At 65.4% G+C, this 113,980-nt stretch carries 114 protein-coding genes and 1 tRNA gene (2 of these 115 only partly in view); 56 read left to right on the top strand and 59 right to left on the bottom strand.

Features of this window, described 5'->3' with window-relative positions:
- From OG716_RS41070 to OG716_RS41050, 5 genes are all read left to right on the top strand, one after another.
- Positions 1 to 27, top strand: partial view of a hypothetical protein gene (locus OG716_RS41070; protein ID WP_405135549.1) — the end only. 423 nt of this gene lie to the left of the window's left edge; only the last 27 of its 450 coding nucleotides appear in the window; its start codon lies off the left edge, out of view; it ends in the stop codon at positions 25 to 27.
- 11 nt (positions 28 to 38) lie between these two features.
- On the top strand, positions 39 to 701 hold the full coding sequence (locus tag OG716_RS41065; RefSeq protein WP_405135548.1) for an HIT family protein: 663 nt from the start codon (positions 39 to 41) through the stop codon (positions 699 to 701).
- Positions 702 to 792: 91 nt separating this feature from the next.
- Positions 793 to 2,253, top strand: a complete 1,461-nt coding sequence (locus tag OG716_RS41060; RefSeq protein ID WP_405135547.1) for a glycosyltransferase family 4 protein — start codon at positions 793 to 795, stop codon at positions 2,251 to 2,253.
- Entirely contained in the window at positions 2,253 to 2,855 is a 603-nt protein-coding gene (locus OG716_RS41055; protein WP_405135546.1) for a hypothetical protein, read from the top strand. The genes OG716_RS41060 and OG716_RS41055 overlap by 1 nt, the downstream gene beginning before the upstream one ends.
- Entirely contained in the window at positions 2,839 to 3,942 is a 1,104-nt protein-coding gene (locus OG716_RS41050) for a hypothetical protein (protein WP_405135544.1), read from the top strand. The genes OG716_RS41055 and OG716_RS41050 overlap by 17 nt, the downstream gene beginning before the upstream one ends.
- Here OG716_RS41050 and OG716_RS41045 read toward each other — a convergent pair.
- Entirely contained in the window at positions 3,933 to 4,685 is a 753-nt protein-coding gene (locus OG716_RS41045; RefSeq protein WP_405135543.1) for a sugar phosphate nucleotidyltransferase, read from the bottom strand. The genes OG716_RS41050 and OG716_RS41045 overlap by 10 nt on opposite strands.
- An 86-nt stretch (positions 4,686 to 4,771) precedes the next feature.
- Here OG716_RS41045 and OG716_RS41040 point away from each other — a divergent pair, with 86 nt between their 5' ends.
- The 3 genes from OG716_RS41040 (at position 4,772) to OG716_RS41030 (ending at position 7,946) form a co-directional block, all read left to right on the top strand.
- Positions 4,772 to 6,763 (top strand): carbamoyltransferase, encoded by a 1,992-nt coding sequence (locus OG716_RS41040; protein ID WP_405135542.1) that lies wholly within the window; start codon positions 4,772 to 4,774, stop codon positions 6,761 to 6,763.
- Positions 6,764 to 7,021: 258 nt separating this feature from the next.
- The gene (locus OG716_RS41035) at positions 7,022 to 7,237 is read left to right on the top strand and encodes a GNAT family N-acetyltransferase (protein ID WP_405135541.1); all 216 of its coding nucleotides are present in this window, start codon (positions 7,022 to 7,024) and stop codon (positions 7,235 to 7,237) included.
- 64 nt (positions 7,238 to 7,301) lie between these two features.
- Positions 7,302 to 7,946, top strand: coding sequence for an NUDIX hydrolase N-terminal domain-containing protein (locus OG716_RS41030; protein ID WP_405135540.1), 645 nt, complete (start codon positions 7,302 to 7,304; stop codon positions 7,944 to 7,946).
- A gap of 335 nt (positions 7,947 to 8,281) precedes the next feature.
- Here OG716_RS41030 and OG716_RS41025 read toward each other — a convergent pair whose 3' ends face one another.
- The 3 genes from OG716_RS41025 to OG716_RS41015 form a co-directional block, all read right to left on the bottom strand.
- Positions 8,282 to 8,587 (bottom strand): transposase, encoded by a 306-nt coding sequence (locus OG716_RS41025; RefSeq protein WP_405135539.1) that lies wholly within the window; start codon positions 8,585 to 8,587, stop codon positions 8,282 to 8,284.
- A gap of 175 nt (positions 8,588 to 8,762) precedes the next feature.
- Positions 8,763 to 9,239: a hypothetical protein gene (locus OG716_RS41020; RefSeq protein ID WP_405135538.1), complete on the bottom strand. Its 477-nt coding sequence runs from the start codon at positions 9,237 to 9,239 to the stop codon at positions 8,763 to 8,765.
- A gap of 251 nt (positions 9,240 to 9,490) precedes the next feature.
- Positions 9,491 to 9,685 carry a hypothetical protein gene (locus OG716_RS41015; protein WP_405135537.1) on the bottom strand — a complete coding sequence of 65 codons (195 nt, stop codon included), beginning with the start codon at positions 9,683 to 9,685 and terminating at the stop codon, positions 9,491 to 9,493.
- 168 nt (positions 9,686 to 9,853) lie between these two features.
- Here OG716_RS41015 and OG716_RS41010 point away from each other — a divergent pair, with 168 nt between their 5' ends.
- From OG716_RS41010 to OG716_RS40985, 6 genes are all read left to right on the top strand, one after another.
- On the top strand, positions 9,854 to 10,849 hold the full coding sequence (locus OG716_RS41010; protein WP_405135536.1) for a hypothetical protein: 996 nt from the start codon (positions 9,854 to 9,856) through the stop codon (positions 10,847 to 10,849).
- Positions 10,850 to 10,922: 73 nt separating this feature from the next.
- Positions 10,923 to 11,513, top strand: coding sequence for a GFA family protein (locus OG716_RS41005; RefSeq protein ID WP_405135535.1), 591 nt, complete (start codon positions 10,923 to 10,925; stop codon positions 11,511 to 11,513).
- A gap of 119 nt (positions 11,514 to 11,632) precedes the next feature.
- A complete protein-coding gene (locus OG716_RS41000) occupies positions 11,633 to 12,202 on the top strand; it encodes a peptide deformylase (protein WP_405135534.1) in 570 nt (189 codons plus the stop codon).
- Between the two features lie 47 nt (positions 12,203 to 12,249).
- The gene (locus OG716_RS40995; protein ID WP_405135533.1) at positions 12,250 to 12,828 is read left to right on the top strand and encodes a hypothetical protein; all 579 of its coding nucleotides are present in this window, start codon (positions 12,250 to 12,252) and stop codon (positions 12,826 to 12,828) included.
- Between the two features lie 448 nt (positions 12,829 to 13,276).
- Complete coding sequence (locus OG716_RS40990) at positions 13,277 to 13,891, top strand: AAA family ATPase (protein ID WP_405135532.1); 615 nt, start codon at positions 13,277 to 13,279, stop codon at positions 13,889 to 13,891.
- 68 nt (positions 13,892 to 13,959) lie between these two features.
- Entirely contained in the window at positions 13,960 to 14,136 is a 177-nt protein-coding gene (locus OG716_RS40985) for a hypothetical protein (RefSeq protein WP_405135531.1), read from the top strand.
- Positions 14,137 to 14,155: 19 nt separating this feature from the next.
- On the opposite strand, the gene OG716_RS40980 is transcribed toward OG716_RS40985, so the two are convergent.
- Entirely contained in the window at positions 14,156 to 14,479 is a 324-nt protein-coding gene (locus OG716_RS40980) for a hypothetical protein (protein WP_405135530.1), read from the bottom strand.
- Positions 14,480 to 14,524: 45 nt separating this feature from the next.
- Positions 14,525 to 14,959: an NUDIX domain-containing protein gene (locus OG716_RS40975; protein WP_405135529.1), complete on the bottom strand. Its 435-nt coding sequence runs from the start codon at positions 14,957 to 14,959 to the stop codon at positions 14,525 to 14,527.
- Positions 14,960 to 15,389: 430 nt separating this feature from the next.
- On the opposite strand from OG716_RS40975, the gene OG716_RS40970 reads away from it, so the two are divergent.
- The gene (locus tag OG716_RS40970) at positions 15,390 to 16,151 is read left to right on the top strand and encodes a hypothetical protein (RefSeq protein WP_405135528.1); all 762 of its coding nucleotides are present in this window, start codon (positions 15,390 to 15,392) and stop codon (positions 16,149 to 16,151) included.
- A gap of 273 nt (positions 16,152 to 16,424) precedes the next feature.
- Entirely contained in the window at positions 16,425 to 17,087 is a 663-nt protein-coding gene (locus OG716_RS40965; RefSeq protein WP_405135527.1) for a hypothetical protein, read from the top strand.
- Between the two features lie 17 nt (positions 17,088 to 17,104).
- Here OG716_RS40965 and OG716_RS40960 read toward each other — a convergent pair whose 3' ends face one another.
- Positions 17,105 to 17,440, bottom strand: a complete 336-nt coding sequence (locus tag OG716_RS40960; protein ID WP_405135526.1) for a creatininase family protein — start codon at positions 17,438 to 17,440, stop codon at positions 17,105 to 17,107.
- Between the two features lie 397 nt (positions 17,441 to 17,837).
- On the opposite strand from OG716_RS40960, the gene OG716_RS40955 reads away from it, so the two are divergent.
- The 3 genes from OG716_RS40955 (at position 17,838) to OG716_RS40945 (ending at position 20,158) form a co-directional block, all read left to right on the top strand.
- Entirely contained in the window at positions 17,838 to 17,960 is a 123-nt protein-coding gene (locus OG716_RS40955) for a hypothetical protein (RefSeq protein WP_405135525.1), read from the top strand.
- Positions 17,961 to 18,100: 140 nt separating this feature from the next.
- Positions 18,101 to 19,042: a hypothetical protein gene (locus tag OG716_RS40950; RefSeq protein WP_405135524.1), complete on the top strand. Its 942-nt coding sequence runs from the start codon at positions 18,101 to 18,103 to the stop codon at positions 19,040 to 19,042.
- Positions 19,043 to 19,264: 222 nt separating this feature from the next.
- Positions 19,265 to 20,158 carry a hypothetical protein gene (locus OG716_RS40945; protein WP_405135523.1) on the top strand — a complete coding sequence of 298 codons (894 nt, stop codon included), beginning with the start codon at positions 19,265 to 19,267 and terminating at the stop codon, positions 20,156 to 20,158.
- A 314-nt stretch (positions 20,159 to 20,472) separates the two neighbouring features.
- Here the strand turns inward: OG716_RS40945 and OG716_RS40940 are convergent, their stop codons facing one another.
- On the bottom strand, positions 20,473 to 21,750 hold the full coding sequence (locus OG716_RS40940; protein WP_405135522.1) for a hypothetical protein: 1,278 nt from the start codon (positions 21,748 to 21,750) through the stop codon (positions 20,473 to 20,475).
- Between the two features lie 583 nt (positions 21,751 to 22,333).
- On the opposite strand from OG716_RS40940, the gene OG716_RS40935 reads away from it, so the two are divergent.
- A complete protein-coding gene (locus OG716_RS40935; RefSeq protein ID WP_405135521.1) occupies positions 22,334 to 23,047 on the top strand; it encodes a hypothetical protein in 714 nt (237 codons plus the stop codon).
- Between the two features lie 51 nt (positions 23,048 to 23,098).
- Here OG716_RS40935 and OG716_RS40930 read toward each other — a convergent pair whose 3' ends face one another.
- Positions 23,099 to 23,347, bottom strand: a complete 249-nt coding sequence (locus OG716_RS40930; protein ID WP_405135520.1) for a hypothetical protein — start codon at positions 23,345 to 23,347, stop codon at positions 23,099 to 23,101.
- A gap of 151 nt (positions 23,348 to 23,498) precedes the next feature.
- Between OG716_RS40930 and OG716_RS40925 the strand changes: the two genes are divergently transcribed.
- The gene (locus OG716_RS40925; RefSeq protein ID WP_405135519.1) at positions 23,499 to 24,488 is read left to right on the top strand and encodes an FkbM family methyltransferase; all 990 of its coding nucleotides are present in this window, start codon (positions 23,499 to 23,501) and stop codon (positions 24,486 to 24,488) included.
- Between the two features lie 28 nt (positions 24,489 to 24,516).
- On the opposite strand, the gene OG716_RS40920 is transcribed toward OG716_RS40925, so the two are convergent.
- Positions 24,517 to 25,311, bottom strand: a complete 795-nt coding sequence (locus OG716_RS40920; RefSeq protein ID WP_405135518.1) for a methyltransferase domain-containing protein — start codon at positions 25,309 to 25,311, stop codon at positions 24,517 to 24,519.
- A gap of 168 nt (positions 25,312 to 25,479) precedes the next feature.
- Between OG716_RS40920 and OG716_RS40915 the strand changes: the two genes are divergently transcribed.
- The 5 genes from OG716_RS40915 to OG716_RS40895 all read left to right on the top strand — a co-directional run bounded on the left by OG716_RS40915 (position 25,480) and on the right by OG716_RS40895 (position 29,322).
- Positions 25,480 to 26,052 carry an NUDIX domain-containing protein gene (locus tag OG716_RS40915; protein ID WP_405135517.1) on the top strand — a complete coding sequence of 191 codons (573 nt, stop codon included), beginning with the start codon at positions 25,480 to 25,482 and terminating at the stop codon, positions 26,050 to 26,052.
- Complete coding sequence (locus tag OG716_RS40910) at positions 26,049 to 27,107, top strand: AAA family ATPase (RefSeq protein WP_405135516.1); 1,059 nt, start codon at positions 26,049 to 26,051, stop codon at positions 27,105 to 27,107. Before OG716_RS40915 ends, OG716_RS40910 begins: the two co-directional genes overlap by 4 nt.
- The gene (locus OG716_RS40905) at positions 27,040 to 27,954 is read left to right on the top strand and encodes an SGNH/GDSL hydrolase family protein (RefSeq protein WP_405135515.1); all 915 of its coding nucleotides are present in this window, start codon (positions 27,040 to 27,042) and stop codon (positions 27,952 to 27,954) included. Before OG716_RS40910 ends, OG716_RS40905 begins: the two co-directional genes overlap by 68 nt.
- 10 nt (positions 27,955 to 27,964) lie before the next feature.
- Entirely contained in the window at positions 27,965 to 28,192 is a 228-nt protein-coding gene (locus tag OG716_RS40900) for a type II toxin-antitoxin system ParD family antitoxin (protein ID WP_405135514.1), read from the top strand.
- Positions 28,193 to 28,254: 62 nt separating this feature from the next.
- Positions 28,255 to 29,322, top strand: coding sequence for a dTDP-glucose 4,6-dehydratase (locus tag OG716_RS40895; RefSeq protein WP_405135513.1), 1,068 nt, complete (start codon positions 28,255 to 28,257; stop codon positions 29,320 to 29,322).
- Here OG716_RS40895 and OG716_RS40890 read toward each other — a convergent pair.
- From OG716_RS40890 to OG716_RS40870, 5 genes are read right to left on the bottom strand one after another with little or no spacing between them, the layout of a single operon-like run.
- Positions 29,319 to 30,119: a class I SAM-dependent methyltransferase gene (locus OG716_RS40890; RefSeq protein ID WP_405135512.1), complete on the bottom strand. Its 801-nt coding sequence runs from the start codon at positions 30,117 to 30,119 to the stop codon at positions 29,319 to 29,321. The two genes, OG716_RS40895 and OG716_RS40890, sit on opposite strands and share 4 nt — an antisense overlap.
- A gap of 5 nt (positions 30,120 to 30,124) precedes the next feature.
- Complete coding sequence (locus OG716_RS40885) at positions 30,125 to 31,744, bottom strand: carbamoyltransferase (RefSeq protein WP_405135511.1); 1,620 nt, start codon at positions 31,742 to 31,744, stop codon at positions 30,125 to 30,127.
- A 7-nt stretch (positions 31,745 to 31,751) separates the two neighbouring features.
- Complete coding sequence (locus OG716_RS40880; RefSeq protein ID WP_405135510.1) at positions 31,752 to 32,702, bottom strand: NAD-dependent epimerase/dehydratase family protein; 951 nt, start codon at positions 32,700 to 32,702, stop codon at positions 31,752 to 31,754.
- Positions 32,703 to 32,708: 6 nt separating this feature from the next.
- Positions 32,709 to 33,797, bottom strand: a complete 1,089-nt coding sequence (locus tag OG716_RS40875; protein WP_405135509.1) for a DegT/DnrJ/EryC1/StrS family aminotransferase — start codon at positions 33,795 to 33,797, stop codon at positions 32,709 to 32,711.
- Positions 33,794 to 34,999 carry an NAD(P)/FAD-dependent oxidoreductase gene (locus tag OG716_RS40870; RefSeq protein ID WP_405135508.1) on the bottom strand — a complete coding sequence of 402 codons (1,206 nt, stop codon included), beginning with the start codon at positions 34,997 to 34,999 and terminating at the stop codon, positions 33,794 to 33,796. Before OG716_RS40870 ends, OG716_RS40875 begins: the two co-directional genes overlap by 4 nt.
- A gap of 247 nt (positions 35,000 to 35,246) precedes the next feature.
- Between OG716_RS40870 and OG716_RS40865 the strand changes: the two genes are divergently transcribed.
- Together OG716_RS40865 and OG716_RS40860 are read left to right on the top strand one after the other, a co-directional pair.
- Positions 35,247 to 36,566: a hypothetical protein gene (locus OG716_RS40865; RefSeq protein ID WP_405135507.1), complete on the top strand. Its 1,320-nt coding sequence runs from the start codon at positions 35,247 to 35,249 to the stop codon at positions 36,564 to 36,566.
- Positions 36,563 to 37,222 (top strand): HAD family hydrolase, encoded by a 660-nt coding sequence (locus tag OG716_RS40860; protein WP_405135506.1) that lies wholly within the window; start codon positions 36,563 to 36,565, stop codon positions 37,220 to 37,222. Before OG716_RS40865 ends, OG716_RS40860 begins: the two co-directional genes overlap by 4 nt.
- Before the next feature lie 98 nt (positions 37,223 to 37,320).
- Here the strand turns inward: OG716_RS40860 and OG716_RS40855 are convergent, their stop codons facing one another.
- From OG716_RS40855 to OG716_RS40840, 4 genes are all read right to left on the bottom strand, one after another.
- Positions 37,321 to 37,746 carry a hypothetical protein gene (locus OG716_RS40855; protein WP_405135505.1) on the bottom strand — a complete coding sequence of 142 codons (426 nt, stop codon included), beginning with the start codon at positions 37,744 to 37,746 and terminating at the stop codon, positions 37,321 to 37,323.
- Positions 37,743 to 39,887 carry a hypothetical protein gene (locus OG716_RS40850; protein WP_405135504.1) on the bottom strand — a complete coding sequence of 715 codons (2,145 nt, stop codon included), beginning with the start codon at positions 39,885 to 39,887 and terminating at the stop codon, positions 37,743 to 37,745. Before OG716_RS40850 ends, OG716_RS40855 begins: the two co-directional genes overlap by 4 nt.
- Positions 39,884 to 41,692 (bottom strand): hypothetical protein, encoded by a 1,809-nt coding sequence (locus OG716_RS40845; protein WP_405140270.1) that lies wholly within the window; start codon positions 41,690 to 41,692, stop codon positions 39,884 to 39,886. Before OG716_RS40845 ends, OG716_RS40850 begins: the two co-directional genes overlap by 4 nt.
- An 83-nt stretch (positions 41,693 to 41,775) precedes the next feature.
- Positions 41,776 to 43,098: a site-specific integrase gene (locus OG716_RS40840; RefSeq protein WP_405135503.1), complete on the bottom strand. Its 1,323-nt coding sequence runs from the start codon at positions 43,096 to 43,098 to the stop codon at positions 41,776 to 41,778.
- A 287-nt stretch (positions 43,099 to 43,385) separates the two neighbouring features.
- On the opposite strand from OG716_RS40840, the gene OG716_RS40835 reads away from it, so the two are divergent.
- The 3 genes from OG716_RS40835 (at position 43,386) to OG716_RS40825 (ending at position 44,885) form a co-directional block, all read left to right on the top strand.
- Positions 43,386 to 43,742 (top strand): hypothetical protein, encoded by a 357-nt coding sequence (locus OG716_RS40835; protein WP_405135502.1) that lies wholly within the window; start codon positions 43,386 to 43,388, stop codon positions 43,740 to 43,742.
- Positions 43,739 to 44,362, top strand: coding sequence for an exonuclease domain-containing protein (locus OG716_RS40830; protein WP_405135501.1), 624 nt, complete (start codon positions 43,739 to 43,741; stop codon positions 44,360 to 44,362). The genes OG716_RS40835 and OG716_RS40830 overlap by 4 nt, the downstream gene beginning before the upstream one ends.
- Positions 44,363 to 44,450: 88 nt before the next feature.
- Complete coding sequence (locus tag OG716_RS40825) at positions 44,451 to 44,885, top strand: hypothetical protein (RefSeq protein ID WP_405135500.1); 435 nt, start codon at positions 44,451 to 44,453, stop codon at positions 44,883 to 44,885.
- Between the two features lie 132 nt (positions 44,886 to 45,017).
- Here the strand turns inward: OG716_RS40825 and OG716_RS40820 are convergent, their stop codons facing one another.
- Positions 45,018 to 46,250 (bottom strand): DUF2130 domain-containing protein, encoded by a 1,233-nt coding sequence (locus OG716_RS40820; RefSeq protein WP_405135499.1) that lies wholly within the window; start codon positions 46,248 to 46,250, stop codon positions 45,018 to 45,020.
- A 338-nt stretch (positions 46,251 to 46,588) separates the two neighbouring features.
- Between OG716_RS40820 and OG716_RS40815 the strand changes: the two genes are divergently transcribed.
- Entirely contained in the window at positions 46,589 to 47,632 is a 1,044-nt protein-coding gene (locus tag OG716_RS40815) for a restriction endonuclease (RefSeq protein ID WP_405135498.1), read from the top strand.
- Between the two features lie 9 nt (positions 47,633 to 47,641).
- On the opposite strand, the gene OG716_RS40810 is transcribed toward OG716_RS40815, so the two are convergent.
- The 3 genes from OG716_RS40810 to OG716_RS40800 form a co-directional block, all read right to left on the bottom strand.
- Positions 47,642 to 48,223, bottom strand: a complete 582-nt coding sequence (locus OG716_RS40810; protein ID WP_405140268.1) for a GrpB family protein — start codon at positions 48,221 to 48,223, stop codon at positions 47,642 to 47,644.
- A gap of 194 nt (positions 48,224 to 48,417) precedes the next feature.
- Positions 48,418 to 49,830, bottom strand: coding sequence for a hypothetical protein (locus tag OG716_RS40805; protein WP_405135497.1), 1,413 nt, complete (start codon positions 49,828 to 49,830; stop codon positions 48,418 to 48,420).
- 113 nt (positions 49,831 to 49,943) lie between these two features.
- Positions 49,944 to 50,600: a 2'-5' RNA ligase family protein gene (locus OG716_RS40800; RefSeq protein WP_405135496.1), complete on the bottom strand. Its 657-nt coding sequence runs from the start codon at positions 50,598 to 50,600 to the stop codon at positions 49,944 to 49,946.
- Positions 50,601 to 50,902: 302 nt separating this feature from the next.
- Between OG716_RS40800 and OG716_RS40795 the strand changes: the two genes are divergently transcribed.
- On the top strand, positions 50,903 to 52,630 hold the full coding sequence (locus OG716_RS40795; RefSeq protein ID WP_405135495.1) for a hypothetical protein: 1,728 nt from the start codon (positions 50,903 to 50,905) through the stop codon (positions 52,628 to 52,630).
- Between the two features lie 76 nt (positions 52,631 to 52,706).
- Here OG716_RS40795 and OG716_RS40790 read toward each other — a convergent pair whose 3' ends face one another.
- The gene (locus OG716_RS40790; RefSeq protein WP_405135494.1) at positions 52,707 to 54,044 is read right to left on the bottom strand and encodes a hypothetical protein; all 1,338 of its coding nucleotides are present in this window, start codon (positions 54,042 to 54,044) and stop codon (positions 52,707 to 52,709) included.
- A 217-nt stretch (positions 54,045 to 54,261) separates the two neighbouring features.
- Here OG716_RS40790 and purN point away from each other — a divergent pair, with 217 nt between their 5' ends.
- Positions 54,262 to 54,873, top strand: coding sequence for a phosphoribosylglycinamide formyltransferase (gene purN / locus OG716_RS40785; protein WP_405135493.1), 612 nt, complete (start codon positions 54,262 to 54,264; stop codon positions 54,871 to 54,873).
- Positions 54,874 to 54,951: 78 nt separating this feature from the next.
- Here purN and OG716_RS40780 read toward each other — a convergent pair whose 3' ends face one another.
- A complete protein-coding gene (locus tag OG716_RS40780) occupies positions 54,952 to 55,365 on the bottom strand; it encodes a hypothetical protein (RefSeq protein ID WP_405135492.1) in 414 nt (137 codons plus the stop codon).
- A gap of 370 nt (positions 55,366 to 55,735) precedes the next feature.
- Positions 55,736 to 56,620: a helix-turn-helix domain-containing protein gene (locus OG716_RS40775; RefSeq protein WP_405135491.1), complete on the bottom strand. Its 885-nt coding sequence runs from the start codon at positions 56,618 to 56,620 to the stop codon at positions 55,736 to 55,738.
- 132 nt (positions 56,621 to 56,752) lie between these two features.
- Between OG716_RS40775 and OG716_RS40770 the strand changes: the two genes are divergently transcribed.
- Complete coding sequence (locus OG716_RS40770) at positions 56,753 to 57,826, top strand: multiprotein-bridging factor 1 family protein (protein ID WP_405135490.1); 1,074 nt, start codon at positions 56,753 to 56,755, stop codon at positions 57,824 to 57,826.
- Here the strand turns inward: OG716_RS40770 and OG716_RS40765 are convergent.
- Entirely contained in the window at positions 57,758 to 58,360 is a 603-nt protein-coding gene (locus OG716_RS40765; RefSeq protein WP_405135489.1) for an NUDIX hydrolase, read from the bottom strand. The genes OG716_RS40770 and OG716_RS40765 overlap by 69 nt on opposite strands.
- 432 nt (positions 58,361 to 58,792) lie before the next feature.
- Here OG716_RS40765 and OG716_RS40760 point away from each other — a divergent pair, with 432 nt between their 5' ends.
- A complete protein-coding gene (locus tag OG716_RS40760; protein WP_405135488.1) occupies positions 58,793 to 59,818 on the top strand; it encodes a hypothetical protein in 1,026 nt (341 codons plus the stop codon).
- A complete protein-coding gene (locus tag OG716_RS40755) occupies positions 59,815 to 60,153 on the top strand; it encodes a hypothetical protein (RefSeq protein WP_405135487.1) in 339 nt (112 codons plus the stop codon). The genes OG716_RS40760 and OG716_RS40755 overlap by 4 nt, the downstream gene beginning before the upstream one ends.
- A gap of 62 nt (positions 60,154 to 60,215) precedes the next feature.
- Here OG716_RS40755 and OG716_RS40750 read toward each other — a convergent pair whose 3' ends face one another.
- Together OG716_RS40750 and OG716_RS40745 are read right to left on the bottom strand one after the other, a co-directional pair.
- Complete coding sequence (locus OG716_RS40750) at positions 60,216 to 61,145, bottom strand: SUMF1/EgtB/PvdO family nonheme iron enzyme (RefSeq protein WP_405135486.1); 930 nt, start codon at positions 61,143 to 61,145, stop codon at positions 60,216 to 60,218.
- Between the two features lie 63 nt (positions 61,146 to 61,208).
- Positions 61,209 to 61,988, bottom strand: coding sequence for an aminotransferase class IV (locus OG716_RS40745; protein ID WP_405140266.1), 780 nt, complete (start codon positions 61,986 to 61,988; stop codon positions 61,209 to 61,211).
- A gap of 167 nt (positions 61,989 to 62,155) precedes the next feature.
- Here OG716_RS40745 and OG716_RS40740 point away from each other — a divergent pair, with 167 nt between their 5' ends.
- From OG716_RS40740 to OG716_RS40680, 13 genes are all read left to right on the top strand, one after another.
- The gene (locus OG716_RS40740) at positions 62,156 to 62,584 is read left to right on the top strand and encodes a hypothetical protein (protein WP_405135485.1); all 429 of its coding nucleotides are present in this window, start codon (positions 62,156 to 62,158) and stop codon (positions 62,582 to 62,584) included.
- A gap of 231 nt (positions 62,585 to 62,815) precedes the next feature.
- A complete protein-coding gene (locus OG716_RS40735) occupies positions 62,816 to 63,022 on the top strand; it encodes a cold-shock protein (RefSeq protein ID WP_405135484.1) in 207 nt (68 codons plus the stop codon).
- A gap of 384 nt (positions 63,023 to 63,406) precedes the next feature.
- On the top strand, positions 63,407 to 63,916 hold the full coding sequence (locus OG716_RS40730; RefSeq protein ID WP_405135483.1) for a hypothetical protein: 510 nt from the start codon (positions 63,407 to 63,409) through the stop codon (positions 63,914 to 63,916).
- A gap of 816 nt (positions 63,917 to 64,732) precedes the next feature.
- Positions 64,733 to 66,124 carry a radical SAM/SPASM domain-containing protein gene (locus tag OG716_RS40725; protein WP_405135482.1) on the top strand — a complete coding sequence of 464 codons (1,392 nt, stop codon included), beginning with the start codon at positions 64,733 to 64,735 and terminating at the stop codon, positions 66,122 to 66,124.
- Positions 66,125 to 66,161: 37 nt separating this feature from the next.
- Complete coding sequence (locus tag OG716_RS40720; RefSeq protein WP_405135481.1) at positions 66,162 to 67,871, top strand: carbamoyltransferase; 1,710 nt, start codon at positions 66,162 to 66,164, stop codon at positions 67,869 to 67,871.
- Positions 67,868 to 69,847 carry a Gfo/Idh/MocA family oxidoreductase gene (locus tag OG716_RS40715; RefSeq protein ID WP_405135480.1) on the top strand — a complete coding sequence of 660 codons (1,980 nt, stop codon included), beginning with the start codon at positions 67,868 to 67,870 and terminating at the stop codon, positions 69,845 to 69,847. The genes OG716_RS40720 and OG716_RS40715 overlap by 4 nt, the downstream gene beginning before the upstream one ends.
- Complete coding sequence (locus OG716_RS40710) at positions 69,844 to 71,121, top strand: ATP-grasp domain-containing protein (RefSeq protein ID WP_405135479.1); 1,278 nt, start codon at positions 69,844 to 69,846, stop codon at positions 71,119 to 71,121. The genes OG716_RS40715 and OG716_RS40710 overlap by 4 nt, the downstream gene beginning before the upstream one ends.
- Positions 71,118 to 72,344 carry a DegT/DnrJ/EryC1/StrS family aminotransferase gene (locus OG716_RS40705; protein WP_405135478.1) on the top strand — a complete coding sequence of 409 codons (1,227 nt, stop codon included), beginning with the start codon at positions 71,118 to 71,120 and terminating at the stop codon, positions 72,342 to 72,344. Before OG716_RS40710 ends, OG716_RS40705 begins: the two co-directional genes overlap by 4 nt.
- Positions 72,345 to 72,368: 24 nt before the next feature.
- Positions 72,369 to 73,946 (top strand): glycine hydroxymethyltransferase, encoded by a 1,578-nt coding sequence (locus tag OG716_RS40700; RefSeq protein ID WP_405135477.1) that lies wholly within the window; start codon positions 72,369 to 72,371, stop codon positions 73,944 to 73,946.
- Positions 73,947 to 74,095: 149 nt separating this feature from the next.
- On the top strand, positions 74,096 to 74,566 hold the full coding sequence (locus OG716_RS40695) for a chorismate--pyruvate lyase family protein (protein ID WP_405135476.1): 471 nt from the start codon (positions 74,096 to 74,098) through the stop codon (positions 74,564 to 74,566).
- Positions 74,567 to 74,582: 16 nt separating this feature from the next.
- The gene (locus OG716_RS40690; protein ID WP_405135475.1) at positions 74,583 to 76,121 is read left to right on the top strand and encodes a class I adenylate-forming enzyme family protein; all 1,539 of its coding nucleotides are present in this window, start codon (positions 74,583 to 74,585) and stop codon (positions 76,119 to 76,121) included.
- 108 nt (positions 76,122 to 76,229) lie between these two features.
- Positions 76,230 to 77,777, top strand: a complete 1,548-nt coding sequence (locus tag OG716_RS40685) for an MBL fold metallo-hydrolase (protein WP_405135474.1) — start codon at positions 76,230 to 76,232, stop codon at positions 77,775 to 77,777.
- A 46-nt stretch (positions 77,778 to 77,823) separates the two neighbouring features.
- Complete coding sequence (locus OG716_RS40680) at positions 77,824 to 78,609, top strand: alpha/beta fold hydrolase (RefSeq protein ID WP_405135473.1); 786 nt, start codon at positions 77,824 to 77,826, stop codon at positions 78,607 to 78,609.
- Positions 78,610 to 79,054: 445 nt separating this feature from the next.
- Here the strand turns inward: OG716_RS40680 and OG716_RS40675 are convergent, their stop codons facing one another.
- From OG716_RS40675 to OG716_RS40620, 12 genes are all read right to left on the bottom strand, one after another.
- Positions 79,055 to 79,933 carry a DUF4913 domain-containing protein gene (locus tag OG716_RS40675; RefSeq protein ID WP_405135472.1) on the bottom strand — a complete coding sequence of 293 codons (879 nt, stop codon included), beginning with the start codon at positions 79,931 to 79,933 and terminating at the stop codon, positions 79,055 to 79,057.
- Positions 79,930 to 81,786: a type IV secretory system conjugative DNA transfer family protein gene (locus OG716_RS40670; protein WP_405135471.1), complete on the bottom strand. Its 1,857-nt coding sequence runs from the start codon at positions 81,784 to 81,786 to the stop codon at positions 79,930 to 79,932. The genes OG716_RS40675 and OG716_RS40670 overlap by 4 nt, the downstream gene beginning before the upstream one ends.
- A gap of 72 nt (positions 81,787 to 81,858) precedes the next feature.
- Positions 81,859 to 83,148 (bottom strand): hypothetical protein, encoded by a 1,290-nt coding sequence (locus OG716_RS40665; protein ID WP_405135470.1) that lies wholly within the window; start codon positions 83,146 to 83,148, stop codon positions 81,859 to 81,861.
- Positions 83,145 to 84,056: a hypothetical protein gene (locus OG716_RS40660; RefSeq protein ID WP_405135469.1), complete on the bottom strand. Its 912-nt coding sequence runs from the start codon at positions 84,054 to 84,056 to the stop codon at positions 83,145 to 83,147. Before OG716_RS40660 ends, OG716_RS40665 begins: the two co-directional genes overlap by 4 nt.
- A 182-nt stretch (positions 84,057 to 84,238) precedes the next feature.
- Positions 84,239 to 85,168 (bottom strand): hypothetical protein, encoded by a 930-nt coding sequence (locus OG716_RS40655; protein WP_405135468.1) that lies wholly within the window; start codon positions 85,166 to 85,168, stop codon positions 84,239 to 84,241.
- A 58-nt stretch (positions 85,169 to 85,226) separates the two neighbouring features.
- The gene (locus tag OG716_RS40650) at positions 85,227 to 86,162 is read right to left on the bottom strand and encodes a hypothetical protein (protein ID WP_405135467.1); all 936 of its coding nucleotides are present in this window, start codon (positions 86,160 to 86,162) and stop codon (positions 85,227 to 85,229) included.
- The gene (locus OG716_RS40645; RefSeq protein ID WP_405135466.1) at positions 86,159 to 86,989 is read right to left on the bottom strand and encodes a hypothetical protein; all 831 of its coding nucleotides are present in this window, start codon (positions 86,987 to 86,989) and stop codon (positions 86,159 to 86,161) included. Before OG716_RS40645 ends, OG716_RS40650 begins: the two co-directional genes overlap by 4 nt.
- Positions 86,990 to 87,152: 163 nt before the next feature.
- On the bottom strand, positions 87,153 to 88,004 hold the full coding sequence (locus OG716_RS40640) for a hypothetical protein (RefSeq protein ID WP_405135465.1): 852 nt from the start codon (positions 88,002 to 88,004) through the stop codon (positions 87,153 to 87,155).
- Positions 88,005 to 88,095: 91 nt separating this feature from the next.
- Complete coding sequence (locus tag OG716_RS40635; protein ID WP_405135464.1) at positions 88,096 to 89,103, bottom strand: hypothetical protein; 1,008 nt, start codon at positions 89,101 to 89,103, stop codon at positions 88,096 to 88,098.
- Positions 89,100 to 89,531 (bottom strand): hypothetical protein, encoded by a 432-nt coding sequence (locus OG716_RS40630; RefSeq protein WP_405135463.1) that lies wholly within the window; start codon positions 89,529 to 89,531, stop codon positions 89,100 to 89,102. The genes OG716_RS40635 and OG716_RS40630 overlap by 4 nt, the downstream gene beginning before the upstream one ends.
- Positions 89,532 to 89,665: 134 nt before the next feature.
- Positions 89,666 to 90,217, bottom strand: coding sequence for a hypothetical protein (locus tag OG716_RS40625; RefSeq protein ID WP_405135462.1), 552 nt, complete (start codon positions 90,215 to 90,217; stop codon positions 89,666 to 89,668).
- On the bottom strand, positions 90,214 to 91,329 hold the full coding sequence (locus OG716_RS40620) for a C40 family peptidase (protein ID WP_405135461.1): 1,116 nt from the start codon (positions 91,327 to 91,329) through the stop codon (positions 90,214 to 90,216). The genes OG716_RS40625 and OG716_RS40620 overlap by 4 nt, the downstream gene beginning before the upstream one ends.
- A 252-nt stretch (positions 91,330 to 91,581) precedes the next feature.
- Here OG716_RS40620 and OG716_RS40615 point away from each other — a divergent pair, with 252 nt between their 5' ends.
- Positions 91,582 to 91,902 (top strand): hypothetical protein, encoded by a 321-nt coding sequence (locus OG716_RS40615; protein WP_405135460.1) that lies wholly within the window; start codon positions 91,582 to 91,584, stop codon positions 91,900 to 91,902.
- Between the two features lie 85 nt (positions 91,903 to 91,987).
- Here the strand turns inward: OG716_RS40615 and OG716_RS40610 are convergent, their stop codons facing one another.
- From OG716_RS40610 to OG716_RS40545, 14 genes are all read right to left on the bottom strand, one after another.
- Positions 91,988 to 93,697: a hypothetical protein gene (locus tag OG716_RS40610; protein WP_405135459.1), complete on the bottom strand. Its 1,710-nt coding sequence runs from the start codon at positions 93,695 to 93,697 to the stop codon at positions 91,988 to 91,990.
- A complete protein-coding gene (locus tag OG716_RS40605) occupies positions 93,694 to 95,169 on the bottom strand; it encodes an SCO6880 family protein (protein WP_405135458.1) in 1,476 nt (491 codons plus the stop codon). Before OG716_RS40605 ends, OG716_RS40610 begins: the two co-directional genes overlap by 4 nt.
- Entirely contained in the window at positions 95,166 to 96,617 is a 1,452-nt protein-coding gene (locus OG716_RS40600) for a hypothetical protein (RefSeq protein ID WP_405135457.1), read from the bottom strand. Before OG716_RS40600 ends, OG716_RS40605 begins: the two co-directional genes overlap by 4 nt.
- Complete coding sequence (locus tag OG716_RS40595) at positions 96,614 to 97,438, bottom strand: hypothetical protein (RefSeq protein WP_405135456.1); 825 nt, start codon at positions 97,436 to 97,438, stop codon at positions 96,614 to 96,616. The genes OG716_RS40600 and OG716_RS40595 overlap by 4 nt, the downstream gene beginning before the upstream one ends.
- Positions 97,435 to 97,845, bottom strand: coding sequence for a hypothetical protein (locus OG716_RS40590; RefSeq protein WP_405135455.1), 411 nt, complete (start codon positions 97,843 to 97,845; stop codon positions 97,435 to 97,437). The genes OG716_RS40595 and OG716_RS40590 overlap by 4 nt, the downstream gene beginning before the upstream one ends.
- A 246-nt stretch (positions 97,846 to 98,091) precedes the next feature.
- Positions 98,092 to 98,325 carry a hypothetical protein gene (locus tag OG716_RS40585; RefSeq protein WP_297613075.1) on the bottom strand — a complete coding sequence of 78 codons (234 nt, stop codon included), beginning with the start codon at positions 98,323 to 98,325 and terminating at the stop codon, positions 98,092 to 98,094.
- Positions 98,322 to 99,257 carry an alpha/beta fold hydrolase gene (locus OG716_RS40580; protein WP_405135454.1) on the bottom strand — a complete coding sequence of 312 codons (936 nt, stop codon included), beginning with the start codon at positions 99,255 to 99,257 and terminating at the stop codon, positions 98,322 to 98,324. The genes OG716_RS40585 and OG716_RS40580 overlap by 4 nt, the downstream gene beginning before the upstream one ends.
- A gap of 66 nt (positions 99,258 to 99,323) precedes the next feature.
- Entirely contained in the window at positions 99,324 to 99,617 is a 294-nt protein-coding gene (locus tag OG716_RS40575) for a hypothetical protein (RefSeq protein WP_405135453.1), read from the bottom strand.
- Positions 99,614 to 100,279 (bottom strand): hypothetical protein, encoded by a 666-nt coding sequence (locus tag OG716_RS40570; protein ID WP_405135452.1) that lies wholly within the window; start codon positions 100,277 to 100,279, stop codon positions 99,614 to 99,616. The genes OG716_RS40575 and OG716_RS40570 overlap by 4 nt, the downstream gene beginning before the upstream one ends.
- 4 nt (positions 100,280 to 100,283) lie before the next feature.
- Positions 100,284 to 101,000, bottom strand: a complete 717-nt coding sequence (locus OG716_RS40565) for a hypothetical protein (RefSeq protein WP_405135451.1) — start codon at positions 100,998 to 101,000, stop codon at positions 100,284 to 100,286.
- A 109-nt stretch (positions 101,001 to 101,109) separates the two neighbouring features.
- Complete coding sequence (locus tag OG716_RS40560; protein ID WP_405135450.1) at positions 101,110 to 102,651, bottom strand: cutinase family protein; 1,542 nt, start codon at positions 102,649 to 102,651, stop codon at positions 101,110 to 101,112.
- A gap of 78 nt (positions 102,652 to 102,729) precedes the next feature.
- Positions 102,730 to 103,842 carry a lipase family protein gene (locus OG716_RS40555; protein WP_405135449.1) on the bottom strand — a complete coding sequence of 371 codons (1,113 nt, stop codon included), beginning with the start codon at positions 103,840 to 103,842 and terminating at the stop codon, positions 102,730 to 102,732.
- Positions 103,839 to 105,083 (bottom strand): cutinase family protein, encoded by a 1,245-nt coding sequence (locus tag OG716_RS40550; RefSeq protein WP_405135448.1) that lies wholly within the window; start codon positions 105,081 to 105,083, stop codon positions 103,839 to 103,841. The genes OG716_RS40555 and OG716_RS40550 overlap by 4 nt, the downstream gene beginning before the upstream one ends.
- Entirely contained in the window at positions 105,080 to 105,877 is a 798-nt protein-coding gene (locus OG716_RS40545; protein WP_405135447.1) for a hypothetical protein, read from the bottom strand. The genes OG716_RS40550 and OG716_RS40545 overlap by 4 nt, the downstream gene beginning before the upstream one ends.
- 683 nt (positions 105,878 to 106,560) lie before the next feature.
- Here OG716_RS40545 and OG716_RS40540 point away from each other — a divergent pair.
- The 4 genes from OG716_RS40540 (at position 106,561) to OG716_RS40525 (ending at position 110,379) form a co-directional block, all read left to right on the top strand.
- Positions 106,561 to 107,490, top strand: a complete 930-nt coding sequence (locus OG716_RS40540; RefSeq protein ID WP_405135446.1) for a helix-turn-helix domain-containing protein — start codon at positions 106,561 to 106,563, stop codon at positions 107,488 to 107,490.
- Positions 107,491 to 107,946: 456 nt separating this feature from the next.
- The gene (locus OG716_RS40535; RefSeq protein ID WP_405135445.1) at positions 107,947 to 108,282 is read left to right on the top strand and encodes a hypothetical protein; all 336 of its coding nucleotides are present in this window, start codon (positions 107,947 to 107,949) and stop codon (positions 108,280 to 108,282) included.
- A gap of 199 nt (positions 108,283 to 108,481) precedes the next feature.
- Complete coding sequence (locus OG716_RS40530; RefSeq protein WP_405135444.1) at positions 108,482 to 108,739, top strand: helix-turn-helix domain-containing protein; 258 nt, start codon at positions 108,482 to 108,484, stop codon at positions 108,737 to 108,739.
- 266 nt (positions 108,740 to 109,005) lie between these two features.
- Entirely contained in the window at positions 109,006 to 110,379 is a 1,374-nt protein-coding gene (locus tag OG716_RS40525) for a tyrosine-type recombinase/integrase (RefSeq protein ID WP_405135443.1), read from the top strand.
- Between the two features lie 103 nt (positions 110,380 to 110,482).
- Here the strand turns inward: OG716_RS40525 and OG716_RS40520 are convergent.
- From OG716_RS40520 to OG716_RS40505, 4 genes are all read right to left on the bottom strand, one after another.
- Positions 110,483 to 110,557 (bottom strand) — tRNA-Val (locus OG716_RS40520).
- Positions 110,558 to 110,621: 64 nt separating this feature from the next.
- On the bottom strand, positions 110,622 to 111,086 hold the full coding sequence (locus OG716_RS40515) for a peroxiredoxin (protein ID WP_355127078.1): 465 nt from the start codon (positions 111,084 to 111,086) through the stop codon (positions 110,622 to 110,624).
- 88 nt (positions 111,087 to 111,174) lie between these two features.
- Positions 111,175 to 111,597, bottom strand: a complete 423-nt coding sequence (locus OG716_RS40510) for a DUF3052 domain-containing protein (RefSeq protein WP_327141357.1) — start codon at positions 111,595 to 111,597, stop codon at positions 111,175 to 111,177.
- Between the two features lie 149 nt (positions 111,598 to 111,746).
- The gene (locus tag OG716_RS40505; protein ID WP_405135442.1) at positions 111,747 to 112,301 is read right to left on the bottom strand and encodes a hypothetical protein; all 555 of its coding nucleotides are present in this window, start codon (positions 112,299 to 112,301) and stop codon (positions 111,747 to 111,749) included.
- A gap of 213 nt (positions 112,302 to 112,514) precedes the next feature.
- Here OG716_RS40505 and aceE point away from each other — a divergent pair, with 213 nt between their 5' ends.
- Positions 112,515 to 113,980, top strand: partial view of a pyruvate dehydrogenase (acetyl-transferring), homodimeric type gene (gene aceE, locus OG716_RS40500; RefSeq protein WP_327146668.1) — the 5' portion only. It continues 1,417 nt past the right edge of the window; the window shows 1,466 of its 2,883 coding nt (coding positions 1-1,466); its start codon is at positions 112,515 to 112,517; the stop codon falls past the right edge of the window.

Raw genomic sequence — 113,980 nt, 5'->3', positions numbered from 1 at the left:
CGTCAAAATACTCGCCTGTTGCAATAGGAGCGACGATCATGACCTTCCCCCACGGCTACGACGACGACTGCGCGTTCTGCACCGCATTCCGTTTCGGCCCAACCCATCCCAACAGCGTCTACCTCGACGACGCCACGGCGCGGCACGCGAATTGGACCATTTTCGAGGACCCGAATGTGGTGGTGCTGCCCACGATCGGACCTGTGGCGCCGGGACACACCATGGTCCTGGCCCGTGAGCACTATCTGTCCTTCGCGCACGTCTCGCCCGATCTGGCGCGGTATGCCGAGTCGGTGGCGATCACGTTGTCGGGCAAGCTGAGCGCCGAGTTCGGCGACGTGATTTGGTTCGAGCACGGGCCTATGAGCGAGAAGGCCACCGGCGGCTCGTGTACCTCGCATGCGCATCTGCACTGTGTGCCGGTCGGTGATGTCGATATCTCCGGGCAGATCAACGAACGCTTGACCGGCAGGCGGATCGAGTCCTTCGCTGACCTGGCACAGCAGGCCGAGCGTGAACAGCCTTACCTCTACTACCGCACGCAGGGGGGTGAGCACTGGGTATACGACGTCACCGTCGACCTGCCGTGCCAGTTCCTGCGCCGGGTCACCGCGACCGCGCTCGGCAACGGCGACTGGGATTGGCTGGCGTGCCCGCATCCTGATGTGGTCCACCAGACCATTACCGCAGTGCACTGGTGAAAGGTGCTGATTCGCTTCGCCTACCCGCCGGGGAAGGCAGGCACTGACACCCGCCGGCGGTGTCAGCCGTCGTTGCAGAGAGGCACCTCTGGTGAGACCTGTTGATGTACTGTGCGGCTTCTATTTCTTCCCGCGCGGCGGAAGCGCGTATGTCACCCGATACCTCGGTTTGCACCTGCCGGCGGAGCGGGCCCGGATGCGGCTGATCACCGGAAGCCTCGGTGCCGCTGGGGAGATCAGCCACGCCGGATCGTTCTTCGCCGACCTGGCCGACGTCCGGACGGTGGACTACACCGCTGCGGCGGGGTGCTACCAGCGCGGAGACGATCCGCTGCTCGCGCCGGTGCCGTTCCACGCCAGTTACGAATTCCGTGGCGCGGTGCCTGATCGGCTCTTCGCGGCTGCCGGTCCACGCATGCTGGCGCATCAGCAGCAGTTTTGGGGTCGCCAATTCCAGCAGGCTGGTATCGGGGGTGCGGATGTGGTTCACCTCAATCACCTCACGCCCCAGCTCGGGGCGGGCCTGGATTCGGGGCGCCCGGTGATCGCCCATCTACACGGCACCGAGCTCAAGTTCCTGCACCAGTGTCTGAGGGAGGGCGAGCGCTGCGGTCCGCACGCGGCGATGTGGGTGGATTACGTCCGCGCCCACGTCCCGCGGGTCGCGCGCCTGATCGCGGTCTCCGCCGATGACGCGACCGCGGCCGCGGAGATCCTGCGTGTGAGTCCGCACGACATCGACACCATTCCCAATGGTGTGGATCTCGCCGAATTCGCAAGGCAACCGCTGAGCGAGGATGAGCGGCGCGCACAGTGGCGGCGCTGGCTGGTCACAGATCCGCTCGGCTGGGACGAATCGGGCCGACCCGGATCGGTCCACTACACCGAGTCCGATCTCGACGCCCTGATCCCGACCGGCGCCGCGCGCACCCTCGTGCTGGCCGTGACGCGATTTTTGGCGTTCAAACGCATGGACTGGCTCCTGGACTCGTGGGCCCGCACCCAATCGTGCAGGCCACCTTCGACATTGGTGATCTGGGGCGGGTTCCCCGGGGAATGGGAAGGCGAGCACCCGGTGAGCCAGGCACGCCGGTTGGGGCTGGACACGGTGCTGTTCACCGGATTTCGTGGACACGAGGATCTGTCTGTCGCGATGTCGTGCACGGACCTGTTGGTCAACACTTCCGCCCGCGAGCCCTTCGGGCTGGCGCCACTGCAAGCGATGGCCGCCACCGTCCCGGTCCTGGCCGCTGCTGCCGGGGGCCCGGCGATGTACGTTCGCGACGGGCACAGCGGATGGCTGTTCGATCCCGACGACCCCGCTCACCTCGACAAATATTTGATCGACGCCCTCGCCAGCCCGGCCGAGCTCGCCCGACGTGGAAGCAACGCGGCAGGTGACGCCGCCGCGTACTCCTGGCACCGGATCGCCGACACCTTCGCCGACCTCTACACCGAAGTCGCTCGCACCGCCCCGGCCGCGCGGCACCCGGTGACGGCGCGGGTGCGAGAGCGGCAACCCGGCCCGGTCACGCAGGCAGGAACTCTGTGATGGGAAGTATTGCGCTGGTCGGGCATGCGCGGGCGGGCAAGGACTCGATCGCACAGTACCTAGTAACCCAGCACGGCTATACCCGCGTCGCGATGGCAGATCCGATCAAAGACGCTCTGCTCGTGCTCAATCCCCTCGTAGCCACCCCCGACGGTGCCGTCCGGATCGCCGATCTGGTCACCGAACGCGGGTGGGAGGGGGCAAAGAGCGCCAGCCCCGACATTCGGCGGCTCATGCAGGCCCTCGGTACCGACGTCGCCCGCACTCTCTTCGGCGACGATGTGTGGATTGCGCTGGCCCTGCGCACCGTGGGGCCGCTGCTCGATGCCGGCCTACCGGTGGTGATCAGCGATGTCCGGTTCCCCAACGAAGCCAGTGCATTTCGGCGCATCGGTTTGCGCCTGGTCAAGGTCACCCGGCCAGGGTTCGCGCTGGACACCACGCACGAGTCCGAAACCTCGTACTCGGGCATCGACTGCGACGCGGAGCTGATCAACGCCACCACCCTGGACGACCTGTACCGACGCGCCGATCAGATCCTCACCGACCACAGTCACGGCGGCCCGGCACGGGGGAGGAGAACAGGTGGACGACAGAGATAGCCGCCGGTCGCTGAAAGATGTTGTGTTCGCACCGTTTCCATTGCCCGATCGCGCCGACACGTTTTCCCGGCCCCTGCATCCACGGGACCAGGTGGTGCTGGCCCGGCGGCGCGCATTCGGGACACGTCAGACGCTGGCCGCCACACAGGCGTGGTCCGGTATCAGCGACCTGGTTGCCCGCGGAACGCCGCTGACCGCACGGGAGTGGATCGAAGTCTACGAGTGGCTCACCCGATGGCGCTACGAGGAAGCGCGGGCGCACACCGCGAGAAATCTCGGCACCGGAACGTCCTGGGATCCGCTCCTGACGATTACTCCCATCACCGGTGGCCTGCCCAATCACGACATCCTCGGCGACGCCGGGTGGCTGCGCGCCGGCGCGCAGTGGAGCGAAGCCGAGCAGAGGTGGAACGGCGGCACAGAAACACCTGCCAGCAGGATCACCCAGGCTGCCAGAGCGTGGGCGCTGCCAAGATTCACCGATCCGGGCACCGACACGCTGCAGAACATGGTGACCCTTCCCGGCGGCGCACAGGTCAAGGGGAATCTCCTCGTCCGCGGCGCGGCGATGGCGCAGCGCGGCCGGGAACGGGTCGCACGGCGCGGCGGCGATACCCCCAAATTTCATGCCGATCTGAGCAACTTGATCGCTGTCACCGGCGCCGATGCCGACAGAGAGATCGTCTTCAAGGCCGCGATGGCTCATCTTGCCAGCCAAGAACCGGGGACCGGCGAACCGCGGGCGGTCACAGCGTGGGCCGAGTGCACGTACTTCTTGTATCAAGGACCACAGATGAAACGGGGATCCGATGCCGTGATCCGAATCTTCGCCGCCCTCGCCGGGGCGTATCTGTTCGGCAGAGCCCCGGTCATCGACCACGATATCGACCTGAAAGCCTATGCCACCGGACAGGATTGGTTTGTCGAGCACATTCGGCGTCGGCAGGACCAAGCACCGGGCAAGCGCCCCGCCGCTGTCCGGACCGGCCGTGCGGCTGCGGCCGTTGCGGAGTCCGGCGTCTCCGCAGCAGGTGATCGGCGACCGGATCGGCGCGCGGGCGCCACCATTGTCAGGGCTCAGCGGTGAGCAGGCTTGTTCGCTCCGGACGCGCGTACCAGGTCGACGACGTCGTAGTAGGCGTCGATGCTCTCGCCCGCGTCGCCCCAAAACCCTTCGGCGGTGGTGTATTTCATCCGCCCTGCGGTGATGTAGGCGTTGTTCACGTCGGTGATCTCGAGTTCGCCCCGCGCGGACGGTTCGAGGGTGCACAGTTTGTCGAACACGCTGTTGTCGTAGCAATAGAGTCCGGTCGCTGCGAACGTGCTCGGCGGATCGGAGGGCTTCTCGATGATTCGCACGATCTCACCGCCGGGCCCGAACTCCGGCACACCCAGATGCCGCAGGTGGTCTTCGTTCTTCAGTTCCGACAACAGCAGCCGTGCACCAACCGGGTCGGCCGCGAATTGCTCGATCACCGGGGCGACGGAGAACTCGAAGATGTTGTCCGCCAGCAACACCACGACCGGTTCACCGTCGGCGAAACGCTCGGCCAGTCCGAGCGCTTCACCGATGCCCCCGGCCTGCTCCTGGTAGGCGTAGGTCAGCAGCTCCACCCCGTGCTCGTGCCCGTTGCCGAGCAGGCGCAGGAATTCGCCCGCGTGGTTTCCGCCGGTCACGATCATCAGCTCGGTCAACCCGGCCGACACCATCGCTTCCACAGCCCAGCTGACCATCGGCTTGTCGTAGACCGGCAACAAATGCTTGTTGGTGATCTGGGTCAGCGGCCGAAGCCTGCTACCCGTTCCGCCGGCCAAGATGACGCCCCGCATGGCACTCCGATTCCTCGTCGACACTCACCGCCCCGCGCGACGCGACGCGGTGCACACCCTACTGCCCTGCTCCGGAGGCCGCACCCATGACTTCGAACCCACCCATCATCCTGGGAATCAATGCCGCTCACGACGCCTCGGCGTGCTTGATCTCCGGTGGCACACTCATCTCCGCGATATCGGAAGAACGCCTCTCCCGCATCAAACACGACGGCGGATTTCCTGCCCGCGCCGTCGAATACTGTGTGAAAGAGGGCGGGCTCGCCGGCCTCGAGGATGTCGATTGCCTCGTTCTCAATGAGCAAACCCGCACCGATCACACCCTCGATCTGCGCAACCACGGGTTCGCAGGCGAGCTGATCACCAACCCGTCACACCATCTCCTGCACGCCTACTACGCCTGGGTCGCCTCCGGGTTCTCCGACGCGGCAATCCTCATCGTCGACGGCAGCGGCTACAGCTACGGCGAACACCAACGGCGCGCCAGTCCCCTGCTGGGTGACCCACCGCCCTATTCGGAGATGGAGGAAGCCGAATCGGCCTACCTCGCACAGAACGGGACTCTCGAACTCATGGGAAAGCGGTGGGCGCTGTGGCAGGCGAGCACACCCTACTTCCGATTTGGCAGCCTTGGACACATGTTCTCGATGGCCTCACAGTACATTTTCGGCCACTGGCAGCACGCCGGAAAAACCATGGGCCTGGCACCGTACGGAGACGCTTCCTCGTTCCCGGAACCCTTCCTCGATATCCGCGGCGACGCCTTAGAAATCCGAACCGACTGGGTCACAAAGCTTCCCCCGCGCTCGCCCGAGCCGGCACATCTCGATCAGGTCAGCTGTGACCTCGCGGCCAAGGTGCAAGCCGAACTCGAACGCGCGATGCTCCACCTCTGCCACCAGCTGCACCGCACCACCGGTCAGGACAACCTCTGTATCAGTGGCGGCGTCGCTCTCAACAGCGTGGTCAACGGCACAATTCTGCGCGAGTCACCCTTCAAGCGACTGTTCGTCACCCCGGCCGCCGGAGATGCCGGAGTCGCGATCGGCGCCGCGCTGTACGGGCACCACCGAATGACCGGCACAGTTCCTCGCTGGAAATCCCACGACGACTATCACGGCCGCACATACAGCGACTCGGACATCGCGCAGGCGATCGACCAGCGCAAATCTCGACTCCGCTGGAACAGGGTAGAAGATCCCGCTACTCTTGCTGCACAAGACATTTCGGCAGTAAAAGTGGTCGGCTGGTTCGAACGAGGAAGCGAATTCGGGCCGCGGGCACTGGGCCATCGCAGCATCCTCGCCGATGCCCGGAACCCCGCCATGCGGGACCGCCTGAACAAGGCCGTGAAGTTTCGTGAACCGTTCCGCCCCTACGCCGCCTCGGTACTCGCCGAGCACGTGCCGGAGTACTTCGATATCTCCGCCAGCGATCCCTTCATGCTCGTCGTGGCCACAGTTCGCACGGCCTACCGCGAAGTGGTGCCCAGCATCTGCCATGTCGACGGCACCTGCCGGATCCAGAGCGTCGACGCCGATCGTGGCGACCGGTTCCGGCGCGTCCTCGAATCCTTCTACGCCACAACAGGTGTCCCCTTGGTACTCAACACCTCGTTCAATATCCGCGGAGAGCCCGTGGTGGAGACGCCCGGCGACGCGATCGACTGCTTCCTCGGGTCGAACATCGATGCCCTCTACCTCGAAGACATTCGCATCACCAAGGCCGACATCTCGACCGCGGAGAATCCAGGGGCACTAATCCCGTACCTCAGCAACGCACTGGAAATCGCCACAGTCACAGCAAGCGCCGACGGTGCGGCACAACCACCTCGACACCATGCCTCGACACGAACCGGGCACCGCAGCCCGATCAGCCAGGAGGACACCATGCTCCTGCAAGCCGTTGACGGCCGAAGAGCGATCGACGACATCGCAGCCGCAACTGGAACCGAGCCCGCCGCGACCGGTGTTGTATTCGCTGATCTCAATCGTCGGGGCTTCGTATCATTCGGATTCGGCGCGACACCGGAGGGGATATCGCATGCGGGACCTGTCCACACCCATGGCAATCAGTGACTCGGATATGGCGGGCGTGCTTTCGGCCTACCTGCAGCGCTACCCGGACGAGGCCACCGCGCTATCGGAGCCGATGCGCCTGCTGTAGACGGGTCGGAATTTCGCCTTCCGGCGTACCTGGCCGATGCATGTGACTGTCGGGGCGCTGCTGGTCTGCAACCACAGCGAAATCCTGCTCATCGACTTTTCCGACCACCTCGCCTCGTTCTGCAACCCGGAGGTCACCTGGAGAGGACCGACACCACGCTGGCCAGCGGAATGCGAGCCCGCCTCGAAGACGTCGTCGTCGACACCGGTGCCCGCGGGCGCGGTGTCGGTGAAGCACTCACCCGCACCGCCATCGACGTCGCCAGACAGCACAACGCCCGACCCGTCGATCTGACCTGTGGACCGTCCCGGACGGTCGCGCGAAAGATGTACGAGCGGTGCGGATTCCGACCGCGCGACACCACCACCTACCGCCTGTCCTCGTGACAGCCCTTCGCATCCGCTCGCACCGCACTGAATCGGTTCAATCGATCCTTGGAGGAATGAATCAATGAGTGATGATCGTGGAACGGCCGAACAACTGCACACGCTGGCACTGCAGTTGGCGGCGATCGCGCAGAACGGCATCACCTTCGTTCGCGATCCCTTCGATGCCGAACGCTACGAACAGGTGCGCACGATCAGCGCCGAGCTCATGGCGCTCATCGGGACCGGCGCCGCCGAGGACTTCCGAAAGATCCTGGCCGCTGAGATCGGTTACGCCACACCCAAAGTGGACGTCCGCGCCGGCGTCTTCGATCAGCAAGGCAGGATCCTTCTGATCCAGGATCGCAGCGACGAGCTGTGGACCCCACCAGGCGGGTGGGCCGACCTCGGCGATACCCCACGCCAGGTCGTGGAAAAGGAAGCCAAGGAGGAGTCGGGTCTCATCGTGCGCGCACACACGATGGTCGCCTGCCTGGACCGCGATACCCAAGGGCACACCCCGAAACTGCCGTCCTCGGTCTACAAACAGTTCTACCTCTGTGACATCCTGGACGCGTCTGGTGAACCGAGCCCGGTGGAGACCCTGCAAATCAGTTGGTTCCCCCTCGATGACCTGCCGCCTCTGTCCGCAACCCGCATTCTGGAACACGAGATCCGGATGATGTTCGAACACTGGAAGAACCCCGGCCAGCCCACCCAGTTCGACTGAACACCACTTCCTTGCCATGTAACACCGATACGCGCCGAGTCGTCGGCGCGTATCGAACAGCACTTGCACGTAGAAGCGGAACATCGACGCTCATTCAGGCGAGATGCGATGTGGGAGTGGTTGAATGCCGATATGTCGGACGGATGACCCCTAGATCCCTCTGTTGACAGCGACGTCTCCGCAGGGCCGACCGTTCGAACAGCAGCGGCGGACGCCGCTGATCATTGGCAAAGGTGCGACCGATTCCACCCTCGTGAGGACTTCGCGACCGCGGCCGCGGCCCGTGCCGTCGACAGCCCGGGCGCTCTGCGAATCGATCACCGAAGCGACCGGATTCAGGCAATATCCGCTGGCAGTACGGATGGCCCGGACCAGCTTGTCCCGAATCCGGCCCAGCACCCGGCTCGTTGCCAGCGGTCGAAGAACCCATAAATCGTGCGCCACGGGGGCAGGTCAGCTGGGATCGCTCGCCAATGGCAACCCGTCCGGACCAGATAACGGATCCCATCGACGATATCGCGACGATCATGTTTCTCCGGCCGCCCGCCGGTCGGGGTTTTACACGCTGGCACCGGTAGCAGCGGCTCGATGAGCTGCCACTCCGCGTCGCTGGCATCCGATGGATACGGACGCTCCCGCATACATCCAGTATCCGAACCACCCGGGACTGCCCACAAGCGCCGCGACACCCCTTGACCGCCAACAGCAGACCCGTTCGGCTAACCGTCACAGCCTCCGGGTGGGGATCGGAAACAGGCAGTCAGCGCGTGGGTCGGATTGTCGCGGTCAACTCGGCCAAGAGTGCGCATCATGGTGCTAATCCGCGGCGAGCAGCTCGGTGAGATCGCTGGGGCCTCTGTAGACAACAGCCATGCCGGCTGCGGCGTATCGCACGTAAGCCAAGCCCAGTTCGGCATCGGCAGTGTTGCGCCAGCGTTGGTTGATTCTCGCTGGGACGGCGTCGAAATCGGCGGTGCGGCGGAAGGTTTCGCCTTCAGTGGTCAGCTCCCGGCGTACCAGGATGTCGGCATAGACCGCGTCGGTGCTCGACCGCTCGGCCGAGAGGAAAGCGAGGGTGGGATATCGCTCGCTCAGCGACCTCGCTATGGCGGTCATGTTCTGCCAGCGCAGGATTTGTTCGTGGAGCACACGCAGTTCGGCGAGGCGGCACGCCGGCTCGTCGCCGTCGTGTTCGTCGGCTGCTCGACTCTGCGCAACCATCACATATTGTTCATAGCAAACGACCAGTTCCTCCGTTACACCTCGATACGCCGAGGCGACGGGCCGGAACACGCCTGCAGGCCGGCCCGTCGGCTTCCGAGCAACTTCCTTCGCCGGCACGCACCTGGCTGAGGGGCCGCACCAGCATCCGGCCGCCAGGGCAGGACGGCCTCCACGTATGTATGTAAATCTCGCCGCCTACGGCTCTGGCGCCGGCAATCACCACGCCGCATCAATCGACCGCGAGTTCTGGGCTCGGTTCCCGCGGCTGCGAGGGTGGAAGGACGCCATGAACCATCTCCTGGTCGATGATCCTGCGACGTTCAACCCCCTGGGGCCGGGAGTACGGCGTGGGCGGCCTGGGTGCGTTCGATCGCTAGGTGTGCCGGGCGGGCGGTCATGATGTCGATCAGATCCTCGTCGTGGAACCCGACCCCCTGCTGCGCTGGTGCGGGATTGGTGCGATGCGGGTTCACCGGAGTCGACTTCGTACGTTTGCGTTTCTTGGATGTCGGCATGAGCATCGATCCTAGGGCCGCGTCGAGCCGGGCCGCGGAGTATGTCCGGGGCAGTGCCCCAAGTGATTTGGGTGCGCTTGTTCGCACTCCGGATCTGGCGGGTGCGGGGCTACCGTGGACCACAGACGGGCGTGAGGCGCAATGCGGGTGGCAACGGAGGCGGAGCCCATGGACCGGCGTGGATTCGTGAGGATCGTCGGCGCGACCATGACCGGCCTGCGGGCGCGCCCGGTGATCGACCTGGCTCAGCTGGGTCGTGCGCGGCGCGTGCGCGAAGACGTGGTCGATGAGATGGACGCGATCACCGCGGGCCTGCGCCGGCTCGACGACGGCGGCCAGGGCGATATCCTGTTGTGGTCCATCCGCGCCCACCTGCACGATGTGGTGGGCCTGATCGAATCGGGCAGTTACCCCGATCCCCTCGGTCGGCGCCTGCATTCCACGGCGGCCGAGCTGCTGCGCCTGGCAGGTTGGGTCAGCTTCGACAACGGGCACCACGCCCACGCCCAGCGGTACTGGACCAGCGCCGTGTACACCGCCCGCACGGCAGGCGATCATGCGCTCTCCGCCAACGCGATCGGGTTTCTTTCCTGTCAGGCCAAGGACATCGGCCGCCCTCAGGATGCGGTGACCTTGGCCGAGTCGGCGCTGTCGGAATACCGTGGCACGAGCGCCGGGGTGTCGGCGATCTTGCATCTGCGGGCAGCGGAAGCGCACGCGGGGGCCGGTGCGATCGCGATGTGCCGCACCGAGATCGACGCGGCGTTCACCAGCCTGGAGCGCCCCCACACCGGCACGCCGACGTGGGCGTATTGGCTCGACCGTGCCCAGGCGCACGGGCAGGCGGGCTACTGCTATCTGCGGCTCGCACAGTACACCGACGCGCGCCGCCACCTGCGCGAAGCACTTCGCACTCAAGACCCGGCCGCGATCCGTGAGGGCGCGCTGCGTAACACGTTGCTGGCGAAAACATATGTGCGCCAGACTGATCCGGAGGTCGACCGGGCCTTGTCGCATGCGGGTGCGGCGGTGGCAGCGTTGTCGGGACAGGCCAGCTCCGCCCGGTGTGTCGGACATCTGACGGGGCTCCTGCGGGATCTGGTTCCCTATCGCCGACGTCCGGCGGTGCAGGAATTCGCCGATCACCTGCACTACCTGCGGTAACCGTCCGGGCCATCTACCTTCACATGACTCCGCAGGTCGGCGCCGGGGGCGCGGTCACGACTCGACGGTCCCGATGACTGCAAGCCAGTCGTCCTCGTCCACGGTGACTGCAATTTCCCTGGTGGCCATGCGCAGCAAGGGTAGTCCGGCCCCTTCGCCGGTACTCGACGACAGCACCGGCGATACATTCGCTGCCGCATACCCCGTTCTCCCGAACCCGGACGCCGGATCGGCGAGGATGGACGGCAAGTTCCTCTCATCAGTGCTTGGTGCCCAACAACTTAGGAGTCAAGTGGACGGCGGCTGTCTCTGCGGCAATATCCGGTTCTCGGCGACCGGAGCCCCCGATTTCCCTCACCTGTGCTCGTGTGAGCACTGCCAGCGACTTTCGGGCGCCCCCGTGATGTCGTGGGTGTCATTCCCCTCGGAAGGTTTCGAGTGGACCGGTCCAGGCGGGGAGCCGACCTGGTTCGAGACCTTTCCGCAGATCTGCCGCGGGTTCTGCCCGTCCTGCGGATCGACGATGGCGTCCAAAGGTGACGAGGAGGGGTTGGTCGGCGTCACGATGATGAGCCTCGATGACCACACCAGCTTGGTACCCGAGCGACAGAGTTTCCGCCCCAACGCCGTCCCGTGGCTTCCGATCGTCGGCGCCCAGGACTGAACGAGTTCAGGCCAGGCCCGTAGCTCCACACAGATCAGCCCACCGCAGCACACCCGCTACTGCCTGGAGTGGCGGTTCCGTTCGCGCCCGGAAACCACAGCGCAGGAGGCGAACACACCGTGATCGACACCACCCCATCGGCCACGATGACCGGACTGGGCATCGTGCAGGCCGGCGCCGACATCCTCACTCAGCCCACCCGCACCTTCGACCTGCCCGCCGACGCCGACACCGCTACCGGCGTCATCGAGGACCTGTTCACCGCCATGGACCGCATCGGGCGCATCCACCCCTTCGCGAAGGGGATGGGAATCGCAGCCCCGCAGATCGGTATCGACCGCCACGCCGCAGTTGTCCGCCCGGCCGACCCGCACGCCCCCGCGATCATCCTGCTCAACCCGCGCGTCACCGCCGAATCGCAGGAGACCGACGAGCAGTACGAAGGCTGTTTGAGCTTCTTCGACGTGCGTGGCTTGGTGCCCCGGCCACTGCATATCACCGTCGAAACCACCACGCTCACCGGCGAACTCGTCACCACCGACTACCACCACGGCCTCGCCCGGCTACTGCTGCACGAAATCGACCACCTCGACGGAGCCCTGTACACCACCCGTATGCGGCCCGGCATCGACCCGATCCCGGTGGCCGAATACCGGCTCAGCGGCCAGAACTGGAACTACGAGCAATGACACCCAACGGCCAGGTCATCGTCTACTACCAGCCGACACCCGGCGCGATGGCCATGATGCGGTGGACTCCGCCGACTGACTGGCTCGACAATGGACACAACGCACTCACCTGCGCCGACTGCGGCACCGACCTGCGCCTCGCAGGGCAGTCACGGTTCAACATTCCCGACCCGCGCACACCGAAACGGATCCGCTTGTTCTGCGGACCGTGCTGCAACGACGGCATCGACGAAATGGCCCGGCTCACCAGCCGCCGCGGCACGCTCACCGGCACCGGACGAGTAGCAGGACAGCGAATGTCCGAGCAAGAGCGCGCGGCGCAACGCCGGATCGGCGGCCTGATCCGCTCCTGCGGCGTCCTGTCCGAACAGGGGCTGGCCATGTGGCGCGAGAACGGCTGCGGAGAATTCAAAGCCACCGCCGACGAAATCGCCGCCGAACTGGGCATTTTGGGCATCCCCCACACCATCGTCCCTACCGACCTGTCGCCGCTGGTCTCCGACCCTCGGCGCATCCGCCACGGCGAGGAAGTGCGCGTCGCCACCGCTGACCTGCCGAAGCTAGTGGCGTGGATCCCCTCGATGCAGAAATACATCGACAAACTCGCGGCCCTGACCGAATCCTGACCAACGACCCTCTGCCCCCAAGAAGCGACTTTCCGCCATTTCGTGGTCCATGAATCCCGCACGTGTACAGCGATTTTCAGGGCAGCGATACCGTGATGTCTCCACCTGATCGTCCGACGATCTTCGCCCGGGCCACCTTCTCTAGCTCGCGAAATCGTGGGTCGGCGCCCAGCCGAGCTGGGACCTTCTGCACAACTGGGTGGAAGCCCTGGAACTGCGGTGATGTGGTCGGCAAGTGGGACGACGCGCAATCGTTTAGACCCACCGGCGAAATCGGCCCCGGTAGTTGAACCGAGGCCGATCTTCGATCGTGCACGTACCCAACACAATTGGGGACTACTCACGCTACACCGCGCTGCCGGCCCGGATTCATCGCCTACCGGCTCACCAAAACCCCGACCACACCCACCGAACACCCTCTGTGGTGAGCCGAATGCCAAAATGCGGCATGGCCGCCAACCACACCGCAGGCAGCGCAGGCGATCGCGCACAGTCGCCGGTCCTGGCCGTGATCAGCGGCCCCCCGGGCACCGGCAAAACCACCCTCGCCCGCGCCCTGGCCAACTACCTCGGCACCCCAGCGATTATCCGCGACGAAATCAAACAAGGCATGGTGCTCACCGGTCGTGGAGAACCAGCCGACGGCTACGCCGACCTCAATCTCCCTGTACTGGCAGTATTCTTCGAGGTCCTCACCAGCCTGATCACGGCCGGGGTCACTGCGGTCGCCGAAGCCGCGTTCCAGGACAAGCTGTGGCGACCCAACCTCGCCCCGCTCGCCACGATCGCAGATATCCGCATCGTCCACTGCACCGCACCCACCACCGTGATTCACGACCGCATCACCCACCGCGCCGACGCCGACCCTCACCGCCACGCCCACGACGACACCGCCCTGATCACCTCGATCGCCACGAACACCCGATCACCCATCGACGCGTTCGACCCGATCCGGCTCGCTGTACCCGCGTTGACGGTGAACACCAGCAACGGCTACCAGCCCGACCTGGCCGCGATCGCGTCGTTCCTCACCTATCCAGTTGCAAGGACGACGACCCGCTGACCATGCTCGCTGTCCACCTCGGCCGCGATAAGGTGCGGCTCTGTGGCAAATGCCAGTGAGGATGAGCAATGAGTGCGCTTACTGAGGAAACGTGGCGCGCCGTCGCCGTGAAGCTGACCTCTGCCGAGGTCGAGAAGAATCGGCGGGGGACCGAGAAGATCCTCGGCCGCATGCTTCCACCGCGCCCGACTCCGACAGCTAGAGGCCGGTGCTCTGATGAGCGCGGCGGACTCGATCCGCAATAGCTCACCACGGAGTTCGACCTCATGCTTCGACGGAATCTGTTTCCTCGCTGGTGGATTGCAAAGCGGGCGTCTCGTCTGGGTCCAGACTGTGGCGCCTCGGCTCGGCTGCGCTGAGGAACATGGCGGTGTTGACCGTGATCAGCAGCAGGCACACCGTGGGCACGATCCTGATGATCGCGGAGGTCGTATCGGCCATAGCGCCCGGTTTCGTCGCGAGAAACGTATTGCCCCAGATACTCATGAACACCGCAACGAACATCTGCAACCAGAACCAGGGGCGAGCGATCCCCGTGCGATACGGCAGCGTTCCCAGCATCACGTAGCCATAGGCGATCTCGAACACGGTGGCACCCTGAACCGCCCCGGGTTTCATGCGATAGTTCGTCGCTCAGTCGTACAGTCGGCTGAGTAGTGCGCCCTGCCCGGATTGCAGGATGTGGGCGGCTTCGAGTGGTATCCAGAAGCATTCGAAGCGCGTCGGTTCGGCTTCGCCGTCGTGGTCTTCCTGGCTATCCCAGCGTTCATGTGTGTCTTGACCGATCTTGAGTTCGAAGACGTGTCGATGCTGGATCTCGAAACGGCAGGGGCTGATGTCGTACGTGTCTTCCCCGAGCTTGCGCACAATCTCGAACTCCGTGAGTCCGGTCTCCTCCCGTGCCTCACGCAAGGCAGCGCCCTCGGGTGACTCGCCGGCCTTCACACTCCCGGCGGGTACTTGTATGCCGACCTCCTCCCACGAGTAGTCGGTGTGCCGGAAGACGAGCAGTTCTCCGTTACGCACGATGTAGGCCAATACCTTTTCCTTGGTGACCTTTTCGGGCATCAGATGAGCATTCCTTCCTGAATGGAGCGAAGCGGGATAGCGATAGTTTGACGTTCGGGCCTGCACTCTGGTGTCTGCACGACGAGATAGCCCTTATATCCCCGATTGCTGAAAACGGTGATCCGACCGTGCTCGGTAGCTTCCCAGACGGTCGGGCTGTGAAGAGCGCTCAATGCGAGGCCGATATCCGCGAGTCGGTGTAGAGCGCGGCGGGCCGATCCGGAAGCCGCATGAGCGGACGGGCACCACTCGCCACAGAATCGGCGTCCGGCGTGTGCAAGTGCACGCGGCGACCGGCGCCGAAACAGGGCTGTGGGTGTCGCGATCCTGCGCTCACGACACAACGCCGCGAAAGCTCCCTGAACTTCTGCGGATCTGCGGTTATCGTGGCCGTGAAAATGCGCAGTCACCAGCATTGGAGGCAGGTTCGGTGAATATCGGCACCACCTATGGCGGCGTGGCCTTCCGCGATGTCCTCCATGCCCGATGGGCGTTTGTTTTCGACATGGTCGGCATCGACTGGTCCTACGCGATCGTCGCGCCGTCCTGGCTCGCACCCGGGGTCCCCACCTTCCACATGCCCACCCGGCATCTGTACTTCCGATCAGAGCCCGGCTATGACTCACGTGCGATCCGAGCGTGGAAAGCATTCGCGGACGCCTTCGACGCCCAGTGCGAGGCGAACGCGGATGCCGAGGACGAGCCCGAGGACGAACCGCTCATCGATCCGTACCTGTCCATGGCCGACCATCCCGACTCTCGGTTGCTGATCTGCCTGGGCGGGATCCCCGACCCAACCAACTTCGACCAGTACGGGCCTGTCGGCGGTGAAGATCAATGGCTGCTGCTGTCGCCGAACGGCGGGCAGGATTGCCCCTACTACTGGACCCGGTGCGATACATGCGGGTTCGTCGATGCCGAGTTCACCGGCCGCGCCGCCCGCCTGGACTGTGGCCATGGCGAGGGAGACAAGGACTACAACGCTGCCAGCCCAGTGCTTTTGGCCGCATACGCGATGGCTCGCCGGACACTCCCAGCCAAGTGGGGCCGCAAGAAATGCCCCTCCTGCACACTCCCGGTAGCACCCAATGAACTCATAGCCCCAGACGAGCGCACATGGCAGCACGCCCGTTGCGCATTCGCCGCCGAGGCCGCACGGAGGATCGCAGACTCTGCATCCGCGCATCTGTAACCGCCAGCCACAGAATTCGACCGACCCCCGTACCAGCGCAAGCCAACTCGACTGTCGGTGCGCGCAGCTACGCTGCGGTCCGACGTCCGTGTGAAGCGTCAGAGCTCGCGGCAGGAGCGGGGATCGGCGACAATTCCGCGGGTGCGCCGGGCCGTGAGTGATCGGCACCGACGCAGGGCCTCGCTGAAGCGGTTGCACCAGAGCAGATCTCACAGACACGACGGCTGCGCGGGCTTCTGTGCACAGCGGCAAGGAAGCCGTCATTATCGGTCCATGACCTTGACCAATCGTGGGCAACACCACGAGAAGGCCACAGTTGCGATCGTCGTCGGACAGATCAAGATCGACGGGAGTCATCCCGGAATCCGCTCTCCCACAAAGGATCCAGACAACAGGTACCATGCACTGATGGCGGGGTCATGGCAATTATGGGTCGGCTCATACTGGCACGCGGTCCATATCATCGAGTGGCATGCGCGACACGAACCGGAGCACGCGAAATCCTCCGTGCAGTTCCGACGCAGCCTTACCGGCCTCGTGACCGCGGCCATTGAGGTTGCGGCAGCCGACAAGGGTATTCACGTTTGTTGTATACCTGCCGATCTCGGCTCGGTGCCACTTTCGGCGATCGTGCTCGGCGAGGGTCTTCTGTTCGGCGGCGGTGACATCACAGATTTCGCGTATTGGCCGCCACCGGGTGAGATGAACCCATTAGGGGATATGACCCGGAATATCCAAGAGTTATCCGCCACACCCGCTGCCCTGCGCACGGTCGCGTGCGCGGCGAGCCGGGTAATCGAGTCGGTGGGCTCCGCCTGCCGACCGCCGGGCGGTGAAGTTCCAACGCTCGACGACACTGCGACTCTGTGGCCCGCCGCCGACACGCGAATCGAACTGCGCGCCTACGCAATCGGCCTCGCCGATCGCGAGGGCTAGCCGCGGCAGCTGCTTCCTCAGTCCCGGATGGACGACGTGTCGATTTGTTCAGCGGGTGGGTCGCCGATCAGAGCGAGGTAGGTCGCGAAGGCTCCGGTGAGGGAATCCAGTGCTGCTTTCCCTTTGGCAGCGGAGGCGGCGGAGGGACGTCCGATGATGCCGTTGCTGGTGTAGGCGGCCGTTCCGAGTAGGTGCAGGTGCGCGCGGTCGGGTGCGCGGTGGTCGGCATCGCGGTAGGTGGGTCGGACCAGCTCGGGTGCAGCGTGCAGCAGGATCGAGATTTCGTACTCACCGCCGTGCATGTCGTCGTGGCCGGCGGTCTCCATCCCGGCGGCATTTCGAGCCTGCGCCAAGTCCTCTCGGCCAGGCGCAATGGGATCACGCGCAGGTCGCCCGGCTCGCCCGCAGGCTGGGATACGAACTGCTCTGGTCCACACCCGAATCCCCACTGATCGATCAAGCCCGCGACACGCAGGTGGACGCTGTGATCATCGCGTCCGCGCGCCATATCGATGCGCTGACACTGGACCGGCTGATGCACACCTGCGACGTCGAGACCGTCATCCCCCCGAGACACATTCGCCCGCTACTTCGGCAAGCGGCACGGGTGGCTCGCATGAAACCCCTGGATCTGGAGGACATGGCGGTTCTCGGAGCCATGCGCCGAGCCGAGGACCCGGTGAGCATCGACCGGCTTGCCGACGCCGTAGCCCACCTACCGGTCCGGGCGTTCACCTGCAGCCCGCCGCCGTGCGCAGAGTGGTCGGCAAACTGCGTGCCCGCGGGCTGGCCACCACCAGCCAACACGGCTGGATCCTCACCAACCAGGGACGCGCACTGTGGACCGCCAAAGGGCGCCGATTCACCCTTTAATCCTGAGAAGAACGAATTGTGCTGCTTCGTAACAATTTACGAGGAAGCAATCCGACAACTCGCACGAACCGACCATGATCTGCAGAGCACACCGCACGCGAGCACGAACATCACTGCACCACGGCCCGGGGAGGGTCCATATGAGCGGACAACGCATGAACTCGAACCAGGTCAGGTTTGCCTCCTACAACACCTTGGACTACGGGCTGTCCGACGCCCCCGAGGAGATCGACCGCCGCGAACGTGTCCACGCCGTTGTCGGGTCCATAGACGCCGATGTAGTCGCGATACAGGAGCTGCGTGCCGACGGTCCCGAGCAAGCCGGCCGGGCTGCGGGCCTTCTGCGCGAGATCGGTGAGGCCGCCGGCTTGAGCTGTGAGTTGCCCGACGGCAGCGCCGCTGTAGCGCTCGGCAATGTCGGCTTCCATGTCGGATTGCTGTGGAAACCGGGGATCGAGCCGATGTCCTGGCGGGCCTGGTCGGGTCGACAGTTCTGGCATAGCTGCGGGCGAGTTGTCCTTGATTTCGGTGGTCCTCGTGTCGGGCACATCGCTTTTCATGGCCGGCCTTTCGGGAAGTTCGCTCGCGCGGACGAATTCGAGCGCTTCGCCGCGGTGATGTTGCGCCCCCACGACGGGTATCCCACGATCGCGGGTCTGGACGGCAACATCGCCTACGCCCACCGCGCCTCCGGCGGTGCATGGTACGACCCCGACCCTTTCGCCGGACAGCCGGTCAACCGCGACACCATCCATCAATGCACCTGGCACACCGACGAACACGGACAGCGAGTCTTCGCGGTGGATCGCCATCCGGGTGAAATACTCACTGTCGCAGGAATTGTCGACGCCGCCGTCGCCACCACGGCGCCGTGGATGCCCACCACCGGTCACTGGTACCACGATCAAGTCGATCGGCGCATCGACGCCATCCTCGCCACACCCGACCTTGCGCCCGCCTTACTCTCCTACGGCGTCGTCAGCACCGATACCGCGCGCGCTGCCAGCGATCATTTACCGATCTTTGCCGACTACGATCCGCATTCCATAGTCCGTCAGTTCACCGATTCCGACGGCTCGTGAAGACGAATAGCCCATGGTTTGAATGCTTCTCGCGCAACCGTAGATTCTCAAGTCCGTCGGTCGGCTGTTCGAGGGTGCCGGAGTGAGCCCGTGGCATCGACAGAAGCCACACTTACCGGTTAGGGCAGAGCATAGACGCCTCCACGCCGGAGCTCATTGCCTGCCATGTCCGGTCGAGCGGTTCTCGGTGAGTCGCCGTCGCCGCAGGGCGATGATCGGGTCATGGGCGACACCACGATCCCGACCCCACCACACTCGACCGCACTGGACGTCGTCGGCGAGATGCTCGACCGCGTGAAGGCCACTGATCCGCGCGACATGGAGGCGGTGCTGTTCGCCGCGTGGGAGGCACTACGACTGACGCTCGTGCTGGACCTACTACTCGAACAGCGGATCGCACCGGTCGACCAGCTCCCGTTCCCCGGATTCACCTGGGAGCCCGGCGCATGCCGACAGAAGCTCGACATCGCGATGTGCTGGCTCGAGGCCGCACCGTCGCTGCCCAACCTCGCCAACTCGGCTGACGAGCCTGGATTCCTGCATGCCGCGCTGGTCCCGCAGACCCTGGCTGAAAAGGCAATAGCACCGGCATTCGCGGACCTGCCGGGGTTCGATGCCGCGGAGAAGCTGGAGTTGGTGGGCGCGGAGATCCTGCACACCGGCATCCGGACCATATGGTTGCGAATCCACGAACTACTCACTGCCGCAAACGAACACGCCACAGCGATCGATGATGGCCGGGCCTGCCGCATCGCTGCGCTGATGACGGAGGAACTGGCACACCCGGAAACCGTCGACACCCGCCGCGACCTCAACCGTCGCGTCGTCGCGGCCAAAATCGGGCATTGCCACGGCCGACACGCACTGCTCGCGGACACTGCGCTGCTCGACCAGTTGCGCACCGCGGTCACCCGCAGTGCTGGCACCGACGGATGGGCGGAGTTGAAGAAAGTCGTCGCCGCCCTGCGACAAGCCGACCGCGAGTGGATGCCCGAGCGATGGGGCTACGATACCGACCTCGGATTAATCAGCGCCACAAGCGAATTCGAGATCCGAAAGGTCGACCGCGACGGCCGGAAAGTCCCACAGGTCCGGGTCCGTCACCACCACGCGTAGCCGAAACCGAACGCGTTTGCCCTGGAGGGCGCTGTTGGCTTCGGCCGACCAGATGGCCCTGCCAACTCGCCGAAGAGCCACCAACGGCTCCTCGGAAGTGTTGCCGGGTAGAGCATTTGGGTCCGCCCGTTTATCTCGGCGTACTCGGTTTCGTGGTGCGGCCGTTACGATCCAGAAGGCGGTCGAGCCGCCCGGGAGGGAAGGAGTCCTGGTGTGCTGTGCACGTTCAGCTCAGCCGACCCTCGCGGTCACAGCCCGCCACCAGAGGAGGGTTGCATCCGCGGCCGACACAGTCGTTGACTATGGGGCGGGGTTCAGTCACCTCGTGTGGCGGCCGCGGTTTCCAGTTTTGCGCGGCTGATCACGGTGCGGTCAGGCCAGGTGGTTTCGGTGACGGTCAGCAGCCCGGCCGACGCAGCCTCGGTGGTGTCGCTCGGCGATGCTCCCGGCGCGCCGATGTCCGTGAGGAGCCGGTCCAGCAGGACCGCGAGGGTGTGGGCACGACCGCCCTTGTGGCCGTAGCCGAGCAACCCCCACACCGGACCGACGCGCGGCGCGGGGTACAGCACACCGTTGCCGTCGCGGATCCAGATTTGCTGATGATCGAGGACCACTTCGGTCAGCGGTGAGTCCGTCGGCAACGAGGCCGGGGCGGCGTAGCGCAGTCGGCGGCTGTGGTAGCGGATTGCGGGGACTCCGGTGTAGGGGTCGACCAGGTGCTCGGTTTCCTCGTTGGTCGGGTCGGGATCGCGAACCATCTCGAATTTCGCGGGCTGACATTCGCGCCGGACCGGGACAAGCTGCTCGGCCCACGCGGCACCGGTGACGCTGTCTGGATCGATATCGTCGATCGCTTCGAACGGTCGCCACGCCGTCGTCCACACCCAGCCGGCCTCGCGTACCAGTGACGCGGACAGATCGTCGGCGCGTTCCATGATGTCGCACCATCCTTGCCAGGCAACCGATTCCGGTAGAGCCTCGCCGGAGATGTCCAAGGGAATCGCGGCGATATCGAGCACCCGCGCCCAGGTCTCAGCGGACAGGCGGTTCACCTCGTCGCGAGTGTCGGCGGCGGCGCTGGCCAAGGCCTCCACCATCACCCGGTCCACAACCCGGCGGGCGGGCGACCCGGCGGGCAGGATCGCTGCGAGCCGCCCAGCGGGGGCGAGGTCTACGGCGGGGATCGGCGCCACTGTCGCGGCGACCGCTCCTGGTCTCCAGTGCCGGATCACCTCGAACACCCGCAACCGGGTCGGCCAGTACGGGATTCGCCCGATCACTGTGGCCAGCTGCGCCCAGGTCGGTGCCCCTGCCGGGTCGCCGGTGGCGGTGAACAGCCGCAGCTGCGGATCGAACTCGGTGCTGTCGACCGACACGACATGATCGACCGCGAACGTCAGCGCCGCGACCTCCTGGATCGACACCTCCGCCCCGGGCACCGGCCACAGCAGCCGCAACGTCGTGTCCGCGACATCCCAGTCCTGCACCACGGCGCCACTCACCGCACGGGCACGGTGGTAGTGGACCTGTCTCGACTCGGAGGTGGTCTCGATTCCCAGTGCTGCACAGGCAGCGGCGAATTCATCCGGCATGCGACTCGATCCACTCCATCTGCGGTAACTCACCGTGGTAGTGGCGAGGCTCGACGCGACCTCCGAGGTGCCTCTCGCGCAAATCCCTCACCCCGCCCCTCCCCGAACGCTTCCCCGCCATGAAGGCGACGGTCTCCAATCGTAATGATGGAAAAGGCTTTTCGCTGTACATCCAGACAACACCGTGGCCCCAGCGCCTCGCCGGGATGTGCTCATCCTCTACTGCCCCGACCGGCCCAGAGCAGCCACAACCGCCGCGGAGGTCGACCGGCGCTGGTCCGGTCAGTCGCCAGGTGCTCGCCGGTCGACCGGCACGCGCTCGGCACCATAGATCGATCACGCCGGTCTTGGCCTATTGTCCTGGACGCCAATCGATTTCGTCGCTGACGACGAGGTACCGAACGCTACACACGCATGATGGAGTCGAGCCCATTCTCCGATTGCGTCGGCACCTACGGGCCACCCGACAAGCAGCCACCGAGGTTCTACGCCGGCCAGGGCGATGCCGGTAGCAGCACGAGGTGCGCTCACCGGCTTCCGGTCGCGCGGGGCCACGCCCATACCTGGGTCCTACACTCGACCGGTGAGTACTGAACAGCGAGTGTGGGCGGCGGCGGTCGCCCGTGCTGATGGGTTGGCGGCGACGGGACTCGGGTTGCAGGGCCCCGGGGAAGGCGAGCGCCAGGATTGGGATCTTTACGGAGTGCGGGGCATGCTGGCGATCACGCTGTACGCCCTCGCACGGCGTGACGAGCAGCCGGTGCCCGACGTGGCCTTGAGCCGGCTTCTGGTTCCGCTGCTGGATCGAGCGGATTTCCTCGCCCAAGCACAGGCGCTCTCCGCCATGGGGCACAATCTGGAGATCGACGCCGCCGCCGGGTCTGATGTTGCCGTTGATCCTGTTGCAGGGCAGTGGAATTGGCTGTTGCGCACGTGGGATCCGCAGGCAGCGCCGGGGATTCGGTGGGACGGGATGACCCGCGGGATCGCGCCCGGGCTGGCTGATCCGGCCATTGATGTGCTGTGCGGGTGGGCGCGCGCGGCGGTGGAAGTGCCGCTGGTAGCACAGCGGGGCGGTATCGCGCGGCGTACGACGGTCGAGGTCAGCGCTGGCGCGCATGCCGGTGTCGTGGGCCGCGTGGAGGGCGCCGATTTCGAACGCGCCCCCGATGATCGGCAGGACATGGCACCGGGACCGCCCGCGCGGTACGCCGTCAACCTCGGATCCGAGCACGGTTTCCGCATCGAACTCATAGCCGCTGAACACATCTCGGTGAACGAACCACATCCCGTGTGAGGCCGGCCGCGGGCGGCGCACCGGGGCGTGGTGCTGGCGAGCCGCGACGGACTACTGGGTCCGCGCCCTGTCCTCGTGCCTCCACCGAGCGATGAGCACGAGACCGATCACGGCGAACATGGCCAGGCACACGCCGTAGACACCGACCAACAGCAGTCGATCACCCACAGTGCCCGGCGCTGACACCAGGGTGACTATAGCGGGCAGCAAACACAGCACAGCCGCAGCAACGGCGACCACGGCATGCCGTACGCCGTCAGCGTCGGCCGGTCCGGGCGCCGCCCGGCGAGAATCTCTCATCAACACAGTGTAATTCGGCGAACCCCTCCATAGTTCCGGACTCCTTTCGGCCCGAAACCCGTTAGGCTGCACAGGAATCCAATGGCGGCGGGTGCGGACCGGGGGGTGACAGGCGGTGGACGGCACAGTCGGCAGTACACCGGCTCCTGCGATGCTGTCGGATGTGCTGGGGACGCTGGGGCGAGAGTATGTGCGCCATGCCCCGCCGATTCTGGTGCCGGGACTGCTCGCGGAGCGGGTCAATCGTGTTCTTCGGTCGCGGCCGCGGGAACGTCTGGCGCGCACGCGCTCCGGGGAGCGCATCATCACCGATTCCGGCGACCTGATTCAACGTTATATCGCGCTGTTCGGTGTGTGGGAGCCGCACCTGAGCTTTTGGGTGCGCACACGATTGCGTCCTGGCGATGTCCTAATCGACGTGGGAGCGAACATAGGATATTTCACGTTGCTGGCCTCGACCCTGGTGGGTGAGCACGGCCGGGTCGTGGCGCTGGAAGCCTCCCCGCAGTTCCACGCGCGTCTCGTCGAGCACACCGATCTCAACGGGTGCGCCAACGTGCGCGCGGTGAACATCGCTGTGGCCGACCGCCGCGAGGTGCTGACGTTCATCTTGGCCAGCACCAGCAACCTGGGGGCCACCAGCATGGTGCCTTATGACGGTCCCGCCGAATCGGTGTTCACCGTGGATGCGCACCCGCTGACCGACTTGCTCACCCCCGCCGAGATCGCCGCGACACGAATGGTCAAAATCGACGTCGAAGGGTCCGAAGGCCGGGTGATGCGGGGACTGGCCGGGCTGCTGGACCGCTTGCGTCCCGACGCGGAGATCGTTGTCGAGGTCACTCCCGACCGGATGCGGCGCATCGGAGACGACGTCGACGAACTGCTGACCATCATGCGCGTCAATGGTTTTCACACCTACCGGCTGCCCACCGACTACCGCGCCCGCAGCTACCCGTCGGCGCTGCGCCATCCGCAGCCACCGGCACGGTCGAATCGAGACAGAAACCGAACTCGTCTTCTCCCGCATCGACGCCGAAGCGCTCGACTGACCTCGACCGCACCGGCTGACTACCTCGGTACCGTAGTGCTCGACGACAGGACCGCTAGCGTGGGGCGGAGGCCACGCACCCCGGTGTGAGGCATATGCCCGGAGCTGACCCGCTCGGTCATTGCGGAGGGCTTTTGCAGGCGATGAGCTGAAACAGCCGCGCGAGGTGGATGTACGGCGGCAGCGCGGTGGTGGCGAGTTCGAGGTGTTCGAGTTCGGCGAAGAACTCTGGATCCTGTTTGCGGTCGTCGGCCATGTAATCGCAGAACGTTCGAATGCCGTAGTGGGCCAGGTCCCGGCAGCCGAGATCGGTAAGGACGCCGGTGATTTCCTCCGCGGTGTGCAGATTCACCGGTGAGCCGAACATCTGCGTGCGGGCACGATCGGTGGTCAAGGCTGCCCGCGCGGCAGTGGGATCCGCTTCGCGCACAGCAATTCTCAATGCTTCCGAGTGGCGGTTGATTGCCATCACCGACAGCACACCGCCCGGCGTGAGTGTCGCGAGTGCGCCCGCAAGAAGTCCTCGCACGTCCTCGACGTACTGCAGCACATTGTGGCAGATGACAGCATCGAACTGCGCGCTGGCGATCTCGGCGGGGAGCGCGGTCGCATCGGCCTGCACACACGCGATGAGATCACCGAGGCCAAGAGCCGCAGCACGTTCGGCGGCCGCCGCGAGCATCGCGGGGGCGAAATCGACAACCGTGACGTGGTGCCCGCGAGCGGCCAGCCGTAGCGCGTCACCACCGTCGCCGCCGCCGAGATCGAGTACCCGCAACGACACCGGCCCGGCTGATTCGAAGTGTCGGACCAGGTTTGCTTCGGCAATCGAGTACCGCAGCCGACCCCACGGCGCTTCCTGCCATTGCTGCCATGTACTCATCGCGGACCCGAAGCTCTCAGCGTCAGCCATCGGCAGAGGATACCGCCCACAATGTCTTCGAACTCGCCGTTCTGAACACCCCGCGGGTACCCCGACCTTCCGGCGTTTCGATATCCCCGCGCCCCGGCGATCCGGGGGTTCGGGGGTTCGGGTGTGAGGCGCCGAATGTGTCGGAGGGCAGCGGTAAGGTTCGCCGCTATGCGGCCTGCCACTGCGATCGTCGCCGACCTCGTCACCCGGATCACACCGTACGACGAGCTCGAACGACAGCACATCGCAACAACTTTGGATTGGCTCCACAGCACCGACGACATCTTCCGGCGACACCGGCCCGGAACGCCGTCGCCGCATCTGGCGGTCTATGTCGTGCTGGTCGATCCTGAAGCCCGCGGCATCTACCTCGGACACCATCGTCTGGCGCAACTTCAACTCCCCAATGGCGGTCATGTCGAGAGCGATGAGCACCCCTGGGCCGCCGCGCATCGCGAGGCCGGCGAGGAACTCGGTATCACCCCGGTCTTCGATGTGGCCGGTGACCGGCCGCTGTTCCTGACCGTGGGCACTGTGCGCACCACACCGGTCCACACCGATATCTCGATGTGGTTCGCGATTCGTGGTGACCGCGCTCGGGAGTATCGGCTCGATCCCGCAGAGTTCGACGGGGGCCGCTGGTGGGATCTGGACCCCTATGGTCTGCCAGAGACCGACCCTCACCTGCCCCGGTTCATTCGCAAACTCGACACTGTCCTGCTGCCACAGCAGTGCCGGTGAGCGTGCTGGTCGTGATCCGCGGCAACTCTGCCTCGGGCAAGACCACCACCGCCCGCGCGGTCCAGCGACGCTTCCCGCGCGCGCAATGCCTTGTTGTGTCGCAAGATACGGTTCGGCGGCTGATGCTGCGCGAGTTCGATGTTCCAGCCGCGAGGAACATCGATCTGCTCGAGCAGATCGCGATGTTCGGGTTGTCCCGGGACTTGGTGGTGATCGTGGAAGGTATCCTCGACGCCGACCGTTACAGCCCTATGCTGCAACGACTTACCGCCTCGGCGGCCCATGCCCTGCACTACTGTTTCGATCTGTCCTTCGAGCAGACGGTGATCCGCCACGCCGGGCGGCCTCAGGCTGCGGAGTTCTCCGGCGAACAAATGGCGCAGTGGTTTCGGGGGTGGCAACCGTTGCCGTTCGCCGACGAGGTCCGCATCGACGCCGACTGGGAGTTGGAGGTGATCGTCGACCGCATCCACACCGACATCACGCACGCCCGCACCTGCGGACCCTCGACGCCAGTGCCGTCGAGGGCGGCGGATTCCGTCACCGAGTTCGACGCCGCCCGTGTCGGCGGTGCGTTCTCGAGCCGGCCGGGGGTGTCCTCGTCGGGCCGGACAGCGTTGCGGATCGCCTGGTTCGGTACCAGTTTGGTGGAGCACTTCGAAGCATTCTCTGCGCGCCTGGTCGATCAAGCCGATCTTCCCCTGGTCGGTTCCACCGTCACCGTGGATCAGTGGCGTCGCCGCGGATACGTCCACGCGGTCACCGTCTGGGCATCGACACGGTTTCCCGACATCGAGTTCACGGTCGGCAATTACGGGCAAGGCGGCGCCACATCCAGCGATGTCCTTGCCGCCGTTCACGCCACCATCAATGATCAGCCCCGCGCCGATCTCGCGGTGCTCGGCTGCGGAATCAATGACGTGTGTTCTCTAGCGAAATTCACCTGTTGTTCATCTGATGCCCGACGGCGGGTAGTGGCTGCTCGCAGTGGATGGCCAGGTCGAGATCCGGGCAACAGTTCTGGTCCTGCTGACTCTCTTCATGCGGGAGTATGAGCCTATGGCCGCGAGGGAGGATCCGGCGGATTGGGTTGCCGCTGACCGCAAGCGAGTAGTCGTGGGATTCTGGGGCACCAGTTTGACCGAGCATCGTGAAGCGGTGAGTTCCCGCATGACCGACCCGGCGCGTGTGCCACAGGTCGGCGAGATGGTCGTTGTCGATGATGTGGTGTGCCGTGGTTACGCGCACAGGGTTTCCCTTGCATTGCGAGTTCGTCACCCAAACAATGACTTTCGGTTCTTCAATCACGGTGAGGGTGGTGCGAACTCCCGAACGGTGCTCGCCACGGTGGAGCAGACCGCCACGCGAGATATCGATGTGGCGGTGGTCGAGATGGGCACGAATGACGCGCTCAGGGTCGCGCAGCAACGTGCCGCCGAAGCTGTTCCGGTGTCGGAGTTCGCTGCTAACTACAGCCGGATTCTGGGGTTCCTGCGCGATCGGGTGAACGCGCTGATGTGTATCGGTTCGCCTCCTGTCGGATGGGCTCCGGACGGTGAGGATCTGGATGTCGTCGCTTTGAACCGGGAAATAGTCCGCTACAACGAGTCCGCTGCGGAAGTGGCTGCCGGAGTCGGGGCACTGTTTGTCGATGTGGGGCGGGCGTTCGTGAGGACGGCCGGCCTGCTGAGTGGGTGGGAGCCGTCGTCCCCGCTCCCCGTCGCGGATAGCCTGTGGTGCTCGGACGGGCTGCATCCCTCTGAGCTGGGTGTCGAGCTGATCAGCGGGCTGGTGCTGAAGGTGTGGCCTCAACTGGACTGCGTGGCTGGAGCTGCTGTGGAGCCTCTCGTGAGGATCGGCGAAACCGGCGCAGCACCTGCCACGATCCCTGGCAATCGGTAACCTCAGGGTCGTGGAGAAACACGGGTCACCTGGTGTCGACGACCGTGAAACTCGCCTGCGCGCGTTGCAGGAGGCTCTGGAAGTCGCCGAACGCAGTGGCCCCTCCACGCCGTTCGACTTCGATATCTTTTTGGCTGCGGCAGCTGCCCGACGATCGGCTCGGCGCTGTGGCGATCGCGCTGAATGCCTCGCGCTCATCAACGATCCTTACCGGCCGCCTCGGTCGTCGGGTCGGTAGAGCTGCGGGTTGCAACCTGCTCACTCTCATCTTCGCGTGGGTCTCGGCTAGGCTCGGCAGCCATGTCCGTCTACCTCGTGACCGGCGCCGCGGGTTTCATCGGCGCGAACTATGTACACCACCTGCTGGAGTGGGAGCCCGACGCCCAGGTGGTGGCGGTGGACTACATCGGCTTCGCCGGCAACCTGGCGAACCTGGACTCGGTGATCGACCGCATCACCTTCGAGAAAGCCGATATCGCCGACCTCGAGGTGATGGAAGCCCTCTATCGGCAGCACCGGCCCGATTACGTGGTGAATTTCGCGGCCGAATCGCACAACGACCGCGCGATTCTGGGTCCGTCGTCGTTCATGCGCAGCAACGCCCTCGGGGCGCAGGTGATGGCCGAATGCAGCCGTCTGGTGCCGGTCCGCTCGCACGTGCACGTGTCCACGATCGAGGTGTACGGGGAACTGGCCGAGGGGGACAAATGGTTCACCGAGGGATCCCCCCTGAATGCGAAGACACCCTACTCGGCGGCGAAGGCAGCCGGGGATCAGATGGTGCGCGCCTACATGCAGACCTACCCGGAGATGAATATCCGGATGACGCACTGCGCCAACAACTATGGGGCTTTCCAGCTGCCGGAGAAGCTGATCCCCCTGGCCGTGACGAACGTGTTGCGTGGGAAGAAGGTCCCGGTCTACGGCGACGGGTTGCAGAGCCGGGACTGGCTGCATGTCGCGGATCACTGTGCCGCGGTGCACCGGGTGCTGCACGCGGACCTGGACCCGATCCCGGCCGCGGCGGCGACCGAGCCGGGGCTGTTGCCGATCTTCGACATCAGTGCTCGCTGGGAGGTCACCAACCTCGATATCGCCCGCCGGGTGGTCACCGCGCTCGACCTGAACCCGGACGAGTGGATAGAGCACATCCCGGACCGCCCGAACCACGATCGCCGGTACCTGATCAACCCGGACAAGATCGAGTCCCAGCTGGGCTGGGCACCCACCCACGACTTCGCGAGCGGGATCGCCGAGACCGTCGCCTGGTATGTCGAACACCGCGCCTGGTGGGAGCAGATCATCGCCGACAAGGGTGAGCTCGGCTTCGACTGGAGCCAGGTTGGCACGGCGGCGACCCCACGCTAGGTGGTGGCGGTCAACACCGTGTAGCCCTTCGAATCCCGCCACGGTCCGCCGTGGCGGGTGAACCAGTCCGATATCTCGGCGCCGACGCTGCGCGCGATCCGTTGTCGGTGGGGTGAGTCTTCGGGGACACCGCACGCGAACTGGGCGAGTACGTCGGCGTACCGCAGCACGCTTTCGGGGGTGGGAAAGACCAGGGCGTTGTCTCGCCGCCACACGGTGGCGTGCCCGAATTCGATGCGCATCAACTCCGTGGCCTCATCGACATCCAGTGGTGCAGTCGTGTTCGGGGTCTCGGCCCAGACCTGCGATGCCGGTCGTGCCGCGAACCCGTGCCGGGCAGCGTGTTCGGTGACCAGCGCCCGCAACACGGGTGCGGTGGCGGTGTGGTTCAGGGTGATCGCGACCCGACCGCCCGTCCGGGTTACTCGATGTATTTCCGTCAGCCCCGCCGCCGGATCGGACAGGTAGTAGAGCAGGTGCATCGCGGTCGCGCGATCGAACTCGGCGTCGGGGAACGGCAGTTGCGCAGCGTCTGCGTGGACTGCGTGCATGGCGTCGAGCGCGGTGACCGCAGCGACCGCGGCGGGGCGGATGTCGGTCCCGAAGAGGGCACCACGATGCCCGCCGTCGCGGAGAGTGCACAGGAATCGTCCTGTGCCGCAACCAATATCAACGATTCTTTCTGTCCCGGTGAGTGCCAAGCTGGTTCGGACGTCGGTGCTGAGATCGAATCGGTGCTCGGAGTACTGCGTGTGAGTGGCGATCTGTTCGGCGAGCAGATCGAGTGGCTCGGCCATGAGAGTCACCGCCGCCCGTCGCGTTTGGTGATGATGCGCGAGCCGATCACCAGGGCATCAGCGGGGCAGGAAAAGAAGAACGCCAGTGCCTGCGCCGGATCGGCGATGATCGGTTCCCACCCGGAGTTCAGGCTGGTGTTCAGTACTGCGGGAACACCGGTGCACGCATGGAACCGTTCGATCAGCCGCCGGTACACCCCGGGGCCCGCTGGCACTGTCTGCGGCCGACTGGTGCCGTCGACATGCGTGGCCGCGATGATCGGGTCGCGATCGGCGGTGGGCAGGGTGAACGACATGAACGGTGCGCGAATATCGGTGCGGCCGAACAACTCGTGGACATGTTCGGCCAGCACCGACGGTCCGAAGGGGCGGAACTCCTCGCGCCGCTTGATGCGATTGACGCGTTCTCTCATCGCGACGGTGGAGGGGTCGGCCAGCAGCGAGCGGGCACCGAGGGCGCGTGGCCCGTATTCCATCCGTCCTTGGAACCAGGCGACGATCTGGCCCTGCGTGAGGAGTTCGGCGGCGCTGTCGGCGGGGTCGTCGGTCACGGTGGAGGTGATCGCGCAGTCCCGCAGGACGGTGTCGATGTCTGACTCGGTGAAGGCAGGTCCAAGCTGGGTGTTCTCAAGTCGCGCGGGCCGGTGGCCGTGGGCGGCGGCGACCACCAGGGCCGCGCCCAGGGCGGTGCCGGCGTCGCCGCAGGCCGGTGCGGGGTAGATGTCGGTGAACCCTGCGTGGGTCAGGAGTTTGCCGACGGCGACGGAGTTCTCCATGACGCCTCCGGCCACGCACAGGTGCGTGTCGCCGGGTTGGCGGTGACGTTCGACTAGCGCGTGGACGGCGGTTTCGATGACGGCCTGGGCGGTGGCGGCCACGTTGGCGTGCTCGGCGTGCAGCGAGGCGCCGGGCAGGCGCCGAGCGGGGAAGCCGGGCAGGGTGTCGGAGGCGATCATGGGCAACTGGTCGGTGTGGAACAGCGGGTGACGGTGAAAGACCTCACGGTGCAGCAGGGCCGTGTTCAGGTGCGGTAGCCCGGCATCGAGGGTCATGAGCGATTGGTGGGGGTAGGGCGTGCCGTGCGCGGCCAAACCCATGACCTTGTATTCGTCGTGGCTGCTGCGATACCCGAGGTATTGGGTCATCGCGGCGGCGTACAGGCCGATGGAGTCGGGGAACGGGACGGTTTCGACGGGGGTGAGTTTGCCTGCGGCGGCCCGGAATACGGCCGCGCAGATGCCGTCGCCTGCTTGATCGGCGGTCACGACGAGGGACTCGTCGAACCCGGAGATCAGGTAGGCCGAGGCCGCGTGGGCGAGGTGGTGATCGACGTACTCGATGTCGGGGGCGTGCCCGAACTGGTACCACAGGTACGCCTCGAATCTGGGGGCGAAGTCGAGCCAGGTGGCGCGCGGGAACGCGATCACATCGACCTCCCGCATGCTGATCCCTGCTTCGCGCAGCACATACCGGATCGCGTAGTCGGGCATGAGGCCCACGGCGTGCTTGTAGCGCACGAACCGTTCTTCCTCGGCGGCGGCGACGATGCGGTCGTCGTGGATCAGTACTGCGGCGGCGTCGTGGTCGGCGCGACCGAATGTTCCATGAATCCCGAGCACATACATTCCGGTGTCACTCCTGACCGGTGGTGGCGGATTGGCGGTAGGCGGTGATGGTGCGGTCCAGGCCCTCGCGCAATCCGATCTTCGGAGCCCACCCGAAGGTGGCGCGGGCCTTGCGGGCGGTGGTGAGCTGGCGCGGCGGATCACCGGGCCGGGCCGGGCCGAAGTCGATGCCGGTGTCGGGGTGGGCGATCGTGTCGATGATGTGGTTGACCAGAGCTTCGACAGTGTCCTCGGAGCCGGTGCCGACGTTGAACACCTGTCCGTGCACGTCGTCACGGTCGGTCAGGGCCGCGCGGACGAGCAGGTCGCAGATATCCTCGACGTGGATCCAGTCGCGGCGCGCGCTGCCGTCGCCGTAGACGGTGATGCGCTGCCCGGCGAGTGCGCGGGTGATCGCGACCGGCACCAACCAACCGGGGTGCTGGTGCGGCCCGTAGATCGTGACCGGCCGGAACACGATCGTGGGCAGCCCCTCGCTGGCGTGGAATGCCGAGAGGTACGCCTCGAATGACGCCTTCGCCGCGGCGTACACGGTGGTCGGGCGGACCGGGTCGGACTCGAGGAGATCATCGGAGTCGTTGAGGCCGTAGACATCGGCGCTCGACAGGAACAGCAACCGGCCGATCCGAGCATCGACGAGTGCACGCAGATACCCGATCGGATCGTCGGCGACCCCGCTTTGCGGGTGGGCGGCGGTATTCACCTCCGCGGCCAGGTGGATCACCAGGTCACCCGGCCCGGCCAGCCGCGACACCACGCCAGGGATGTAGACCGACGTTCGCTCGAACCGCACCCGAGGATCAGCGAGGACCGGCGGTGGGATCTTCTGCACCCCATACAGCAGCGGATCGACCAGTATCAGCTGCTCGTAATCGGCGAAAGCAGGGTCGGAGTGGATGCGGCGCAGCAGGTTGACGCCGATGAATCCGGCGGCTCCGGTAATGAGGATGTTGGGCAACGCAATTCACCTCTCGAGGCAGGTGGTGAGGGTGTCGATGACCCGGGTGACCATGTCGTCGGTCATGCCCCGCCACAGCGGCAGGCACAGATGGCGGTCGGCGAAATCGTCGGCGACCGAGAATCGGTCAGCCGCGTTCAGCGCGGAAAAGACGGGCTGGGTGTGCAGCGGCTGCTCGTAGACGCCGCGTGCCAGTTCGACCCCGGCAGCGAACACCTTGTCCCGCAGCTGTTTCCGGTCGATTCCGGGGGTGAGGAGCGCGATGACCTTGTGCCCGCTCACCTGACCATGCAAGGCGGGGAAGGTGAGCGCTGGTCCGGACAGGGTGCCGCTGTAGCGGTCGATGACAGCCCGCCGCCGGTCCAGGTCACGGTCGAGGTGGTCCAGTTGCGTGGTCCCGAGCGCGGCACCGAGTTCGGTCATCCGCCAACTGCCGCCGGTCACAACGTGGCGGCCGTGGTTGTCTTTGCCCTGGTTGCGGTACAGGCGTGCCATTGCGTCCAGATCCGGGTCGTCGGTGGTGATGACCCCGCCCTCGCCGGTGGTGACCACCTTGGTGGCGAAGAACGAAAAAGCACCCGCATACCCGAGTCCTCCTGCCGGGCGGTCGGCGAGGGTGGATCCGTGGGCGTGGGCGGCGTCTTCGATCAACGGCACCCCCGCCCGCTGGCACCACGCCATGATCGCGGGCAGGTCGGGACTGATGTACCCACCAATATGGACGACCACCACCGCGCCGACCTCGGCGGTGAGCCGATGCTCGAGATCGGCCATCCCTGGGTAGAGGCCCGCGTCGTACAGTTCGACCCGCGCTCCGGCCGCGAGTGCGGCGGCAGCGGTGGCGTAGTTGGTGTTGGTCGGCACCAGCACCGTCCGTCCGCGCAGATCCAGTGTCCGGTAGATGATTTCCAGCGCCGTCGCTCCGGAGTTGACCGCGATCGCATACCGGGTACCGGCCATCGCCGCGACCGCGGCTTCCAGCGCCTCGGTGTGCGGGCCGAGGACGAAGTGCCCCGAGCGCAGGATTCGCTCGGCGGCGGCGAGAACAACACCGATTTCCTCGCTCGGCAGTGCAGCGGTGAACGGTGGGATCATCGTGTGCTCGCTTGGGTGTGCGCGGTCCACGGGGAGACGTCGACCAGATCAGCGACCTCTCCGAATGCTGCGCGGTCGTGGGGCCGCATCCCGAGACGCGGTTCGGTACCGGTCACCGCGGCGGCGGTGGCCCGGGAGGCGTGCAAGGCGAGAGTCATCTTGCCGGGCAACACCGTCCACCAGCCGGTGATGCCATCGCGGTCACCATGGTCGATCAGCGTGTAGTTGGGTTCGGTGCCCCATTGGTCGCTACTGCCGCGCAGGTGCTCGGTTTTGCTGCACACCCAGCCCACCCCAGCGGTGGTGTCTATCAGACCAGGGCGCAACCAGGTGCTGAGTTCACCTGCCAGCTCGGTGATCTCGCGCTCGGGTACCGGCCAGCGGGCTGGGCCGCGCACGAAGCGTTGCGGCGCACCGTACCGCGAGGCCAGGACCGAACCACCGGCCGCACACGGCGCGAGGGCGGGCCACCCGAACTCCAATCCGACGATCGCGCATGGCAATTCCCCGGGGAACGCCATCATCGTTTCCAGCCGCGAACTCAGCTCCGGCGCGACCACCGATCCTGAGCGCTCCAGAACGTCTCGCGTGCCGATCCCGGTGCACACCACCACATTCGCGGCGTCGATGACTCCGGCGGCGGTCTCGACCCCGCGGACTACACCGTCGTGGGTGAGGACTCGCAGCACCCTCGTGCCGACAATGACCTCGACGCCGCTGCTCACGCAGCGGGCCGCCAATTCACTGATCAACCCGTGAGTATCGATGAGCAGTTCGTGTCCTTCGATGGCCGACACCGTCAGCGGATCCGGCACCGCGAGCACGTCGCGAAGCTCGCGCGGATCCACCTCACGCTGGGCCATGTCGTGATGCCGCCACAGCATGTCGTAGGTGTGCATTGTCGCGGGTGACCCTATGTACCAGCAGGTTTCGGTTCCGGCGAGCAGTTTCGGAAATGACGAGCGGTAGGCGGTCTGCGCCTGCATACAGGCACCCACCACCTCCGGATGCCAGCGTGCGTACAGAGCCCCGCTGTGCACCATGCCGTGGTTACGGGTCGTCGATCCGGATCCGAGTAGCGCGCCTTCCACCAGCGCTACCGACATGCCTTGCTCGCTCAGCCGTGCCGCTGTCATCAGCCCGGCCACGCCGCCACCTGCGACGATGCAGTCGTATTTGCCTGTACTCACCGAGATCGCCATGACACGCTCCCTTGTTCGATCGTTCGGGAGCACCTGACGCCGGGCGAGGGGGTCGCGGGCCCGCGAAGGGTGACACGTCCCCTTGGGCGCGGTGGTCGTGTCCGGCCCGATCACCCTCTCCCCAATCGGGGTGCCGGCGTCAGGTGCTGATTCCAGAATCGCTCGATGACCTGCGGGAATGAAGGCACACGGCTTGCACGTTGGTCGTATCCTTCTTGCACGACGCGAGCGAGGGCAGGGGCAGCCTATGTCGCACGATCACCAGAATGTTTGGACCGGCAGGCACGTCTTCGCGCTGCGCGACAACGCGTTACGGCTGACCCAAACCGACTTCGCGCAACGGGTCGACATGTCACCGTTCACCATCAGCAAATACGAACGTCTCGGTGAAAAATTCGTATTGTCGGGCCGCTACGCGAAGAAGATGGACCAGGCCCTGGCCGGTCTCACCGACGACGAGCGTCACCGGTTCCGTGACGCCCTGGCCGATGATGATCAAACCATTACTCTGGACCCCGGCATTGACGGTGTCGCGGCGGAGGAGGTCGACCTGGTGGCGCTGGGGCGTCGAGGGTTCCTGCTCGGCATGGGGATCGGCATTGTCCCGGCCACACTGACCTCCCAATGGCTTTCCTCCACAGGACAGGTCCCGGTCTGGCTGGCCGAGGGGCTGCGGTCCACAGCGTCCACCTACCGCGCTGCCTACCGGATGGCACCCGCGGCGCAACTGCTCGGATCCGCGCACAGCCACATGCAACTGGCGCTGGCGCTGCGCCCCGGCGATCAACCCGAACCCGTCCGCACCCATCTACTGACCACGGTCGGGGAGATGGCGGCCATGGCCGGCATCATCCTCGGTCTCGACCTCGGCGATTGGCGAAACTGCGCACCGTATCTGCGCGTCGCCGAACACTCCGCCCGCGAGAGCGGCAACACCGAACTCCAGGCGGTGGTGATGGCGTGTCACGCCTTCCAGGCCGCCTACAACACCGAGGGCGACTTGGCACTGGGTTTGGACTACGCCGAGGCCGCCAGAGCCATTGCCGCACAAGGTGCCTCACCGATCACGCGGGGCTGGGTCGCCGCGGTCGCTTCCGAGCGACACGCGGACCTGGGCGAGGTCAGAGTCAGCCTGTCGCTGCTCGACGAAGCCCGCATCGCCCTCGACGCCGGACCGGTCGAGGCCATCCGCTACTCCGGAATCGGGGCGTTCGACACCGCCAAACTCACCGCCTACGAGGGCAGCAATTACCGGCGTATGGGCGAATTCAACAAGGCGGTCAACTTCCTCGATGCCGCTCTCGCACAACTGGATCCGAGCCTGCGCCGCCACCGCGCCACCGCCCTGATCGACCGCGCCGAAGCCCACCGCGATGCGCACCGCATCGACGCCGCCTGCGCCGACACCCGAGCCGCGCTGGTCCTGGTCGCCGCCACCGGGCACACCGGCACTCTGGATCGGGCACTGACCATCGCTCGATCGGTCCGCCACACCAAAGCACGAGAGGCCCTCGACCTATGGAACGACGCACTGGCCGCCAGAGCAGCAGTAACAATGGCGAGATGACAACCTCCCCGACTCAATACCGTGCCCTGATAGCCGATTTCGGTGGCGTGGTGTCGACCTCGTTCCACGGCGCGCTACGCGGCTTCTGCGTGAGGGAAGTACTGGCCCCCGACGCGCTCGAGCGTGTGTTCTCCCTCGACGGAGGAGCGAAGGGACTGCTGACCGACCTCGAGCGCGGTGCGGTGACCCAGCAGCAGTTCATCGACCATCTCGCGCCGCTGCTCGGAGTCGAACCGGACCGCCTGCTCGAACGAATCCTGACCGACCTCGACCTCGAGCATGCCGTGGTCCAAGCGATCGGACAGCTGCGGCGCAACGGAATTCGTGTCGCGGTTCTGTCGAATTCCTGGGGTGCCGGACGGTACGACCCGTACCAGCCCTACGATCTCGCAACCCGTTTCGACGTCGTCGTGCTGTCCCACGAGGTCGGACTCCGAAAGCCCGAGCCTGCCATCTTCGAGCTAACCGCCGGCCGCCTCGGTGTCGAGCCCTCCCAGTGCGTCTTCGTCGACGATGTCGCGCACTATCTGGAGCCGGCACGGCAATTGGGAATGGGCACCGTCCACGCGGTCGACCCCGAAACCACCGTCAAGGAGCTTGCCCGGCTGTTCGGAATCAGTCTGGAAACGGCACCGCGCTCAATGCAAGTGGAATAGGCCCCCGCAGCGGCTCACTCGGGCCTCGGCCCGCAAGCCGCGCACCGCCCTCGCAGGCTACGCCTGAAAGCACGATGTCGATGACCACGTCACGACGACTATGGAGAGTTCCCCGGCCGTGGCAGTGCAAGGACCTGAGCGTTGTCGCGTGATCGGCCAAGGAGGATCGCGTTCTCGGCGGCGAGGGTATTGATCACGGTCGCGTACAGCTCAAGGCGTTGTTCGAGATCGGCGGCATGTTCGAGCAGAACCGCGTGCTCGACGCGCAACCGGGGATGGTCGCTGCCGCATCGGCAGGTCGCCGCCGGTTTCTGGGTGGCGGCTTTCACCCTGGCCTGGAACAGTTCTTTCAGGTCGAGGTGCCGATGGGTCAACTGCCAGCGTTTGACTCCTGCCTCGATGGCCAGCTGCGAGATGCTCAGTCGCCCAGTGGCTCGCAGCGGAGTGCCCGCGAGGAGGCGCTCCATCGCCGCAATGATCGCTGCCCGGATCGCCTCGTCGTGCTTGGTCGATGAATCGGTCACAGGGTCTCGTCTTTCGCGGATCGTCGATGTGTCTCGAGAATCTTTGCCAGACGCTGGAATTCGTGCTTTTCGCGGTCGTGCCGGATCGGCGGAGCCAGCGGATCGGCGAGGACCTCGGCGAGCGAGTCGTGGCGGTCTTGGATCACCTCGATATCTCGATCGGTGCGGGCGATGTTGCGGCACTTGGGTCGGCAGTCGTCAAGATCGGGAGTGACCAGCGGATCACCGGCGGTGCCGCGGATCTGGCAGGCGGCGTGTGCGGGGTCGAATACACAGGTCATGCCGTCGCCGTGGTGGATTTGCAGCAGCGGGTTTCCGAGCAGGTCGCGGGTTTGGCGAATGTTGGTCAGTACGTGTCCGGTGAACTGGCCGTCGGCAGCGGTGACGCGTTGACGGTAGGCGTCGGCGGCCGGACCGCTGACGTGTTCGCTGGCATCGAGCGCGCGGTGATCGTCGGCGATATTCTCCAGCCGGTACAGCCAGTCCTCGAAGGCGTAGTCGTCGGGGAACCCGGATTCGTAGGTTCCTGCGTAGCCCTGCAACATTCGGGTATGTGCGTGACCATACTGAATCGACGCGGCGATCAGGCCGCGGGGGCGTCGGCGGATGAACCACGCGAGGGTTCTGCGGAATCGTGAGGCGTTCAATCCTCCGTTCGGGTCCTCGGGTATCGCATCGGTTCGGCCGCGGCGGCGGCATTCGTCGTTGACCCAGGTGACGAATCGGGTGATGTCGCGGGCGATGGTGGTCGAGGTGCGGGCCTTGCCTTGGCGTTTGAGGTTGTGGGTCCGCCGCTCGGGTTGCAGCCACGTCGGGAACAGCAGAGGCTGCGGGTGCAACTGTTCGAGTACCCCGATCGCGTGGGCGACGATGTCGATGACCACCCAGGGAACGCGGCGCTGCTGCCCTGCCGGCAACTTGTTGCCGTCGGTATCGACGGCGTTCTTGAAATACAGTCCCTGCATCAACCACAGATCATTCGCCGCGTCGTATTCCAGGCATTCGCGCTGCAGATTCAAGACCTCGCCCGGTCGGGCGCCCGAAAGGTAGGCGATAACGACGAAGCACGCGGTGCTCAACAGCTGCGCCATTTTCGGTGCCTCGTGATAGCTGATCGGGCGGTCTCGCCACGGTTGACCGTCAAGTAGTGCGGTGATCGGCGTATCGAGGTCGGCCTGGTCGGACACCTCGAGCCCCAACTCGAGGACCCTGCGCCCGGCGGCGGTCCTGCCCAGGGTATCGCCGACCGCGCCGATGATCAGGCCGATATGGTGCCAGTCCACGACTGTGTCGCCGTTGTCGTCGAGTGTCCCCGGCAGGCATCCGCCGTGGTTCCGCAGCCGAGCGGCGTAGTCGTCCAACCGGCGGGGAACATCGCCATGTGGCGGGCGAGCGCTGCGTCCGGTACGGGCTCGTTCCTGGGGTTCTTGCGCGTGCAGCGTCAGATGCTCGGAATAGGCGGTGAGGATATCGGCGGCGAAGTCATCGACGAACCGGATCGCCCACCACAGCAGATGCTGCATCGTGAGTTCGGCGATCCTCGGCGTACGGTTCTCGATGTAATTGACTGTGCGACCGAAGATCTCGAACGATTCCTCGCCACCCCACGGCGGGGAGGACGGCAACCGCATATCCTCCGGCAAAGCGGTGCGGTAGGACCACAACCGCTTGACTTCCATCAACCGCTGGTACTTCATTTGCAGCCGAATCGGCTCCTCGGCGAGGGCAAGTAGATAGTCGTCGAGCATCGGGTTGGTGACCTGACCGAAGCTGGTCAGGCTTCGCTCGTTCATCCAAGCAAGAAGCGGCCGCAGCAGGCCGAGCGCTGCCATGACCGTGCGCACCGACGGCCGTGAATTCCCGCCGCGCAGCCGAGCGGCACCGGTGTGGTTGAGCAGCTGCCAGAAGTAGATCTTCACCTCGTGTCGCAAGGGCGGCGGGATTGTCGCGAAGTTGATGCTGTGCGCGCAGAAATGGTCCTCGAAGATCGCCGGGTCGATGTCCCATCGGTCCTGCCCGAACCGCGACAGTCGGTCGGTGTTCGTTCCTGGCCGCAGCGGACGCGACACCAGCACCAGCGTGGATGGCTCCGGGTGCGCCACATTCGTGTCAGTCAGTGGCAGCGGATTGTGTGTGGTCATCGCAGATCGAGCTCTCTGCTCAGGAATCGGCTCACCAGGTCGCGCTCGGCGTCGGTGACGGCGGCGCGCGCGGTGGCGATCACGGCGCTGTCGTGCTGGGCGAGCAGGTCCGAGAGTTGGGCGTGGGGGCGGGCGAAGCGCTGAGTCCACCGCAGCGGTGTCATCTCACTGCGGCGTGCGGTCAGGCGATCGTGGACGAGAACCTGCACAGGCAGGTGCCGGGGCAGCGCCCGCGCACAGGGACATTCCAAGCACAACATGAACGAGGCCCGGCACGGCTGCCCGGCAGGCGAGTGCGGACTGTTCGTATTGTCTGCGCAGGCAGCCAGCACGGTATCGAGCCGGCCGCCGATCATGCGCTCGAGCGTTCGGGCATTCACGCCGTGAAGGGCAGCGATCGATTCCGGGTCGATGCGTGCTGCCTCGATCTGGGCTGCCGACAGGGTTGCCATCACGCTCCGCGTTCGGGCCTTGGCCACTTCTTCGGTCAGCGCCGCCGCCACTACGCGCTGGTATTCGCGCAGATTGCCGCGATTGCGAGCGAGATAGTCGGTGGCCAGGGTCTGCTCGGTATGTGCGACCGGCTTCTGGTGCAGTTCCAGATAGGTCAGGCGTATCAGCTCCAGCGTCAGATGCAGCCGACTGGGCTCGGCATCGGGTCGGGGGGAATCCGCGATCAGGTCGTGCTGTGCCGCCCATTGCTGGATCTGCTGGGCGTTGGCGGTCAGCGGCCGGAACGAGCGACCGGACCGGGGCTGTCCTTGAATCGTGCTGCCCGCCTTGCTGGCCCATCGGACCAGCAGCCGGTCGGTGTCGATCATCTCGCGAGTGCGGGCGGTCAACTCGTTCAGCAGCACATACACCCCGAAGGGGGTGTGCAGCCTGTCGCGGGTCGACAACTCACCGGGGTTCTCGGGGACGCTGATCCAGTCGGGGACCTCGCTGAGCGCGATGCTCATGTGTGCGCGAGACCCACGGCGCGGTTTGACCGCGGAAACGATCGCGGTCGCCGTTGCGCCGGTGTGGCCGTCGGCGCGATGATGCGCGGCCGGAGTACCGAGGATGACACTAGGGTTTTGGCCGGTCATCGCGGTCAGCAGAATCGCCGCTGCCAGACACTCCTTCGTCGACAGGTGTAGCCAGCACACCACGTCGTCGGTTCGCCCGAAGTTGTGGGTGACCCACTCGCGGACAACTTCCTTCCCGTCACCGCTGACGCGCCGGGGCACATCCCCATGCCGGTCCACCCAATCCAGCAGCTGGCATCGGCGAAGTTGTTGCGGCGCAACATCACCGGCTCGGAACTGACGCAGCAGCTCCCGGTTACCGCGTATTCTCACCGTCGCCGCCCGCAGATCGGACCGGGCGGCGTCGGCGATCCGGCGCAACTCGTCGCGACTGTAACTGCACTTGGCGACCGCGCGGTCGGCGCGACGCGGATTGCGTTCCTTGAGCTTGCCCGCAAGCTCGTCGCTGATGCCGTCAGCCCGGCGCAGCGTCTGCTTGAGGATGCCCAGTTCCTGCCCGGCGGTCCCGATCATCAGGGACATTCGGTACCCGTCGATGTGGACCGGCGCGATGTCTCGCATCCGGATCGGCGGATGGGTCACCATGGACAGATGCTGAGCGAACCGGACAATCGCTCGGAAGCTGCCGATCATGGGGCTCATCGATGTCAGTCCCTGGCCCGGCGCCACCCGCTTGGCGAACGCTGCCGCAAACCCTGCTTGAATCTCGCCCGACACCGGCAGGTCACCAAAGCCGAAGTCGCGATGACCGCCGTCTTGGGCATAGGCGCGGACCATCAACCTGTCCTCGCTTGCCAAGATGCCGCGCTCGGTCTTGGGAACCTCAATGGATGGCAGCGCCGCGTGGCGCCCGCGTCGATTCATCGATTCACCGCCAGTGGGTCGGTGCGCACCCGAGGATGGCTGGCGAATACCTCGGCCATGAATTTGCTGATCGGGAACCCTTCCGCGTGTGCGAGGAGCAGTTCGACATCGAGCGAGCGAAACGGTTCCAGGTACACGTTTTTCGTGGTCTCCACCGATCGATGACCAAGCATGGTTTGCACCAAATGCCATGTGTCGCCGAACTGTTCGCGAAAATCGCGGGCTTCGTCCTCGGTCAGGTCGTGGAGACGGCCGGCGGTGGCGAGCTTGCCGATCGAATACCACCGAAGCGCGAACGAGTGCCTGGCCATATGGGGCGAACACGTGAACCCGCCCAAGCCCATCGCGTGGATCCGCTCATTGGCGTCGGTGAAGGTGTGGTGCCAGCCGTGAGCGTCCCTGGGGAGCCCATCTTCGTTGAGCCATAGCGAAAGTGGCGTTATGCCGTGCCCGGTTTCGACGAACAGTCGACGTCGGGCAGCGGGGCCGAGGTCGTTGAACGCCGTCCGGTTCGCCTGCCCGGTCCTGTCGGTCGATCGGACGGATCCGCCCCGCGTCGTGTCGACTGCCACGATCTGGCGTCCGGGGACGGTGTCATAGCGACCCGCTGCCTGGGCGCGCCGGATCGCGCTGGCGCGTGCCCCCTCGATGTAGGCGAGAGTGGCGGTGAGGATGTTGCGGGGCATCCAGTACTTGTGGCCGTAGCCGCCCTTGCCGCAGCTGTCGGCGAGTCGGCAGGTGAAGTACGCCCGGCCAGCGGTGTTCTGGGGCAGTTCCGGAACGATCACGCTGGCCCACTCCGACAGGCGTAGACCGGTGCCGGCCAGGCCGTCTGCAAAGGCAGCGTTGCGTTGTTCGTTTCGACCTTTCCACGCCGGATCAACCGCCGCTGTCAGGTCGTATCCGCGCAAGCCGAGGTCGCGCCAGCGAGCGAAGCCAGCCGGATCCAACCACTTCACCGACGCATGTCTTTTCGCACGTGGCGCCTCGGCGTCGGCGAACGGGTCGATCACCCGATAGCGGGTCGCCGCCCACTTGTAGAACTTCTTGCAGGCTGCCAGATCCTTGGAGAACGTGGTGGCCTGGACCCGTCCAGCGTTCGCTGGATCAGTCATTCGCCAGAACTGAAATTCCTCGACGTCGTCTTCGCACGCCTCCCACCAGTGCCGCCCGTGGACGTTGAGGAAGTTGAGCCACAGGCAGACACCGCGGGCATAATCGCGGTTGGTCAGCTCCGACCGATTGCGCATCTTGGCCGATGCGAAGAAGGCATTCACCCGGAGATCCGGGAAGCCGTCCGGACCGAGTAGAAATCGCACGCCCTCCCGTCCTCCATTCGCAGCCACCCACGAATCCAGATCCGGCACCAAGCCAGCGACTAGATCCGGCAATGGACCCCAATCGCGCTGCAGCTCATACCGATACACCCGCCACACGTCGGCACGACTCCGGGCGACTCCCACCTCTACGGCGCTCACGGCAACCACTACAACAGATAACAGCGATCGCGGGGCTATAGATCGTCTGGCGGTACCACCAAGGCCGACGGGACGAAGCCGTCGACATCGACGATTACGAACGCAACATCGACACAGCCTTGCGGCTCTTGCGAACTCATGCCCGGCAGGTCCTGGTCATCGGTGAGCCGCCGATCGGCTGGGACCCGGCCATCGACGTCCGCGCCGCCAACGCGATGCTGACCGCCTACAACCGTCGCGCACGCTCGGTCACGGCGACGCACGAGATGGGATTCATCGATTTGTGGGCACCGTTTCACGACATCGCCCGCTGCTGGGGCTGGGATCCGAGCACGCCATCGCCTGCATGGCAGGCTGCTCGTTCCTTGTGGAGCGATGGCATCCACCTCTCGGAGTTCGGCGTCGAACTCGTTCGCGACACGATCACCGACTACCTGGCCACACACCGGACCCTCGAAACACTGATGGCCGAGGCGAGCGTATGACCCCGGCACCGTTTTCGGTTCCTGATGTGCTGCGCGACAAGCGCATTGCGGTGGTCGATGTGGAAGGAAACGGCTACGACGACATCATCGAAATCGCTGTCCTTCTTCTCGACCACCCGGCCCTGGACGCCGACAGCATCCGTTCCTGGCTCGTACGCCCACCGCGTCCGATCAGGCCGTTGGTGACGCGCAAAGTTCACGGAATCCGTGATATCGACCTCGCCGATTGCCCGCCATGGTCAGCCGTCGAGCCCTCGGTCGCCACGCTGCTGTCCGACCGCATTCTCGTGGCGCACAACGCGTCCGTGGAACACCGGGTCCTAACGGCGCACCTTCCGGCGTGGCGGCCTGCGCTGGTGCTCGACACCTTACGACTGGCCAAAGCCGTCTGGCCCGGCCTGCCCCGCTACGGTCTGGACACGCTCATCGGCCACGCCGGCCTGGACCCGGGCGCAGTCGACGGCAACGGCTATCACCGTGCCGGATACGACACCGTGGCCACCGCGCGACTGTTGTGCCGACTTGTCGAGGATGCCGCCCCTTGCTGGGACGATCTCGTCGACACCGCCGCGCTCCCCGAGTTCGTACCGGTGACCCAACCCGAGGACGGACTGTGGTGAGCCCGCCCCGTCGGCCTGCCCCGTCGGCCCGCCGCCGCGCCCCCAATCGGATCGATCGTTCAGAGTCCTTCGACGAATAGGAATATCGATGACCGACCAGCCGTGCGGGCCGCAGATCAAGCCGCTCGATCCCAGTGCGTGGCGGATTCCGCACGTCGAGATCGATGTCGATGCGATAACGCTGACGCGGCATCTGCGGTGTGGCAGTGGGGAAATCGTGATGGAGATCGGCGTCCCTCGATGCCTAGAGGACTTGCTCGGTACCGAGTTGACCGACTGTGGATACGGCAATCTGCCCTATGCCTGCCGCTTCCGGATCGGCGGTCATCGCGGCGAGGATTCGCGCCACAGCGGCTATAAGAGTGGGCGCGACGGGTTCGACTCCCTAGCCGCTGCGATGTCGGCCGGCCACAGCATGGCCCTCAACCAGGCCCCGGTGGAAGGCGACATCCGCACCGCCAGCGACTCCTACCTCGCCATCCTGGGATACACCATCGCACCCGAACACCGAGGCACCCGATAGCGCTGGCACCCGCCTGTCACGACGCTGTCGTGCACGCCGCAGCCTGGCGCAACGCAACAGAATCCGCGCTTTCAGCGAGGCCGGGGGGCGTTGTCACCGAGCCCCCCTGCGATGATCGGAATCCCGCCTGGGTCAGTCGGTTCCGGATTCGAGTGCGCGCCGTTCGGCCGAGGGAAGCTCGGCCTGCAGGGGCGCAGGGAGTTTGGCTCCGGCCTCGCCGAGTTCACCGATCATGGTGAACACACCGTCGATCATGTCTTGCTGTGACTTCTCCCAGTTGGCCCAGAATTTCAGGCTGTACTCACGCAACTTGGCCATCTCCGTCATACCGGTGCGCGCGGCCTTGAGAATGTGCTCCATGCAGGGACCGAATCCGCCGACGGTGAAGTAGTCGTACACCCAGCCGGCCTGGTCCTCGCGGGCGGCGTTCGCCAACGCGAATCGCTTCCGGCTGATGACGTACTGGCGCAAGGGAACCGCGACATGGACCGCGAGGGTGGTCTCGCACACCAGCACGCCGTCGATCTGTCCGGAGCCTTCGATATCGCGCGGCAGAACCGAGCTGACCAGAACACCGATGTCGGCGGAATGGAACTCCACGTCCTCGCTCAGTTTGGTGATCCACTTCGGCTCGAAGCGCTGGGCCTGCTTGCACTCCCATACGATGATCCCGTACTCGCGGCCCTTCTCCCGCACCTTCTGCACCACATCGGAGCCGCGCTTGCCGCGCGGAACAACGATCACCTCGTCCTCGGGGAACCGGGCGCGTAGTTCGGCGGCCAGAACCTCCTGATAGGCGACGCCTTCCTGCTGCGGGCGCGGCCCTATCGAGGATTTACGGTGCGCGTCCTCCAGCTGCTGGGCCAGGCTCTTGTTGTGGTCCTCAAGCTCACGCAACCGCGTTTGCAGTTTCACCTCGCTGCTGGCGGTCAGCTGCGCGACCCGGTCCTTGATGTACTTATCGGCGAGTTTGCGTTGTTCACTGGCGATCTCGTCGCGCACCCGTTCCTGCTCGACCTCCCACGCATCTTGGTCGAGCTGCAGCTTGCGCCGCTCCTGGCGAACCTTCTTCTCCGCAGCCTGCGCCTGATTCACCTTCTCCTGCAGCGTCCCCCGCTCCGCCGCTGCTTCTTCCCGCTCCGAGAGCAACTGCACCTGCGCCTCATCGGCGGCAGCCTGCAGCGCCGCGATCTCGGCGGCGGCCTCGGCGCGCGCAACAGCGATGAGCTCCTGCTCCCGACCTTCCATCGCACGGGCCACATGCGGTGCCGAAAGTTGCTGAATGAACGCTGTTCCCAGATCGTCACCGCAGGACGGACAGGCCGCCGCAGCGATCACAGTCGATCCGGTATTGCGCTTGGCCATGAGTTCTCCTTCGTGCAGTCAGTGGGACGGTGCAGGAGTCTCACAGACATCCCCGACAATCCCGCACACCCTCAGCCGAATTCAGCTATCGATCAGAAACCAGTACGGATGACTCCGGGACCACCGATGACGGCCGACACAAAAGCGCAGCACAGCAAATATATAGCACATATGTTCGAATTGCCTTGAGCGGCACCCTGTTCCGCAAAATCGAGACTCTCCAACATGAAAAATCCATCTCTACATAAGCTTTCGACTCAGTATCGCGGGTCTCTGAGTGTCGCCCTGAACACAATCGGCCAATTTTGTTTTAAGCCTCGCTTCGCTACATTGCCGCAGTGAGAATCGCTCGAAAAGCCTTCCTGGCAAATGAACCGGAAACACCCCAAACATCGTCGACCGTGCTCCGCACGTCCTCGGTGTGGCCGCGCAAGTACCTGGATTCACAACTGCGACAAGACATGGGCGCACTCATCGGAATAGCCGACGACGACACACTGCTGGCGTCGTTTCTTCAGGTTGCTGAGGCTCAATTCGCACGTAAGAGTCTGAAGGACTGTGCCGCGCAGCTGAAATCGATCCGCGTCGGCATCGAGGACGCGAGCAACCGGCTGACATCGCCACGGCCCCTCGGATACGCACCCGAGCACACCCACCGCGAAGCAGTCGATATGCTGACCCGCTTTCTGTCCCAGGCCCACGCTGCCGCCGACGCCGTACACACCGTCGAAGCCATCACGACCGCCGAGATCGCCGTGCTGCACAGCACTTTCGGTGACGACCCCGAGCTGTTGTTCCGCGCGGACGAATCCCGGGTCTCGCCGATCGATGTGATCTGGCGGGCATGGAGGTCCGAAACGCCCGCGATCGACGGCTACTTCGATAGCATCCCGCGCTACAACGCCGAGGTCGCCGAACTTCGCACACTCGAGCAGCGCCGCGCGGCCTACGTCGCCTCGCGCCAAGGATGGACCGAGCGTGATTTGCAACGCTGCGATGGCGCCGGGTTGGAAGCCCTCACCGCCGATCTGCTGGCCCGCGACGGGATGACCGTGTTACGCCGAGGCGGTGGCTCCCGCGACCAAGGCGCGGATGTCATTGCCGTGATGCCCGACGGGCTCCGGATAGTCGTCCAGTGCAAACTGCGCCAGCGCGGACCGATCGGGCCGCAGGTCCTCTACGAGGTCAACGGCACCGCACGCCAAGTCCATCGGGCCGACATCCCGGTGGTCGTCACCAACAGCACGTTCTCGCCCACAGCCACCGCCTTCGCCGCTGACCACGCGATTCGCCTGATCGACGACCACGCAGTCCGCCGATGGGCCATGTGGGGCGAGAGCTTTCACGACATCCTCGAACTCAGCGTGCCCGACGGGAATTGAGCCCCCCGCTCATCTGCCCTGGTTGTGCGCCCATTGGCGCATGCGTGGCTCGATCTCGTCGTAGAAGGCGGACTTCGCGCGGGTGTAGTCGTCGTAGTCCGGATCTGCTGCGTGACGTGCAGCGAGGGCCCGTTTGTGCGCGCCGTAGCGGTCCGCTTCCTCGGGATGAGCGCGCAGCCAATCACGCACCAGCACAACGAACTCCGCGAACGGCGAATCGCTGCGACGCACATGCAGAATCGCGGCCTGCTCGCGGCAATGCAACAGACGCTTGTCGAACAACTCGCCGCGACCCACCTTCCCGGGGCGGGGGATGTCGCGAAGTACTCCCGGGGAATCGGGCCGCGCACCTGTAGCGGGTTCGAAATCGGTGGGTGCCAACACTTCCGCGAGCTGCATCATCGGCGGCAGAACGGGCATGCGCACCTGTAGATCGACTATCGGCTTGGCCGCCAGACCAGGCACCGCGGTCGAACCGATGTGCTCGTAGACGAACACCTCGGAGTGATCCAACGGCCACAGTGCCGTACGGACACGCGCCAACAACCGCTCCGCACGCCACGCCCAGGAAGGGTCGTAGTCCACGATCATCACACCACCAAAACTACGCGGGCACTCCATGATCCTGTCCACCAATGGCGTCCCCGGACCGAGAAACCCACCAGCAGCCTTAAAGCACCTGGCCGAGAAATTGCGGCTGTTCGCCGCTCGCGCGCCGTACGGGGCGGCAGCATATCGACCTGATGCCCGCAGGTCGCGGATTGTCCCGGCCAGGAATTGGGTCGTTATCGGCGTCCCTGCTTGCGTGCTTGCCGGGATGCTTTGCGGGCCTTCTTCTTCCGAGTGTCAGCCTGTCGCGTCGTTGCCGACGGTGCGGGGGCTTTCTGGGAGGTCGTGGCTCGGCGGGAGGCGGCTTCGAAGCCGGCGATGTCGCCTTGCGCGAGCTTGTAGTTGGCATTGACCAGGTGCAGGAACTCGCTGCGCTGGTCGGGCACGCAGGCGGGGATCTGGTAGAGCGCCCCGGCGAAGGCCGCCGCCAGATGTAGTGCCTCATAGGGTTGGTCACGTGCTGCGCCCAGAATCCGCAGCCGCGCCCGGTCGATCGGAATATCACCGGAGGCGACCACGTCGAGTGCGCGTTGCACGTCAGCGCGACGCTCCGGGGCGACCAGTCCGTCCAGCAACACCGTCATCGCCGCGAGCAGCTCGCCGATCGTGGCCTCATAGCCGGTGGCGGTGGTCCACCACTCGGCGGCGATGGCGACGATCGCCTCGACCGCATCGGAGGCATCGGAGGGACGGATGTGCATCAACTCGTCGGCGACATCGGTCGAATAGTCGGCGAGCCTCACGTGGGCGGTGGCGAAGTCCTTCGCCAGCTGGGTGCGCTGGGAGTATTCGGTGTCGGATTCCCCGGGCCCGCGTGGTGCCACGAGGGTATCGGGCAAATCGAGTTCGCGATCGTCGATCGAACACAGGTAGTGCGCCAGCAGAGTCCGCCCGCCCAGATCTCCCTGCATGACCCGCACCGCCCACTGCGGATCGCCGCGCCCGGGCCGTGGGGAGTCAGCGGCCATGTATTCGGACAGCTCATACGCCCGCGCAGGCCGGAAGGGCTCGCGGGTGCCCGAGCCTGCTTCGAGGATGTACCGCAACGGGGTGGACCCGGCGTCGCGGACGGCCTGGGGAACGTGGGTGAGCAGCGCCAGCGCAACGAAGGCTTGAGCGTCTTCGCCCCGCTCGTACCAGGCCCGCTCGCCTCTGGGACCGGTGGTTGCCGACCGCTGGCCCGGCAGTGCTGTACCGCTGCTGCGGCGGCTGTCGATGTCCTCCATCATGCGATGGAACTGCTCATAGAGCGGGTCGCCTTTGGCAGGGACGACCGCGTGGTTGAACGGCGACACTCTCGACAACGAGTCGATCACCTGACTGGTCGTCAATCGCTCCCACAAGTGCATGCCTGACAGATGTCCGAGATCGGCAGGTCCGGTGACGGTGAGGTTTTCGAGCCGGGCGTAGTACGCGAGCGCGTAGGTGATCAGCATGGTCGGTACATCGAAATACGCCGCCGGCACCCTGCCGTCGGAGTTATGACGCGATTCCGACAGCTCACGCATGGCCGCCGCGTAGACGTAGGCCGAACTCCACGGTGTGGTCGCGCTCGCGCCCTCGCCGCCGTGCGGGTTGGTTCCGGTCATGCAGACAGCGTCTCAGATTTATCCGGGATCCGCCGATATACCGTCCGAGCATCGGCCGCCCGGCCCAAGGGCGGCAACCGTTTTCACAACCACACACGGCTGCGGCGCTCGGATCACGGTGTGCCCGCGCAGATTCCGACCGCCGTGGTGGATCCGGGTGCGCCGAGCGGGAAGGTCCGCAGGGTGCGCCAGATGTATTGGCACAGGTCGAGGTCTTGCCACACCTCTACCAAGGTGAGTGTGTGGACCCTCAGCCGAGCGTGGCTGGGTCGGACACCGCGGCGCAGCGCGGAGGTGATCACGCCGCTGTCGGCGTGCTGGCGCGCGTACCCGACGGTCATGTGCGCGGGCCGGGCGTCATAGTCCACTGCGGCGCGGGGTGCGACCTGCGTGATCGCCTTCCGCAAGTCGAGGATCAGCGACTCGACCGGCGCTTCGGGATACACGTCCATCAGCACACCCACCGTGCTCGCGAACGCCGGGCCCACCAGGACATCGAACGCCGGGGTGTTCGAGATCGTCTCGCCGAGAGCAGAAATCAGCTCAGCGCGTTCGAGGTCGCTGATCTGCGCGGCCGGGCGGTGCGTGATGGGCTGGATTGTCATGTGCGGCAGCGTCACCGCGACCGCGGGGAACCGTTGAAGCACGGCCGTGGCGCGGTCGAGCAACGCCGTCAGATCGGTGTCCGCACCGGGGTCGGGCACTACATACAGTTCCAGCGACGCCTGGCCTTGCGGCCGGACACGGTCACCGACGAAGTAGGGCTCCATTTGTCTTTCCCCTCAACAGATTCCGGCGCACTCGGTATCTTTTCCGAGTGCACTCTATCGAGATCTGACGCTGCTTCGGCAGGGTATGACCGCCCCGTCGCCCCAGGTATCGGATTCTGTGGCCGAGCACCCGCCAGTCCGTCGCCCGAACTGGATGACAGCAGCATCTCGACACCTGCCGCCGATCCGGGCCAGGCCGGCGATGCGCTGGAATTCTTTGCAGCACTGGCGGTTTCCGACGTCCTTCAGACCGGACTTCGGGGTACCCTCGGCTTTCCGGTGCGGCACGTGAGGGAGGGACCGTGGCTGAGCACTTTTGGTCCGACGAGGACTGGCAGGCCCTGCTGGCGGAGATGGTCGAGCTGATGCAGCGCATCCAGGATGGATCGTGGTCCAAGAGCTTCGGGTTCGAAGCCGAGTGGCGGGCCACGGCGAGCGAGGTCACGCGGCTCGAATTGGAGGGGGTATCGCAATCGGATCCGCAATTCCGCGATGCGGTGCTGCGTCACCGTGATGCATGTCGTGCCGAGTTGGACTACCAGAACGGCGTGGCGACGATGCACTGCCCTCATTGCCGCCACCTTCGGCACACTGCTCCGATTACGTTGCACGAGTTGGCGGTAGCGCAGATCGCGTGGGGATCGCGCCCGCAAGATCCCATCGAGATCTGTTTCGGTGAGGACGAGGCCGCGTGGGCGCGCGAGTCGGCGCTCTACCACTCCGGCGTCCTGGCACCGAATGACCGGTTCATCGCCGACGCCGATACGGTTCGGCGCTGGCGGTTTCTGCCCGGGTGCATGGTCTATGCCAGCAGCGCCGCCAGTGGTTCACTGCGGGTGCCGCTGGGCCGAGTCGCGTCGGTTTCCCCAAGTGCGCAGGGGTACACCGTACGACTGCGCGACCGCGAACCACCGGCCAGGGTCGCTCGGATCATCGTCCTGACCACCGATCCCGCCGAAACCGCCGTCGCCGAGGCACTGGGAGTCGACAACACCCAGTGGCAGGTCGGCGACGACGTGCACACACCGCCGACAAGCCTTATGGAATGCTCACGACCGAGCCCACCCGTCGAGCCACCACTGGCATCGGTGACCCAGCAGCCCGAATCCGCGACCACCGACCAGATGCAACGAGCAGCCGGCTGGATCGCGTTGACCTCCCACACAACCTACAGCCCGCTGTGGGGCCTGCGAGTCGATTACACCGCAACTGGTGGGGGGCTCGAAATCGCCTGGGGTAAAGGCCCTTTCGCTGGCGTGGTGGCAACATTCCTGGCCGGGGCACATGATCCGGACATGCCCGTGAGCTACACCCCTGAACAGGACCGCAGCGAAACCCGGGCCGTACTGGTCGTGGGAGGGGTGAGTGTGCGCCTTCACTCCTATAACCCCCACCCGGCTTTTCACGGACAGTATCTGCGCGCACCACAGTCATGGCGTTGGCCGCAACCATTACGCACTCACGGCGCAGCCCGCGATACCGTGCTGTGGATCCAGCAGGACGATCCGCTCGGCGACGCCCGCGCCGTGGTGATTCGCGTGCCATGGCTCTCGCAACCCCGCGCCGCGGCAAGCGGTGAGGAGTATGCGCTCATCGACATCGAGCACAAGGTCCCCAATTACAGTGCCGTACACACCGAAATCGGCTGGTACACCGCACTATCGACCGCCGACATCCGATTGCGCCGCGCCGATCCCGGTTGGAGTATCCGCGACGCCGACGAATGGCTCGACGACAAGCTACTCACCCCAACACGATCCACGTGGGCCACCTCGATGACTGCTGTCCTGTTCCCCGACCGCGCTGTCATGCGACTACACGCCCCCGGTCTACGCATCGAGGCGACGATATCCCACCCCGGCGACCCCGACCTGGTCCCTGCCGTCGTGCTCAGCGCCCTCCACCGCACACCCGCCGCACTCCCACGACATCTCCGGATCTCCAGAACCGGACACCACGACGAGCAGCTCATCACCTTAGCGGTCTCCGACGCGATGCCCCAGCCGGAAGCCGTGCCCAGGATTCTGTGACAACACCCTGATCCACACCACCGAAGCCAATGCCGCCTCCTTCCTGACTGACACCGATCTCGCTTTCGAAACCGAACTACCTGCTCAAATCCGCCGTTTTCGGGAGAATGCTGGTCCAGCGGTGTGCGACGGTCAGGATGGCCGGGTCCTCGCCGGTGGCGGTGTCGTCCGTGTGGGCCTGCATCATCGCGGTGGCGTAGTCGACGGCCGACACCCATCGCGCCCGCAGTTCTGGATAGTCGACGAGAATCGTTGCGTCACCGAAGATCTCACGCCACAGATCAGTGTCGATACTCGGATCGGCCGCCGAGAGCCGGGCAGCACGCAGACCGACTAATATCCCGGTCAGCCGCACCGGGCGCAGGTCCATATCAGCGCAGGCATGGATGCCCTGGACGTGAGCTTGCCGGTCGATGACCCCCGCGAGGACGCCCACTGCGTCGCCGTAGGCGAACCGGGGTACCCCCTGCACCCCGCATCGCTTCTCAGCCCAGTACGCCATGGCCTGTGCAACATTCTGTGCCCGCGCGAATTCGCACTGCCTGTCAGGATTTTCACGCGACTTGTTGCAGGCGAGATCGAGGTGGGTCATCTTGTCGTAGGCGTGCTCACCCAGAGCGCTCAGTTGCGGTGTGGATCGCAGCAGATTGTCGGTGGCTTCAATGTAGGCACGCCTGGGAAGTCCGGGATGCGGCTCGCCACCCAGCACCGGGAACTCACCCCCCGGCCAGGGCAACACAGGACGGCCGAATGTGCGCAGTGCCTCAAGGTAGACACGCAGACTGCCCTGGGTAGAGGACCAAGGCATGTAATTGAGGCTTCCTATCCGCACCCATCTCGTCCGCGCCTGATCGGTGGTCTTGAAGGTCATGTTTCCGCCCAGCAGGACGAGGGGGTAGGTGTCGATCGGTTCCACCACGGCGAAGACCTCCGCAGACTCCAGCGTCGAGTCGAGGTTTCGTTGCAGCTGGGCTATGAGCCCATCTGGATGTATCAGCACAGTCAGGAAATGACCGGGCACGAACTCGCCTACGAAGACCGAGACGAACCCGCGTTCTTCGAACCAGCCCACTGCGTCCTGGATCTGGGCACCGGCGGGAATGTCGCCGTAGGCTTCTCGCTCTTGCTCACACAGATATCCGCTGGTCGATAACCAACTCAGCAGCTCGTAGCGAACCGGTCCTTCCATCACACGTTGACCGACCGGCAGCGCGGTAGAGGCCGCGGCTTGCGTAGCTTCATCGCGCCATGCGCGTTCGCGGATCGTCAACGCTGCCGGCGTGAGATTGCTCGCGTTCATCGCGTATGCGGCGGAGTGGACCGCCAGCCGCTGCGGATCGTCGTGATGGTCGACCCGCCACCGCACCCCGATTTCGTGCAACTGCTGCAAATGCTCAATCCCCACGCCTGCCAAGATATCTCAGCCGGACCAGACCGGTCGGGCAATCCGAACAGACTGGGAACAGGGTCATCGCACAACAGCTGCTTCGCACTGATCGAGCGACACCATCCATCGCCGGCCAACTCGAGCCAGCGATGCCCTGCGGGGACTGCGATCGATTTGCTCGACTATCTCTGGGCAGGCTTGGCGTCAGCGAGCGTGCGTTCTGGATGTGGAAGAATTTTCGATCATGGGAACGCTCCGACTCGGTGTACTGGCTTCGCACAACGGATCGAATCTGGCAGCGCTACACCAGGCGTCGCTACTGCCGGACTCCGACTTCACCATCTCTGTCACGATCTCCAACAACTCCAGCAGCGGTGCGCTGGCCTACGCACGCGACCACGGTGTGCCCACACGGCATCTGTCCGGGCACACCCATCCCGATACCAAGGCCCTCGACAACGCGATGCGTGCGACCCTGGTCGAACATGGCGTCGATCTCGTCGTCACAGCAGGCTTCATGCGCAAGCTGGGACCTATTGTGCGCGAAACGTTTTCGAGCCGAATCATCAACATCCACCCCGCATTGTTGCCCGCCTTCGGAGGCGTCGGCTTTTTCGGCAACCGCGTCCATCAGGCCGTTCTCGACTCCGGCGACAAGATCAGCGGCCCGACTGTCCATCTCGTCGATGACGAATACGACACCGGTGAGATCATCGCCCAGTCCGAAGTCCCAGTCCTCCCAGACGACACCGTCGACACCCTCGCAGCTCGTGTGTTGGCCGCCGAGCACATCCTTTTGCCCACTGTCGTGCGCCAGCTCGCTTCCGGACATCAACTCCACCGCAACAAGAACTAGGCCTCACTGCCGGAGCAGATTAGTCTCCTGGCCCGCTGCGGAGCAGCTGCGGGGGATCTTCGCGGCCACCCTCCTCCATCATTGGGCGACCGTAGCGAACTGGTTGAGTTCGAACTCGCGATTGCGGACGCCGTCCATGAAGGCTTCGAATTCGTCGAAATCGAAGTGGAGAGCAGTCTGTTGACCTGGAAGGTGAGTGGAGAGTCGCGCCGTGAACGTGTAGCGACCGGTAGGCGATCGATCAATCTGCACGCATTGGCCTTCCTCTGCGCTGCCATCGCGAAGGGCTTCCTGAAATGCATCGAACTGATCGTCGGTAAACATCAGCAACTGGTCGAGGGGCAGCATCGCGGCCTGATCGGCGTCAGGCGTGGCCAGCTTGTCGTCCCAGATCACGGTCCACCCCTCCCTCCGGCCGATTCGCACGCACGAGTTCTGAGCCGCGCTTCGTGCTGCTTTGATGCAGTCGCGGGCGGTGAAGGTCGGGGGCATCGTTCATTCCTCTCGCATACAACTCGGGTCAGCCTGTCTCGCTTCTACCTTCATGGTTTCAGCGATTAACGCTCGTCACCCGACTACCGCGAAGTTACATGGGTGGGCGGGGCGGGCTCGTTCACGGGGCCTTGGGCCGCCAGTCGTGGGGTCTGTAACGCTCAGGGGTCCAGGTAGCGGCTAGCAGCATCCAGGGGACCGACGGCGCGTTCGTAGGATAGGTCCGTCGCAGAATCGCGCAAGGGTACGGACGGCTCGGCGGTGAGTAAGGCCGACCCGGCTTAGTCCTTGCACCCGCCACGGGATGTTCATTTCGCTACTCTCTGGACCGAAAGCTGCTCTCGGCCAACGGTTTCCTTCACTGCGACCGCTATAATCCTGTTCGTTGGCCCGTCATTGCGAGGTCGTCAATGAACTCTCGGGAATCCTCGCCACTCAGCGCCGCGGCGCTGAGTCGAGCGAAGAGCGTTTCGCGGGTACCGACGGGAAATTTGTCGATGATGTAGCGAATTTCTCCAAGAGCTTCGACCACGGCCAGTTCGAGATCTCCCGCTGCGCCTGGAGATGGAACCCTGATGAGGGTGTAGCGGTCTTCCATCCCGCCGCCCTCGACTGGGGTGTTGAACGGCAGGATCTGGATCAGGATGTTGGGACGCTGGGAGAGCTCTATGAGGTGCTTGAGTTGGTCAACCATGACCTGACCTTCGGGTTTGCCGTGTAGACGCCGCAGACATGATTCCGACAGGACGGCGTGGAACTCGGGGGCATTCGCCTTCACGAGATTGCGTTGGCGCTCGAGACGTGCCTGTACCCAGTCCTCGACTGTGACACCGTTGCCGGGGTCGGACATGTGCGCGTGAAGGGCCCGGATGTAGGACTCGCTTTGCAGGAGGCCAGGGATGATCTCGGATTCTGCGATGCGCAGGCGGTTGGCCTGTTCTTCGAGGTCGATGAGGAGCCTTAGTTCTTCGAGGTACACCCGTCGGTGCCCGCTCGTCCAGAAGCCGCGCTGGTACTTGTCTCTGCGCAGTTCGAGCAGGTTCTGGATGTAGTCCTCGTCGGTGAATCCCAACTCCTTGGCCAGCAACTGGAGGTCCCCGGCCGCGATCCTGCCCGTACCCGCGATCAGGCTGTTGATGCGCGACTGTCCGACCTCGATGATGTGCCCCGCCTCGGTTTGACTCTTGCCCGAGGCGCGAATCATGTAGTTGATCTCGCGCCCGAGTAGCAGTCCCCGGGCAGTTCGCGTAGCCATGAGCACCACCGTAGCTGTTATCCGGATATGAACGATTCGGTTCCTGAATTCTGATTATCAGCCTATGGTTACCTGAACAACGACACCAGCGGCCACACAGGGCGAGAAGCTGACTTCAGGGAGGCGGTGGCGATGGACGGCACGCAGATCAAGTCAGCACGCACCCGACGCGGTTGGTCGCAGGCGCAGCTGTTGGGCGCCTTGCGCGCTCATGCCAGCCAGCAGGGAATCGCGTTGATGTCTGCCAACAGTCTGCGAGTTGCGTTGTCGCGCTGGGAAAATGGGCACATGAAGCCGGACGGGCTGCACAGTCGCATGCTCAGGCAGGTACTCGAGTTTCCGACGACAACCGTCGATCCTTCACACGGCGGCACTCTGTTCGAGGTCCTACTGACCCACACCAACAGCCTGCGCATGCTCGATCGACGATTCGGCGCTCCGGCGGCTCGCCTGCAAACAGCCGCGCACGTCACTGCACTGGAGGCGATGTGGCACGCCAGCAAAGGTGCAGACCGCGTCATCATCGCCAGAGCGCAGGCAGATGCTGCGGCCCTGGCGGCCTGGCAGGATTTCGATGTAGGAGATCCGACCGCCGCCGCCACGCACTACGAGCAAGCCCGCGCCGCTGCACTTCGGGCAGAGGATCCGATCATGCTGGCCCATACAGTCGGTGAAGAGTCTGTCATGCTCGCCGAGACTGGACGAGCAACCGCGGCGTTAGCCCAGGTTGCTGAGGCGGAAAGGACGGCGGGCTTGCCACCGCTGCTGCGGTCCTGGCTTTCAGCCACCGTTGCTCAGGTAGCGACCCATTGCCCTGAACAGGGGGCGACGGCGCGCGATGCGCTCGCTATTGCCGAGGCACTGCTACCGATCGACAGATCGTGCGAGGACGAGATGCCGTTCATCGCCCACAACGAAACGCACCTTTCCCGATGGGCCGGTCATATTCTCGCGCGACTGGGCGATCCGGCGGCTGCCACCCTTACTCGCGACTCGATGCAGGTCATTCCCGAGGACTTCGTCAGAGCACGCTGCGCGCAACAGCTCGACCTCGCCCAAGCCGCGATCAACGCCGGCCGTGGAGAAGAAGCGGCGTTACTGCTGTCCGACTCGGTAGCTCACATCAGCGACTTGGGATCAGGGCGTCTGCGCCGTCGGCACCACTTGCTCGAGCGCCGAAGCCACAAGCTCTTGGCCGCCAGCTAGGCTCACCGCAGCCAGCATTCCGACCGCGGTACCTGTTCCCAGAAGCTGACCGCCGACCAGCAACTCGGCGGTTCTGGCCAGCGGAACCCACACGAGCCGCCCCGCCTCCTCGGCGTCCGCAGGGGGTCCGATCTGCCGTGGACCGTGCCCGAGGTAGATGTAATGAGGTGTCTGCACCAAACCGGGCATCGGCTCCAATACCGCTACCAGAGTGAGCTGCTCGACCGAGAATCCTGTTTCCTCGAGCAGCTCGCGGTGCGCGCACACGTCGGGGGCCTCGCCTGATTCCAGGATGCCGCCCGGCGACTCGTAGCCGATCGTGTCGACAATCCACCGGTGACGTTGAAGCAGTAGCGCCCGGCCTTGGTCATCGATGGCGGTGACGGTCGAGACTGGGTTCAGGCGTACCGCGTGATGGTGCCGGTCGACTCCATCGGGGGTCGTGATGTGGTGGCGCTCCACCGACAACCATGGTTGGCCGTCATATACGACCTTTCCGGAATGGACCGTGGTGCGCGGCGGCCGATCAATCATGTCCCTACGGTACCGGCGGGTTGTCGGTTGCTGGACGCCCGATTCGTTTGCTGAATGCTACGAGTTGCTACGTTCCCGGAACGCCTTGGTACGACCACGCTGGACTCATGTCCTGGTTGAGTGTCGAGGCGGCAGCACGATGCACCAAACGCCGACTGCGTAAACGACGCAGCGAGGGCGGTGCCGGGCGCGTGAACACTACTTGGGCAGACGACCACAACGGCTTCGGACATCCGTCGGCGTCTGTAGTCGGTTTGAGCGCCAGCGAGCTGACGTTGACCGCCGTGACTGCGCGGGCAGCCCTGAATCGTCCTACGAGCGTATCGACGGAGTTGTGGGCACAAGCTGCCGCACTTTTGTCGGCGGAGCTTGAGGACGATTAGCGATTTGGCGTCTCGTCGTGAATTTGGTTCAGACAGGCAGGAGTCGGATATGTCGACCGTGCGCCCATTTGAGATCACGCGCTGCGACTTGTCCAAGCACGCCACTGATGAGGACACCTTCGAACGGCCGCATGCAGCGAGTTTCTTCCGTAGCGGTGCAAGGGAATTGGAGACAGCGGCCTCGGAGCCGGTGATCTTCGGTTACCTGCGGTACCCGCTGCTCGGAGAGCAACGAGCCGGGATGGTCAAGGCTATCGAGGCACGGGCAGAGTCATGCGGGGGCTCGGTATTGGACGTGTATTACGAGGCGGCCTCACCAGTGGCGATGTTGTGGACCCTGATTCAGGGCCTGGATCGGCGCTCGAGTGGGCATCTGGTATCCGCGGTGACGGACTACGCGCGGGCTCAGGGCGTCGATGTGCGGGATGTGGTCGATGCCGGCCAGGTGCCGCCTGTGCGCTGGAGAGAGCTGGTTGCTGAGCTCGATCGGCTTCGTGGTGGCTGGATCATCGTGCCGTCGCCCCATGATTTCGACCATCTTGGCGAGCCCAGACACATTGTGCTGCAACGCCTTGCGTCGATGAACGTGCGTGTGGCGTACCTCCACGGCGGTGCCAGCGCTGCGGAGCCGGGGCAGCGAGATGCAGCTGCGCCGCCGCTAGACGGCACCGAGATCGGCCAGTTCAGGGTGAGCGCGTTCGGTCTGGCGACAGAGGTTACGAAACTGAGCGCGCAGATGTATTTGAACCGCGCTGGCCTGGCGTATCTGGTCGACGCCGTGGTCGATCTGCTGGGTGACCTGACCGTGCGGCGGGTGGAAGACACACTGGTTCCAGGCCAGACAAACGAGTTGACGGTGCAGCTGATTCGGCGACCGGAGTCCTTGATGATCCAGGTCAGTGAAACCCACGACCATGCTGGGGACCCGATCAGTGAGACGGCTCGCGCCATCTGTGGGCCGGAGGGTGTCCAGCAGTCGAAGGCTGCCGACGGCGGGACGGTCACCCGCTTTGAAATCGGGCTCACCGAGAAGAACGCCTTCGATCCGGTCTCGACTGTTCGGAGGCCGATATGACGCAGGTGCGGGCGTACGGGATTGTGCGGAGCGACTTGTCGACGGACACCACAGGACAAGACGTTCATGAGATTCGTGACCTGTCCATGCTGCACGGGTTCGATTTGCGTGGCGTCACGATCGAGCATGGTGATGCGCACTTCGGGCTGTTGCTGGCGACGCTGGCGCCTTCGCATATCACCACGTTGATTGTGCCGACAGTCGTACATCTGACTGGCTGGCTGGACGCGGCCCGGCAAGACGCAAGCGTGTGGACGCTAAGGCCTGCGGGCTACTGGCCATCACTGAAAGCGTGGGGCGGGGCCGCGGAGTTCGTTCCGGTGGGGCTGAAATGATCGCGGCATCGCGGCTGGAGGGTCTGACTGGAGGACCATCGAGCGGGCACGCGCGCCGCCGACTACTGCGGCCCTCTATTCAATTCTGTTGTGACGCATCGAAATCCGGTGTCATCGTCGCTCATCGAGTGGTCGGCGTCGTTGAAAGCGGCGGGGACGGCCGCTTCGAGGAGGCTGTTGAAGCTCGATCCTTTGAGTTCGTATCTGCCGGGTGCCGATGTGGTCGAGAGCCATTCCCAGACGTTTCCGGCGAGATCGAAAACGCCGAAAGGGCTTGCGCCGGACTTGTATCGGTCGACCGGTGTGGTGGCACCGCTGCGGTCGCGAACCTTGCAGTTGCATTTGGCTGGAGTCGGTTGGTTACCCCACGGCCATGTAGCGCCGACGGTGCCGCGGGCAGCCTTCTCCCATTGGGCCGTGCTGGGCAGCTTTTTGTTGGCCCAGCGCGTGTATGCGTCCGCGTCGTCGTGGGTGACCCATACGACGGGGTGACCGACGATCTCGGCCGGCGGGTTGCTGCCGTCCCAGTGACGAGGTGGTGGATATCCGACCGCATTCACGAACATCTTGTAATCGCTGTTTGTTACCGGGTAAGTGTCGATGTGGTACCCGGGCAGCCAAACCGGCTGGTCCAGCGGTCCGGACAGGTAGACACCTTCGGGGATCCAAGTCATCGACCGTCCGTCGATGGGGTGGCGGATGCGGTCGGGCTGTACCAGCTGTTCACCGTTCGGTGCGTCGCCGATAGCGTCGGCTGGCACGGACTGGATGAACCGCGCTTGTTCGTCGAGGTTCAGCCGGGACAGCGAGGTGTCAAGCGCAAGTTGGTTGACCGGGCGCGGCTTGATGGCTTCGCCGTCGGCTTCCCAAATGGATACAGTGCGCACAGCCACGCCGAGGTGGCCGGCGAAGTCGATCAGGCTCATGCGCCGCGCTTCGCGCAACGCTTTCACATCGACTCCGGTCCACGGCCGAACGAGGCTGATGGTCATTTCCAGCGGTGCCCTTTCCCGATGTGGCGTATCAGCCTAATCGAATCGAGTGGTGCTGGTGAGCTAGATCCGTTGCGGCGGAATGGATTCGTACTGTTTCCGAAGAGTTGCGACCAGTTCGTGTTCAGGCCAGCGAACATCGTCGACGGAGGCCACGGTGCGCACACCTGTCGCGGCGTTGGTCGCCACCGCGCCGACGTAGCGCTCCAGCCCGGGGTTCGTGATCCGCTCGGTCAGGACTTCTTCGTCGCGGACCTGGTTGATCAGCCGCATGGTGGTTCCGGCAAGAACCTCGGCGCGAGGCCAGACCAGCTGCCCTTCATCGGTGATGAAAGCGATGTTGCTGGTGGCGATTTCGCTGACCGAGCCATCTCTGTCGGTGAACAGCACATCGTCGAATCCGGCGCGTTGAGCCAAGGCACGCTGGTATTCCGCACCGAACAGACCCAGGTGTTTGACCTTGGGGACATCGCGCGAATACACAACCGATTGCAGGCGAAGCGGCGGCTGCGGCGTCGACGGTGCTTCCCGCATGGTGATCAGCAGCTCTGGGTGGGCGGGATCTCCCGGTCGAGCCAGCGTCAGCTTCCGGTCATAGACGGTCACTCGCACGACGACATCGACATCGACATCGCGTATTGCATGGCGCACCGCATCACGGATGCGGTCGGGGTCCAACAGGGCGTCGAACACAGTGCGGCAGTCGCGGGCCAGCCGATCCAGATGCAGTTCGAGGCCACGAACCGAGCCGTTCCGGACGTGCATCGAGGTGAAATGCCCGAAACCGACCAGGCCCAGGGGCGCGAGATCGTCCGCTGTGGCCGGTGCAGCGTTGAGTTCCATCATGACGTCAGTGTTCCACCACCGGCGGCCCGCGCAGAAGTCGGCCGACGTCGAATTGCAGTGGAATTGCAGTGCGTTGCAGTGATATTGCAGTTCCGCATATCCTGTGCCGCGCCAATGCTGAGGTGCATGGAACACGCGGATGCGTCGTCCGCCAGGAAAGCGGTATGAGTACCGCGGCCCTGGTTCGGGGCAGTGAGGACTTACCGGACTGGCATGAGCTCATGGCGGCATTCAGCGCGTGGAGTGCCGGTGAGCATCCGGTCACAGCTTGCGCGTGCCGCTTGGCGCGTCTGCACCGGCGGCGGTGCCCGCGGCGCCGCAAGGTTGTCGCTCGCCGCCGAGCGCAGTTGATCGAGGCGATTGATGCGTGGGCAGCCGACCATCTATGCAGTCCGGCCAGGGTGGGGTCGATCGGCGTCTATGTCGATCGCATGGCCGCAGCAGTAGCGGAGGCCCACAGGGCCCTACGAAATGGTGAGCCGATGAGCGGTGCGGTGCACACAGCGTTCACCGACGCGGCGGTGTTGGCGGCCGGCTGGACCGAGATCACCTCTGCGGCTGTGCCGCGCGTCTATCTGGGCGTGGACCAATGACACGCGACAAGGCGTCGGTTCGCGCACATCCGCCCACTGAAATCGCACTGGCTACACGGCGAGGACTCCCCTGTCGTCCACAGACATGTGCGGCCCATGAGCGACCTCCCAAGAACCATCCGGACCTGATCGAAGTGCCTCAGCGAGATGGGAATCGCCGCGGCGGTCCGGACACCCGCGACGGCATTCCGCCGTCGCTAACCACCCAACGGAAATCAGAGGGGTTAGGCAATGCCGTACGGCACAGTGAAATGGTTCGACGATCAGAAGGGATTCGGCTTCATTGCGCCGGAAGACGGCACACCCGATCTGTTCGTCCATTACACCGGGATAGCCGGTGCAGGACATCGTTCCCTGGTCGAGCGTCAGCGCGTCGGTTACAACGTCGTCGAGGGCCGGAAGGGACCCCAGGCCACCAGCGTGCGGGCAGTGTGCTGAGCGTCATGTCGCCACAGCAGAGCGGATGTGAGGCAATCGTGGCCTCATTCGTTGGCTCCAACCGTGACCGGGCCGTCTACGGCGATACCGCCTACGAGTTCGAACCGACCCGAGACATCAAGGGGCACTTACTCTTCAGATACGGCATACATAACTGCTTGGGTGCGCCATTAGCGCGGCTGGCAGCGCGCGTGGCACTGCCGGCACTGTTCGAGCGCTTCCCAGACATGCGGCTGGCTACCCCGGTCGCTGACCTGGGCCAGTTGCCCAGCCCGGTAATGAACGGGCACCTGGCGCTCCGGTCCATCTCCGGCCGTGCGTACGCGCCATCGCCCAATTCGACTGCACACCTTCCGTTTCCAAGAACTCCGGCTGAGGAGCCTCATGACCAGTACCGCCGCCCTTCCATCGCTCGACACCACCAGCGATTCGGGCGCCGCGCTGGGTACCTCCATCGCCGCCGCGCTCGGCGTCGGCGAGTCCTACACCCAGTCTCGACACCTCTACGAACAGCTCTACGGAAACACCCGATACGACCGCACCACCCGCGCTCTGACCGTGCGCACGTATCGAATCCGCGCGTTGATGTTGCCCGTCTCGCTCGGTGTTGCGGCGCACGCGGCGCTGGGTCAGCGACAGTTACCGATCTTCAGTGTCGGAAACGACGCCATTCGAGTGTTCCTCACCGCGCCGCCGTCACCGGACGACCATGTCGCCCGGTGCAATACGGATCTCTTCAAGCTGGCCGTCACGGCTGTGGGTCCAGGTACGGAGCTGGCTTTACCGACCCCGGGTAACGATCGGCGGCAGTGGCTGAACGGCCTACCGACAGAAGACTGCCTGCCGACATACGTCGAGGTCGTCGATGCGGTCATAGGAGCACGCCATGAGTGATTGGGCACTGCCCGAGTCGAGTCTGCGGGATCTGGCGTTGGCCGGTGAGGGCACCCGGCAACCGGTCGGCCGCTGTCAGCGATCGGACCTCATCGACCGTATCCCCCGCCGAAGCCCACCTCCGCAAGGCCACTCGCCAGCTCGACAGGTGGAAGGCGCTCATGAATCCACGGACCGCGCCAGCCCACATCACCGCGAATTCCATTGGTATGACTGTCTTCTCATTCGGCATCAACGAAGGAGGGTGCACCGAATGAACTCCGATTAGCCGACGCAGGCACGCCCACTGCAATAGCCGTTCGGCGAAGAACACACACTCTGGCCGAAATCAGGTCGGGTCCACATCCCGACAGCGCCAAATTGTCATGACATCGAGAGCAAGGGATGGCGAACCAGGACTGATAGTCGATTTCAGACGATGGATGGCGGTGATATTGCTTGCAATGACACCGCGATTTCGGCACGTATTCAATGTATTATGTTGGTGCGCTATATATTTCATATTGACAGTGCGTATTTCATTGCCTCACACTGGTTTTGGCAGATACCGGCAATGGAAACGATCGGAGGTCAATGAGATGGCTCATCGTTCAACGACGGGCGGCCGATCACCACAGCGAGTCGTCCGCGATTGCCGCTACCTCCACAGTCCGCGCCCCAACAGCTGGTGTGACCACGCCGCGATGATCCGCATCATGCGTGCCTAACCCCAACTCCCACAATATCTTCCGGTAGATTCCAATGCATTCCTATCGGTGAGCCCCGGCAGCAAGCTTGCGGCGTTGCGCCGTCAACCATCGAAGAAAGTTGACCCTCATGGGTAACTCATTTCGAATCTTCACACCGTCGACCGTGCTGTCATCACGCGCGATCCACACCCTAGAATCGGCGGGTGCCGAGTATCAGATAGTCACTGCAGCAACAGATTTGATGCGGCCGGCCAAGCCGGACGGTGCCGACCTCTTGTACGTTCCCGAGAATCACAGCCCTGATTCCGTACATGCCGCCAATATGATTTCCAATTCCTCGACCGACCGGTTCGGAATTCTTTCCGACGTGGCCGGTCTGGTAATCCACAACGTGGGCTCAAAACCGCTGTCGCTGTTCTACAGGTCCCGCTCTCCGCAGGCCGACGTGGGCGCTTACACCGCAGGAGCGGACTACCGTGCTCGCGGCACGGTCGCGGACGTGCCGATGCCCCGGCAGATCTATCTCGGTCTGACCCAGCGCTGTAACCGGTCGTGCAAGTTCTGTGTGTCGCGCACGTTCGATTTCGATCTGCTCTCGATCGACCAGGTCAACAGCCTGTGCGACGAATTGGCCGGCAAGGTGCAGGTCATCGCGCTGACCGGCGCCGGTGAGGCGATGACCCATCCACGATTCTGGGAGATCCTCGATCTGCTCCAAGCCCGGCTGCCCGGCGTCGTCTACAAGATGAACACCTCCGGAGTCACCTTGGCGCGCAACGCAGATCGGCTCCTGGAATACCCGATCAAGAACATCACGGTGTCCCTGAACGCCGCGACGACCCCCACCTACGAGAAGTTCGTCGGCAAAGGATTTCCCGTCGTGCTCAACGGGATTGAGACCCTGGTGCGCCGGCGCGCGGAGATGAATCGCGACGATCTGCACCTGTGCCTGTCGATGGTGTTGATGAATTCGACCGTCGGTGAGACCGAGCAGCTGGCCACGATCGCCGCGCAACTGGGCGTCGAAGAGATCCAGGGCATCTACCTGATGATCAACGACGACGTGTTGGCCCAAGAATCGCTCTGGCACCAGCCACAACGCAGCAACGAACTCCTGCGCGCGGCCGCCGCGCACGCGGCCGCGCTCGGTGTGCGCGCGAGCTTGCCGCCGCCGTTCCAGACGGCCGAGATGCGCACGAACTCCGATCAGCACACCTCGCTGCCGACCACGCAGGGGCAACGCTGCACCGAGGCGTGGTCCACAGCCTACGTGCGGCCGGACGGTGAGATCATGTCCTGCCCGTACATGGACCGCACGCTCGGCAACATCCGCGAGCACAGCCTCGAACAGATCTGGCACGGCGACCAATACACAGACCTGCGCCGAAGCCTGGTCGATGGCGACCGCTGGCCCGAATGCCGCAACTGCTGTGGCTTCAACGAATCGGGCTCGGTCGATGAGTACCCCTCGCATTGGCTGGGCGCTCGCCGGCCGATGCTTCCCCTCACCGTGGTGTGAATCCGATCCTTCGACCAGCCTCGAAAGGGGAAGCGCTGTGGTCAAAATCGTGCTGGGCATCAACCTCGGACACGACCGATCGGCGTGTATCGCCGTCGACGGACGGCCGGTCGTGGCGATCGCCGAAGAGCGGTTGTCCCGACGCAAACACGACATCCCACTCAACGACCGGCAGGAACGCTACAACACCTTCCCGCAGCGGGCCGTGTCCTATTGCCTGCAGGCCCGGGGCCTGCAATACAGCGATATCGACCTGGTGGTCGCCAGCACCACATACGTGCTGGACTCCGTGACCGGGCAACGGCGCACCCTCACCGCAGCAGACGTGCAACGAGGGTGTCCCCCACTGTCCGACCACCCGATCCACATTGCGCCCCACCACCTCTCGCACGCCGCGAGCGCCGCCCCGTGCTCAGGATTTCCCAGCGCCGCGGTCATCGTCGTGGACGGCGGCGGCAGTATCACAGGCTTCGTGGACGGTGTCGCGGCCGAGTTCGAACGAACCACACTGCTGCACTACCGCGACGGGGATCTCACGCACCTGGTCCGCTCCGTCGGCGGGCCACCCGCATACGGCAACTCGCTCGGCGACTTCTACCAGGCGATCACGATGTACCTGGGGTTCCGCGCCGGCGAAGAGGGCAAGATGATGGGTTTGGCCGGGTACCGCGACATGGATCCACCGGCGGACACGTGGAGGCCACTCAAGGAATTCGTGGACGCGATCGACGTTCGGGCCGACGGCACCCACAGTGTCTCGGGCATCTTCCAGTTCACCGCGGACGGCGCCTTTCACCCTGATCTGATCTCCGCATTCGGTGAACCGCGCCCGCACCCCACTCCTGATGAAGCGCTCGACCGGCACATCGCGGCGTCCGCGCAATGGGCGTTGGAGGAAGCGATCGTGCAGCTGGCGCGCATCGTGCACCGGCTGACCGGGGAACAGCGACTGTGCCTGGCCGGTGGTGTGGCACTCAACTGCGTCGCCAACGCCCGGATCCTGCGCGAGACACCCTTCCTCGACCTGTTCGTGCAGCCCGCAGCCGGGGACGACGGCACCGCACTGGGCAACGCGCTGCTGGGTGCACACCGCCTCGACGGTGATCGGCAACCCTGGAGATTCGACTCGCCGTACCTGGGACAGTCTTACCAGCCGGCGGAAATCGAGCAGGCCCTGTCGGAGGTTCACGGCAAGGTCCATGCGCGCATCGCCGACGATCTCGCGCGCGAGGTGGCCGCCGATATCGCCGAAGGCAAGATCGTTGCGCTGTTTCGCCACGGCGCCGAGTTCGGGCCGCGTGCGCTGGGACACCGCAGCATCCTGTGCGACCCGCGGCAGGCGGGGATGAAGGACGCGGTCAACCGCCGGGTCAAGCATCGTGAGGCGTTCCGGCCGTTCGCGCCGATGGTCCGCCAGCAGGACTACTCCGAGTTCTTCGACCTGAGGGTTCCCAGCCCGTACATGCTGCTGGCCGCCGACGTCCTGCGGCCCGATCTGGTTCCGGCGATCACGCATGTCGACGGCTCCGCACGGGTGCAGACGGTCAACGCTGCGCAGGAACCGTTCCTGCACACCGTGATCGGTCATTTCGCGAGCCTGACCGGGGTGCCGGTCCTGCTCAACACCTCGTTCAACGACCAGGAACCGATCGTGGAAACCCCTCAGGATGCGCTGCGGTGCTTCCTCGGCACCGGAATCGACGTGCTGTACCTGGAACAGCACCGAATCACCAAGGACAACATGTGAATACGCCGACCCCGGGTCTGGTCTCGGTGATCATGCTGGTGCGTGATCGACTCGACCACACCCGACAAGCCCTGAACTCGCTGACTGAAGTCGACTACACGGCAACAGAATTCGTGATCGTCGACAACGGCTCCTCCTCCGACACCGCCGAATTCCTGTGCGACTGGCACGCCGGTTCCCCTCGCGCCGTCCAGGTGCTGCGGTTCGCCGACGACCCCGGTGGCAGCGAACGCCGTAACATCGGTGCGTCAGCCGCTCGCGGGCAGTATCTGTTCTTCGTCGACAACGACGTCATCGCCGACGACCCGACATTGGTGACCGCGCTCGTGAGTGCTCTCGCCGCCGACCAGACCCTCGGCGCGGTGTCGCCGCTGCTGTTGTTCCCCGGCGAGCAGCCGCTCGTGCAATGCGCCGGAGGCGGTTCGACAGCGCAGGGCCGAATCGGACTGCTTGGTCGCGGCGAGGTACCCAGCCCGAGCCACCACACCAGCAGGGAGCAGACGTGGGCGCCGACTGCGGCGTTGATGGTGCGGCGCAGCTCTTTCGAGCGCGTGGGCGGATTCGACACGGCATTGGACCCCGTCGCCTTGTGCGAGGACGTCGATCTGTGCTGCCGCATCCGCGCAGCCGGTGAGCGTATCGGCTATATCGGCCACGCCTCGCTGCGGCACTACGAAGGCACGACGTTCAACCACCTCGGCTTCGACAAGCTCCCGGTGTGGCACAGGCACATGCGAGTCATGCGGGCGCGCTGGTCGGATGTTTTCGCGCGGGGCCCGATACACACGAACGAGGATCTGGCGTGGCGGGCGCTGCGCAAGGACTATCGGGACCTCACGAGACCAGTGGTGCGCCAGGCCAGCCCACACGAGCCGCCCGACCAGGACACCTCGTTCTTCGCCAGCACCGGCACCCCGGCCCTCCCGGATGTGCGTGTGGGCGTACTGGGCTGCGGGCAGGCCGCAGTGCGCGGCGCGCTCCCGGCATACACGGCGCCCACGTGCGAGGCACCAGATCCCGCGCCTTTCTTGAACTTCGGGCGTGTAGACGGCGTCCGGGTCGCCGGAATCGCCGACCCAGAGGTGAGCAGCTTGCTTGCCGCGGCTCGCTGGTACAGCGTGCCGCACGCACTACTCGATGCCGCCACCCTGTTGGATACCGTGCCGGTGGAGGGTGTGGTGGTGTGCACGCCGCCACATTCGCATGCGGCGCTGGTCTTTTCAGCCCTCCGACGTGGTGTGAGCGTGTTGGTCGAGAAGCCAGCCGCCATCACCAGGCAGGAACTGGCCGACCTGCTCGCGGCCGTCGCCGATCATCCCGAGCAGACGGTCATGGTGAATTTGCCCTGGCAGTACCACGTCGTGGTCCGCTGCGCCCGGGACCTGCTGACAACCGGTGCGATCGGCGAGATCCTCGGCTGGAACATCGTGTTCGAGCACAATGGCCCCGAGGCGTGGGCGCCGCGCGCCACCTGGTACCGCACTGCCCCCGGCGGGGTGATCACCGACCTCGGGCCGCACACACTCGCAGTGGCCAAATACCTGCTCGGCGGGGACGTCGGCGCACCGGTGGACACCGTCCTGCTGAACACGGACGGCACGACCCCGGTGCGGGCACGCGCAACGATCGCGGTGGGTGAGTGTCTCGGCACGCTCGAAATCGGCTGGGACGCACCGGGTCCACGGTTTACGGTGACCGTGTCCGGCACGGGCGGGGAGTTGCAGTTCGATCTTGTGCCCTTCCACCCGGCCATACCCGCTGTGCGGGTGCGCACCGACCGGGCCGACCGCACCATCGAATTCGAACCGGACGCATCGGGTCCCGTCGGACCTTATGCCGAGTTCATCGCCGCACTCCGCAGTGAACCGACCGTGCCCGGCACCCGGCTGACCGAGGTAGCCGACATCGTGGGCGCGGTGATCGAGTGGTCGCGCATGCCCGCGAAATCCGTTGACAGCGTAGGCAACCAGCGATGACCACGATCGTGACCCGGGTCGGGCCGGCCGGACTGCCGTTGGACCGCGGCCTCGCCCTGCTGCGCGAGCACACCCCGCATATCTGCTGGTTCGCCCGCTCGATGTTCCTGTGCGCGGGCTGCGACGTCCTTCCCGGACTGCGGTTCCAGCCCGAAAATGCCGACGATCTGCCCACCGCCGGCGCACCACCGGTCGTGCTCGGGTTCCGCGCCGGCCCCGCGATGCACCAATGGGCGCAACGCAACAACGCCACCCTCGCCATGCCTGCGGCCGAACTCACCCGCCACGCAGGTGACAAGACACAGCTGCCCGCCCTGGCCGCCACCGCCAGCGTCGCGGTGCCCCGGGCAGTGATCGCGCGGCAGGTCGATGAGCGTGCCGCAGACGCGCTGTGGCGCGAATTGGGCGCGCCTGCGGCGGTCGCGCAGCTTGCTGAGAACGACCTGACCGGCACTGGTACCCGGCTGATCACCGGCGTCGCCGAACTCGTTGCCTGCCTGCGCGAGTGGGCCGGCCGAGACGTGAAACTGGCCGAATACGTGGACGGGACACCGCTGACCGTCAGCGGAGTCGTTCTGTCGCACACGGTGGCGGTCTCGGGAATCTCCTACCAACTCGTCGGTCACCCTCGCCTGACGCCGGTGTGGGGTGCGCACTGCGGCAACCAGCTGCTGCCCGAGTCCGCGCTCCCCCAGAGTGTCGCCGCCGCCTCTTACGAGGCCTGCCGGCGAATCGGAGAGGTGCTGCGCGAGAGCGGGTTTCGCGGCATGTTCGGTCTGGACATGCTAGCCACCGGCAGCGGCGTGGTCGTGCTGGAAATCAATCCCCGGGTGCAGAGCGTAACGTCGCTGCGCAACGCCGCCGACCTCGCCGCGGGGATGCTGCCCGCGCCCGCGCTGCAGGCGCTGGCATTCACCACCACCCAGCCGTTCGCATTGGCACCGATCCACCTGCCGTCACCCGCCTACGGGCAGCTCGTGATGTACGCCCACACGAATGGGCGGGTGACAACGCTACCGGCGACCGGAACCTACGAGCTGGACCAGGGTTGCACCCGTATCGGCCCGGCCGCGCCGCTCGGCTCACTCCCAGCCCATCACGCGCTCGTGTGGCCGATGGCGACGGCGGGAACCGACGTACAAGGTACAGACCCTCTCTACGTCCTGCAGATCCCGATACCGGTGGCAGACCCCAGCGGCGCATTGACACCTGAAGCCGTGCGCTGGCTTGCCGCGCTGGAGTATTTCACCCGCATCGAACGGAGCGACCGTTGATCATTCCACCGTCCATCGCCAATCCCGGCCCGGCCCGTTCTCGCCCGGACACCGACCGGGTGATGCGCCTGGGTTCGGCTCAGACCGGCGATCGTGAGCGCGCCGCGATCGAGGCCGTCTTGAGCCATCAGGTGTTCTACCGCTATCACGGATCGGAGGTGACCGAGTTCGAGGACGCCTTCGCCGCTGATGTGCTCGCGGGACAGCGTGCGCTGGCGGTCAACTCGGGCAGTTCCGCGCTGCAGGTCGCGTTCGCGGCGTTGGACGAGGAGCCCGGGTTCGAGGTGTTGGTGCCCGTTCTGGGTTTCGCTTCCGCGGCGACCGCGGTCGCCGCCGCCGGAGGAGTACCGCGATTCGTCGCGGTCGATGCCTCACTCGGCATCGATGTGGTCGCGGCACGGGCAGCGATCACCGACCGCACCCGGGCGGTACTGGCCGTTCACATGATGGGCGCCGCATGCGACCTCGCCGCAGTCGGTGAATTGGCATCCGCCGCAGACCTGCATGTGGTGGAGGATGTGGCGCAGGCATGCGGGGGCACCTTCGCCGGTCGCCCGCTCGGTACGCACGGCACCGCCGCCGCATTCAGCTTTCAGCACTTCAAACTTCTCAGCACCGGCGAGGGCGGCATGGTGAGTAGCCCGAACGACGCTGTCATGGATCGTGCCCAATGCCTGCACGACGCGGCATCACCGTGGGTCGACCCGGACGCGTTCGCCCGGGTTCCGCGCCTTCGGGTAGCGCCGTCCAACCTGCGGATGTCCGAGCTCGAGGGTGCGCTCGGACGCACCCAGCTGGCCCGGCTTCCGGAGTGGATCGATCGGCTCCGGGTGATGAAGCGATTCCTTCTGGAACATATCGAGCGCGTTGCCGGACTCACCTTGCGGCCAATTCCGGATCCGTCCGGGGACATCGGGACCACGCTGGTATTCCGGGCCCCCGATCCGGGCTCCGCCGCACAGATCGTGAGCGGGTTACGTACCGAAGGAGTGAATGCGGGCAATTTACTCGGACCGGTCGGTATGAATAGACATTTCGCCGGCGACTGGGGACCGCTGCTCACTCAATGCGGACTCTCCCCCGCACCCCCGGACCTCGTCGTCGAGGCGCGCGAGGAGCTCGCCTCCACCGTGGTGATCGCTCTGGATCTGCGCTGGGACGAGCGTGATCTCAGCGAGACGCTCACCGCGTTCGAGCGGGTGCTCCCCATCGGTTCGGCATAAGAAAACAGGAGATACGCTGTGCCAATGCCAACTACCGACTCCGGTCCCGCAACGCAGACCACAACGAACCCGCCCGTGTTCGCCGGCGCGCTCGCGCGATACCTCGCGGCCGTGCCCGCCGATCGCATCGATCCCAGCGCGGTGTCTTTCATCGCCGGGCTGGAGACCGTCAGTTCGGTGTCCCCCACCGTGGCGGCGTCCATCGTGCAGGAATTGATCGACCAGCGATCGAACGTCAAACTTATCGCCAGCGAGAATTTCAGCTCGCTCGCGGTGCAACAGGCAATGGGTAATCTTCTTACCGATAAATACGCCGAAGGAATCGCCGGGCATCGCTTTTACTCCGGCTGTGACAATGTCGACAATATCGAAATGGAAGCCGCCGATCTCGGACGGCAACTCTTCGGCTCAGACCACGTGTACGTACAACCGCACTCGGGCGCGGACGCCAACCTGGTCGCCTTCCTCGCGATCTTGGCTCACACCGTCGAGGTCCCCAAACTGCAGGGCTTGGGCGAGTCCAATCCCGCCAAGCTCGGCGACAGCGACTGGGAGCAGCTGCGGCAAGCGTTCGTCGGCCAGAGTCTGCTCGGGATGGACTACTACTCCGGTGGGCACCTGACCCACGGCTACCGCCACAACGTTTCCAGCCGCCTCTTCGACGCCCACAACTACACCGTCGACCGCGAAACCCACTTGCTCGACTTCGACGCCATCGCCACCCAGGCGCGCGAGCTGCGACCGCGGATTCTTCTCGCGGGCTACAGCGCCTACACCCGCAAGATCAATTTCGCGAAGTTCCGCGAACTGGCCGACGAGATCGGTGCCACGTTCATGGTGGACATGGCGCACTTCGCCGGCCTGGTCGCGGGCAAGGTGTTCACCGGCGACTTCGACCCGGTAGCGCACGCCCACATCGTGACGAGCACCACCCACAAGACCCTGCGCGGCCCCCGTGGCGGCATCGTGCTGGCCACCAGCGAATTCGCCGACGCCGTCGACAAGGGCTGCCCCATGGTGCTGGGCGGGCCGTTGCCGCATGTGATGGCTGCCAAGGCTGTCGCCCTGCGCGAAGCACTGAGCCCGAGCTTCCGCGACTACGCGGCCGCGATCGTCGACAACTCCCGCGCTCTGGCCGAGGCACTGCAGCGGCGCGGTGCCGTCGTGGTGACCGGCGGCACCGACAACCACATCGTGCTCGTCGACGTCACGGCCTCCTACGGCCTCACCGGCCGCCAAGCCGAGTCGGCACTGCGCGAATGTGGCCTGACGCTCAACCGCAACTCTCTGCCGTTCGACGCCAACGGGCCCTGGTACACCAGCGGCCTGCGCCTGGGAACACCCGCGGTGACCACCCTGGGTATGAGCACCGACGAGATGACCGAGATCGCGGACGTCATCGTGTCGGTACTGAGCTCGGTGACCGTCGTGTCCAGTGTCCGCGGCGACGGCACCTCGGTACCCAGCAAGGCCAAATTCGATCTGCCCGGGCCTGTGCGCGAGGCGGCCAAGAAGCGGATCGCTGATCTGCTGGACCGCTACCCGCTCTACCCGCAGATCGACCTCGATGTCGTGCTGCCCTCCGACGGACCTACCGGATAAACACATGAGAACAAGGGGGGATTGCCCTGACCTGGATTAGGGATGACGGTCGCGGCCAGGCCGTTCGGATGGTGGCAGATGAGTTCCTCGCACCATCCGAACGACCCGCACGACTCACCGATATCGATCTGGCCTCGGTGTCACCCGACATGCGCATGCTGATCTGCCATGACGGCACGCTGACCAGCGCACTCGAAGCGCGCTCGCTCACCCCGGTCGTCGTCGAGGTGCAGTCACAGGAGCCGGTGCGCCTGGATCGCTCACAAGCACGCCTGATGGCCGCGCTTGCCGGGCACAGCGGCATCCGGCGCCGAGTGCTCATCCGCGAACGCGATACCGGCCACCTGCTGGTCCAGGCGCAATCGATCCTGCTCCCGGAGCGGCTGCCTGCCGCCTTCGGCGCGACGATCGCCTTGGCCGACAAGGGATTAGGTGCCGCGCTCTCGCGCCTGGCGCTGGAATATCGGCGCGAATTGCTGTGGTTCGGACGCGGATCGTTCGACCCGCTGCCGGCCACCGACACGCACCCACACGACCGCGACGCGATAGTGCGCAGCTACCGGCTGATATCCGGTGGCCGCCCGATCTCTCTGGTGGAAGAGCGGTTCCCGTTGTGCTGAAACACTTTCGGGGGAAATGATGCTGCAACACCACGCCAATCTCGCTGTTGCCCTGGCAACACTCGCCACCGAACGTGGCTGGCTGGACCGCCCCGCGATCATCACGGCCGGGAACACCCGAACCTACGCCGAACTGTTCGCTGCGACCCAGGCATACGCGGCCGGACTCCACGCCGCCAACGTGCGGTCCGGGGACCGCATCCTGATCCTGCTGCCCGACGGATTCGACTGCGTCGCAACACTACTGGGTGCGATGTGGCTGGGAGCGGTCCCGGTGCTGGGCAACCCGCGCTCGCCCCGACCGGAACTGACCACCTTGGTCCATCGTGCCGAACCCACCGCCGTGGTCTGCACGAAGGAAACGGCGGACGCATTGCACGGCGTCTGGGCGCTACGACCAGAACACCTGGCCAGCACCGGGCATACGGCACCTGCCGCCGAAACGCTCGTCGACGGCCGACCCGGATATGGTCTGTTCACCTCGGGAACGACCGGTGACCCGAAACTGTGTATGCATTCCCACGCTGACCCGCTGGTCCACAACCAGGCGTTCGGCAGACCAGTGCTCGAGTTGAGCCCCGGCGACACGGTTCATTCGGTTTCGAAGCTGAACTTCGCGTACGGGCTGGGCAATTCGGTCTGGTACCCGCTGCTCAACGGCGCGACTGCGGTTTTGGAGGCAGCCCATCCCACCGCGGAGCAGGTCCTCGACACGGTCGCGGCGCATGAGGTGGACATCCTTTTCGCAGTGCCCAGCTTCTACGCCAAGCTGCTCGCCCACCCCGACCGCGGCGCGCTGGCCCGGCTGCGGATCGCCGTCAGCGCCGGTGAAGTGCTGCCGCCCGCCATCGAGCGAGGAATCATGGCATTGCACGGCCCGGTGGTGCTCAACAGCATCGGCTCCACGGAGGTGGGACAAGCCTTCGCGGCCAATTCCTTACGCGCACAACGGTTCGGCACCGTCGGTCGAGCCCTCGCTCCCTACCGGATCCAGGTCGTAGACTCGGCCGGGAATCGGCTGCCGGCGGGGGTCGAGGGTTCTCTGGAGGTCGTAGGCCCGACGGTGGTGCAAGGTCGCACAATGGCCGACGTCGCGGAGCCACCGCACCGGAACCTGTGGCAGCGGACTGGCGACGCGGCGATCGTGGATCCGGACGGCTACCTGACGGTGATCGGCCGCCTCGACGATATCGAGATCGTCGGTGGAATCAACGTGCACCCCACCGAAATAGAGCAAATGCTGCTGGAATACCCGACGATTTCCGACGTAGCCGTCTGCGCCGTCGAAGACGTGTCCGGCATATCGCGGCTGGTCGCCTACGTCGTTCCGACCACACCACACATAGACCCGGCCGAACTCACCACGCGCGTCCAACACGATTTGCGACCTCGTATCGCCGGATTCAAGATCCCGCACGCCGTGGTCCTCGTGGCCGAGGTGCCGCGCACCGACACCGGGAAGCTGCGGCGCACCATCCTGCGGGCCGCCGCACGCCGTATGCAGACCACCGGCTCATGGCAGCCCTATGACCAAACCTTGTTGCGAGGGAATTGATATGCAGCAGAACACGCTTCGGCGCACCGCCGGGGCCGTGAGTCGACAGCCGCGCTTTGTGCAATGTCCACACAACCCCCTGCTCTCCCTCCTTGGTAAGGACACATGATGGTTCATGACGAGATGGTGTTTCTCCGTCCGGATGTGCGCACCGAACCTCTCGTGAACGGGTTTCGGGCCTGGGCACATCTGCTCGCACCGCACACCTACGCACGCAACCTGGTCGCCAGGCACGTGCCGCGAATGCGCGAGGTGCTGCACGATGCACAAGCCCGCGCCGACGCCTCCGGCGCGGGCGACGCCCGCGAGTGGCTCGACGCTGTCATCGGCCAGAGCCCGCACCTGATCGAGCTCGGTGCAGCCATCACACAACTGGACACGCTCATGCTCTCGCAGACCGGCGGCCAGGACCTGGAACCGCTGTACGCGCAGGTCCCGGAGCCGTTGAGGGGTCGGGTGGAACTGGTGTACAACCGCTACAACCAGCCCGGCGTGCGCTTCCTCGAAGCCATCCTCTACCGCGGCCCCTATTACGATCCCGGGTTGCAGGCGGTGCGCCTGGAACGCGTCGACCCCGACGAACCCGACGAGGGACTCGCGGTACCTCGAATGCCGAAGGCGGGCAGGATGATCCGGCCCGCTCGGTTCGACTCCGGGATCTGGAATCTGATCGGACAAGCTCGCCGCGCACCGGTACGGGCCAGCGAGCTCGCCGATGGTCTCGGGGTCGATGTCGAGGAGTTGGCGCCCTTTCTGACCACCGAGCCGCCCCACCCCCATCCACTCACCACCCGAGCACGCGACGGGGCGGTGTTTCTCAATCATGCGTGTGTGCTGTTCGAATCACCGCGCAGCAGCGTGCTGATCGACCCGCTCGTCGCCTACCGCCGTGATGGCGCAACCGATCGCATGTCCTTCGCTGACCTTCCTGATCAAATCACCTGTCTCGCAATCACCCACGCCCACCTCGATCACCTCGATATCGAAACCCTGCTGCAGATCAGGCATTTGGTGGATCGGGTCGTGGTGCCCCGGACGAACGCCGGTGATCTACTCGACCCGAGCCTGGCCCTTGTCCTGTCGGCTATCGGGTTCGAGGATGTGGTCGAACTGGACGACTACACCACACTCTCGCTGCCGGACGGGTCGATCACCGCGCTGCCGTTCCTCGGTGAGCATTCGGACCTGACCGTGCGCGGGAAAGCGGGTTATGCGGTCACGCTGAACAATTCGACCAGCGTGCTGGTCGCGGACTCCCGGTGTCTGGAACAACGGGTCTATGAGGTGGCCCGCGAACAGCTCGGCCCGATCGATTCCCTGTTCATCGGTATGGAGTGCGAAGGCTCACCGATGACCATGGCTTCCGGCCCCTACCTGCCTACCGGGCAGTACACCGAGCAAATGTCGCAAGCACGGCGCACGAAAGGATCCGACGCCGCCGGCGGCATGGAGCTGGTCCACGCACTCGGGCCCCGGCAGGTGTACGTCTACGCCATGGGCCTGGAACCTTGGCTGTCGTACATGTTCGGCGTCTCCGACCCGACACGCAGTTACAGCCTGGCCCAGACCGAAGCGTTCATCACCGAATGCGCTGCCCTCGGTCTGCCCGCCGAACTCCTGCGCGGTTCACAGACACTGGACGTCCGGCAAAGATGACTTCGCGGCCAGGCATGCAGACTCCACCGGGCGGCGGTGAGAGTCGATGAGGTTGTCCGTCTACGAGCTACCCGGCAGCGGAACCGACCTGCCATCGATTCTGTTCTGCCACGCAGCGGGTTTCCACGCTCGTGTCTGGAATCAAGTCAGCCGATGCCTTCCGAGCTCGAACGCGCGCTTCGCGCTGGACTTCCACGGTCATGGTCAATCGCCCCCGCTCCCAACCGACGCCACCTGGGACAGATTCCGTGACGATATCGCCGACGCCGTCGAGCAGCTGGGAGGTCAACGATTCGTCGGTGTCGGACATTCGCTCGGTGGCACAGCACTGCTACTCGCCGAGGCTGCAGCGCCCGGGATGTTCGAGCGGTTGCTGTGCTACGAACCGATCTTGGCCAGCGACGACGACCCAACATTCGCCACCGCAGCGGCGCGCCGCAAAAACGACTTCGCTAGTCCGGACGAAGCCCTACGCCGCTTTTCTACCCGCGGGCCGTTCGCTCGGCTCGAGAGTCGCGTACTCCGCGACTACGTCGAGGGCGGCCTTGCCGCCGATCCATCTGGTGGCGTTCGACTGCGGTGCCCGCCTCACACCGAAGAGCAGATCTATCTGACTGCCCGAACCGCCAAGTGGCCGGAAAGTCTCCCCCACGTGCGTTGTCCTGTGGAGTTCGGATACGGCACGAAATCGACGGTCGCCGATCACACATGGTTGACTAAATTCGCCGCGGCCATGCCGCATGCGCACACGTTCGCGATGCCCGAGTTCGGTCATCTCGGCCCGCTGGAACGACCCGCAAAATTCGCATCGTGGGTTGCCGAGCTGGTGTAAACACCCGACCCTCGCCAAGACCCACCGCACGGCGCAACGCCGATGCGGGAGTCGAATACCCTCTGCTCTGCCCAAATTCGATGTGCAGATGGCGTGGCGGGTACTCGAGGGCCAGGAGCTCGGTCAGCGTAGCGGGTCCGGTGTAGGTGTCGGGGGACTCCGCGGCCCGAAAGCGCAGGTACGCCTGGCCCAGAATGTAAAACGACGGCGAGCTGCCAGCGTTGGTGAGCCGAAACAGGGATCGTGCTGAAATCGGCTGTACGGTCGACGGTTTCGCGGTCCAGAGGTTCATGCCGAACGAAGATATCGGCGAACAACACATGCAGTTCACGGAGCCGGTACAGGTCCTCGCCGCTGCGCGTCCCGACGACCCGCCTATCTGCGCGCACTCTCATTCTTGGGCAGGCGGTCCCGGACTCAGACAGGGTGCCCGCTCGCGCGATATTCAGAGAGTGCTGCCCGTTCGAAGAAGCCGAAAGTCCGGCCCGAATCCCAGTTCGTCGACCGCCAGCGGACCACTGACGGAGCCGAACCAGCCCGTTGGCACCGTGCCGAAGGGAAGACCAGGCTGCGGAACATGCCGATCGGGGGTACAGCGATGCAGCGGGCCCTGTGCGGCGTCGAGGACGACTCGCATGTGGGGGTCGATGTGTGAGACGAACAGGGTGCTCATCGCGGTCCCGTCCTCGGCCAGACGCGCCGCTTCGAACACGGCACGCAAGGCAGCGAACCGCACCGCCACTCCGTGGTGTGCCCACCATTGCCGGCACCATGTGTATTGCCCTTCACGGTGATTGGCCGCGATGCGCACCGCGGTCACCGGCAGAAGCCATTGATCGACGAACTCGGTGTAGTGCGCGAACCGCGGAGGTTTCCGTTTGCGATCATCGCCGGTGTTCACCGGCCGCGCCATGTCGCCGAACCATCCCGGCGGTACGGGATCGGCGGAAAGGGACTGCAACGCGACATGTTTGGCTCTCGTGCAGCGGTGCAGTGGTCCGTTGGCGGCGTCGAGGATGATCCGCATGTGTGCGTCGATGTGGCTGAGCAGCAGAGTGGATATCGCGCCGCCGGAGCGGCTGCGGCGGGAGGCTTCGAACGCGCCGTGCAGATGCGCGATACGGACGGCGACCGGTCGGTGCCGCCACCACTGCGGGCACCAGGTGTAGGTCTGCTCCCGGTTCGCCTCGGCGAGACGGACAGTGACGAACGGGAACAGCCACTTCTCGGCGAAGGTCACGAAGTCCGGGTAGGCGGGGGGCTTGGGTGGATTCTTCCCGGCACCACCTGGTTGTGGTGCGGCGCCGGCGGAGGGCGTGGTCATTGCTGTGTGCCTTCGTCCTGCCCGGCGGCTGGGGTCGCGCGGGGAGGCTTGTGCAACGAAACCGTGTGTTCGAACTGGTTCAGTGACGCGGTGACGAGCGGCGCGAAGACCGGATGGTTCCACCAGAAGATTTTGCGCACGAGTATCGGCTCGTGGTTCGGCAGGCGGACCAGGGCGCGGTCTTTGGGGAGCGCACCGAGTTTGGCGACGTTGAGGACGGGCTCGGCGCGCCAGGAGACGGTGCGGTTGACTCCTCCGGGGCCGAGGGAGCGGGAGCGGTCGGCGACATCGTGCTCGTCGATCAATTTCGACCATTCGTCGAGGTAGCCGACGGAAGCGATGTTGCCGCCGTAGATCTCGATCGATTGGGCGCGCATGATCTTCACGCCGTTGACACCCCACAGGTCTTCGCCTTGTTCGAGGACCTGGATGATCGTCATCAGGATGATTCCGCACCCACCGCAGTAGGTGTAGTAGCTGGGTAGCTCGCCGATGCGGGCGCAGTTGGCCGCTTCGTCGAGCACCGCCAGGAGCGGCACCGCGAGGCGGCCGTCCAGGCGGGCGCGCGCGAGAGCGAGGGCGGCTTCGAGGATTTGGCCGACGAGCGCGGCGGTCAGTGGTCCGGCGGAGTCGGGGCCGGTCATCGACAAGGCATACAGGGTGTCGGTGCTGGCGACGAAATCGGCGGGCTTGAATTCGGGTAGGCGGTGGCGGGTGGGTTCGTGCGTGACGTCGATGATGATCTTGTTTTCGCCTTCGTAGACGCTGAAGCGTTTGCGGGTCGGGGGTGTGACCATGCGGGCGTAGTGTTCGTCGGACAAGACATTGAGGAATCGTCTTCCCATGTCGTACAACCCATCTCGTTGCCGCGCGTAGAGGCTTTGGGCGTCCAGGATCCGTTGCGCGGGACGATGGTGCCCGTAGTGGCGCAGGATCAGTGCGGGCGTCTGGTCCTGATCACCGGACAACCATTCGGCGACATGCAGGAGGTCTCCGCCGACGCAGGCGGCGGCGAATGCGTACAGGCTCAACAGTTCCTGCGCGCCGCCGTCGAAGTAGGAATCGACCTTGGCATTGGCTTGCTGGGCGGCCGATCCGGAGGAGCCACTGACGAAGAACGCCGCGAGCTTGCGTGCCGCGGGCAGGCTGGTGACTTGCGCGAGCAGGTTCACCCAGAAGTCGCACTCGGCGTGCCCACAGACCGCTTGCAGGTCACACAGCCAGACCCGGCCTTGTTGTGCGCGACCGTATCTGGTGTGCCGGTACAGGTCCGGTTTGTTGCTCGTTGCCAGCGCCGGCCCCCACGCGGAGAGCACCGCGGGGATCGCCCATGCCATCGTCTTGCCGGTCCGCTGGCCCGCGGCGATGAACACCCCCAATTCGGCGGGGACGAACAACTCGACATCCTTGAGCACGGTCCGGCCCAGCGGGGGCCCCGGCAGTTGCCTGACCTCGTCGGGGGCGTCCTTGAGCAATCGGGTCGCCGCGGACATATTGTCCCGGAGACGGGCGATGGTGATGGTGCGTGGCGGTGCCATGGTCCGTGCGGCCGAATCGATACCACCACGCTGCCGAAGGCGGGGACCGATCCTCGCTGCCGCTACGGCCGATGCCGCGACGAAACATACGGTCACACAAGTGGATTGCCAGGGCCAGACCCGTCGCCCTAGAGCCAATTGAAGGTAGGCGGCGACCGGGTTTGCGGTGACCTGCAGTCCGGCCCACCAGCTGCCCAGGCTCAATGCCACCCACCCGGCCAGGCCCACCAGGACAGCGGCGAGAAACAGCAGCAGCAGCCACGTTTCCTCACCGACTCCCCCGGTGTTTCGGCGACGAGTTTCTCGTGCGGGCACTGCGACCATCTCCTTCAACCAGCGGGGGCAAATCTGTGTAGGTCTGCGACTTGTGTTGTCGCGCAGTAGGTGTCACGGGTCGGGGCTCGTGTCGCGTTCAGCGGGTACTGGTGTGCCGACCGGTGGAGGGTCTGCTGATGTCGTCCAGCTGCTGGCGTCGACTTCGGCGAGTGCGACGTCGATGGCTGCCACGATCCGGGCACCGGCAGCGGCGTACGGATCGGTTTCGGAGCTGAGAGGATGAGTTCTCGCACTCCCGGTTTCAGGTGCCGGTGCGAGTTCACGGTGAGCGTCGGGATCCTGCTGAACGCCGCTGCTGGCGATGATGTGCCGAGCCGCTAGGGAAAGGCCCCAGTCGCGTTCCTGGGTCAGTTGCGCGATCCGGCCCAGGCGCGGGTCGGAAGGCTCAGTGCTCCAGTAGATTCCGTCGCGGCCGAGGACGTAGGCGCGGTCGATGTCGACGCCGTGGACTCCTGCGCGGAGTGCGTCACGGCGGGCGGCGGAAAGACCGTCGCGCAGGGCTTCCAATCGCGTGATGCGGGCTTGGTCGTCGTGGCCGTCGAACCCGTCGGCGACGTGGGTGTGCTCGCAGGACAGGTCTTGGATTTCCCGCAGTAGTGCCGCCTGCCGCAGTTCCCAGGCCGCGGACTCGCCGTAGTCATAGCTGATCGGTGCGTCGCGAATAGTGCGGGGCAACAACGTGGTACGCGCGTCACGGCCGGTGTCTAGGTCGCCGCGGCGTTCCTCGGCATCGAGGGCGTCCTCGGTGGCCGCGATGACCTGGTCGATGTGTTCGAGGGAGACCTCAGTGGAGGTGGTGCGCTGGTCGCGGGGCGCGCCGAGTGTGCGTTCCACCGAGGTGCGCAGGTCCGGGCCTTGCGGCGCCGGTAGTGGCGGGGTCGCGGACGGGCCGGGCAGGTGCAGGTTCGGGAATCGGCGCTCGGGGTCCGGGATCGGGTCGGCGGGTGCGTCGAGGCCGTGGCCGGTGATGGCGCGGGCTTGGTGCAGGCTGCGCCACAGGTCCTCGTCGATGGTGAGCTCGCCCGCGGCGCGGGCGCGGGCGAGTTGGTCGAAGTTGCGTCGGGCCAGGGTCGGGCGTGCTTCCCACCCCATGACCGCGGACTGCAGTGTCCCCCAGGTACGTCGCCACTGCGCTGATTCATGCCGTCCCCACCGGGCGTCGAGAGTCTCGGCGTGCGCGTTGAACTCGGCGGTGTCGGCGGGTGTGAGGCCGAAAGGGGCGATTTCGCGGAGCTGGTAGTACTTGGCGAAGTCCGCGCGTAGTTGTCGTTCGGTGCTGGTGGCGGCGTCGCGATAGTAGGCGGGGTTCGCATAGCCGATCGGTTCGCCGACCCAGGTCATGGCTCGACCTGCGGATCGGGTTCAGCGCCCGGCTGCCCCGGTGTCGCGAGACCGAGAAAAGGATCTTCGCCGTGCTCGGTTGACGGGTCGGGGTCTGCCAGCGCCACGTCGACGGCGGCACTGATGCCCCGACCGGCGACGAGGTGCTGATCGTTGTGCGCTGCGGTGTGGCAGGAGTCGCCGGCGTTCTCCGTAGCGAGGATCTCGTTGGCTTCGCGGAGTGTGTTCAGAGACTCGAGGCCGGACCCCATCTGTCGGCCGGTACCGGGCCCTTGCCAGTCGGCATCGACGGTCTGTTCCAGCAGCACGCGGATCGTGGTGTCGTTGTGGGTGAGGTGATTGCCGAGTTCGTCGATCGCGGCGTGTGCGGTCTCGAGTTGCTGGCGCAGATCATGGATCTGTTCGAGGTGTCCGGCGGAGCGCGTGTCGGCGTGGAACAGTTGCTCGCTGAGGTGTTCGAGGCGGCCCAGCTGTCTGTGCGCGGGTTGCTGTGCCCAGGACACTCCGCTGCCGCCGAGGTATTCGGCTTGCTCGATATCGGAGAGTTCGATTCCCGCGTGTGTAGCTTCGGTGCGGGCCAGGTGCAGGTCCTCACCGACGCCGTTGACGAACATCGCCCACCGGTGTTTGCGGTCACCGATATCGAGATCGTTCTCCACAGCGTGCGACATCCACGCCGCGCGCAGAAACGCCGCGTTCTGCACGGCTTTGAGCTTTGAGGCGTGCACAGTGTCGAGGTCGTCGATGCCGAACTGGTGCGCGAGTGCGCCGCCCCGGAGTTCTTGTGGCACATCGAATTTCGACGCATACAGTCGGCGGACCTGGTCCTGCCGGTCGGTCGAGGGGTTACGTGCCGGGCCGGTCGCGTTCGCGCCGCCGGGCGGGTCGTCAGAGGTGTTGTCGGACATCGCTTTCCGCCTTCATCGTGCGAAGCGGTCCGCGGGACTGTTAAGTCGTCGCGGCAGTGGGGATGTCCCTCGCGGTGGTTATAGTTGTCGCGGTGGTAGCGCCAGCGCCACGGCGAATAGATGATCAGCGGGTCCTAGCTACGGAGTGGCCTCACCCGTGAGCAAGAGCGGTACGGCGGGGATCAAGGTTCCGGGCCTATGCCGTGCGGTGGCTCGGTGGTCACCGGAGCGCTCTCGGGCAGTTCGAACCCCCAGCCCCACGTCGCTTCCGCGGGCAGCACGACATCGATAGCGGTCTCGATGTCCTGGTGTCCCATGGTGTTCGGTTCTGCCCGGGTGGCGCGGAGTGCGCCGGTGGCCTGGGCAACAAGCTGTTCCGGAGTGGGCGGCCGGACCCCGATGCGGTGCACAGGCTCTGCGGCCGGGTCCTCGACCGGAATGTAGGGCGGGAGTGCGGCGTCGGGACTCGGTCTGGCAAATTGCCGCCACGCGAACTCGACCGTGAGGTCGTCCCAGCCGTTGACCGTCGCCGCGGTCGCCCGCCTCAAGTTCTCGGTACCGGCAGTGCCCCACAGGTTTTCAGCGTCACCGACCGTGGCACCTGCGGCGTCGGCCAGGGCGGAGATCCGCGCGTGCAGCAGATCCATATTGCGTTGGTAGTCACGCCCCGCCAGCGGATCGCGCCCGAACTCGTATCCCTCGGTGAGGCGTATGGCGCGGGCTGCGGCGACGACGGCCATGCGTTGCAGGTTCCACAGGTCCACGCTGAGCATGTCCAGATAGAACTGTTTGGCCTCGCTCGGCGCCTCCGGGACTGCGAGGTGTCCGGGTGTGGCGGTGCGGCCGGCACCGACGTCGCGGGCTCGTTCGATCCATGGCTGCGGAATTCCGACCGAGAGCGCGATCCGCTCGGTGGATTCACGCACGGCGGTCAGGGCGTCGAGATGATCGAGCCAGTCCGATGTCGCGTCGGAGTCGGTGCCGTCGTAGCCGTCGGCACCCAGGCTTTCGATGCGCACGAAGTCTGCGGCGAGGTCATGGACGCGGCGCAGCAGATCGTTTTTCCACTGCGGGACCGACGCCTTGTCTGGCAGATAGCCCGGATCAGTCATTGGCTTTCACCTTCTGCGTTCACAGGTGTTGCAGGACAGTCGTATTCGGTGACGACGGTCATGGATCTGCTTCGCTGTCGAGACCGGGAACAGCGCCGTGGGGTTGCGTTCCGGGTGGGTGTGTGAGGTCCTCGGGCCACGTCGTGGCGGTGCTGTCCGGTAACGCGGCGTCAATGGCGGTGGTGATCGGCTCGCCCTCGCGCGGTGCAGGCCGGGCATCGATCGCCGCCCCGGCCTCGACGAGCATCCGGACCGGCGCCATGGGCATCTGCGGTAGTGGGACGTCGGGGCCGTGCTGTCCGGCGCGGCGCAGTTTGGCGAGCGATCGGCGCGCTTCGGTGGCGAGGGTGGCGTCTCCGTATTTGCGCCACTGGGTGTGCAGTGCGGCGATGTCGCGCCCGCCGAGGTAGTGGCTCACCCGGCGCTGCCATTCCGCGCCCGTCACCGACCACAGCGCACCGCGTTCGGCTGCGTCCATCCCGATGGCGTGGGCGGTGCGCCCGGCGCGCATCCACAGCGCCTCCATGTTGCGGCGGAACTGTGCGGCCACCACGGTTTCCATGTCGGTGGCGGTGTCGCCGGGTGATCGGGTGTGCTGGTAGGCGGTGTGGACGGCGGCCATGTCTTTGAGCCGCTCGACATCGTCGGCGACGCGTTGCACGGTGCGGCGGCGCTGTGTCGGGGCGGGATCGGGCAACGGTTGATCCTCGTGCCAGTCGATCCCGCGTTGTCCCAGGGTGCGGACTCGGTCGATCCATTCGGCCGGGACCCCGGCGGCGCGGGCCTTGATCTCGGTCAGGTCCCGTTCCCGGTCCAGGGCGTTGATCCGCGTGATGGCTTCGGTGGCCGTCAACGCCTCGCCACCCGATTCGTACATGCGCTGCAACTGCTGACCGCTGCGCAGGGCCAGCCGCTGGATCTGCGCCATCAGCTCGACGTGTTCGGCCGGGATATCGCGGCGGGGATTCGGGCTGTTGTTCGCCGGTCCGGTCATAGCTCGGTCCCGAGCGAGGTGTCGATTACCGGAGGCGCAGTACCGCTGTCCGGTGCGAGGGAACTGGACCAGTCCAGCCCGCTCTCGTGCGAGAGCGCGGCCTGCACGGCGCGGTCGATGGTGAGCGCTTCCGGTGCCGACCACGGGGCGCTCTGTGCGTGGGCGACCTCGTCGAGCATGGTGTGCGGGGAGGGAATTGGTTCATTTACGAACGCCTGACTGGGGTCTATCCGCAGGGCGGTCAGGTCCCGGTGCACGCCCTCGGCGATCCCCGGCCAGGCATAGGTGCGCCAGCGTTCTTCCAGCCCCTGGTCATCGTAGATACCGACCACCCGGAGAATCCGCTGCCACCCGGCGACATCGGTGGGCCACATCCCTTCGTATTCCTCCGCGGTCAAAGCGATCGCCCGGGAAACCGCGCTGGCCCGCATCCACAACGCCGCCATATTCCGCTCGTACTGCGCCGAAACCTGCGGGTCCTGGAAAGGGTCCGCATCGGAGAGAAGGTGCTGTTCACGCACTCGGTGGATCGCGGCCATATGCTGTAGTTGCCAGGTGTCGTTGACGACCCCGTCGACCATCGCCTCACGAACCCGATCCCCAGGTTCCACACCATCGATCGGGGCACGAAATCCCTGATTCCCCAGCATCCGCGCATCCTCGACATCGACCGGGGACAGGCCGACCGCCAACGCCTGGGTGATCACCTCCTCCCGGGAAACGGCCATCAATTGCAGCTGAGTGCGCCACGCCAGCACCGACGCATCGCTCCCGCCCCCGCTCGGCTGATATCCCTGCCGCAGCACCCGGGCAAAATCCACCGACATGTTTTGGATGCGATCCAGCAGGCGCGCAGGCCACGTCGGCACAGGTGCCGGCGGTAGAGGTGGATGAGGTTCGGTCATGTCACTTCCTCGCTAGTCGAGTCATGTTGCTCTGGAACAGGTTTCACATCTGGGTCGCGAATCAGGGGGTGCACCGCGGGCCTGCTCACGGTTCGATCCCGGGAACAGGTGGGGTGAACAGTGGGTGTTCGGAGATGTCGGTGCTGGCGAACTCGGTACTGGTGGCGCTGGTGATCCCGGCGGCGTCGATCGCCTCGGTGATCTGCGCGCCCGGCTCGACGACCGCAGTGCCCGGTCCTGGTGGGACAGTCACGGACAGGTGCGTCCGGATCAGCTGCGCCATCGCGCCCAGATCCGGCAGCGCGTGAGTACCTGCCGCAATGCCGGCGTCGTTGAGCACCATCGCTTGCAGGGCGAGATCGGTGGTGTTGGTGCGGGCGTGAGCACGCCACCGGCCGTCCAGGGTGAGGCGGCTGTGGTCACGGACGCTCTCGGCTGCCGCAGACCAACTGCGCTCGCCCCACAGCCGTTCGGCTTCGGGTGCCGACACCTCCAGGACGGCAGCGACGGCGTTGATCCGTTGCGTCAGAATCCGCAGTTTGCGGTCGAACATTTGCGCGGTCCCGACCTCCGATTGCGCGCCGCGCTCCCCGTACACGGCCGCGACCGCGGCCATGTCCTGCACGTGGCGAACTTTTTGCTGAAGGTCGTTGAGGAGTTGGCCACGGTTGACGAATTCCGTGTCGCGCCAGTGCAAATCAGCACGCCACGCCATACCCAAGGTGGCTCGTTCGCGAGTTTGGGTGACCCAGGCCGCCGGGACACCACCTGCGGCGGCGGCGTTCTCCAACTCTTGCCACAGCGCAGCTCGCCCGTGCAGATCCTCATACCAGGACGCGGGCGGCGCCTGCCCGCTCGATCGCTGCTTGGCTTTGGCCCGGTCCTGCATCACTCGAACCGTCGCGGCGTGGACGTGTACCGCTTTGAGGACTCTCATTTGTATCCGGTTCGGTTTACTCATCGCAGGCACCTGAGCGCCGGTTCGTCTGTGCGCGAGCCTGATTCCGCCGCCGGCCCGATGTGGCCGGTCATGGTTCGATCCCCGTCTCGGGCGGGGAGAGTGGTGGGGGCGCCACTTCGGGGCGGGGGCTGTCAGGATCGGGGCTGCCGAGGTCGGTGTCGTCGCCGTAGCCATCGATGATCTCGACGTCGATGATGTCGGCCGCGGCGATCGCGGCCTCGATCATGGTTCCGTCGATGCTCGGCGATTCCGGGGTGCTGGTGTTCTGCTGGGCGTGGTGGTTCACCACGATGTAGAAGTTCAGTTCCTCGGCCAGCCCAGTGACCGCACGCGATACCGCTGGGGTCATGTCAGATCCGGGGAGCGACGGTGCGGCGTCGGTGTCGAGTAGGTCGTCGACAGTGAGGTCGGTGTCCTCGGTGAGGCGTTCAGTGAAGGCGTCGGCATTCGATTGGTGCTGCTCGGACAAGTCTGCGGTACTGTGGGCGGCCGCATAGGCTGCGGCGGCGTGCATTCCCGCACTCTGGTCGCGGTCCTGCCCATTGAGGGTTTCGGTGAAACCGGCAGCGCGGCGGCGGATCTCGATGAGCAGTTGCTTGTATTCCACGTCCAGGTCGTGGCGCTCCTTCTCCCAGCTCCCGCGGTTGAGCAGGTTCTGCCGTTGCACCTGGTGGATCTCGTCCTTGTTCGCGCGTTCGGCGGCACTGTCGGCGGCACGGCGGTCGAGGTCGGCGTCGCCGCGCTCGAGGACGCGTCGTTTGATCTGCCGTTCCAGGCCGTGGAGCTCTTCGGCGCGGTCGATCTGGCGGTTCTTGAAATGGGTGTCGAGCTGGTGCAGTTCACTCTCGTTGTCTTGGCGGGTCTGGTAGCCGGCCACTTTCAGCTCGTGGACCTCGGTGTTTTGTTGTGCCCGCAGCTCGGAATCGTCGGTGCGGCGCTCGAACTCGGCCCGCGACCGCGATTCGGCACCGCGACGCTGCAGCAGGTTCATCGTCATCGCTGCGGTCTGCATCGCTTGTACGAACCCCGCCCGGACTGCCTGCCCACCTTCCTCGACCGGGTCGCCGCCACTCACGCCCTCACCTCCAACGCTGAAATACGCCACCCCGCACCAGCACTCGGGCGGATTGCGCGGGCATAGACCGCCAGCGACAGTGACGGGGTGCCGTCCGCGGGGCGCAGGGCCACCGCGGCGACGCGCGCGAAGGTGGTGTCGGTATCGGGCGGGTGGTCGTCCTCGCCGAGGCGGGCGGTCGCGGTCAGGACGACACCACGGGTGCTCCACTGCTGCCATTGCATGCTGGTGATCGGCGCCAGGACCGACCCGGCGGTGTCCCAGCGGGCGGCGAAGTCGGGCGTCATCAGCGGTGCCGCCACCCGGAATGAGCTGCTCTGGTCGGCCTGCTCGCTGGGCCGGTAGCTGAACACCGTCTGCAGCGCCGCGACCATCACCTCAACCGCCGAGCACGGATCGACACCGCCGAAGGGATCATCGAATACCACAGCACGACAGACGATTCGGTCTCCGGTACCGCCCGAGGTCGCACCTCGACCACAGGCAGTCGCAGCACCGAACAGCACGCAGGCACTGACGGTCAGCGCCGTCCCGCGCGGACCGGGCCACGTACGTGCCGGTCTCACAGCAGCCCCTGCGGGTTGTGGATGAGAGTGCCGAGATCACTTGTCCACCAGTCGATCCAGCGTGCGATCTGGTGATCGAGAGCAGGATTGGCGGTCGCGTCGACGACCAGATCCAGGATCAGACCACTGCTGATCGCCGCGACCTCGACCGCCGTACGATCGACGCCGGAGTGGGCCACGGTCAACCGCAGTGTCGCGACGTCGGCACCCCACTCGTCGCGGGCGCGTGCAGCGAGCCAGATCGCTTGGAGCGCTCCGGCTTTCGCTGCGACGTCGGTGCTGTCGATCACGACGTCGGCGTGGAATCGGGAATGCCAGATGACCATTCTGTCCGGTCGGGCCACCGTGAAGGTCCGCAGCGTGGCCGCGGTCCAGAGCACCAGATACGGGCCGCGTGCAGCCAGGGCCGCCATCCGCTGTTCAGGGGTGGTCAGCTTTCCCTCAGCGAGGGCCTGGATGCTGTCGGGCCCGTCGGCAGATCCGCCGTGAGATCGGTCGGCTCCGTCGCGGCCAGGTTGGTCGGATAGGGGTGTGTTGTCTTCTGTCACAGTCGTTTTCCTTCCTCGGTTTCGGGGTTGGCGGGGGTGCTGAAGCGGCGTACGTCCAGGCGATCGCCCTTCCAGAGCGGGGCGATGGTGACGGTTTGCCCGGTCTCGGGTGCGTGCAGGACGAGGTCCTGGCCCTGGTCGTTGCGCCCGTAGTAGATGACGACGTGGTGGGAGCTGCTCTCGCCAGGGGAGGTGAAGAAGATCAGGTCGCCGGGTTGTCGTTGCCCGAACGGCACGACCTGCGCGGCGGGGTCGTCTTGCTGGGATTGGGTGAAGTGAGCCAGCCGCAGCCGGCCGCCGGAGGCTTGATAGATCGCGTACAGGGTCAGTCCCGAGCAGTCGAACCCGCCGCCGGTCGGCCCGGTCTGATCCCCGCCGCCCCACACATACGGTGTCCCGATCCACTTCTCGGCGGCCGCGATGACCGCGGCACCGAACGCACTGGCCCCCGCAGGCAACGGCGCACCCGATCCGTTCGTCCCGCATCCTGTCGCGGGTTGGCCGGCTTGGGCCGCGGGCATCGAGGCAGGGGCGATGTTCGCGAATTGCGCATAGAGCTGCTGTGCGAGATTCAGTTGTCCCGCATACGCATTGACCTTGGCCGCCTCGACTGCTTGGGCCAGGTCGGCCGGTGCCATGCGGTCGCGGTCGGGGATTTTGTCGGCGTGGTCGTAGAACCAGTTGATCTGATAGATCGGGTTCATCAAGGTGTCGATGCCGACCGATCCCCAGACGCTGACCCGCAGCTGGTGTGGTCCGACCGAGTCGCCGTCGTGGCCGAGCCCGTCGTTGCTGTATCGCAAGGAATCCGGCACCGACGGGTTCGCGAGGTTCCGCAGCGTGGACTCGGCCGCTTGCGCCGCCAGTTCCGCGAGGATCACCGAGTCCGATTCCCCGCGTTGTTTGCCGATCGCGACACCGTTGCGTGCCAGCTGCAGCTGGCCTTCGCTCAGCCCATCGATCGATGCGCCGGTCGCGCCCTGCAACCCGCTGCCCGACACCGTAGTCGCACACGAAGAGGACGGATCGGCCCCGACCAGCACGATCAGCAGCAGGACCAAGAGCGCCGGCAGCGACACTGCCAGTGCGACTACCGTTTTCGATGCAAGCACCGCTCACCGACCCGCCTCCCGTGTCTGTGGTGCACCGGTAGCTATGACCTGGTGGCCACCGCCCATTTCAGGCCGCGTGCCCTCTCCCTGCGCCCTAGCCGTAGCTTCCGGTGACAGTTGTCGTCCTTGCTGGTCAATTGGTGCGCGTGCCATGGCTTTCCCGGTGATTTGTCGTTGGTTTCGTCCCACCGTCCGGTCGGACTCCTGCCGTTGACGTGCTCCGGTATGAGAGCGAGAGGCATACTGGAGGCCATGACGACCGTTGGCGTTTGCGTCGTGTTCCTGCTCATCGGATGTGCGGCCGGTGGCCTGCTCGCGAACTTCACAAGGCCGTGGATGTGGTCGATGCTCCGCGCCGATTCCCGTCGGCACGAGCAGTTGATGGCCGCCGAAGACTGGCGAGGTGCCTGGTCCCATGCCTCGGCGGTCGTCTTCACCCTGACGAGAGAGGCTCATCACGGATCCCGGCGTCGGCGGGCTCGCATCCGCGCAGAGCTGACCAACTGGTCGACCGTGGAAGCGGAGCTCGGCCCACGAGCCTTCAGTCAGGCGGCACGGCGCACCACACACTGAGGGACGCCGAGACGGAACCGGATCCCCGCCGAGTAGCCGGAGGCGACAGGTCAGCGACATATAGCTGGGAATGGCTGCTGCTGCGTCAGAGACCATGGGTATCCTCACCAGCCCGTAGGTGGTCGAAGCGCCGATTGGTGTTGTGAATGTCGGATTGCCGCTCGGTCGGGGTGAAGGTCATCCGAAACGCGATCCCGGGCTCTGCGGCCTCGCCGGTCTTGAGCAGGAAACAGCCTGTGCCCGGCGGGGTTTCGTGGACCACGGGCCCGTCGAGACCGTCGTCGGTGGGTGGGCGCGGCGCGGCCCAGGAGGTGACCAGGAGTTTCTCGGTCTCGGTGATCGACACGGTGGAGCGGATGCGTTCGATCTCGTCCGGGCCGACTGGGCCGATGATCTTGGCGCGGGCGCGTTCGAAGAACCCGAGTGCTTTCAGGCTCGCGAGGTCTTTGATGGTGTGGCTGCACATGATCAGCCAGCACGCCAACGCCCTGTTGAGCCGGGTCAGGGCGTCGACTCGGTCGACCATGAACTCACCGACCCCCAGCACCCGCCAGATCTCGTCCATCACGACGCCGAACGTCCGCGCCGGCGCCAGCCCAGCATCGGCGAGAGCGTGGGCACCAGCGATCGCGCCGAAGCCCTCGGACCAGCACGTCATCAGCACGGCGGCAAGGAGTTTGGTGTCCCCTTCCGGAATTCGCGACACGTCCACGCAGATCGCGGGGCTGTTCAAATCCAAGGGTGTGCTGGTGTGACGGTCGAAGATCTCTCCCCACGGGCCCTCGATCAACGCACGCAACGAGCGCCGGAGCATCTTCGTGCTGGCCCGGTAGGAGGGGTTGTCGTCCTCTTCGGCGAACTGCCGCAGTCGATCGGCGCCGTCGGAGATGACCGCTAGCAGGTCCGACAGCAGCGGCGGACTGGCGGCGGTGAATCCCCTTGCGGGGCTGTAGAGTTCGCGCAATCCAGCGGCGAGAAGGGTTTCCTCGTAGTCCGCGATGCGAGAACCACGCACGAGCTCGATGAGTCCGGCGACGATGGTGATCTGCCCGGCCGCGACCCGGGCGGCGACGCGACGGCGCGAGTCGCCCTCGGGCAGTTGCTCGATCACTGATCCGAGGGCGCCGACGGCGAGGGGGTTGATGCTGCCGTACCCGTAGCCCAGCTCGATGATCTGGCCGCCCAGTTCTTCCACGAGGTCGCGGTAGTCGGGCTTGGTGTCGCCCATGCACAGCACCGTCTCCCCGGTCGCGACCGATCCGGTGACCAGTCGGCGGATCAGGGAGCTTTTGCCGAATCCGTTGAGCGCCAGAATGAATGCGATGGGGGCGGTGATGTATCCGCGCAGGAACCAGCTCATCGGGTCGAAATGCACGGGGGCACCGGTGATGTAGTGCGTGCCGACCGGTGTCCCGACCGTTGGCGCGGCGGCACCGACCGAGAACGGCCACAATCCCGCGACCTGGACGGTGGTGGAGCGCCATTCCGGCATCGCCGGGACCACACTCGCTCGCCCACCTCCGGGCCCGGCGTAGCCGCGGTCGGTCAGGGTCGCCAACGGCCGGTGGTAGTCGTTGTGGGCCTCGTCGTCGGCGCGGCGTTCGGCGTTCGCGCGGCGGTGATCGTCCGACGAGAGCGCCCACCGTCCCGGCAACCCCCGCACGCCGGGCCTGCCCGCCGCGGCTTCGGCCTGGAGCCTGGCCTCCGGTGTCAGGATGCGGATCCCGCCGACCGTCATCGTTTTCGGTGCGCGGGCGGCAGCGGGCTCGGTCCCGGTGCGGCGGCGCGGGCTCATGCCGACACCCGCTTGGAGATCGACCCGTGCTCAGGCAGGACCAGCCCGATTCCCAGACTCGCGGCGAAGGTAGCCGCCTGGGAGGCATAGCAGCGGCGAACCCGCAGCCGCGCCGCCGCCGACATCGCCCGCACCGAAGCTTCGATCCCAGGCAGGTCACCGTCGAGGGAATCGGTGACGGTGATCAACACTCCGAATCGGGTCAGGCCGGCGCCGCGGGCCTGTTCTTGGCGGGCGGCGCGGGTGTTGTCCACCCGGATCGAAGCCGACGCCGAGGCGATTCCACGTTCGGTTTGTTCGGCGGCGAGTGCGTCTTTGTAGTCGGTGTCGACGATGTCGGTGGCCTCGGCGGCCGAGTGCAGCCGGTAGATGACGGCGACGCGTTTGCGTGGCACGTCCACGCGCGGCCGCAGCAACTCTTCGAGACCGGTTTCCAGGACCGCGCCACGCGGGGGTGCGTCCATTTCCCAGGTGATCGACCGTGCACCGTCGTGCACGTAGTGGTCCCACCGATCCGCATGCGCGACGGGACCGACGCTGTCCCAGGACTGGGTGCGCAGGATCTCGCGCCCGGCCCGCTCGACATCACGTTGGGAGGCGACGTCGTAGCGAGAACGCACCAGCGCCAACACTTCCCACGCCTCTAGGGGTGTTGCGGGCAGGCCGGCGCGGGCCAGTTGGGAGAGCACTCCTTGCAGGCGTTGTCCGATCTCGCGGGCTTGTTCGGGGGTGTCGCGGCGGGTGCGGCCTTTGCCGATGGCCCGGTAGGTGATCGCGATCCTGGCCTCGATCCGCACCCCGACCCCGCCGATGTCGGTGGCGGCTTCGCGCATGACTGCTTGCGCGAATTCCGGGGCTTCGGGGCGCACCAGGCGCGCGACCTCGCGGCGTTGCTTCAATCGGGTCTCGACGACGTTGTCCAGCACCGAGGTCACCGCCACGACTTCCCCGCCGCGCGATTGCGCGGCCAGGAACTGCCCGTAGTCCTCGACCCAGGCGTCGATCTGGGATTGATCGACCAGTTCTTTGCCGCGCGGAAGCACCCGCAGCACCACGGCGTAGTGATCGGTCCGGCGAATGTGGATCAGCGCGAACCGGCGACCACCAGGGGTCTCGTATTCCGAGAGGCGTGAATCTGCCAGCAGGCCAGGCAATCTCGCCAACCCGGGGATCCTCGAGAATCGGCCCGCTCGGTATTCGAGCTCACCGCGGGCTCGCGCCCGGGCGAACTGCGCCCGCAGGACGACGATCTCCCACCCGGTGCGGCCGTTGATCGTCACTGCAAGTGGAATGAACACTAGTGCACTGCAACCGATTACCACCCCGGTAAGGGACAGTGACCGGGTGAGCATGAAGGTCACCATGACCGCTATGACCAGGGCGAGGCCGAGCATGCTCACGCCCCATGTGAGGCCGAAGAATCCTGCGGAGCGGGGCTTTTCCCAGCGTCCGTACATGCGGGTGGAGGTCATCGCCGCATCTCCAGCGGCCCGGGCGTATCCGCTTCCCACCCGGCCTCCGTGGCCTCGCGGACACCGCCCTCCACCGCCGACGCGACTTTCTGTGCAGCCTGTTTCACACCTTGAGCAGCCATCACCGCCACGCCGGCAGGTCCTGCCGCGGCGGCGGCACCACCGGATGCGGCCGCACCACCGGCTTGCCCGCCCGCCGCAGCCTGAGCACCACCACCGCCTCCACCGCCTCCACCTCCGCCTCCGCCGCTGGGTGCGCCCGGGGATCCCCCGCCACCACCGGAGCTGGAACCACCGCCACCGGACATCGGACGCCCACCACCGCCTGAAGGAGGTGGAGGCGGCGGATTGTCATCCGGCGGTCGTCCGCCACCAGCGCCGTTCTCCCCTTCGCTGACCTTGCGCCCGCCTGACCCCCCGCCGATCGACCCCATGGCCACACCGAACGCGCCACCCGCCAGCGCCGCAGCCGCTCCTCCCCCGCCTCCCAGGGTCGAGACCGCTGGTGCGATCAATCGCATCAGCGCGGGCAGCACGATCGCTACCGACAGCAGCAAGAGCAGACCCAGCAGAGCTAGTTGCGGGTCTTGCTGGCCGCCGTTGCTGCTGCCAGCTGCGGTGAATGCGATGGCGTAGACGAGCGCACCGACCGGCTTCCACAGCACGAACGCCAACGCCCACGACAACATCCGTTTATATGCCTGCGATCCAGGTCCGGTTCCGCCCGCTGCGGCCGCCAGCGGAATCGCGGCCACGACCAGGATCAGGACCGCCTGCCGAATTACAAGCATCACCAACTGCACCAGCATGCTGATGAGTCCCAGCAGCCAAAGCAGCAGCAAGACACCGGTTCCCAGGCCGCTGTCATTTCGTAGGTCGAAATCGACCAGTTTCGATACGGCCCCGTCCAGATCGCCTCGAGTGGCGTCGAAGATCACCCAGTTGCTGAAGGCATCACCGGCTTTGGTCCCGGTGGTGATCAGGGCTGAGAACAGCATCGAGGCGAATACCGCCCGTGCGAAAATGAGGAAGCTCTCCTGGGCTTCGCCGGCGACGCCTCCCCGTTTGGCCATGGCCAATCGCGCAGCCGCGAACAGAATGCCCGCGATCATCAGCAGGACCTGAAGTCCGTTGGTGTACTCGCGAATTGATGCCAGAACGGGCCCTGGCTCACCGGTGCTGGATGCCAGTTGCGGTGAGGGCAAGTTGACCCACCAGGTCATCGACATTCGAACGATCTTCGCGAGGCCATGGCCAAGACTGTCGACGAACCCATCGAGGGCAGAATTGACCGCCGTTCCTGCCGCCTTCTCCCCAAAGTCCTTCAGCTGGCATACAGCACCGACGACGTTCGGCAGGTTGCACAGGATCTTGCCGGGTGAAAACTGGGTATGTACCTGATTGGGATCGGCACCTGGCGCGGCGAGTTTCATAAGGTCGGTGTTCATGACGCGGTTCCTTTCCAGGACCCGAAATCGATCAAGCTGCTGAGGGGAACAGCGGGCTCCCAGAGCGATTCGATGTCGTCGGGGACGCGCACTCGCCAGTCACCCTCGTGCCACACCATGGGCCAGTTGCCGTAGGCCCATCCACTGTCGGCCCGGACTGCGATCTGCACGACCGCGAAGTCGGGTCGATAGTCTGGGAGTATTCGGATCCCCTCAGGGACGACGAGATAGGTTGCGGCGTTGGGTGTTTCAGCGCGGCTTTGGGCGATTCGGTCTACCAGCGGCTCACCACCGCCGATGTATCGATCTCGAACGACGTTGCGCCAGACATCTTCCGGCGCGGCGAATGCCCGAGCGAGTGCGTCGCAGGCCGCCAGTGCCGCGCCTTGTGGCGTGTCGGCGAAGCCTGACGCCATCCCTGCCTCGATCGAGGTCGGCCCGTCGCTGCCGGAGACCGGTAACGCTGCACCTCCCCAACCGCGTTGCCACTGCAAATGGGCGGGAGCGGCGGTCAGGTAGTTCGGTTGGCTTGGATCTGATCGTGACGTTGGATCTTGGGGAAGTGGTTCTCCGGCAGGGTCGGACGGCAGTTCGAGCCGATTTCCGAAGATGTCGGTCGTCGGCAGTCCGGGAAGATCCGTCGGGTCGGTGGGACTGGCTGAGGTGGTGGCAGTTACCGGGGCCGGGGAGCTTTCACTGGAATGGCCACGATGGTGAGTGACTCCGAGAGCGGTGAGCGTGACGACAACCACGGTGGTACTGATCAGCACTAGGAACCTCGAGCGGGAACCCTTCACGGCAAACACGTCCTGGGCGTTCATGGGAGTGACAGTCGGATCAGATCGACCGGCAGGGAAACCACAGCGGTCACCGACGACGATCGAGATTGGTTGGGCAGCAGCAACTTCCAGTCGCTGTTTTGCCAGATGACGTGTGCGTTGTTGCGGGTTATCGATCGGTCCGGCTGGACGGTGTAGATGTCGACATCAGCGTCGGACGGTGTGTAGTTCACAACCCGGTAGCCGGCGATCGTCGGCGGATTCGTGGCGATGGGGTCGGTGATGGAGATCTGGGCGCGCGCTACCGCCCAGGCGTCCCGTCCGGCCCCGGGGGCGAGCATTTGCTGGCCGATGATCGCCCATTGGCTGTCGGTGGCTACCGACATGCGCACGGTGGCGTGGATGGCGGCCAGGGCCGCGCCGATGGGATTGCGGTCGAATCCGCTCACCACGGCTCCCGCCTGATCGTGCGGACCTTGGTCGGCGACGGGAAGCGAAATACCCTGAAATAGAATCGCTTTCACGTTGGTCGGCGGCGCGTCGAGGTGGGGGGTGTCCGTCCCACCGGGTTCAGCGTTGGTGGTGTGTCGAGTGCACCCCGCGCACAGGAGCGCCCACCCGATGACCCCGGCACCGAAGACGGCTCTGAGGAAGAGTCTTGAGAGGTGGTTCATCGGTGCCTCCTTGCGGTGTGGTCAGTGGGTGGGGAACAGTGCGGTGGCGATGCCGCTGGCCGAGCCGATGAGTACGGCGGCGAGTAGGGCTCCGGCGAATCCTTCGATTGCTTCCTCGCGGTAGATCCGGATGGCCAGCAGGCCGGCGAGGTAGATCGTGCGGGCGATGCACAGCAGCAGCACCATCCAGGCCAGATATCCCAGCAGCGGGTAGAGGTACTGGGTGACTTGTGGGGGAAGGGATTTGGCGCTCACAGCAAGTCCTCGAACCCGTCGGCTGTGGTGTCCTCGGCGCTGGTGACGAGGCGGGCGATCTCGCTGCGGTAAGCGATTTCGAGGGCTTGCAGGATGGTGTCGGCGGCGCGATCGGGTTGCGTATGCGGCAGGGAGTGCCCGGCGCCTGGTACGAGTTCGTAGTCGGCCCAGATCTTGTCGGCCAAGCGAACGGACTGGGCCGGTGGCACGATCCGGTCGCGTTCCCCCGCGATCACGAATGTGGGGAGCTGCCGGAGGGTCGCGGCAACCTCGGGGCTGAGAGCGAAATTGCTGTAGGCGCCCATCACGTCGGTCATGACCCGTGCGTCTCCGCGGTGAGCGCCGCAGACCAGGTGCGCTTTGGAGCCCAGTCGTCGGCTGACGTCGCGGAAGCGCCGTTCGGCCAGCGCAGCTGCGGCTGCGGCGACGGTGTCGAGGCGGGTGTGTCGCAGCTGTGGAAGCTTCTTGATCAGTTCGCGGTAATGCTTTGGCAGGCTGGGGAATTCGGGGAATTCGCCTGCGCCTCCGAACAGAACCATTGCTGACAAGGCGGCGGCATGTGTGGGGTGGAATTGGGCGTAAGCGGCCGCGAGCAGGGACCCGGCTGAGTGGGTGACGAGGACGACTTGGCCGGTGGCGTGCGCGAGGACGGCGTCGAGGTCGTCGACCAGGTGGCGCAGGGTGGTGGCGGTGCGGTGGTCGGGTCGGCCCGAGAGGCCGTGGCCGCGTTGGTCGTAGACGATCTGGGTGATGTCTCCGCCGAGACGGTTGTGCAGGCATTGGGTCACCGGTGCCCAGTAGTGGCCATCGCACAGCAGCCCATGGACGTAGACCACAGTCGCTGGTGCCGTCGTCGCGCCGAGTCGGGTGGCGGCGAGTGCGACGTCGTCGGATGTCGGAATGGTCAGTACGCAACGCTCGAGCGCAGTCATAGCAATGAGGTCCTCGCGAATAGAAGTCGAGACATGTTGGCCACCAGCCGTTTTGACGACGTGTGGTCATTTGGCCGTGGTGATTTGGGTCATGATGGTTCCGGCGCTGGTGGCGATGATTCCGCCGACCAGGGCGCCGAGGACGATCTTGGGGGCTTCGACAGCGCCGCCGTGCCAGCGTTCCCACGCGAACTTTCCGCCGGCGTAGATGAGGGCCGCGATTCCGGCGAGCATGACGAACCACGAGAGCCAGTTGACGATTTTGAGGATCCCTTGCGATCCCGGTGGTGCTTCGGGGGTGATGTTGACCTGTTGAGCCAGCACGCTCACAGCGTCGAGGAAAAGTTGCGCGGCGCTCATCGCGGGTTCCCTCCATCCCCGTCGTCGGTGTGAGCGCGGGTGGCGGCAATCCGCGCGGTGATAGCGGCGCCGGCTCGGTGCACGTCGATAGGCACCGCCGCGGTCAGGTTCGTCCGCCGCCGGGGCGGTACCGGATCGTTGGGTGTGTACTGCGCGAGCTCGTTGAGTTCGCAGACGATGAGTTCGTCGTGCCACTGGATCGACCAGATCGCCCCCTCCACCAGATCAGCGACGATGTGGCGATAGCGGCGGACTGCTGAGGGGACCTTGCCGGGGCGGGCAGGGGTTACCACCAGACCGAGGACCTCGATCCCGGACGGGGCGAGTCCGCCATGCCATTCGCGCAGCCGATCGGCGGCGGCGGTGAGTCCGGGGATGCAGTCGCGGGCCGCGACGATCACGCGCTGGGTGGTGCGCACCGAGGAGGGCCAGGCCAGGCCGGTGTCGGCGGAGTGTGCCCACCAACGCGCCAGCGTGGATGTACCGGCGCCTCCGTGCGCGCCGAGTACGGCGAACAGCGGTGGGTAGGGCCCGGTCGTCGGCAGCGGTGTTTGGCGGACAGGTGCCTGACGCTCGGGAGTCGGCGGGGTGATCGTCTCCGGATCCAGGCGGGCAGCTTCGGGCTGCCCTGGGTCGTGTAGGTGAATGACGTTGGTGTGCATCGGGTTATCCCTGCTTCTGGATGTTGTTGATCAGCAGTCCCGTCTCGGTGCGGCGGAGGTTGATCACCTGCAGGTAGTCGGTGCGGGTGTGGTCGGGATGCAACTCGACCAGGTGCACGTCGGCGGTGGTGTCCGCGATCGGTGTGACCGCTACGCAGTGCGTGGTCCCAGCAGGGATAGATGCGATACCTGCGGCGAGTGGTTCGACAGTGATCCCGGCGTCCGGTGCCAGCAGACGCAGCGCCGCGTCGGCAGAACGCTGCTCGTAGTACGCGTATTCGAAGGCCGCGACCACCCCCGCGACACTGGAAGTGTCACCGGGTCCCGCGGTCACGGCCGCCGCCGACAATCCCGTACACGCGCCCGTGAGCACCGCCGACTGCGGCGGGGCGGCAGCTGTCGACACCGACACCGTGGACGCGTTCGTGGAACGCATCACGGAAACAGCGACAATGATCACGGCGGTCGCGGCGACTGTGGTCAGGATCGGTGCGATCCACCGGCGCACCGCGGGGATCCGTGCGGGCCGCTCGGTCGCAGGGGTCGATGGCTCGACCTCCGGCGAATAGTCCGAATTGCTTTCGAGCCAACGCCATTCAGCATCACCGTCAAGACCGGTCGTCCCTACCGGTGCAGGCAGCGTTGTCGGTGGTGTGTCGTCGAGCCAGCCCCACTCCCTGGTGGTGCGAGTGCTGGTGTCGGTGGAGTTGTTGTGGGGCATCGAGGTTCACCTCCTGGGGGTGGTGTGGTTGGGGCCCTTCGGGGAGACGGCCCGCGAGGGACTGGTCTGGTTATCTCGGCGCTGAGACCACCGTCTGCCCCGAAGGGGTCTAGGGGGCCGGCGTGCTGGTGCCGGTCGGTGTGGGTTGCGTGGTCGCAGAAGTCGAGGAGTTCGGCGACGACAGCGGGGGCGAAGTCGTCGCTGCACTCGAAGCGGTGCTCGGCGCGGAGGTCGTCGATTGTGCAAGCGCGGTAGCAGGATTCGTCGCGGCGATGTCCTGGGCCGAGGCGGCGAACCACGCTGCGGCGGCTGCGAGCGGGGCTGTCCCGGAGGAATCGGCGGAGGCGCTGGTGTAGGAGTCGTGCCGCCCGGCCGTGTCGCTGTATTGGGTATAGGTCGCCAGGTTGTACAGGTCGCCGCCGTTGGTGACGGTGGAGGTGATCGCGGCGAACGCTTGATCGACCCACCCCAACGCGGTCTGCGGCGGAATCAGCTCCGCCACCGCGCCAACAATTTTCGTGCCCAGGGCTGCCAGAGCGGCGACCGGATCAGCCATGCCCACGGTGGCGAGTTCGGTGATAGTGCTCGTGGTGAATACCTTCTGCGCGATCGACACCACGGTGTTGAGTCCGATGCTGCCCAGCCGGAACAGAACCGAGAGTGCGTCACTGATCCCGGGCATCGGTGTGCTGGGATCAGAGGCTTCGGCCAGCCGCTGTCCCAAGGTTTTCGTCGGCTCGTAGGACAGCTGATCGAGACTGGTGCCCGACAGGTCGTCGGTGACCACCCCGACCGTGGTTTTCCACACGGTGGCCGCGAGTGCTTGCGCGATCGTGGAGATTGCTGTTATCGGGTCTTTGGTATCCGACTGCGCGGCAATGTTTTTCACTGTCTTCGTCAGTGGTGTATCACTGGAGGAGTCGCATGTCAGGTCGCCCGGGGTACAGAAGTCGGCGACCCGTCCGGCGAGCGAGCCGTATTCGACGGTGGTGTTGCTGGCGATGCCTGATCCGCCGGTGCTGGTGTCGGTCAGTTTGATCGCTGCGGTTGCGGTGCCGGAGGTACCGGGCGCGGCGGTCGGTGTCCTCTGGCCGGGGCGGCCGGGAAGTATGGAGGTGTCGGCGCGGGTGGGGTTGGCGAACAGGGCGATCCCCGCCACCTTGTCCGCGTCCACCGGGCCGGTGCCGGTGCCGACCGTGTGCGCGAACGCGGAGACTACTGCGGCGCCTTGTCCGTATCCGGCGGCGGCGATGCGTGTGTCGGGGCATCGTTGAACGACCTCCGAGGCGTTCGTGCCGAGTAGTTGTGTCGCGTCGGTCACCGCTTGCTGGTACGGGACTTCCGTTCCGTTGTCGGCGTAGCCGTATCGAATGTAGCTGCGCTGCACAGTTTTTCCGGCTTGGGCCAGCAGTGGGGTGAAGAATTGACCGAGCGCACCGGTGTCGGTGGTCGCCGCAGCGTCCGACGGTCCCTCATCGGTCCCTTGGACACCGAACACGTACAACGCGGGGCAAGTACCCTCGATCGGCACATCTGCCGTCGACAGGGCGGCGACGCCGCCACAGGCGCACAATGCCGCGATCAGGGGAGCCATTACGCGCGCGACCCCGCTGTGCTTCAGCGCGGAACGCTCTCTTTCATTGTGTGACACAGGGATTCACCTCGATTTCCTGACAATCAGTGGGACCGCGGGGGCCCGTTTCACCTCGGTGGGCCCGGTCAGGGCTGTCTATGGGCTCGGCTGTTGAGTGGGGCCGAGGTGTGAGCGGCCCAGGAAGCCGGCGAGTTCCTCAGCGACTTCTGGTGCGCTGTCGATGGCAGTGCGGAAGTGGTTGGCGTCGTATTCGCACCAGCTGACCTGCACCCCGCGCTGTTGGTACTCGGTGAACAAACTGTTACCGGACTCGATCGGGACCACGAGGTCGTTGCTGCCGTGATACAGATGCACCGGGACTGCGGGAGCTTGTGCGCCGCTTCGGCTCTCGCGCGTCAAGACGTAGCGCCAGATGGGGTCGTTCCACGGGTCCGGGCGCTCACACCAGTGCTCCAAGGGTTGGCGATATTGTTCCAGGAGTACTGCGGCGCTGAGGGTTTCGGCGTGGCGGACGACGCGCAGACCGTCTTCTGTGAGGACATGTCGCAAGGGCAGATGGTGGTAGGCGCGGGAGAGCCCGATCAGCCCGGCCAGGGCCAGGGCAGACCAGGGGCCGCGGTGGTGGAACAGCACCAGTGCGCCCGGGTCGGTCACGACCGCACCTGCGGCTATCCCCCGCAGGTCCAGTTCCGGCGCGTACTCGCGGTGCAGTTCCGCGGCCGATACCGCCGCGCGGCCGCCGTCGGCGTACCCCCACAGCACAATCGGCGCGGAGCCGGTATCCGGAGTCGGCAGCTCGGGCAGTGCGTGGGTCGCGCGAGCGAGATCGAGGACCACGTGACCGGCCGCCCGGGCAGCGAGGAAGGTGTGTGGGCCCAGGTCGGTGATGCCGAGGTTCTCACCGTCCGGGACGGTGACTGTCCACCCGCGGTCCAGGGCTGCCTGGATGTGGTCGAGGGGTTCGGCCCCGGTCACCAATTGTTGCGAGGGTGCGCATTCACCGCCGAGGCCGTGGAAGCTGGGGCTGTACACCACGATCGGCTTCGGTTCCGAGTCGGTGACCGAATTCGCGGAGATCACCGTCCCCGATGCCGGGATCAGTTCACCGCGAGAGTCGCTGGATACGTAGACGATTCGCCACGCTCGCACCGCATTGCCCAAATTTCGTACGGTGACACTTTGAGTGCGTAGGAGCTCGCCAGGGCGGCGATCGCTGCCCACGAGCAGCGGTGCGTAGAACTCGGTCATGGTCGGCTCCCGGCGATGTCGTGGGCGAGCGCGATGAACCACGCGATACCGGAGTTCATCTGGCCGCTGATGGCGTAGCCGTTGTGCCGAGCGACGGTGTCGGCGAAACGAATCAACACCGCCGGGTTGACGAGGTCACTGTTGTCAGCCACAAGCTGCCCCCAGGCGGCCGACAGTTGCCCGGCCAGCTTCGGCAGCACCCCGGCCGGATTCGACGCGGTGGCTGCGGTGATCGCGTTCCACTGTGTCGCTGCTGCGCTGACGTCCTCTGTTGTCGGGCTCGGGATGCGCGGGTCCGCGGCATCGGTCAACCGCTGCGCCAGAGTCCGGGCGGGGGTGTAGTCGACGTCGCTGCCTTGGACGTGGAAGTCGTTGAGCACGACGGTTGTCCAGGCATTGCCGAGCGCAGCCGAGAGCAGGGACTGGATCGATCCGATCGCTGCGATCGGGTCACGAAGGTCTGCCTGGGCGGCGAGTTCGGCACCCACCCGCAGTACGGCCGCGTGATCGGGTGCCGAGCACGCCAGGTCCCCGTCCACACAGATGTCGGCCACACGGCCGGTCAACGCGCCGTATCCCGCGTCCTCATCAGCGATCCCGCCGCCGGCGGAAGCCGAACTGGCGAGTTGGACTCCCGCGACAGCGGTGCCGTTACTGCCTGGTGCGGGATCTGGCACCACCTGCCCCGGCCGCCCGGGAAATACCGGTGCACCCGAGGATCGGGTCGGATCGGAATACAAGGCAATTCCTGCAATCCGGTCCGGCGGCACCGGCCCGTTGCCGGAGCCGACGGACCGAGCGAATTCCGCAACAGCTTGTGCGCCTTGGGAATAGCCGACGGCGGCAAGCATTGTGCCGGGGCATGCGGCGACCACCTGGGTCGCGGCCGCGTCTAGGCCGGTGCGCGCGGAGGCCACCGACGTCGCGTAGGGGTCCGCACCGCCGCCGGGTACCGCGCCACCGAAACCGGCGTCGTAGGCGATATAGCTGCGTTGTACGAGCGTCGGTACGGCCGCGAGCACCGGGCCCAGCAGTGCGCCGATTACTCCGGTGTCGGCAGTCGGATTGGCTGTCGGTGACGACTGCCCGGTCCCCTGGACACCGAGGAGGTAGAGGGCAGGGCACCCGGGTCCGATCGGAACTTGTTGTGCTGCCGCCGATTCTGACCCGCCGACCAGTCCGGCACTGCAAACGACGGTCATGACCACGGCTCTGGCGATCCGCAATACCGGGGTGTTCATGGTTGTCCCACCCCGACTCCGGCCCCGAATCCTGCGCCGACGGTGCCACCGGCGACCGCGCCCACGATCGCCACGGGAATCCCTGCCACGGCCGCACCGACCGCGGCACCCGCTGCGGCGCCGATCGCGGTGCCGAACACCCCGGAGGTGACCGTTCCCAGGATCGGAACAGGCACAATGGTTCCCAGTGCCGCACCGGCGATTCCGCCCACAGTGCCGCCGACGAGACCACCTATGACAGCGCCGATCGCGGCGACGGGGCCGCCCGCGATCACTGCGCCCGCTGCCCCGCCGACGCCCGCGCCGGCCAAGGTGGCACCGCTGACCCGATCCGAGCGGCCTGCCGGCACGCCGACCGAGTCCAGTGCTGTGGCCACTTGCGCTTCCGCACCGGCAGAGGTGTTGTTGATCCAGTCACGCACCTGGGTGGGCATCCAGTCCGGTGACGGGGCCTGCCATTCGCCGACGCGGATTGTGTTGTCCGGCGGCGCAATAGGTGCGACCGGCGGGACCGGTTCGGGTAGGTGCAGGTCTTGTAGTTCCACTTGTGGCGCCGGGTCCGAGGACGGCTGTGGGCGCGGTATAGCCCCATTGCGCACCTGCGGTGGTTGCTCCGGGTACTGCTGAGCGCTCTGATCGGGTGGGGCTTGCCCCTGGCTCGGCGGCGCGGGAGGCGCAGCCGGGGCGGTGGTTCCTGGTTGCGCTGGACTGGTGACGCCCGGCTGATCGGCTATCGGGTCGAGGCCCGCACCGGCGGCGATGCCCGGCCCCGACAGCATTATCGAAATCGGCACCATGCTCGCGATAACAGCGCTCCCACAGCGAGCGATCATCGGCCGCGCCGACCACGCAGACCACAAAGGTGCCTGCCGGTGACCGGGGTGAATTGAACGCACTGTTGGCCGCATATCGCAGGCCGACTTATTTCTGGGAATTTGCACGCCGAATAGACCCTTCATCAGAAATAGACGCTGTCCCGCTCGTATTCAACGAGCATTCAGGACTCGAATTGCGTAGGGCTCCTGGCTGCGACGGCGCAGCCAGGAGCGCCTACGGACACAGATCGGGAGTTACAGGAACTGGCCCGCGAGCGACAGGAGCTGGGTCACGATGTTCAGGCCGTTCGATGCGATCGCCGAACCGGCGTTCAAGTAGGACAAGATATCCAACGGATCCACGGGGTTTTCCCTTTCGTAGCGGTTGACTTGCATCACCCATCAAAACCACGAAAAGCGTTATGCGCTAGACCTTTCGGTGCTAAGGGATTTAGCAGCTAAAATTATTACTACTCCCGAAACAGCGGATACGCAGCCAGTACTTGCCCCAACTGCTAATTGAATTATTTTCCGCGTCCATGGGATCGGCCGAGTTCAGTTCGACGGCGGTGCTCGGTGCTGCAACAATCGCAACCATCCCGCAATCGGTGTGGCGAATCCCCGTTGCCGGGATGATCACGCCCTGGTAGGAACGGTCCGGAATGGGTGTTCTCAAAGGGGAGTTGAGCCGTTCAGCACAGTTAGCCATGCGATCGAACGCAACCGCAGAAGAGGGGGGAGAGGACATGGGTCCGACTCCTGAGGAAAGTGCTCGCCGGCGACCGGCACCAGGCAACAACGGTGCGGCAGATGATATCCAGATGCCCAATCTGGGCTCCTGGCTTCGACAGTTCCGCGAAGACCGTCGCCTCACCCGGCCGCAGGCAGCGGCACGCACCGATATCAGTTACGCGTACATCATCAAGATCGAGAACGGCTACGTCCCGGCCCGGGACATGATCGAACGACTCATCGCTGCCTACGGCATGGGACCAAAGGAGGCGCGTCACACTCAAGAACTGTGGGAGCCGCCTGCTGTCCTGCCCTCGCTCAGCGAACTACGCGAGCAGGTCAACACTGCGAGCCGCAACGAAGCGCTTGTACGGATGGACCGGATCGGCATGATCTGCGTCTACACCGATCCGCTGTGGAATGTGTTGTCCGCCAACGAGTCCTTCTACCGCGCGCTGCCCGGGCTGGCCGAGGCGAACGATAACGTCGCCATGTGGTTCTTCCAGGCCCTCAAGAACTCGCGCCCGGCCACGAGCGTGACACTCGAGTGGGAGAAGGAGGCGCGATTCCATGTGGCGATCCTCCGCGGCGCCTTCGGTCTCTACCGGACCAGCCCCCGGGCGAGAGAGCTGTTCGACCACCTCAAACGTGATCGCGACTTCCGGCGCATCTGGAACAGCGGCCTGAACGTCGCCTACGCACGCCAGCCCAACGAGCTCGCTCACCTGCGCGACCCGGCCACAGGCGAGCCGTACTCCATCAGTATCGACATCTCCGAACTCGCCGATACCCGCGATATCCGCGTTTGCCAGGCATTCAGGCAGCCCCACACCTGGCCGATCGAGTCGCCCCGGTATTAGCAGCTCATACGCGCAATAGGAGATTGTGTCTCGCATCACAAAATTCGAATGCGAGGCATAGTGGCAATCGACTATCTGTGTCGGCAGCAAACTCTCGATCGCGTCATCCGAGAGCCGCATGTCCACCGAAGTTCGCCAGTCCGCCACATGGACACAATTTGATCAACATGTGTGGCGGACTCCGGCGGCAGGTGCGGACAGTATTCAAGGAACAACACGGCCTTAGTGCTTCTGTCTCCGAGTGCAATTCAACTCCGCAAAGAGCATGCTTTCGGGCCGCACCAGCCGCAGCACTCCCGCCTCAGCAGCCCCCTGTGGTGGGTTGGGCAATTTGTGACTGGGAAGCCGGTTGGGTGTAGCTCGTCCGTCGGGAGCGCCTGAGCTGCGGGAACGGGTTTGGGGCTGTTGCGGTGGTCGGTGGTGGCTTATCGTCGGCGCGGGGGTTCGGAGGCGGCGATGGGCTCGTGGCTAGAGGAGTTGCAGCGGCGGGAAGCTGGTGTGCGGGAATGGGCCGAGGGTTTTCGTGAGCGGATCGCGGAGCTGACCGAGCAGCCGTCGGCGCAGGAGCGACTGTTGTCGCGGTTGAAGGTCACGAGGGAAACGACTATCGAGATCCTCGGTGCGACAAGTGATCTCGGCGAGGTTGCGGTGTCAGAGGAGACCAGTGTGGATTCGCAGGAACCTGAGTTCGAGTCCGGGAGTGGGTCACCGATCGGGGTGGTGCTGGTGCCGCAGCGCGGGCCGGGGATGGAGGTGTCGGTGCTGCCGGAGGACTATCGGTGTTTCCGCTGAAGCTTCTCTTACGTAGGGCCAGCGCCGCGAACGGGACTGGTGTGATCACCGCGTGACAGCGCGGGCGGCTTCGTGAATTCCGCCGAGCGACAACCTTTCCCCGTCTGCAGCAGGTCAGGTCAAACGTCACTGACAGAATAGGGCGGTATCCTGAAGGTCGCGAGGGACTGACCGGGCAACAAGCCTGTCAGGAGCTTTCATGTCCGAACATCCTCGTATTCCACGCGATGCCACCGACACGGGTGCGGGAGAAGCGTTGCGACGCCTGCTGGTCGAGCCGACGATATCGATCCCTGATGCGGCCAGGCTCCTCGGGATCGGACGTTCCACCGTCTATGCCGCAGTCAAATCCGGTGAGCTGCCCGCTATTCGGGTCGGCCACCGAGTGCGCATTCCGTCCAAATGGATTCGCGAGGCACTGCGGGTCGATGACGAACCGGACATTGGCGCACGGTAGAGCTTCCGCGACTGGCCGGCGCAGCGTTCCGCAGTCCGCCGCCGCGCTCGTTTACCACATAGCGCAGACCCTGCGTCTGGACAACTGGCGGCCATCGCTTCGTCGGCAGTGGCGTCATGACCACCGGTCTCGTACCGGCACAGCTGCATTGATCTGAATCCAAAAACGGGAAGTGTCCATCCCCCGCGTGTCCTTGTTGTAACCGCGAGCACCAGGCCATCCGGCTACGGGCTCACCCTCGACCAGATCGAAACGGAGTTGAACAGATGAGCCCCAACACCGACAAGGCGCAGCCCTCGCGCCGTTCCGAGCCCATCGACGTGCGCACATCCAAGAACGGCGTGAAGTCCTATCACTTCTTGGTCGATGTCGGGCTCAAGGCGGACGGCACCCGCGACCGTCGCCGGTTCACCTACGACACCAAAACCGAAGCGCGGCGGGAATATCGGCGCATCACCACCGAGGTCGCCGAAGGCCGCTACGTCGCGCCGACCAAGACCACCGTGGGCGCGCACATCAAGGCCTGGCTGGATGGTCGGCGCGATGTCCGCCGGGTGACCGTTGAGGGCTACCGGCACGCTCTCAAGCCCGTGGTGGACAGGCTTGGTGAGCTGCCGCTCCAGCAGCTCACCAAGAAGCACGTGGACGACCTCGTGACGTGGCGCCTCACAGAGGGGCGTGGCGGCAAGGCTCCGACCAACGACGCTGTGACGGCGGTGCTGGCGTTCGTCGCCGCGCACCCTGACGGCGTGCGCTACGCGCAGGTGACCGAGAAGTTCGGCGAGAAGGCCGGGCGGTACCTGGACCGGTTGCGCAACTCAGGCATGGTGGTTCGGCCGAAGCGCGGCATCTACGCACTCGCCCCCGACACCACAGCGCCGCGCGCATCGCAGGGCGTGTCCGCCCGCACCGTCACCACCATGCTGATCCAACTCTCGGCCGCGCTCGATGACGCGATGAATCAGGGCCTGGTGACCCGCAACGTCGCCCGACTGGTGAAGCGGCCCGATGTCGCTGACACCGAGATGCAGTTCTGGACGCGGGAGCAGAGCCGCGCCTTCCGGGAGCACGTCCGTGAGCATCGCCTCTACGCGCTGTTCCTGCTGTCGCTGTGTGGGCTGCGGCGCTCGGAAATCATGGGGCTGCGGTGGTCTCGTATTGGGGGCAACACTTTGCACATCCGCCGGGGCCGGGTAGCCGTCGGCAAGGACGTAGAAGAGGACGACCCGAAGTCGCGGCGGTCCCGCCGCAGCCTGCCGCTCCCAGCCGACGTGGTGAAGGCTCTCGGCCGGTTGAAGATTGCGCAGAAGGCCGAAGCGCTGGCCTTGGGGCAGCAGTGGACCGACGAACGTCTCCTCGCCGTGCACGAGGATGGCGAGGAGATTCGGCCGGAGTGGTACACCGACGAGTTCCAGCGCCAGGCGAAAGCGGCCGGGCTGCCGGTGATCCGGCTGCACGACACCCGGCACACTGCCGCGACCATCCTGATTGATTCGGGTGCATCGATCATCGCCGTGGCGAAGTGGCTCGGCCATGATCCGGCGGTACTCGCACGGGTCTACGCCCATGTGCGGCCCGAGATTCTCGAAGCGACCGGCACGGCCCTGTTCGGCGGGGACACCGAGGCGACCGGCGCTTAGCTCGACCGTCTGTTGGAACACTGTTGGAACCCTGGCCCGTTTCAGGCCGCTGGCAGGAACACTGCCAGATGATCAGAAATAGCCTCTGACCTGGGCTTGAACATGGTGGGCGCAGTAGGGATCGAACCTACGACCGCTGGTGTGTAAAACCAGAGCTCTACCACTGAGCTATGTGCCCGAGATTCCGGCGGGAGGCCGGGATCCGGATGTTGCCGCCGGGACCGCAGTCCGGGGGCAACGGGTTATGAATCTAGCGCGGCCAAGGCTTTCTCCCAAGCCTGCTGGTCACGGGCTTCTCCGGGGCCGTTCATTTCGGCGAAACGGATGATTCCGTCCTTGTCTATGACGAAGGTGCCGCGGTTGGGGTAGCCGGATTTTTCGTTGAAGACGCCGTACGAGGTGGCTACCTCGCCGTGCGGCCAGAAATCGGAGAGCAGGGGGAAGGTGTAGCCCTGTTCGGCCGCCCAGATCTTGTGGGTGGGCGGGGGACCTACCGAGATGGCAAGGATCTCTGCACTGTCGTTCTGGAACTTGGGAAGTTCATCGCGGACCTTGCAGAGCTCGCCTTGGCAGATACCGGTGAAGGCCAAGGGGTAGAAGACAACCAGAACGTTCTTCTCACCGCGGTAGCTGGAGAGGGAGACGTCCTGATTGTTCTGGTCCTTCAGTGTGAAGTCCGGTGCGACCGTGCCGACCTCTAGGGGCATGCAAACCTCAATCCTGTCAGGGCATTCGTGGACGGCGCATCACAGCGTGATGCGCCGTCCATATCGAAAACCTTAGCGAAGACGCGGGTTAGCGCTGCTTCGAGGGCGTCTTGGGTTGCACCAGGCGGGAGCCGGACCAGTCACCGAGGCTGATCGACGAGGTCTGGGTCAAACCGGCCGGGGTTGCGGATTCGGCGATTTCCGCCGGATCAACATGCCCGCTCTGGCCGGTCTTGGGTGTCAAAACCCAGACAATGCCTTCATCCGACAACGGAGTAATGACGTTGAGGAGCTCGTCGACAAGGTCGCCGTCTCCGTCACGCCACCAGAGCAGCACGACATCGACCACCTCATCAGTGTCCTCATCGAGCATCTCCGAGCCGATGGCTTCTTCCACGGCGGCTCGCAAGCCGTCGTCGGTATCCTCGTCCCAGCCCAGCTCCTGAATCACCAGTCCGTGAGTAATGCCAAGCTTCTGAGCGTAGTTCTGCGCGTCCGCCGCGGCGACCACGGTGGCGTCCTCCTCAACTCCAGACAATAGGTAGATGCAAGCGAACATGGTTCTTGCTCTCAGCGCAAGCTGATCGAACGAATTCGCAAGCTAAATGTCGTATGTGCGACGCGCCGCCGGCTCGGCGCGAGGCCCCCCGCGACCCCGGCTCACTTCGCCGGGCACGCCCCGCGAACCGCGTTCAAAGCGTCGTTGACCTTGTGACTCGCATCATTCAGCGGTCCGACGGGCGAGGTGCTCGCCATCTTCTGGACCTCCGCCGAGAGCCCCCGGGCGGCCGTCACATAATCCGTGAATTTTTGTGCGAGGTCTGTCGGCAAGTCGGGGCCGGAAGCGCCCACTCGGGTCTCGACGGTCTTCGCCGCGTCCTCCAGAGCGCCCGCGGCGGCGTCCCGCTTGGCGGTCTGGTCGCCGGTATTGCCGTCGTGCGCGTCGACGAAATCGTTGTAGCGATCCACCGCCGTGCCCGTGGTCGCGCGGAACGGGTCGCAATTGTCGGCAATCGCCTTCGTCTGCGCGGCGGCCGCTTTCGCGGCGGCGGCTGCGGCGGAAGAGGTGGCCGCTTCCGCGCGATACGAAGTCGCGTCGGCCTGATTCACCGTCGGCGTACCCTCGACAGTGCTGGCGCAACCTGCGATAACCAGGCCCAGCCCCACCGCCGCGGCCGCGCCCGCCAATCCGAACCCACGTGGGTTCAGTTTCATCGTCCTCCCCGTTCCTGCCTCGGCCGGTTCCCTGAAGAACCGTACTGGATCAGCGGCTGACATGATGACCCATGACGCACCATGCACAAGGATGTGAGGTGCGCCGCAAACCAATCGTTACGGGTATGCCGCCTACCAGCGACAACCCGGGGTAATGGCACTTATCAGATGTCTCATCCCTGTGTACGAGGAGCAAACGTCTTGACCGACCTGATGCACCCGATTTCTTCGCCGAGTCCCACAAACGGCCCGGCACGCAACCTCCCGGCAGGGGGCCGGGTTCGAGTGATTCGCGAGGGGGTGGCGTCATACCTGCCGGACATCGATCCGGAAGAAACCAGCGAGTGGCTCGACTCCTTCGACGAAATGCTCGAACGCGAAGGCCCCGGCCGCGCGCGCTACCTGATGCTGCGCATGCTGGAACGCGCCGGCGAACGCCACGTCGCGATTCCGGCGCTCACCTCCACCGACTACGTCAACACCATCCCCACCGAGAACGAACCCTGGTTCCCGGGCGATGAGGAGACCGAGCGCCGCTACCGCGCCTACATCCGCTGGAATGCCGCGGTCATGGTGCACCGCGCGCAGCGGCCCGGAGTCGGTGTGGGTGGCCATATTTCGACCTACGCGTCGTCATCCGCCCTGTACGAGGTGGGTTTCAACCACTTCTTCCGCGGTAAGGATCATGTGGGCGGTGGCGACCAGGTCTACATCCAGGGTCACGCCTCCCCCGGCATCTACGCCCGCGCGTATCTCGAAGGCCGCCTGACCGAAGACCAGATGGACGGGTTCCGCCAGGAGTACTCCCACGGCGGCCCCGGCAAGGGTCTCTCGTCCTACCCGCACCCGCGGCTCATGCCGGACTTCTGGGAATTCCCCACGGTCTCCATGGGTTTGGGCCCGATGAACGCCATCTACCAGGCGCGCTTCAACCACTACCTGAATGATCGCGGCATCAAGGACACCTCCGATCAGCATGTGTGGGCGTTCCTCGGCGACGGCGAGATGGACGAGCCGGAATCGCGCGGCCTGATCCAGGTCGCCGCGAACGAGGGCCTGGACAATCTGACCTTCGTCATCAATGCCAATCTGCAGCGCCTGGACGGCCCGGTGCGCGGCAACGGCAAGATCATCCAGGAACTGGAGTCGTTCTTCCGCGGCGCCGGCTGGAACGTCATCAAGGTGGTCTGGGGCCGCGAGTGGGACTCGCTGCTGCAGGCCGATCGCGACGGCGCTCTGGTCAACCTGATGAACTCCACACCCGACGGCGACTACCAGACGTACAAGGCCAATGACGGTGCATACGTGCGCGAGCACTTCTTCGGCCGCGACCCGCGGACCAAGGAGCTCGTGAAGGGCTTGTCGGACAACGACATCTGGAACCTCAAGCGCGGCGGCCACGACTACCGCAAGATCTACGCGGCCTACGCGGCGGCCATGGCGCACAAGGGACAGCCGACGGTCATCATCGCCAAGACCATCAAGGGCTACGGCCTGGGCAAGCACTTCGAAGCCCGCAATGCCACGCACCAGATGAAGAAGATGACCCTGGACGACCTCAAGGCCTTCCGCGATGTGCAGCGCATTCCGATCAGCGATGCCGATCTCGAGAAGAATCCCTACCTGCCCCCGTACTACCACCCGGGCATGGACGCGCCGGAGATCCAGTACATGATGGG

The sequence above is a fragment of the Nocardia sp. NBC_01388 genome, assembly GCF_045040085.1.
In the GTDB taxonomy this organism is placed as follows: Bacteria; Actinomycetota; Actinomycetes; order Mycobacteriales; family Mycobacteriaceae; genus Nocardia.
The sequence above is the reverse complement of the archived record's forward strand: the minus strand, read 5'-3'. Positions and strand labels throughout refer to the sequence as shown.

Bases quoted from the DNA above. Each gene is read 5' to 3' on its own strand.
- OG716_RS41065 (WP_405135548.1), top strand. From the start codon at position 39: ATGACCTTCCCCCACGGCTACGACGACGACTGCGCGTTCTGCACCGCA.
- OG716_RS41055 (WP_405135546.1), top strand. From the start codon at position 2,253: ATGGGAAGTATTGCGCTGGTCGGGCATGCGCGGGCGGGCAAGGACTCG.
- OG716_RS41045 (WP_405135543.1), bottom strand. From the start codon at position 4,685: ATGCGGGGCGTCATCTTGGCCGGCGGAACGGGTAGCAGGCTTCGGCCG.
- OG716_RS41040 (WP_405135542.1), top strand. From the start codon at position 4,772: ATGACTTCGAACCCACCCATCATCCTGGGAATCAATGCCGCTCACGAC.
- OG716_RS41035 (WP_405135541.1), top strand. From the start codon at position 7,022: ATGCGAGCCCGCCTCGAAGACGTCGTCGTCGACACCGGTGCCCGCGGG.
- OG716_RS41030 (WP_405135540.1), top strand. From the start codon at position 7,302: ATGAGTGATGATCGTGGAACGGCCGAACAACTGCACACGCTGGCACTG.
- OG716_RS41025 (WP_405135539.1), bottom strand. From the start codon at position 8,587: ATGCGGGAGCGTCCGTATCCATCGGATGCCAGCGACGCGGAGTGGCAG.
- OG716_RS41015 (WP_405135537.1), bottom strand. From the start codon at position 9,685: ATGCCGACATCCAAGAAACGCAAACGTACGAAGTCGACTCCGGTGAAC.
- OG716_RS41010 (WP_405135536.1), top strand. From the start codon at position 9,854: ATGGACCGGCGTGGATTCGTGAGGATCGTCGGCGCGACCATGACCGGC.
- OG716_RS41005 (WP_405135535.1), top strand. From the start codon at position 10,923: ATGACTGCAAGCCAGTCGTCCTCGTCCACGGTGACTGCAATTTCCCTG.
- OG716_RS40995 (WP_405135533.1), top strand. From the start codon at position 12,250: ATGGCCATGATGCGGTGGACTCCGCCGACTGACTGGCTCGACAATGGA.
- OG716_RS40990 (WP_405135532.1), top strand. From the start codon at position 13,277: ATGGCCGCCAACCACACCGCAGGCAGCGCAGGCGATCGCGCACAGTCG.
- OG716_RS40985 (WP_405135531.1), top strand. From the start codon at position 13,960: ATGAGTGCGCTTACTGAGGAAACGTGGCGCGCCGTCGCCGTGAAGCTG.
- OG716_RS40975 (WP_405135529.1), bottom strand. From the start codon at position 14,959: ATGCCCGAAAAGGTCACCAAGGAAAAGGTATTGGCCTACATCGTGCGT.
- OG716_RS40965 (WP_405135527.1), top strand. From the start codon at position 16,425: ATGACCTTGACCAATCGTGGGCAACACCACGAGAAGGCCACAGTTGCG.
- OG716_RS40950 (WP_405135524.1), top strand. From the start codon at position 18,101: ATGAGCGGACAACGCATGAACTCGAACCAGGTCAGGTTTGCCTCCTAC.
- OG716_RS40945 (WP_405135523.1), top strand. From the start codon at position 19,265: ATGGGCGACACCACGATCCCGACCCCACCACACTCGACCGCACTGGAC.
- OG716_RS40940 (WP_405135522.1), bottom strand. From the start codon at position 21,750: ATGCCGGATGAATTCGCCGCTGCCTGTGCAGCACTGGGAATCGAGACC.
- OG716_RS40930 (WP_405135520.1), bottom strand. From the start codon at position 23,347: ATGAGAGATTCTCGCCGGGCGGCGCCCGGACCGGCCGACGCTGACGGC.
- OG716_RS40925 (WP_405135519.1), top strand. From the start codon at position 23,499: ATGCTGTCGGATGTGCTGGGGACGCTGGGGCGAGAGTATGTGCGCCAT.
- OG716_RS40920 (WP_405135518.1), bottom strand. From the start codon at position 25,311: ATGGCTGACGCTGAGAGCTTCGGGTCCGCGATGAGTACATGGCAGCAA.
- OG716_RS40915 (WP_405135517.1), top strand. From the start codon at position 25,480: ATGCGGCCTGCCACTGCGATCGTCGCCGACCTCGTCACCCGGATCACA.
- OG716_RS40895 (WP_405135513.1), top strand. From the start codon at position 28,255: ATGTCCGTCTACCTCGTGACCGGCGCCGCGGGTTTCATCGGCGCGAAC.
- OG716_RS40890 (WP_405135512.1), bottom strand. From the start codon at position 30,119: ATGGCCGAGCCACTCGATCTGCTCGCCGAACAGATCGCCACTCACACG.
- OG716_RS40885 (WP_405135511.1), bottom strand. From the start codon at position 31,744: ATGTATGTGCTCGGGATTCATGGAACATTCGGTCGCGCCGACCACGAC.
- OG716_RS40875 (WP_405135509.1), bottom strand. From the start codon at position 33,797: ATGATCCCACCGTTCACCGCTGCACTGCCGAGCGAGGAAATCGGTGTT.
- OG716_RS40870 (WP_405135508.1), bottom strand. From the start codon at position 34,999: ATGGCGATCTCGGTGAGTACAGGCAAATACGACTGCATCGTCGCAGGT.
- OG716_RS40865 (WP_405135507.1), top strand. From the start codon at position 35,247: ATGTCGCACGATCACCAGAATGTTTGGACCGGCAGGCACGTCTTCGCG.
- OG716_RS40860 (WP_405135506.1), top strand. From the start codon at position 36,563: ATGACAACCTCCCCGACTCAATACCGTGCCCTGATAGCCGATTTCGGT.
- OG716_RS40850 (WP_405135504.1), bottom strand. From the start codon at position 39,887: ATGACCACACACAATCCGCTGCCACTGACTGACACGAATGTGGCGCAC.
- OG716_RS40845 (WP_405140270.1), bottom strand. From the start codon at position 41,692: ATGGTCCGCGCCTATGCCCAAGACGGCGGTCATCGCGACTTCGGCTTT.
- OG716_RS40830 (WP_405135501.1), top strand. From the start codon at position 43,739: ATGACCCCGGCACCGTTTTCGGTTCCTGATGTGCTGCGCGACAAGCGC.
- OG716_RS40825 (WP_405135500.1), top strand. From the start codon at position 44,451: ATGACCGACCAGCCGTGCGGGCCGCAGATCAAGCCGCTCGATCCCAGT.
- OG716_RS40820 (WP_405135499.1), bottom strand. From the start codon at position 46,250: ATGGCCAAGCGCAATACCGGATCGACTGTGATCGCTGCGGCGGCCTGT.
- OG716_RS40810 (WP_405140268.1), bottom strand. From the start codon at position 48,223: ATGATCGTGGACTACGACCCTTCCTGGGCGTGGCGTGCGGAGCGGTTG.
- OG716_RS40805 (WP_405135497.1), bottom strand. From the start codon at position 49,830: ATGACCGGAACCAACCCGCACGGCGGCGAGGGCGCGAGCGCGACCACA.
- OG716_RS40800 (WP_405135496.1), bottom strand. From the start codon at position 50,600: ATGGAGCCCTACTTCGTCGGTGACCGTGTCCGGCCGCAAGGCCAGGCG.
- purN (WP_405135493.1), top strand. From the start codon at position 54,262: ATGGGAACGCTCCGACTCGGTGTACTGGCTTCGCACAACGGATCGAAT.
- OG716_RS40780 (WP_405135492.1), bottom strand. From the start codon at position 55,365: ATGCCCCCGACCTTCACCGCCCGCGACTGCATCAAAGCAGCACGAAGC.
- OG716_RS40775 (WP_405135491.1), bottom strand. From the start codon at position 56,620: ATGGCTACGCGAACTGCCCGGGGACTGCTACTCGGGCGCGAGATCAAC.
- OG716_RS40770 (WP_405135490.1), top strand. From the start codon at position 56,753: ATGGACGGCACGCAGATCAAGTCAGCACGCACCCGACGCGGTTGGTCG.
- OG716_RS40765 (WP_405135489.1), bottom strand. From the start codon at position 58,360: ATGATTGATCGGCCGCCGCGCACCACGGTCCATTCCGGAAAGGTCGTA.
- OG716_RS40760 (WP_405135488.1), top strand. From the start codon at position 58,793: ATGTCGACCGTGCGCCCATTTGAGATCACGCGCTGCGACTTGTCCAAG.
- OG716_RS40755 (WP_405135487.1), top strand. From the start codon at position 59,815: ATGACGCAGGTGCGGGCGTACGGGATTGTGCGGAGCGACTTGTCGACG.
- OG716_RS40750 (WP_405135486.1), bottom strand. From the start codon at position 61,145: ATGACCATCAGCCTCGTTCGGCCGTGGACCGGAGTCGATGTGAAAGCG.
- OG716_RS40745 (WP_405140266.1), bottom strand. From the start codon at position 61,988: ATGGAACTCAACGCTGCACCGGCCACAGCGGACGATCTCGCGCCCCTG.
- OG716_RS40740 (WP_405135485.1), top strand. From the start codon at position 62,156: ATGAGTACCGCGGCCCTGGTTCGGGGCAGTGAGGACTTACCGGACTGG.
- OG716_RS40735 (WP_405135484.1), top strand. From the start codon at position 62,816: ATGCCGTACGGCACAGTGAAATGGTTCGACGATCAGAAGGGATTCGGC.
- OG716_RS40730 (WP_405135483.1), top strand. From the start codon at position 63,407: ATGACCAGTACCGCCGCCCTTCCATCGCTCGACACCACCAGCGATTCG.
- OG716_RS40725 (WP_405135482.1), top strand. From the start codon at position 64,733: ATGGGTAACTCATTTCGAATCTTCACACCGTCGACCGTGCTGTCATCA.
- OG716_RS40710 (WP_405135479.1), top strand. From the start codon at position 69,844: ATGACCACGATCGTGACCCGGGTCGGGCCGGCCGGACTGCCGTTGGAC.
- OG716_RS40700 (WP_405135477.1), top strand. From the start codon at position 72,369: ATGCCAACTACCGACTCCGGTCCCGCAACGCAGACCACAACGAACCCG.
- OG716_RS40695 (WP_405135476.1), top strand. From the start codon at position 74,096: ATGCGCATGCTGATCTGCCATGACGGCACGCTGACCAGCGCACTCGAA.
- OG716_RS40690 (WP_405135475.1), top strand. From the start codon at position 74,583: ATGATGCTGCAACACCACGCCAATCTCGCTGTTGCCCTGGCAACACTC.
- OG716_RS40685 (WP_405135474.1), top strand. From the start codon at position 76,230: ATGGTTCATGACGAGATGGTGTTTCTCCGTCCGGATGTGCGCACCGAA.
- OG716_RS40680 (WP_405135473.1), top strand. From the start codon at position 77,824: ATGAGGTTGTCCGTCTACGAGCTACCCGGCAGCGGAACCGACCTGCCA.
- OG716_RS40675 (WP_405135472.1), bottom strand. From the start codon at position 79,933: ATGACCACGCCCTCCGCCGGCGCCGCACCACAACCAGGTGGTGCCGGG.
- OG716_RS40665 (WP_405135470.1), bottom strand. From the start codon at position 83,148: ATGACCTGGGTCGGCGAACCGATCGGCTATGCGAACCCCGCCTACTAT.
- OG716_RS40660 (WP_405135469.1), bottom strand. From the start codon at position 84,056: ATGTCCGACAACACCTCTGACGACCCGCCCGGCGGCGCGAACGCGACC.
- OG716_RS40655 (WP_405135468.1), bottom strand. From the start codon at position 85,168: ATGACTGATCCGGGCTATCTGCCAGACAAGGCGTCGGTCCCGCAGTGG.
- OG716_RS40650 (WP_405135467.1), bottom strand. From the start codon at position 86,162: ATGACCGGACCGGCGAACAACAGCCCGAATCCCCGCCGCGATATCCCG.
- OG716_RS40645 (WP_405135466.1), bottom strand. From the start codon at position 86,989: ATGTCGGTGGATTTTGCCCGGGTGCTGCGGCAGGGATATCAGCCGAGC.
- OG716_RS40640 (WP_405135465.1), bottom strand. From the start codon at position 88,004: ATGAGAGTCCTCAAAGCGGTACACGTCCACGCCGCGACGGTTCGAGTG.
- OG716_RS40615 (WP_405135460.1), top strand. From the start codon at position 91,582: ATGACGACCGTTGGCGTTTGCGTCGTGTTCCTGCTCATCGGATGTGCG.
- OG716_RS40610 (WP_405135459.1), bottom strand. From the start codon at position 93,697: ATGAGCCCGCGCCGCCGCACCGGGACCGAGCCCGCTGCCGCCCGCGCA.
- OG716_RS40605 (WP_405135458.1), bottom strand. From the start codon at position 95,169: ATGACCTCCACCCGCATGTACGGACGCTGGGAAAAGCCCCGCTCCGCA.
- OG716_RS40600 (WP_405135457.1), bottom strand. From the start codon at position 96,617: ATGAACACCGACCTTATGAAACTCGCCGCGCCAGGTGCCGATCCCAAT.
- OG716_RS40595 (WP_405135456.1), bottom strand. From the start codon at position 97,438: ATGAACGCCCAGGACGTGTTTGCCGTGAAGGGTTCCCGCTCGAGGTTC.
- OG716_RS40580 (WP_405135454.1), bottom strand. From the start codon at position 99,257: ATGACTGCGCTCGAGCGTTGCGTACTGACCATTCCGACATCCGACGAC.
- OG716_RS40575 (WP_405135453.1), bottom strand. From the start codon at position 99,617: ATGAGCGCCGCGCAACTTTTCCTCGACGCTGTGAGCGTGCTGGCTCAA.
- OG716_RS40570 (WP_405135452.1), bottom strand. From the start codon at position 100,279: ATGCACACCAACGTCATTCACCTACACGACCCAGGGCAGCCCGAAGCT.
- OG716_RS40565 (WP_405135451.1), bottom strand. From the start codon at position 101,000: ATGCCCCACAACAACTCCACCGACACCAGCACTCGCACCACCAGGGAG.
- OG716_RS40555 (WP_405135449.1), bottom strand. From the start codon at position 103,842: ATGACCGAGTTCTACGCACCGCTGCTCGTGGGCAGCGATCGCCGCCCT.
- OG716_RS40550 (WP_405135448.1), bottom strand. From the start codon at position 105,083: ATGAACACCCCGGTATTGCGGATCGCCAGAGCCGTGGTCATGACCGTC.
- OG716_RS40540 (WP_405135446.1), top strand. From the start codon at position 106,561: ATGGGTGTTCTCAAAGGGGAGTTGAGCCGTTCAGCACAGTTAGCCATG.
- OG716_RS40535 (WP_405135445.1), top strand. From the start codon at position 107,947: ATGGGCTCGTGGCTAGAGGAGTTGCAGCGGCGGGAAGCTGGTGTGCGG.
- OG716_RS40530 (WP_405135444.1), top strand. From the start codon at position 108,482: ATGTCCGAACATCCTCGTATTCCACGCGATGCCACCGACACGGGTGCG.
- OG716_RS40525 (WP_405135443.1), top strand. From the start codon at position 109,006: ATGAGCCCCAACACCGACAAGGCGCAGCCCTCGCGCCGTTCCGAGCCC.
- OG716_RS40515 (WP_355127078.1), bottom strand. From the start codon at position 111,086: ATGCCCCTAGAGGTCGGCACGGTCGCACCGGACTTCACACTGAAGGAC.
- OG716_RS40505 (WP_405135442.1), bottom strand. From the start codon at position 112,301: ATGAAACTGAACCCACGTGGGTTCGGATTGGCGGGCGCGGCCGCGGCG.